The sequence below is a fragment of the Nocardiopsis sp. FIRDI 009 genome (assembly GCF_003386285.1).
GTDB lineage: Bacteria > Actinomycetota > Actinomycetes > Streptosporangiales > Streptosporangiaceae > Nocardiopsis.
In genome coordinates this window covers 170,794-283,148 of sequence record NZ_QPNC01000015.1, presented here as the reverse complement: position 1 = coordinate 283,148, position 112,355 = coordinate 170,794, and the positions used below count along the sequence as shown (strand labels likewise).

The window sequence follows — 112,355 nt, the reverse complement described above, 5'->3', positions numbered from 1 at the left end:
ACTTGACCGCCCCGATGCCGACCTTGTCCGCGATCGCGGCCCGCTCCTCCTCGCTGAGGTCGGGGCGGTTCTGGGCGACCACCGCCGCGGCGCGCTCCACGGCCTCGTCCAGCAGCGCCATGAGCCGGATCGGCGCGCCGCTGCGGGTGCGCAGGATCTTGCCGTCGCTGCCCAGCACGTTGCCGATCTGCACGTGGGTGGTCTCCACGCGCTCGGGCAGCCAGCCCGCCTCGCGCGCGGTGGCCCACACCATCTTGAAGTGCAGCGACTGCGGGGCGCCGACCACGTACAGGATCCGGTCGGCCTTGAGGTCGTCCACGCGGTGGCGGACGGTGGCCAGGTCGGTGGTGGCGTAGCCGTAGCCGCCGTCGCTCTTGCGGACGATCAGCGGCACCGGCTTGTCCTCGCGTCCGGTGAACTCGTCGAGGAAGACGCACAGCGCGCCGTCGCTGATCTCGGCGATGCCCTTGGCCTCCAGCTCGTCGCACACGTCGGCGAGCATGTGGTTGTAGGTGCTCTCCCCGGCCAGGTCGTCGTCGGTGAGCGTGACCCCGAGCTTGGCGTAGACCTTGTTGAAGTAGACGCGGGACAGTCCGACGAGCTTGCGCCACAGCCGCAGCGTCTCCTCGTCGCCGCTCTGGAGGGCGACCACGCGGCGGCGGGCGCGGGCGGCGAAGTCCTCGGCGTCGGGGCCGGAGGAGTCGAACTTGACCCGGGCCGCCTGGTAGAAGGCGTTGGGGTCGGTGGTGAGCAGGTCGGCGTCGGCGGAGTCCTCGCCGACCTCCAACAGGTGCTCGATGAGCATGCCGAAGGGCGTGCCCCAGTCGCCGATGTGGTTCTGGCGGATGACGTTGTGGCCCAGGAACTCCAGGGTGCGGGCCAGGGAGTCGCCGACGACGGTGGTGCGCAGGTGCCCGACGTGCATCTCCTTGGCCACGTTGGGCGCGGAGTAGTCGATCGGGATGTTGAGCGCCTCCTGCTCGGGGACGCCCAGACGGGGGTCGTCGAGCAGGTCGCGGGTCCGAGCCGCGATCCAGTCCTCGCGCAGCGTCAGGTTGATGAAGCCCGGCCCGCTGACCTCGACGTCGCGGCAGACGTCGGCCACGTCCAGGTGTTCCATGATCGCCGCGGAGACCTCGCGCGGCTTTCGGCCCAGTCGCTTGGCGAGGGCGAGGGCGGCGTTCGCCTGGTAGTCGGCGAACTGGGACGGGCGGATGACGGGGTCGGTGTCGGCGAACTCGGGGCCGAAGGCGGCGCCGAGGGCGGACTGGACCCGTCGCGAGAGTACTTCCTGCGGGTCGGCCATGCCACAAGCGTACCGACCGCTCCGGCCCTTCCCGGCCGGTCGTGGCGGAGCGGGGGCACGCCGAAACGGTCATGGGCCGGGGAACCCCCGATTTCCAGTCCATCACGGCGGGGCGCCCCCGGGAAGGGGCGGATCGCCGCCTGTGGACGGGGGATGCGGCCCGGGCCTCCGGACCCCGGTCAGCGCTCCTCGGACTGGGCCAGCCGGTGCAGCCAGTTCGGGGGCCGGTGGTGCACGCGGCGGCGGATCCGCTCGCCGATCCGGCCCGCGGCCAGGTCGTGCGCGAGCTGGCAGGCGCGGGCCACGCCCCGGGCGCGGCTGTCGCCGTGTGCGATCACCACGGTCCCGTTGAGCCCCAGCAGCGCCGCCCCGCCGTAGGTCTCGCTGTCCAGCCGCGCCCGCAGGTCCCGGAGCGCCCGGCGTTGCAGGAACGCGCCCGCCTTCGCGGCCACGGACGACGTGAGCGCCTCGCGGAAGGCCTCCATCGCGAACGCCGCCGTGCCCTCCACCGACTTCAGCGCCACGTTCCCCGTGTGCCCGTCGGTCACGACCACGTCCACCTTCCGGGAGAGCAGGTCGTGGCCCTCGATGTTGCCGCGGAAGTCCATGGTCTGGGAGTCCTCGGCGGTGGCCGCCAACAGCTCCGTGGCCCGGCGCACGAGTTTGTTGCCCTTGCCCGGCTCCGATCCGATGGTCAGCACCCCCACCCTCGGCCGCTCCACGCCGAACGCCGTCTGGGCGTAGGCGCACCCCAGGTGGGCGAACTGCACGAGCATCTCCGGTTTGGCGTCGGCGTTGGCGCCCGCGTCCACGAGCACCGTCGGCGTCTCCCCTGTGGGCAGGGTCACCGCCAGGGCGGGGCGCAGCACGCCCGGCTGTGTGCGCAGGCGGACGGTCGAGGTGGCCACGACCCCGCCCGTCGAACCGGCCGAGACCAGCGCGTCGGCGTCACCGCGCCGGATCAGCCGGCAGGCGACGGCGGCACTGGAGCGGGGGCGGCGCCAGCTGGCCAGCGCGCCCTCGTGCATCGCCAGGCTGTCCTCGGCGTGCACCACGGGGACCTCGCGGAGCGCGTCCTCCTCGGCCAGCAGCGTCGCGATCTCCGTGCGCCGTCCCACCAGCACCACGCGCAGGCCCAGCTCCCGGACGGCCAGCACCGCGCCCCGGACGATCTCCCCAGGGGCCCGGTCGCCGCCCATCGCGTCCACCGCGATGATCGGTGGAGACGTGCGCGGGACGACGGAGGCGTCCACGTCCGCGTCGGATGTGCCACTCACGTCGGTCCGTCCTCCACGGGTGCGGTCGGTGGGCGCGCACGCGGATCACCCCGTGTTCGCGCAGGTCCCCAGCCGTGTGCCGGGGCCCGTGTCGCGGGTGGTCGCGTCGTGCGCGGCGGGTCCGCAGCCACGGTATCGGGTCGCCGGATGAACGTCTGGGTTAGGCAGGTTCGTATCCTCATGCGAGGATACTTCCCATATGTCCAGGTCAGGGCTGGATATTGCGGTTGGTGGGTACAGAACCCCTTGTCGGGGTATACCCGCTTGCCGGTCCGGGCTTCGTCCGAAGCCCGGAGCCGTGTGACCTACACACTGAATTTCCGTACCAGGTGGTCCACCGGTGTCCGCGCACATCGGACCCGCCTGATCAGGGCTGCCTGGCGGTGTTCCGTCGCGGCCCTGCCTACATGCAGGAGAGGAGAGGCGTGAGCGTAACGCCAGACGCGGCACTGTCCCCGTCCGCCGGACGTCGGTTTCGTGCCTACACGACGAAACACCTCGACGAGCTCACGGCGCGAGCTGGTCTCGCCGCAGACGAGCGGCTCGCGGTGCAAGCGGTGGCCACCGTGCTTCCGTTCCGGGTCAACAGCTATGTCGTCGACGAGCTGATCGACTGGGACGCGGCGCCGGACGATCCGATCTACCGGCTCGTCTTCCCGCAGGCCGACATGCTGCCCTCTGGCGATGTCGCCAGGATCGCCGACCTGATCCGTTCCGGCGCCTCGCGCAAGGAGCTGAACGAGGCCGCCAACCAGATCCGGGCCAACCTGAACCCGCACCCGGCGGGGCAGATGGACCTCAACGTGCCCAAGACGGCCAACGACGAGCCCATCCCGGGTGTCCAGCACAAGTACAAGGAGACGGTCCTCTTCTTCCCGAAGCAGGGCCAGACGTGCCACGCGTACTGCACGTACTGCTTCCGCTGGGCCCAGTTCGTCGGCGACGCCGACCTGAAGTTCGCCTCCAGCGAGATCGACCAGCTGGTCGACTACGTGCGCAGCCACCCCGAGGTCACCAGCGTGCTCTTCACCGGTGGCGACCCGATGATCATGGGCGAGGGGGTGATCTCCAAGTACATCGAGCCGCTGCTGGAGATCGAGCACCTGGAGGCCATCCGCATCGGCACCAAGGCGCTGGCCTACTGGCCGCAGCGCTTCGTGACCGACCCGGACGCCGACGACACCCTCCGCCTGTTCGAGAAGGTCGTCGCCTCGGGCAAGAACCTCGCGTTCATGGCGCACTTCTCGCACCCGAACGAGATGAAGCCGGAGCTCGTGCAGGAGGCCGTGCGCCGCATCCGCGGGACCGGCGCCGTCATCCGCACCCAGGCGCCGCTGATCCGCACGATCAACGACGACTCGGCCACGTGGGAGAGCATGTGGCGCACGCACCTGCGCCACGGCATGGTCCCCTACTACATGTTCGTCGAGCGCGACACGGGACCGCAGGACTACTTCGCCGTGCCGCTGGCCGAGGCCTACGACATCTTCCGGGGCGCGTACCAGAACGTGTCCGGACTGGCGCGCACCGTGCGTGGTCCGTCGATGTCGGCGACCCCGGGCAAGGTGTGCGTGGACGGCGTCACCGAGGTCGCGGGCGAGAAGGTGTTCGTCCTGCACTTCATCCAGGCGCGCGACCCCGAGCTGGTCGGCAAGCCCTTCTTCGCCAGGTACGACGAGAAGGCGGCCTGGCTGTTCGACCTCAAGCCCGCGCTGGGCGCCACCCACTTCCCGTGGGAGAAGGCGCCCGTGGAGGCCAACGGGCTGGTGGACCCTACCCGCCTGTAGGCGACCGGGGGTGAAGGACAGGGAGCCCGGCACCGCGAACGGTGCCGGGCTCCACACATGTCCGGGCCGTGGACGGCGACCGCCGGGAATGGGATGGGATGGCGGCCGACGGTCCGGACGTTCTCCGGGCAGGTCTGTGTGTGGGGGAGGGGGCCCGGGAGAGGTGCGGCGGGTCGGGGCGGACGCGGGGTCAGGCGATGAGCGCGTCGAAGTCCCCGGTCTTGGCGCCCTTGACGAAGGCCTCGATCTCGGCGGTGGTGTACACGAGCGCGGGGCCCCGCGGGTCGCGGGAGTTGCGTACGGCGAAGTCCCCGTCCGGGAGGGCGGCGATCTCCACGCAGTTGCCCTCCGGGTTGCTCCAGCTGCTCTTGGTCCAGGTGACGTCCGGTAGGTCGGTGGCGGGAACGCCGTTGTAGATCGAGTGCATGTCAACCTCCTGGAACTTCGGGGACTCGTGGGCGGGTGTCCGTGCGCGGATGTCCGCCGCGTCGGGCCCGCCGCGTGCGAACCACCGGGCGCTCGCCGGGTGGATCGGGCCCCGAGTACAGGGGTGGCCCGTGCACCGCGCGGGTCCGTCTCGTCCTTGGTGCGGCCCAAAGCGTAGCTTATGCACGTGCAGACGTGATTACATCGGTAAGTACATGTGGGAGAACCGGGGGTCACCCGCCGGTGTCGTCGCACGTCAGGGCTTACGTGTCAGGTCGCTGGGCGGTTCACGGGCCGAGGATCGTTCTCGACTCGTGGCCGAAACAGGTCATGTCAGAACATTCACCCCGGAAGCACGCATCCCACGGATGGGCCCCGGGCCCTCGCCTGCTCACCCTCGGTCAGGGTCCGCGGGCAGGCTGAACGCCCGGTCCGGCGGCGCGCCGAAGCCGGTCCGCGGCGGTCCGGTCGTCAGGAGTAGCGCTCCAGGAAGCCCCGGAGGATGCCCTCGGTCTCGTTCGGCGGAGGGGCCTGGGTGGCCAGGTGGTCCATGGTCAGCGCGTAGCGGTGGGTGTCGTCGTACTTGTCGAAGTACAGGGCGCTGCTCAGCTGCTCCAGGTAGACCACGTCGGGCAGCTGCGGGGTGGGGAAGCGCAGGATGCTGAACGGGCCGCCCGCGGCGGCGTGGCCGCCCATGGCGAACGTGGCCACCTGGATGGTGATGTTGGGCCGCCGCGTCATCTCGATGAGGTGCTCGATCTGGCCGCGCATGACGTCGGCGCCGCCGTAGGGGCGGTGCAGGGCCGCCTCGTCGATGACCGCCCACAGGCGGGGCGCGTCGGGTTCGACGAAACGGCGCTGGCGGTGCATGCGCATGCTGACGCGGTTGGTCACGTCGTCGTCGGAGGTGGCCGTGCGCGACAGGCGGATCACCGCGCGGGCGTAGTCCTCGCTCTGGAGCAGCCCCGGCACGAACTGGACCTCGAAGGTACGGATGACCGAGGCCGCCTCCTCCAGTCCGATGTAGACGCCGAACCACTGCGGGAGGACGTCGCCGTACTGGTGCCACCAGCCCTGGGCGTTGGCGCTGGAGATCAGGCCCAGGAGCGCTTCGCGTTCCCCGGCGTCGTCCACTCCGTAGAGTTTGAGCAGGTCGTCCACGTCACGCGGTTTGAAGCTGACCTGTCCGAGCTCCATCCGGCTGATCTTGGCGTGCGAGGCGCGGATGGCGTACCCGGCGTCGTGGCGGGAAATGCCCTTGGCCTGACGCAGGCGCCGGAGCTGGCTGCCGAGCAGAATGCGCAGCACGGTGGGACCGCCACTGGAATTCGCCAGGAAATCCCGAGTGACCTGCATATTCTCAGCCTGGTCGGCGACCACGTCACCCTCCCTGTAGCGGCTTCGGCGCTGGCGACCGCTCAGTATACCCAGAGGTCACTGAAGTGCACAGAGTTGTCGGCATTGGGTCCGTGTGCCGGAACTGCGCCGTCGCGTCCGGTGTAATCGTGTGTACCGGCGCGTGAATTCTTCTCCGGAGACCTACCGTTTGGGGCGCTTCGTCCTATAGTCTTGCCACTCGTTACGCTGCACGTGCATCCGTGGCTTACAGATGTAAGCGACGTTGACCGCGTCAGACAGGGCCGCGTGAACCGACATCACCTCGTGAGGACCGTGATGAACGCAGAGTTGGTGTCCTCGGAAATCGACTCCGAGGCAACCTGGAGCCGTCCTGCGCTCACCGAGGCGAACGGTGGGCGCGCGGGCGGCTGGTGGGACCGGGCGCTGGGCCGTCTCGACGTGGGACAGTGCGCGCGCACGCCGGAGGCCGTGGCGCGGGCCTTCCCGGCCACGCCCGACTCGGTCCGCGCCTCGCGCGAGCTCGCGACGGGAACGGCCCGGGAGTGGGGTCTGGCGGAGGTCGCCGAGGATCTGCGGCTCGTCGTCTCCGAACTCGTCGGCAACGCCTGCCGGCACGCCGTCCCGGAGGGCCGCTCTCCGGAGGGAACGCGGGTTCTCGTGCAGTTCCGGCTGCTCAGGGCACGGCGTCAGGTGGTGTGTATGGTCGCTGACCAGGCCGAACGCGGTCCGGTGCGGGTGGAGGCGCACCATTTCGCCGAATCGGGGCGCGGGCTCGGGCTCGTCGCCGCGTTCAGCCGGACATGGGGATGGGATCCGGTCCGGGGCGAAGGAAAGATCGTTTGGGCTGTTTGTGGCGGTGAAGACTGAAATACGCCCCCTCCGGTCCGGATAACGGTCATCCGATGCCTCCGGGGGACATCGGCGTCGCCGCTCGGGCGGAGTAGGCTGTCAGCGCATGTCGGTATTTGACCGGCGGTGTTCTGCGGAGAGTTCTCTTCCATCCGAGCCCGGGAGCGAGGCGTGGCCGTGCTGGACACGGAGCGGGGCCGGTTCGCGTGCGGTGGGACCGTCGTCGTCGAACTGGACGGTGAGATCGACCTGGCCACGGCGGACCAGGTGTACGCCCGCCTCGCGGGCGCTGTGGTCGACGGGTGCGTGATCGTCGACCTGACCGCGGTGGAGTTCATCGACGCCTCCGGGGTGAACGCCCTCATCGCCGCCCAGCGCGCCGCGACGGGGGTGCGCCGCCACCTGCTCCTGGCCTCCCCGCCCCGGCAGCTGTCGCGGATCCTCGACGTCCTGTCACTGCGCCGCGTCCTGGCCGCCCACGCCGACGTGGCCGCCGCCCGCACCGCCCACGAGTGCGCCGCCGTCCGGAGCCGGTGAGCGGAACACGGACGGGGCGCGCCCGGCGGGGACGGAACTCCCCCGGGCACACCCCGTCCTCGTCCGGTGGAGGGGTTACTCCACGGTGACGCTCTTGGCCAGGTTGCGCGGCTGGTCCACGTCGTTGCCCTTGGCCAGGGCCAGCTCGCACGCGAACACCTGCATCGGGATCGTCGAGACGATCGGCTGGAGCAGGGTCGGCACCGCCGGGACCTCGACCAGCACGTCCGAGTACGGCCGCACCGACTCGTCGCCCTCTTCGGCGATCACGATCGTGCGGGCGCCGCGCGCGCGGACCTCCTGGATGTTGGAGACGATCTTGTCGTGCAGCACGCTGCGGCCCTTCGGCGACGGCACCACCACGACGACCGGCAGCCCGTCCTCGATCAGTGCGATCGGGCCGTGCTTCAGCTCGCCCGCCGCGAACGCCTCCGCGTGCATGTAGGCGAGCTCCTTGAGCTTGAGCGCGCCCTCCATCGCCACCGGGTACCCGACGTGGCGGCCCAGGAACAGCACCGTGTCGGCGTCGGCCAGCGACCGCGCCAGCTCCCGCACCGGACCCACGGTGCCCAGCACCCGCTCGACCTGCTCCGGCATCGTGGCCAGCTGCGCGATGACCGCGTTGATCTCGTCGCCGAACTTCAGCCCGCGCACCTGCGCCAGGTACAGGCCGATCAGGTAGCACGCGGCGAGCTGGGTCAGGAAGGTCTTGGTCGCGGCGACCCCCACCTCGGGGCCCGCGTGCGTGTACAGCACACCGTCCGACTCGCGCGGGATGGTCGACCCGTTGACGTTGCAGATCGCCAGCACCCGGGCGCGCTGCTCGCGGGCGTAGCGCACCGCCATCAGGGTGTCCATGCTCTCGCCGGACTGGGAGATGGCGATGACCAGCGTCTGCTGGTTCAGGATCGGGTCGCGGTAGCGGAACTCGCTGGCCACCTCGACCTCGCACGGGATGCGGCACCAGTGCTCGATGGCGTACTTGGCGATCAGACCCGCGTGGTAGGAGGTGCCGCACGCGATGATGACGATCTTCTCGACCGTGCGCAGCTCCTCGGGCGTCAGCCGCATCTCGTCCAGGGTCAGCTGCCCGTCCATCGTGACGCGGCCCAGGAGGGTGTCGGCCACCGCCTGCGGCTGCTCGACGATCTCCTTGAGCATGAAGTAGTCGTAGCCGCCCTTCTCGGCGGCCGACGCGTCCCAGTCCACGTGGTACTCGCGCACCTCGGCCGGGTTGCCGTCGTAGTCCGTGACGACCACGGAGTCCGCGCGCAGCTCCACGACCTGGTCCTGGCCGAGCTCGACCGCCTCGCGGGTGTGCGCGATGAACGCCGCCACGTCGCTGGCCAGGAAGTTCTCCCCCTCGCCCCGGCCGACGACCAGCGGCGAGTTGCGGCGGGCCGCGACCACCAGGCCCGGGTCGTCGACGGAGGTCGCCACGAGCGTGAACGCGCCCTCCAGACGGCGGCACACCGCGCGCATGGCCGCGGCCAGGTCACCGTCGCCGCGCTGCCTGAGCTCGGCGGCGAGCAGGTGCGCGGTGACCTCGGTGTCGGTCTCGGAGGTGAACTTGCAGCCCAGGTCCTCCAGCTCGACGCGCAGGGCGGCGAAGTTCTCGATGATGCCGTTGTGCACCACCGCGACCCGGTGGTCGTTGTCCACGTGGGGGTGGGCGTTGACGTCGTTGGGCGCGCCGTGGGTCGCCCAGCGCGTGTGCCCGATACCGGCGCCGTCCCCGGGCATCGGGTGGTTCTCCAGGGCCTGGCGCAGGTTGGCGAGCTTGCCCGCCCGCTTCTCGGTGTGCAGCGCGCCCCCACCCTGCACAGCGACACCCGCGGAGTCATATCCGCGGTACTCCAACCTCGCGAGGCCGTTCACGACGACCTCAAGCGCCGGTTGCGGCCCGACGTAGCCAACGATTCCGCACATGAGCGCCAGCGTAGGTGAAAGCGGACGGTAAATCGACCAACCAGTGTCCCATACCACTGGTCGTTTTCGCAGGTAACGGTATAGACCATTTGGTGTATGGGGGGTAGACCGCGCAGGTCGGGGGCAGGGTGCTCACACAGAGTGGAACCCCGGTCGTCGGTTGCGGACCCGGCAGAAATTTTTCCGCGCCGGCCACGTGAACGTGTGGTTTCGGGCACGTCCCCACCCCAGGTCGGGGGCTAGGGGGGACCAGTTGCCCGGTACGCTCCGGGTCCTCGTCTAGGGTGGTCAACCGTGTCTTACGCGACGAAGAACGGCGTCTCCTCGCCGTACGTGGAGCTGGACCGGGACGCCTGGGCGGCCCTGCGGGCCTCCACGCCGCTGTCCCTGACCGAGGCGGACCTGGCCGCCCTGCGCGGCACCACCGACCCCACGTCCCTGGACGACGTGCGGGACGTCTATCTGCCCCTGTCGCGGCTGCTCAACCTCTACGTGGGCGCCACCCAGCAGCGGCACGCGGCCGTCCGGGCCTTCCTGGGGGAGGCCGACCGCCCCTCCCCGTTCATCATCGGAGTCGCGGGCAGCGTCGCGGTCGGCAAGTCCACGACCGCGCGCCTCCTGCGCTCCCTGCTCGCCCAGTGGCCCAACCACCCCAACGTGGAACTGGTCAGCACGGACAACTTCCTCTACCCCAACGACGTGCTCCAGGCGCGCGGGCTGATGCGCCGGAAGGGCTTCCCCGAGAGCTACGACCGGCGCGCGCTGGTGCGGTTCGTCTCGGAGATGAAGGCGGGCGCCGAGCGGATCGACATCCCCGTCTACTCCCACCTGGCCTACGACGTCGTCCCCGGGGAGCGCCAGACCGTCCGCCGCCCGGACATCCTCATCGTCGAGGGCATCAACGTGCTCCAGCCCGCCACCGCCGGACACCTGGCCGTGGCCGACTTCTTCGACTTCTCCCTCTACGTCGACGCCAAGGTCGAGAACATCCGCAACTGGTACCTCGACCGCTTCCGGGAGCTGCGCCGCACCGCCTTCGCCGACCCGCGCTCCTACTTCCACCACATGGCCACGACCATCGGCGAGGAGGAGGCGGTGGAGTTCGCGGCCAACACCTGGCGCACGATCAACGAGGTCAACCTGGTGGAGAACATCCGTCCGACCCGGGGCCGCGCCACCCTGGTCCTCTACAAGGGCGACGACCACCGCGTCCAGCGGGTCCGCCTGCGCAAGACCTGACCGTGCTCTTCGCGCGCTCGTCGCCTCGCGTCGGGGCTCGGGGCGTGGAGAGCGGGGATCCTTCATCCTCGGCGGCGCCTGTCGCTCGTTCCCCGCTGGCGGTTTGCCTCGTCTTGCAGGACCCCGTACGCCCCTCGCTGTGCTCATGCGGGCTCGGGGTGTGGAGAACCGGGATTCTTCGTCGTCGGGGTTTGCCGCCGACCCCCGAGGCGGTTAAGGTAGGGCTCCTTTTCCGGCCGCGCCCCCCGGGGTGTCGTGTGCTCTGACGGATCGGAACGAACCGGGCCTTCGACGGCGACCGGGGCGGGACCCGCGCACGCACGCGGTCGCGCCCTGTCCCGCCGAACCCCTCCGAGGTCCGCCCATGACCACGACCGATCCCTCCGCCGTGCCCGTGAGCCCCGAGCTCCAGGCCGAACGCGACCACCTCGCCGCCGCCCGCGCCGCCCTGGCCCGGATGCGCGAGGAGGTCCGGGGAACCGCCCTCATGCTCGGCGACGTCGTCAACGACAAGGTCACCAACGCCGCCCTCCAGCGCGGTCGCGAGCGCCGACTCGCCGCCCTGGCCGACGTCCCCGGAGCGCCGCTGTTCTTCGGCCGCCTCGACTTCGACCCCGGCACGGTCTTCGTCGACGACGACCCCGCGCCCTCCCCGGACCGGGAGACCGACCAGGAGCCCGACCGGGTGCACATCGGCCGCCGCCACGTCCACGACGCCGACGGCCGCCCCCTGGTCCTGGACTGGCGGGCGCCCCTGTGCGTCGCCTACTACCGCGCCTCCCCCACCGACCGGATGGGCGTGCGCAACCGTCGCCGCTACGGCTTCGGCGCCGCGGCCGACGGGGCCGAGGCCGTCCTCACCGCCTTCGAGGACGAACCGCTCACGACCGCCGACACCGGCGGGGCGCCCGCCGACGGCCTGCTCGCCGCCGAGATCGAACGGCCCCGCACCGGCCCGATGCGCGACATCGTCGCCACCATCCAGCCCGAACAGGACGACCTGGTCCGGGCCCCGCTGGAGACCACCCTGTGCGTCCAGGGCGCCCCCGGCACCGGCAAGACCGCCGTGGGCCTGCACCGCGTCGCCTTCCTCCTCTACACCGAGCGCGAACGCCTCGCCCGCTCCGGCGTGGCGATCATCGGCCCCAACCGCTCCTTCCTCTCCTACATCCGCGACGTCCTGCCCGCCCTCGGCGAGGTCGACGTCGCCCAGACCACCGTCACCGAACTGCTCACCGCCGACCTGCCCGAACGCTTTCGCCCCGCCGCCGGGTGGGTGCGCCGGACCGAGGAACCCGGCGCCGCCCGGATCAAGGGCCAGGCCCGGATGGCCGAGGTCCTGCGCCGCGACCTCTGGTCCCACCTGCGCGAACCGGAGGAGCCCGTGGTGGTCCGCCGGGGCGCGCGCCGCTGGCGCCTGTACCCCGAGGACCTGCGCCCCCTCCTGTCCGAGCTGGCCGAACGCGGGGTCGCCTACGGTTCGGGACGCGAACTGCTCTCGCACCGCATCGCCCACACCGTGCTCTCGCTCATGGAGTCGGCCGGAGAGGTCTGCGACGACCGCACCCACGCCCAGGTGCGGCGCGACCCCGCGGTCAGGTCGGCGGTCAACGCCCTGTGGCCCAAGGTCGAGCCCCTCAGGCTCGTCCTGGGCCTGCTCACCGACCCCGAACGGCTCGCCCGCGCCGCCGACGGCGTGCTCAGCCCCGATGAGCAGCGGGCCGTCCTTGTGCCGGGCAGGCCGCGCGGCCCCAGGTCGGCGCGATGGTCGGAGGAGGACCTGGCCCTGGTGGACGAGGCGGCGGCGCTGATCGAACGGCCCGCCGGCCTGGGGCACATCGTCGTGGACGAGGCCCAGGACCTCAGCCCCATGCAGTGCCGCGCGATCGGTCGGCGCTGCGTGTCGGGGTCGCTGACCGTGCTCGGCGACATCGCCCAGGGCACCAGCCCCTCGGCGGCGGGGAACTGGGCCACGCTCCTGGAACACCTGGGCAAGCCCACCGGCCACCTGCGGGTCCTCGACCGGGGGTACCGCGTCCCCGCGCAGATCATCGACTTCGCCGCCCGCCTGCTGCCCGACATCGCCCCCGGCCTGGGCGCCCCGTCGGCCGTCCGCCGGGCGGAGGGTTCGCTGACCGTCACCAGCGCCGCGGACGGCTCGCTCACCGCCGCGGTCGCCGAAGCCTGCCGTGACGCGCTCAAGGGGGAGGGGTCGGTGGGGCTGATCGCCGCCGACCGCGAACTGCCCGCGCTGCGGGACGCCCTGACCGCGGAGGGGCTGTCCGTCCCGCTGCTGGGCGAGTCCGAGCTGGACGCGGGCCGCCTGGTGGCGGTGCCCGCGAGCCTGGCCAAGGGTCTGGAGTTCGACGCCGTCGTGGTCGCCGAACCCGCCTCCGTGGTGGAGGCCGAGGAGCGCGGCGCCAACCGGCTCTACGTGGTGCTCACCCGCGCGGTGAGCACGCTCCACGTGGTGCACGCCCGCCCGCTGCCCGAGGCGCTCCGCTGAGGCCGCGGTCCGGAGGACCCGCGCCGCCCCGGCGGCAGGGCTCCGGACCGTCAGCGGTCAGACGGCGGGGGCGGTACCGGCGGCGGAGATCTGGGAGATCCGCTGGTGGGAGATGCCGAGGAGCAGTGCGGCGTCGCGTTGGCTCGCCCCCGCCGCCCGAAGCGCCGCCACCGCGTTGGCGAGGGCCTCTTTCTCACGTGCGGTGGCCTGGGCTCGGGCGGAACGCGCTGCCCGGGCCTCGGCGAGTTGGTCCTCGATCCCCTCGACGTGCAGGGTGACGGTGACGGTTTCCACCGGGACGTCCAGCACCCCGGCGATCGCGTCCCGTGCCATGCGCTCAGCATCGACAAGGGTGTGGCCGTGGGTGTGGATGCGGAGTTCGGGAACGTCGACGGACCAGGCACGACCATCCCGCTCGCACCATGCCTCGTAGTGGTGCTCGGCCGTGCTCACAGGTTCTCCACCTCCTTGATCGTCTTGAGGGCCGTCAGTTCCGGGATGCCGGGGTGACGTCCCACCGGAAAACGGTAGTCGCCGACCCGAGAGATTCAGGCTTGCCGCCGTGGCGGACGAAGTCCAGTGCCAACCCTTTCTGTTCCGCTGCGTCCCTGAGTCGTTTGAGCAGGCCCCTGCGTTTCACGGAGAGTAACTCTATTTTACTAGACATGGTTTGGCTAGGGAAGTAGACAGTAGCCTCTCCGTGTGCGTCGCCAGCCTTTGGGCGGGGGCGGAGTCGCCGGATCGTGAGGCACCCGCGTCAGTGGGCGGTCGCGGCCGCCCGGCCGTCGTGCGTCCGCTTCCAGGGGCCGGGGACGATCCCGGCGGTGAGCAGCCACAGCGCGACCGTCACCAGGTGCGCGCGCTGCACCAGCCCCAGCGGGACCCCGGGGTCGCCGTCGCCGGAGGCCCAGTACAGGATCCCGGCCAGGATCAGGACGGCGACGGCCGCCACCGCCTGGAGGGCGGCCATGACCGCCACGAACAGCCACGCCGGATCGTCGGCGCTCCACCGGTTCACCGCCAGCGCGACCACGCTCACCAGTGCCGCCGCGACCGCCGCCACCGACAGCAGGGCTTGGGCGACGGTGGCCCCGTGCACGCCCTCGGCCAGTGACTCCGCGGCGCACGCGACGTCGGTGGAGACCCGGCAGGCGCCCGGCATCAGCGACGTGACCAGGGAGATCACGCCGAACGCGGCCATCGACCACCAGGAGACCAGCAGCCAGCGCCGCGTCCGTCTCGTCCCCAGGGACAGCCCCAGCGCGGCCGCCACGATGACCAGGATCGACGCCATGCGATGGGTGCTGTCCAGGAACTCGCCGAAGGGCGAGTCCGGCTCGGCCAGCGCCCCCTGCGCGGCCCCGCCCCCGGGCAGGACGACCTCCAGAACCCAGAGACTGTAGACCACGGCCGCCGCCACGGCGGCCACCCTTCCGTCGCGGTAGTCCCAGTGCAGACTCGCGGTGCTCGTGTCAGGCATACTGCCCTCCCGTTCCGCCGACGGCGTCCTCTTCCCCATGAGACGTGGCCGAGCCCGCTCACGTTCCGTCCCCCACGGCGGAACACGGGTCGTTCGACGAACCTACGTCACCCAACTCGCGGCGGCACCGTTATCCACGGGTGTGTGTTGGCGCGTCATGATCGAGGTAGGGGGGATTGTCAGACACCGCGCGCGTGACCGTCGGGAGACCGCGCGGACCAGGACACATCCGACAGGAAGGCACACGTGATGGACGGTGCGGCCACGACACGGTGGCTGATCGTGGGGGTGGACGGCAGCGACTCCAGCCGGCACGCGCTGGAGTGGACCGCCCACCAGGCCGTGCTGCGCGGGTTCGGCCTGCGGATCGTCGTGGCGGCCTCCTCCCCCGCCTCCGTGGGCGTCTTCGACGCACCCGTCCCCGACGAGGGACCCCCGCTCGCGGTCGGCGTGGACACCTCCGCCGCCGAGCGCCTGCTGGCCTACGCCGCCGACTGGGTGGCCCGGCTCTTCCCCGAGTTGGAGGTGGACCCCGTGCTGTCGCCGGCCCGGCCGCTGGACGCGCTGCTCGCGGAGGCGGGGAGCCCCGGCGCGGCGGCGGTCGTGGTCGGGTCGCGCGGGCTCAGCGGCTTCCTCGCCGCGTTCGTGGGGTCGGTCGGGATCGAACTGGCCGCCCGCTCTCCCGTCCCCGTCGTGGTCATGCCGCACGAGCACGCCTCCGCGCACGGCGTCCGCGGGCGTGTGATCGTCGGCGTCGACGGCTCCGAACCCAGCCGCCGGGCCGTGGAGTTCGGCTTCGCGCAGGCGGAGTTCGCCGACACCGAACTGGTCGCCGTCAGCGCCTGGCAGCCCCTGGTGGCCTTCGCGGCGGCCACCGGTCCCATCCCGCCCGAGCTGTTCGACGACGCCACGGCCGCCGAGGCCGCGCGCCAGTCCCTGGAGGAGGAGATCGCCGAGGCCCGGCTGCGGCACCCCGGCGTGGCCGTGATCCCCCGGGTCGTGCGCGCCCATCCGGTGGTGGCGCTGCTGGAGGAGGCCACCCCCGCCGACCTGATCGTGGTCGGTTCCCGGGGGCGCGGCGGGGTGCGGGGGCTGCTGCTCGGTTCGGTGAGCCACTCCGTCCTCCACGGCGCGAAGGGGCCGGTCGCGATACTGCGCTGACCTGCCGTCCCCGCGTGCCGCCTCCCCGGTCGGGGGTGCCCGTCTCCCCCGAGGGGACGCCTCGGTCCCCGCCCACCCCTCACGTCCCGGGGCGCAGGCGCAGCGCCAGGGCCGGACACATGCGCACGGCCAGTTCGGCGTCGCCCACCAGGGCGTCCGGCACGGTGACGTCCTGGTCCTCGGGGTACCCGTCGCGGTCCGGTCGGATCAGGCCCGGCAGCAGTTCCGCGCACAGTCCGTGCCCGTCGCAGCGCGACCAGTCCACCGACAGCCGGGTCCGGCGGGCGGTCGGTCCGTCCGCCAGCGGCAGCCGGCCGGCGACGGGGCGCCCGCACCCGCTCCCGCGGGTGTGCTCGGACACGTCCTCGCCGAACACCGCCAGCGCACTGCGCGCGAAGACGGCGCTTCCGTCCGGGTGCGCGCAGGCGCCCCTGCCCTCACCCACCGCCGCCGCGCCCAGGACCGCCTCCGGCCCGCCCGCACCGGCGGCCAGCGCGGAGAACGACTCGGCCAGCGCGGGCAGCCCGCGCAGGCACGGACCGCACTGGCCCGCGGCCTCCCCGGCCAGGTACCGCAGGACCCGCGCGACCTCCCCCAGCGGGCAGGTCGTCGCCGGCAGGGGCAGGACGACCCCGGCGCCCAGGGTGCCGCCCGCCTCCGCCACCTCCGTGTGCGACAGGCGGACCCGGTCCACGACCTCGGGGGAGAGCCAGGCCCCGTGGTAGCCGCCGACGAGCACGGCCTGGCCCGGGGACACGTCGCACATGTGCAGCACCTGGACCAGCGGGGTGCCGGCGGGGGCCTCCACGACGACGGACCCGCCGACCGTGAGCAGGATCGTGCCCGGCTGGTCAGCCGTCCCCACCGACGCGTACTGGTAGGCCCCGCCGAGGGCGAGCAGCGCCGCGTGCGCGTAGGTCTCGGCGTTGGACAGCAGGGTGGGCAGGCCCGCGACCCCGCTCTCGCTGGCGCGCCGGGGGCGGCCGGGCGGGATCGGGGGGCCGCCGTTGATGCCCTGGACGAGGGCGCCGGCCTGTCCGGAGACGAACCGGTGCGGCATCCGGACCAGCCGCAGGCCCACCGAGGACCGGCGTTCGGCCACCGCCGCGCGCAGGGACTCCCGGACCGGATCGCCGTCGGTCCCGGGCTCCGCGCGGTCGGCGATCCCCACGACCACCTCGGGCGCCCCGAGGGCCCGGGCGGCCATCTCCGCGCCGTCGAGGACGAGATGGGGCAGGCGTTCGAGCAGCATCCGGTCCTTGGCGCTGCCGGGCTCGCCCTCGGTCGCGTTGACCACCACGCGCGCGGGCACGCCCCGGCGGCGCGCGGAGCGCAGCACGGCGCGGAGCTTGCGCGCGAAGGGGAACCCGGCGCCGCCGCGGCCGCGGAGCGAGCCGAGTTCGGCGAGGGCGAGCAGGTCGTCGGCGGTCATCCCGGGGAGTGCGCCGTGCAGGCGCAGGTGGGTGTCGTGGTCGACGCGCTCATGCTCGTCCAGTCCCGCGGTCAGCCGCGGTCGGCCGATGGTGAGGGTGATCACGGGCGCCTCCCCCGGCGGGACGACGGCCCGGGGCCCGGTTCCGGAACGGGGACGGAACCGGGGGGTGAGAGCCGTTCGGAGGCGGCGCGCTCCTCGGCGGGGCCGCCGGGGCCTCCCCGGACGGTCGCCACCAGCCGCAGCACGAGGGCGCCGCAGACGGCCAGCAGGCACAGCAGGTAGGCGAGCACGACCCAGGCCGGGGCGGCGCGGCCCACGGTCAGCCCGTGTACCAGGGCCGGTGGCCAGGACAGGTAGGCGGCCAGGTGCGTCACGCGCCAGACCCACGGGTGACGGTCTCCGGTGAACCAGCCGCGCAGGACGCCGGTGACGGTGACGACGACCAACAGATCGGTGGCGATGATTCCGTACGCGACCGCCGGATCGGTGCCGAACGGGAGCAATGCGTTGAGGGCGTTCAGCCGGGTGTACGAGATCTGGAGGACGACATGGGGAAGGAGGAACCCCATGGAAATCAACGCCATTGACTTGTGGGATGATTGGTGGATTACACGTAGTCGCGGGGTGCTGATAACGCGGTCGGTGGCGATAATGCCAAGGCTCATTGTCACAGTGAGTCCGACGAGGGATATCGCGCCCGAATAGGTCCACAGGAGATCCTGGACGACGCGCGTCGCCGCGATGTTCGCCGGCACGACCAGTGCCAGGAAAGTATTCGCTGCGACGGCTCCGACCAGCAGGGACACCCATCTCCACGGTCGTGGGCGCCGTGGCGGGCGGTGGCGGATCAGATATCTGACATTCAGGGGGAGTCCGCTGGATTCGCGGTTCCCTGTGAACATGTGTCCACCCCTTTCGGCGCCGGGTGGTGTGCGTCCACGCGGCGCGGCCGAATTGGTGGGAGATGTACGAGTCACGCTCGTGGCGGCCGAAGGTAGCACCGGCCGGAGGTCTCCGCCAGGTGTTTCCACGGATTGCCCGGAGCGCGCCCGGCTGTCAAGTGGCCGGGCGGATTTTTTTCGGTATACGAAGGCCCAGTTCAGTCGTGGATCCAGAGGTGTGGGAGCGCTTCCCAATTTTTTGTGAATCGATGTCCGGGGCCATACTGTCCGGAATCCGGGCGATCACGGTCAGATAAACGGTCCCGGTGAACCAACCTGATGGGAGAGGCATGTGAACACTGAGGCGAAGGGTGCCAAGGCCCTCGGCCTGGCCCTGTTCCTACTGGTCACGGCATGTTCCACCGACGGTTCCGCCCCGGAGTCCTCCGGCGCGGCCCCCGGGGGCGAGAGCCCCGCGGACCCCGCCGGACCCGAGGGGGCCGACGCCGGGGCGGCCGACGGAGGCGAGGACGTCGCCGCCCTCGGAACCGTCCGGGACGAACGGTTCGGCGACGTCCTCACCGATGGGGACGGCAACGTCCTCTACCGGTTCGCCGACGACGATCCCAACCGCTCCACCTGCGTCGACGGGTGTGCCGAGAACTGGCCCCCGGTGCGCGTCACCGACGAGGGCGCGCCCGTGAGCGCCGACGGCGCGGCCACGGCCGACCTCGTCGACACGATCGAGCGCGACGACGGTTCGTTACAGCTGACCTACGCCGAATGGCCGCTGTACACCTACGCCGGCGACGCCGCCCCGGGGGACGTCAACGGCCAGGGTGTGGGCGGCGCGTGGTACGTCGTCGACCCCTCCGGCCGGATGGTCACCGCCGCCCAGGACGGCACCGGCGGCTCCACCGGCACCGACGGCTCCGCCGGTTCCGGAGGCGGGACGGACGGCTACGGCTACGACGGCGACTACCGTCCCGCGCCCGCCCACCGAGTGACGGTCCCGGGCGTCCCCGCCCGGCCCGGGGCCTGATCTCGATGGAGGCGCACGACATCCCGCTCCGCCCGGGGGGAACCCACCGCGCCGAGGCCGGCCCCCTCCCCGAACGGAGGCGGCCCGCCTGGCGCTCCCCGCGCCGGATCGAGCTCCTCGGCGTGGTCGGCTTCCTCGTCCTGGCCTCGATGACGGTGTTCATGATCGCTCCGAACGGCACCACGGGCGTCTCGGGCGTGTTCTGGAACGACTGGGTCGGCACCGAGCACGGGCCGCTCGGCCCGGCCGACGTCGACGCGCTCGTCAAGGTCCGCCAGGCCGGTCTGTGGGAGATCCCCGTGGGCCAGCAGGCCCGGGACCGGGCCCAACTCGACCGCGTCCGCGAGGTGGGCGGCATCCTCGCCGAGGACCACATCCTCATGGACGAGCAGGTGCGCCGGGTCGCGGCCCGGCTCGACGTGCGGCTGCCCAGCGAACCCAACCCGAACCAGCGGCGCTGGATGGACGAGCTGTCCGGACTGTCCGGGGCCGAGTTCGACCGGGTGTTCGCCAACCGGCTGCGCGCCGCGCACGGCGAGGTCCTGGCGGTCCTGGCCGAGGTCCGGGCCGGAACCCGCAACGAGCTCGTCCGGTCCTTCTGCCAGCACGGGATGCTCATGGTGCTGCGGCACATCACGCTGTTGGAGAGCACCGGTCTCGTCGAGTACGAGGAGCTGCCCGCGCCCAGGCCCCCGGAGCGGCGCCCCCTGCCCTGAACCCGCCCCCATCGGGGCCCGAAGGGGAACCGGCGCGGCCCACCCCCTTCCCGTGTCCATCCCGCTGTCACGCGGTGGAAGCCGCGTGTCCGACCACACAGGAGTACACCGATGACGGACGAACGACCACGACCACGATCACCGAGGCGGCTCCGCCGGCGCGGACGCCACCGCGTCCTCGGCGGGGCCGGGGCCCTGCTCCTGGTCGCGGGGGGAGTGACGGCGGTCCTCGTCGACGCCGATCCCCCGGCGGAGGGGCGGCTGGCGTCGGCCGAGGCCGACCGGCCCCACCGCGATCCCGAGGAGTACCGCCCCGGCGGACCCTTCGCGGAGGACTTCGCCCCCATCGCCCAGGCGCCGCCGCGCGAGGGCGATCCCCGGCCCGGTCCGGACGCCTCCACCGGCAGGTTCACCGTCGACTGCGGCGTCAACGGCGGCGGCCTGCGCAACTCCGAGAACGTCATCGTGTCCCCGGGGGTGCCCAACGGGGCCCGGCACACGCACGACTACGTCGGGAACCAGGACGTCGACCGGTTCACCGACGACGTCGACGTGAACAACGCGATCCTCGCCCGGGGGGACACGACCTGCGCGGGCGGCGACCGGTCCATGCACTACTGGCCGGTGCTGCGCGACACCACCGTGGCGGGCGACGACGCCGGGCTGCCCGGCGGCGGCCTGGACGGGAACGTGGGCCGGATCCTCACGCCCTCGTCGGTGACCATCGAGTTCCTCGGCAACGCCCGGGGGCCGGTGACCGCGATGCCGGAGTTCCTCCAGATCATCACCGGCAACGCCCGAGCCGCCACGCAGGAGGGGGCGAACGCCAACGCCCGGTGGACCTGCACGGGGTTCGAGGACCGCGCGTTCGCCGACCGCTACCCGCTCTGCCCCCGGGGCAGCGACGTCGTGCGCGTCTTCGACTTCCCGAGCTGCTGGGACGGGGAGAACACCGAGAGCGCGGACAACCGTTCGCACATCGTCTTCCCGGAGCGGGGCGGCGACTGCCCGGACGGGTTCGTCGCCGTGCCGCGGCTGCGCCAGACGCTGGTGTACGAGGTGCCCGACGGCGCCGACTTCGCCGTGGACGGTTTCCCCGAGGAGCGGCACGACCCGCTCACCGACCACTCCGACCACATCAACGTGATGCCGCGCGAACTGATGGCGGACGTGGTCGACTGCGTGAACGGCGGCTGGGACTGTTCCGCGTCTCCCTCCTCACCGGGCGCCGGTCCCCGTCCGTCTGCCCCCGCCTGGGAGAACGAGCGGTGGTGAGACGGCTCCCGAGGGGAGAGGTCTAGTGGCTCCCGGCGGCGGCCGGTGCCCGTCATGTGACGAAGAGCACCGGCCGCCGCCGTGGGTTGTGGCTGGTGGGGCAACCGCCCTCTGTTCTGGGAAAAGCCGCTCCCACCTGTGTCGGAGCGTGACCTTGGAGGGTGGTGTCCGGCACGCTGGTACACGACGTGAATCCCTTGCTGTGCAGCGGAATCCGGAGTCGTCCGTTCACATATTTAGACCATTGGCCTATACCAATTGGTCACTACCCCGCGTCGTCGTTCATGATGCGAGAGATCTCGACCTTCGAAGAGGAGCGGCTGTGACTGACGTGGGTATCGATGTGGGTGTTGCCCCGACCGACCATGAGGAGCTGGTCTCCTGGGTGCGCGAGGTGGCCGAGCTCACGCAGCCGGACGCGGTCGTGTGGTGCGACGGATCCGACGAGGAGTGGACCCGTCTCACCGACCTGCTCGTCGAGCAGGGCACGTTCACCCGACTCAACCCGGAGAAACGGCCCAACAGCTTCTACTGCACGTCCGACCCCACCGACGTCGCCCGGGTGGAGGACCGCACCTTCATCTGCTCCGAGCGCGAGGAGGACGCGGGCCCCACGAACAACTGGATCGCCCCCGACGAGATGCGCGCCACCTTCGGCGAGGTCTTCAAGGGCGCCATGCGCGGCCGCACCATGTACGTCGTGCCCTTCTGCATGGGTCCGCTCGGCGGCGACATCTCCCAGCTCGGTGTCGAGATCACCGACTCCCCCTACGTCGTGGTGTCCATGCGGATCATGGCCCGCATGGGGTCGGCGGCCCTGCGCCTCATCGAGGAGCGCGGGGACTTCGTCAAGGCCGTCCACTCCGTCGGCGCGCCCCTGGAGCCCGGCCAGCAGGACGTTCCCTGGCCGTGCAACAGCACCAAGTACATCTCCCACTTCCCCGAGACGCGCGAGATCTGGTCCTACGGGTCCGGCTACGGCGGCAACGCCCTCCTCGGCAAGAAGTGCTACGCGCTGCGCATCGCCTCGGTCATGGCCCGCGACGAGGGCTGGCTGGCCGAGCACATGCTGATCCTCAAGGTCACCTCCCCCGAGGGGAAGTCGCACTACATCGCCGCCGCCTTCCCGAGCGCCTGTGGCAAGACCAACCTCGCCATGCTCCAGCCGACCATCCCCGGCTGGAAGGTCGAGACCGTCGGTGACGACATCGCCTGGATGCGCTTCGACTCCCAGGGTCAGCTCCGCGCTATCAACCCCGAGGCGGGCTTCTTCGGCGTCGCCCCCGGAACCGGCGCCGACACCAACGCCAACGCCGTCGAGACGCTGTGGGGCAACAGCATCTTCACCAACGTCGCCCTCACCGACGACGGCGACGTGTGGTGGGAGGGCCTCACCGAGGAGCCGCCCGCGCACCTGACCGACTGGAAGGGCCGCGACTGGACGCCGGACTCCCCCGAGCCCGCCGCCCACCCGAACTCCCGCTTCACCACCCCGGCCGGGCAGGCGCCGACCATCGCCCCCGAGTGGGAGGACCCGGCGGGTGTGCCGATCTCGGCCATCCTGTTCGGCGGTCGCCGCGCCACCGCGGTCCCGCTGGTCACCGAGTCCCTGAGCTGGCAGCACGGCGTCTACCTTGGCGCCAACGTCTCCTCCGAGAAGACCGCGGCCGCCGAGGGCACCGTCGGCGAGCTGCGCCGCGACCCCTTCGCCATGCTGCCGTTCTGCGGCTACAACATGGGCGACTACTTCGCCCACTGGCTGCGGGTGGGCGCGGGGGCCGACCAGGCCAAGCTGCCCAGGATCTTCTACGTGAACTGGTTCCGCAAGGACGCCGACGGCCGCTTCGTCTGGCCCGGCTTCGGTGAGAACAGCCGCGTGATCAAGTGGATTGTGGAGCGCCTGGAGGGCCGCGCCGAGGCGGTCAGCACCCCGATCGGCAACGTGCCGACCCCCGACGCCATCGACACCGAGGGCCTGGACCTGTCCCGCGAGGACCTGGAGTTCCTGCTGTCCGTGGACCGCGACATCTGGAAGCAGGAGGCCGCCCTGGTCCCCGAGTTCTTCAAGATCTTCGGCGACCACCTGCCCAGCGAGCTCTGGGACGAGTACCACGCACTGCTGGACCGGCTCGGTCAGTAGGCGTCCCCGCCGACCCCGCCTTCCGCGCACGGGGTCGGCCCCAGGGGGCGCGGGAACCGTGGCACCCGCGCCCCCTCGCACGTGTCCCCGGCCCCGGGTCGGGACGGGGCAGGCGGCCCCACCGTCCCCGCGCCCGCCCGGAACCCGCCGCGCGGTCACTCCTCGATGCGCTTGATCGTGCGCACCCGGTCGGCCGCGATGCGGAAGACCACGCCGATGCCCTCCCTGGTGAAGTCGACGAAAGCTCCGACGGTCATGAAGTGGTCGGCCTCGACGTCGACGGTGTCGCTGTACCCCTCGTTGATCCTGAACGTCGCCATGTCGTCTTCCCCCACGGCGCTGCGGTCCGGTGCCGGTACCACCAGCGTAGACCCGCGGCGGGTCGGCGGTCAGGGGGAGGAGGACCGCCGTTGGTTCGCCGGTGCCCCGAGGGGGCGGGCGAAGGCACATTTCGGGGCGTTCCTCCCTTCGCCCCAGGCGGCGGCCCCGCCCGTGCTACGCATGGACGGGTAACCCACCGCCTTCCCCCGGGATAACTCATGATGTCGCTCCTGCTGGTCCTCGCCGTCCTGGTCACGATGGTCATCGGCGCGCTGCTCGCCGCCCGGAGACTCGGCGTCAGCGACGAGTACTCCGGTGGAGCCGTCGGCGTCGTCGTCGCCCCCTGCGCGCTCGCCCTGTACCTCGTGGCCGCGGCGATGGGGGTCGTGATCGGCTGGGAGGACTTCAAGGGGGCCGAGGACGGCACGGTCTCCGAGGCGGGCGCGGCCCAGTCGCTGTACTGGAGCACCGCCGCCTTCCCCGAGGCGGAGGGCGAGCTGGTCCGCTCCCAGCTGCGCGCCTACCTCACCACGGTCGTGGAGGACGACTGGCCCCGGATGGAGCGCGACGGCGTACTGAGCCCCGAGGGGGACAGGGCGCTCGCCGACCTGGCCGCGTCGGTCCGGGTGCTGTCGGTCTCCGACACCGGCGACGGCCTGGACCGGCTGACCGCCCGCCAGGAGCTCACCAACCTGAGCGACGCCCGCATCGAACGCGCGGACGCGGCGGGGGACTCGGTCCCGCCCGTCCTGCTGGTGATCGCGGTCGTCTCCGGCGTGGCCGTCGCCGTGCTGCCGTTCGCCATGATCAGGCGGGGCTCGCGGGTGGCCTACTTCTGGGCGTCGGTCAACCTGGCGTTCGTCTTCGGCACCATCGTGCTGCTCTTCTACCTGGGCACGCCGTACAACGGCATCCTCGCCACCGACGCCGGGGGGATGGAGGACACCCTGGCCGCCTTCGAGCGCACCGACCGCGCCCTGGCCTCCCCCTGATCAGCGGATCGTCAGCCGATTCTCCGCGCCGCCGCCCGACCCGAACCCGCGGCGGCCAGGGCGGCGACGATCACGACGACGACCATCGTGCGCATGGGGGTGAACGCCCCGGCGGCCGCCTGACCGCCGGGGGCGGAGACGTCCGCCAACACCTCCTCGCGCACCGCCTCGGGCACCTCGGGCGGCGGCTCGGGGGCCGCCGAGGGCGCCTCGTCGGCGGGCTCCTCCGTCGGCGCCGCCTCGCCGGACTCGGTGGGGTCGGACGCCGGGGCGGCGGGGTCGGGCTCGGTCGCCTCCCGCCCGGCCTCGGACGGCGGCTCGGAGGCGCCGGGATCGGCCGGGCGCCCGGGGTCGACCGGCGCCCCGGGATCGGAGGGAACGGGCGGCTCCGGCTCCGGCGGCCCCGGTTCGGCGGGCTCGCACGGCGGGGCCTCGCCCGTCCGCACCACCACGCGTACCCCGCTGGCGCACACCAGGACGTAGGACCCGGCGCGCACCCGGATCCGCGTGTCCGGCGCGGTGACGTCCACCCCGTCGGGACCCACGTCCACACCCGCCCCGCCGCCGTGCGCCCGCACCCCCGACGGGTCGACCGTCACGGGCCCGGCGGGGCCGTCGGCGTCCTGGGCGGCGGCCGCCGCGGAACAGGCGAGCACGAGCCCGCTGGCCGCCATCAGGGCGGACAGGGTACGTCGAGAGGGGGGCATGTCACTCCTCGTGGCACGGCGGGGTCGTGGTGTGATCGTACGGCCTCGGGGTCGGACGCACCCCCGAAACCGCCGCTTCAGGGGGAGTGGAGGCGCAGGACCGCGTGCTCGGCCCAGTCCGGCGGGCGGGTGAACCGGGAGGCGACCGCCATCGTCGTGAAGGCCAGCGGGATCGTCCACGCCGCGGGCTGCGCCAACAGGACCGCCGGCCATCCGGGCGGTGTGGGCGCGAGGATCGACCACCCGACCGCGCCCGTCGCCGTCACCGCGCCGACGACCAGACCGGCCGCAGCCCCCGGCAGCGTCAGCCGCCGCCACCAGATGCCCAGGACCAGGAGCGGGCAGAAGGTCGACGCCGCCACCGTGAACGCCCACACCACGAGCACGTTGATGTCGATTCCCTCGACCGGCAACGCCATCAGCACGGCCACGCACGCCCCCACCGCGACCGCCAGCCGCAGCCGGGGCACGCTCCCCTGGAACAGATCGTGCGACAGCCCGCCCGCCAGCGCCAACAGCAGCCCGGACGAGGTCGACAGGAACGCGCCGAACGCCCCCGCCGCCACCAGCGCGGTCAGCAGGGTGCCCGCCGTGCCCGGAGCCGCCTCGGCGGGCAGCACCACCGCGACCGTGTCGGTGCCCCGCAGCAGGACGAGCTGCGGGGTCAGCACCCGCCCCAGCAGCCCGTACACCGTCGGGAACAGGTAGAACAGCCCGAGCAGCGCGATCACGCCGACCCCCACCCGGCGGGCGACGTGCGCGGTCGCACTGGTGTGGAAACGCATGATGACGTGCGGCAGGCCCATGCACCCGAGCGTGATCGCCAGCAGCGTCGACCACGTCTCGAACAGGGCGAACCCGCCCGTACCCAGCAGCGGTGTGCGCCACTGGCCGCCGCCGAGCTCCGGCAGGCCCGCCGGGTGCGGGACGCCCGCCCCGGCCGGGAACACGTACTCGGTCCCCGCCGCCACCGTGTGCTCGCCCGCCGCCAGCTCCACCGGGGCGCCGGAGGCGTCGGTCACCGTGACCGGCGCCTCCAGGTGGAAACGCGTGCCCACGGTGAACTCCACCGGCGTCGTCTCGGGGAAACGCGTCCCCCACTCCGGGTGCAGGGCCTCGGCCCGGGTGTCCGCCCCCGCCACCGCCACGAGGTACACGGCGGGCACGGCGATGAAGGCCAGTTTGACCACGTAGTGGAAGGCCTGCACGTAGGTCGCCGACCGCATGCCCCCCGCGGCGATCGACCCGCTCACCACGACCCCCGCGAGCACCACGCCCACCCAGTACGGTGTCCCGCTGACCAGGGACAGCACCACTCCGGCCCCCTTGAACTGGGGCACCAGGTACAGCAGCATGATCACCAGCACCACGAGGCCGCAGAGCTTGCGCAGCCGCGGCGCACCCAGCCGGTACTCCGCGAAGTCGGGGACGGTGTAGGCCCCGGACCGACGCATCGGCCCCGCCACCAGCGCCACCACCGCCACGTAGCCCGCGGTGAACCCGACCGCGTACCACATCGCGCCGACCCCGTTCTTGAGCACCAGGCCCGCCAGCCCCAGCATCGAGGCGGCCGACAGGTACTCTCCGGCGATCGCCATCGCGTTCCAGTGGGGTGTGACGCGGCGTGAGGCCACCAGGAAGTCCGAGGCCGACCGCGCCGCCCGCACCCCGTAGACACCGATCACCAGACTGGTGACCAGGACCAGACCGATGGCCAGGACGGAGATCACCGCCCGCTCCCGTCCGGTCCCGCGCTCCGGGGCGCGGACGCACCCGCCTCCGGGCCGTGTTCGGGATCCCCCTCCTCGACGCGCTCGGCCGAGCGCACGTGCCACAGCGCCAGCCCGAACAGCGAGGGGTACACCACCACCGTCAACAGCAGCCACGACATCGGGATCTCCGCCCACCGGACCCGCCCCAGCACCGGGAACAGGGCGAACGCCCCGCTCATCCCGAAGAGCAGCGCCGACAGCAGCGCGACCGTGCGCACCGCGACCCGCCGCTGGGCGCGGAACAGGCGCCGCGCCCGCTCCGTGTCCACCGGTTCGGGGATCGGCAGCAGGTGCTGCACCGGCCGGTTGCCCCTCGCCAACGCCACCCGCGTCTGGGGGCTCGTCAGCTTCTCCCGGCGCGCGCTCATGGCGTCGGCCGGTCCGGGTGGCCGTCACCGTCCCGGGCTCCGCCCCGCCCGGAGCGCGCGTTCGCCGCCCGACCCAGCTGGTCCCGCCGGGCCGCCTCCAGCAGCTGTTCGCGCAGGTGGCGGCCGTGCCTGCGGCTGACCGGAACGTCACCGGCCGGGGTTCCCGCCACCAGGCCCGAGGAGGAGGTCACCCGCAGGTCCCGCACCCACGGGATGGCGACGAGGTAGCCGCGGTGCACCCGCACGAACCCCGCCGCCGCCCACACCTCCTCCAGGTAGGACAGCGACAGCCGGATCAGGTGTGTGCCGTCGGCGGTGTGCAGGCGCACGTAGTCCCCCCGGGCCTCGACGAACTGCACGTCGTCGCGTTTGACGAACACCGTCCGCCGCCCGGAGTCGATCTGGACCACGTGCAGGTCCTCGGCGGGCGGGGCCGCTCCGGAGGGCCGCCGCAGCTGCGCGATCCGGCCGACCGCCTCCGCCAGCCGCTCGGGCCGGATCGGTTTGAGCAGGTAGTCGACGGCGCCGATCCCGAACGCCGCCACGGCGTGCGCCTCCGAGGCCGTCACGAACACGATCGACGGCGGCTCCGACAGCACGCTCAGCACCCGCGCCACGTCCATGCCGTCCAGGCCGGGCATGAGGATGTCGAGGAACGCCGCGTCGATCGTCGTCGTGCCCAGGAGCCGTACCGCCGTCGCGCCGTTCTCGGCGACCAGGACCTCCGCGACCTCGGGCATGTCCCCGAGCAGTGCGGCCATCTCCTGCCGGGTCGACGCCTCGTCCTCGACGACCAGAACCCTGAGCCGCGCCCTCACGGTGCCACCACCCCCCGGGTGAACCTCGGTACGCGCACGGTCACCTTCGTCCCCTCTCCGAGTGCGGTCTCGATCACCAGACCGTACTCGGGACCGTAGACGGCGCGCAGCCGCTGGTCCACGTTGGCCAGCCCCACCCCCCGCGACTCGGGTCCGGTGCCCGCCAGCAGTGACCGGGCCAGGTCCGGGTGCATGCCGACCCCGTCGTCCTCGATCTCGATCACGCACAGCGGCCCCTCGCCGTACCCGGACACGCTGATGTGCCCGCGCCCCTCCTTCCGTTCCAGCCCGTGCCGGATGGCGTTCTCCACGATCGGCTGCACCACCAGGAACGGGACCGCCACCGGCAGCACCTCCGGAGCCATCCGCACGGTGATGTCGAGGCGGTCGTGGAACCGGGCCCGCTGGAGTTCGAGGTAGGTCTGGGTGGCCTCCAGCTCGTCGGCGACCGTCGCGTAGTCGCCCTTGTCGGAGAAGCCGTAGCGCAGGTAGTCGGCGAAGTCCGACAGCAGGTGGCGGGCGCGGTCGGGGTCGGTGCGCACCAGCGCCGCGATCACGGCGAGCGCGTTGTGCACGAAGTGGGGGGAGATCTGCGCCCGCAGTGAGCGCAGGTCGGCGGCGGCGATGCGGGCTCGGGCCCGGCGCAGCGCCGCGTGGTCGAGGTGCTCGGCCACCAGGGCGGCGGCGGCCTCGACGTCGGCCTCCACGGGGTCGCCCACGGCCACCAGCGCCCCGGACAGCTCCTCGGCCACCATGAGCGGGACCGCGTACACGGCGGTGCCGTCGGGCAGTCGGCCGCGCGTGCCGCCGCCGTACTCGAAGACCTGGGCGAGCAGGCCGTCCACGTAGGACGATCCGACGCGCCGGCCGTGGCCGGCGACGGGGCCGTCGAGATCGGCGAGGATCACGCCGTCCACCGCGAGCAGCCGACGCAGCCGCCGGGCGGCGGCGGGCGCGCCCCGGCCGTGCAGCCCGTCCTGGAGGTCGAGTCCCAGGGCGTGGACCTGACGCATCAACTCGGCACTCGACGGACGGTCCGAGGACGCCGGGCGCCGCCGGGAGGGGGACAACCACGACAGCCACCTGTTTGACACAGAACGACCCTATCCCAGCGGAATGTGTCGGTGGTCACGTTCCGGCCTCTCCTGACGTCCTGGCACGGGCCGAGCCCGCCCCTGGAAGGGTGGGGCGGGCTCGGTGTCGTTGCGGTGTTCGTCTCGGTCCTCCGCTTCGCCGCGGACCGGGTTCGGGCGCCCCGCGGGACGCGGGAGCCCCGGGGGCTAGTGGTCCGCGGCCTTCTCCGCGCCCGCACCGGTCAGCGCGCGGACCTGGAGGCGCGCGAACTGGTCGAAGTCGCGCTCCTTCGACGTGAGGGTGCCGACCACCGCGCACAGCAGGCCCAGCGGCACCGACACCAGCGCCGGGTTCGCGATGGGGAACCAGGCGAAGTCGGCGCCCGGGATGAGCGCGTTCTCCGAGCCCGACACCACGGGGGAGAAGAACACCAGGCCGACCGCGCCGATCAGACCGCCGTAGATCCCGGCCAGGGCGCCCGCCGTGTTGAACCGCTTCCAGAACAGGCTGAGCAGCAGCGTCGGCAGGTTGGCGGAGGCGGCGACGGCGAAGGCCAGCGCGACCAGGAAGGCCACGTTCAACCCCTGCGCGAACACGGCCAGGACGACCGCGACCGTGCCGATGGCCATCGCGGTGATCCGGGCGACCCGGACCTCCTCCAGACCGCTCGCCTTCCCACCGCGCAGCACGGAGTTGTAGAAGTCGTGCGCCAGGGAGGACGAGGAGGCGATGACCAGCCCGGCCACCGTGGACAGGATCGCCGCGAAGGCCGCCGACGCGATGAGCGCCAGCAGGACCGAGCCCGCGATCGGGCCGCCGACCGTCTCTCCCACGGTCTGGGCGAGCTGCGGCGCCGCCGTGTTCCCCGCCGGGTTCTGGTCGCGGATGGCCTGGTGCCCGACCAGCGCCGCCGCGCCGAAGCCCAGCACCAGTGTCATGAGGTAGAAGGCGCCGATGATCCCGATACCCCAGTTGACCGACTTACGTGCGCTCTGGGAATCCGGAACCGTGTAGAAGCGGATGAGGATGTGCGGCAGACCGGCCGTGCCCAGCACCAGGGCCAGGCCCAGGCTGATCAGGTCCAGCTTGTTCCACATCGTCTGGACCGGGTCACCGGCCACCTCGACGCCGAAGCGCAGACCGGGCTCCAGGAAGGCGGCGCCCGCCTCACTGGCGCCGGCGGCGTCGTTCATCAGGGCGCCCAGGTTGAACCCGTACACCGACAGGGTGAGCAGGGTCAGCAGCGCGGCGCCCGACATGAGGATGACCGCCTTGACGATCTGGACCCACGTGGTGCCCTTCATCCCGCCGAGGGTGACGTAGGTGGTCATCAGCAGGCCGACGACCACGATGCCGACGATCTTGGCGACCTCGGCGCTCATGCCCAGGAAGGTCTCGCCGGGCTGGATGCCCAGCAGCAGGGCGATGAGCGCGCCCGCGCCGACCATCTGGGCGAGGAGGTAGAAGATCGACACCACGACGGTGGAGACCGCTGCGGCCGTCCGGACCGGGCGCTGGCGCATGCGGTAGGAGAGCACGTCGCCCATGGTGTAGCGGCCGGAGTTGCGCAGCAGCTCGGCGACGAGCAGGAGCGCGACCAGCCACGCCACGAGGAAGCCGATCGAGTAGAGGAAACCGTCGTAGCCGAACAGGGCGATGATCCCGGCGATGCCGAGGAAGGAGGCGGCGGACATGTAGTCGCTGCCGATCGCCAGGCCGTTCTGGAGGGGGGAGAACCCGCGTCCGCCGGAGTGGAAGTCGGTGGCCGTGCGGGTGTTGCGGCTCGCCCACACCGTGATGCCGAGCGTGGCCGCGACCATGAGGCCGAAGAGGATCAGGGTGACGAGGCGGCCGCCCTCGCCCGCCGCCTCCTGCGCGAGCATCATCGGTGGTCCTCCTCGAGCGTCGTCGGCAGTTCCGCACGCAGCTCCGTCGCCAGGCCGTCGAGCCGCCGGCGGGCGTAGAACGTGTACAGCACGGCGATGCCGAAGGTGGTGACGAACTGGAGCACGCCGAACACGAGGGCGACGTTGACGGTGCCGAAGAGCACGGTGCCCATCAGGTCGCGGGCGAAGGCGGACATGAGCACGTAGAGCAGGTACCAGGCCAGGAACGCGAGGCTCATGGGGAAGACGAAGACGTAGAGCCGACGCTTGAGCTCGACGAAGCGCGGGTCACGGTGCATCTCGACGAAGGCGGCGTCCCGGGTGGTCTCCCCTCCGCCCGACGGGGGCGGACTCCCGGTCTGCTTGTCTGTTGCCATGGTGGACTCCTCTGGGGGATGTGCGGGGTTCGGGGCGTGGTCGGCGAACACGGCCTGCCGGTTACACCCGCGTTGCGCCGGTGTGACCTGTGTTACTCGGAACTGTAAGGAGCGACACTCCGACGGGGGAGGAGGTGCGCGTTCGTGAGCGCCGAACGCTGGGGCCGCGCGTCGAGCGGTCGTCCGGTGTGCGGCGAACGGTCGTGTGGTGCGGTGAACGGCGGGCGGGCGGTCCCGGGGGGGGTGACCCGTGCCTCCGGCGGGGCGGAAGTCCCGTGCGGCGGGCGGCGTTGTACCGTACGGCTGGGCTGTGGCCCTCCGCCGACGGGTGTGCCGTGCTCCCGCCGCCGCGGACCGGCCCCCAGTACCCCGGACGAGGTGCGCCGTACCCGGCAACGACAAGACGGCGCGGACATGGTCGCCGCGTCGTGGAGGTGTCCCGGGTCATGGCCTGGATCGTTCTGGTGGTTTCCGGCCTGTTGGAGGCGGTGTGGGCCACCGCGCTCACCGCGTCCCAGGGGTTCACGCGTCTGTGGCCCTCGGTCGTCTTCGGGGTGGCGCTCGTCCTGAGCATGGGCGGATTGGCGTTCGCGCTCCGCACCATCCCGCTGGGCACCGGCTACGCGGTCTGGGTCGCCGTCGGGGTCGTCGGGACCGCCCTGGTCGGCGCGGCCCTGTCCGGTGAGGGCATGGGCCCGGCCAGGGTGCTGTGCCTGGTGCTCATCGTGGCCGGGGTCGTCGGGCTGAAGCTCCTGCACTGACGTGTCCCCGCGGGGCGGAGCGCGTTCCCCTCAGTCGACCCAGGTGCGGACGGTGTCCGCGCCCCCGCCCTCGGGGCCGGCGTGGTACTCGCTCTGGGTGTGGACCACGGAACCGTCCTCGTTCACCGTGGTCCGGACCACGGTCAGGCGGGCCCCGAACCGGTCGAGTCGGATCGTGCGGTGTTCGTAGCCGATCTCGGTGCCGGTGGTCTCGGTGTCGGCGGCCGCCCCGGCGGACCCCGCCGCGACCGCGCCCGCGGCGACGGCCAGGGTGAGCAGGACCCGGCGCGGTGTCCGCAGGAGGGCGGGGAGGCGTCCGCCCCCGTGGGCTGGTCGCGGGGGTCGGTGGCTGCGGTGATCGGTCAACGGTCGTCCTTCCGTCGCTGGTGGCACGTGAAGGGGAGGCCCCGCCTGGCGGGGCCTCCCCGGCCACGCGTGTGCCCACGCGTCGGCACACGGTCGGTCTCATGGGCGCGGTCCGTGGCCCGATGGGCCGGGACCGCTTCCCTGAGCCTGTCTCATCCACGCTGGAACCAGCGTGGAGGACACGCCCTTCGATCGCAATAAGTGATCAATGAGGTGCGCTGGGTCGTGAACGTGCCGTCCGTCGACGGGGTCACGGCCTAGGTTCGTCCACCGCAGGACCGCGACGTACCGTTGTACTCGTCGCACCGCCTGGGGTCGGTCGGAGCCGCGGAGTCCGTGCTCCCCGCCGACGCGGCCTCCTGCTGGGCGACGACCGGTCCTGCGGACTGGACGTCGGTCGCGACCGACGGTGCGCCGAACGCCAGAACCGGGGCCGCGAACCCCACGATCAGGGCACCGGCGATCGTCCTCGTGCTCATGGGCGGCTCCTCCTCCCCAGGCCGTCAACGACGCCTGACCGCTCCCGGTCCTCCGCCGAGGCGGAGGGCGTGGAGTGCGAATAGTCATGTCTATGGAGTTGCGCCGGGAGGACGCCCCGCCCGGTTCCGAGCCGCTGTCGAGCGGTGCCGCCGCCTGGCGTGTCCCCAGCGGTGGTGTCCACCGTGGTGGAAGCTCGTGTGGTGGAGTCCGCGATGCCCGTGGCCGTGGTGGCGCCGCTGGTGGCTGGGCGACGTGGCCCCGGCCGACGCGGCCTCCTGCCGGGCGGCGACCGAGGGCCGGACTGTCCGGCCGCCACCGCGACCGACGGCGCACCCGACGCCAGTGCCGGAGGTCGCGAGTCCCGTGACCGGGGCGCGTGCGGCCTTTCCCCTATTCAGGAAAACCCCCTCCAGGCTGTAGGCATTTCTCCTTTTTGAGTTGTATGTATTGTTTGCCAGAAGGTGGAGTGGCGTGTTGTGTGCCTGACGCTCCTCGCGCCGGGAAGGGGCCGAGAGCGCGGGCGCGGGTGGTCGGCGGGGCGGTGGTCGGACATGGGAGGAGGCCCCGTCGGACGGGGCCTCCTCGGTCGCGTGTGCGCCGGCGTGGGCGCACGACGCGTCTTCAGCGGTGATGGCCGTAGCCGTGGCAGTGGTCGTGGTAGCCGTACCAGTGCCAGTGATCGTGGCAGTGGTAGTGGTAGCCGTAGTGGACGTGTCCGTGGTGGTGGAACTTGACGCTCCCGTGCCTGAACTTGCCGTGGTCGTGCCGGTCGCCATGCCGGTCACCGCCACGGAAGTCGCCGCCGCTCTCGGGGCTGTCGCTCCCCTGGCGGAGCGACATACCGCTCTGCTGGCTGGCGGGCTGGCCGCCGTAGTCGTTGCTCTGGGCCATCGCGACCGACGGCACGCCGAACACCAGGGCCGGGACCGCGAACCCCGCGACCAGGGCACTCGCGACCTTCCCCTTGCCCATGGGAACCCCCCTTTCGGTACGCCTTGGCGGCGCGCGGCGTTGACGTCCCCGGCAGCGTGACCATCCGGTCGACGGGCGCCCCTTGCACCCATGACCCCCGCCGAGGTTCTGGGACGCCGCCCGGACGCTGCCGTCGGTCGACACCCCCACAGAAGCACAATCCGTGGTGGGATGTGCGCGAAGTGTGGTGGACGTGACTCTTTTGTTGGGATTTCAACACCTTGTTTACTCCATGCCCAGAATGACGTCCGTTTGACAAGCACTGTCATGCAGGTGACATTCGGCTCGGCGTTTCATCTGGAGCGGCACCGGGTCGGTCTAGGTTGCGAAGTGGCCGGCTTCCCGGCGCCGGTTGAACGGAGCCGGAGCGGGTCCCGGCCGTGAGTAATTCTCAGCACTTGGAGAGTCGGTATGACGTTCAAGCAGGGTGACCGCGTGCAGTTCCGCAGCAGCCGCCACGACGACCAGATCCGCACCGGCAGGGTGCACTCGGTCCAGGGCAAGGGCAAGGGCGCGCAGTTCACGATCACCGATGACGAGGACCAGCAGTCGGTCCACGTCCACGCGCACCAGATCGAGGGCAAGCTGTAGCGGCACCCGCGTTCGCGTGAGGGGCATCCGGCCGGTCCGGATGCCCCTTCGCCGTTTCTCGGTAAAGGAAGATTTTCGCTGTTTCGGTGACGGGGATCGAGGAGTCCTCCCCGACCTGGGGAAGACCCCGTGCTCTAATCGCGAAAGGGGGAGTGGTGGGTGCTCCGACGACGGGCCCACGGCCCGAGGGCCGTCCGTGCGACCCCAGGGGTTCCCGACGCCAGCGAGGGCCCGACGGCCGTCGTGACCGTCCCCCGCGAGATCGGTGACAGTGCTCTGCGCGGATTCCGGCGATCGCGACCGGGGGAGACCTCTCCCGGCCCGCGCCGTTCCCGCGGCGAACGTCCGTCCATCTTCTGCGCGTGGCCGTCCGGTCACACGAATCCACCGTCCGCCTCGTCCGTTCCCGGTGGACACGGGCGAGCACGAGTTCGGGTGAGGAACCGTTGAGGAACATGCAGGCGACAGGTGTGGGACGTACCGACGAGATCCGGGTCGTGGCTCCCAGGGTGAGCGACGAGACGGTGGACCCCGAGCGGCTCCACCTCGCCGAATGGGTCGTGTCGTGTCTGGAGAGCCGGGGCGCGACCCGTCCGGGGCGGGCGGCCGTGGCCGCGCTGGCGGGCAGGCTCAGGCCGCGCCTGCTCCGCCGGGGCGAACTGGCCTTCCGTGAGGGGGAGCGTGACGCGGGGGTGTGGATCGTCCGGTCCGGCCGTCTCGAACTCGCGGTCAAGGGACGGTCCCGTCCGCTGATCGTGCAGATCCTGCGCTCCGGAGGGGTCGACGGCGACATCCAGAAACTGCTGGGCATGCCGTTCCCGTACCGGGCGCGCGCGCTGGAGGAGTCGGAGTGCCTGACCATGGCGCCGCACGACTTCGAGGAACTGCTGGGCGAGCACCCGGAGATGTCCCGCCTGTGGATGGCGACCATGGCCGAACGGCTGTCGGAGTCACACGACCGGATCGTCGGGATGCTCGGCCGCACCCTCACCCAGCAGAGCGCCCGGCTGCTCCTGGACGAGGCCAGCGGCGGGGTGGTCGACGTGCCCCAGCAGAAGCTGTCGGAGATGCTGGGCGTCTGCCGCCCCTCCCTGAACAAGGTGCTCAAGGAGCTGGAGGGACAGGGGCTCATCAGGCTGCGCTACGGGGCGGTGGACATCCTCGACCCCTACGGTCTCGCCCAGCGGGCGGACTGAGCGGGACGGCCCCGCCACCCGCGAGGGGTCGCTGACGGAACCTGTCAGCGCAGACGGGCCGGGGTGGGCAGGAGGACGGGGTGGGAACCGGTGCGGTTCCCACCCCGTGACTCCGGCGTCCCGGAGGTGTTACGCGGTGGCCTCCGAGGCGGCCTCCTCGGCCTCCTCCGAGCGGCGCCGGGTGATGTACATGACCACACCACCGGTCAGGGCGATCGCACCGCCGACGAGGGCGAGGTCCTCGGACGGGCCGGTGACGGCGAGCTCCTCGGGGGCCTCGCCGACCACGCCACCGCCACCGCCGCCTTCCGCGGGGCGGGGGCAGGGGCCGATGAAGGCCCCGCCGGGGCCGGCGGTGTCGCAGACCTCGTGGAACTCACTGTCCTCGGTCTCGGAGTGCACCCCGCTGCCGTGGTCGTCGTGGTGCGGGTGGCCGCTGAACGGGCCGCCACCACGACCCTCCTCGTCAGCGGCCTCGCCCCCGGCCGCCTCAGCGGGCTGCTCCGCGGCCTCGGCCGCCTCCTCCTGGGCCGCCGGCTCGGCTTCGTCGACGGTGTCGGCCGTGGCGACGCCGGCGACGGACAGCGAACCGCCGATGAGCGCGGCCATCGCGACCCCGGGCCAGAATCTCTTGTCCAGAACGGCGCGTCGAACGAGTTCAGACATTTGCACTCCTATGGATCGGATGCAGGTAGTCGCAGCTTTTCGTAGATTCATGGGTCATTAGGGGACCGGCACGCCGAGTCGCGGACGTAACTGTGTCGCATTTCTGACACTTCTCTGGGTCCCGGTCCTCTCAGAAACCACGGAAATCGTATTCGCTGCGGTGTTTCTGGGGATCCGTTGACGCGCGCATGGGTTCGTGTGGTGATCGTCGGCAGTTCTCCACTTCCGGGCAAAATGACAGAAATACTGTCGCTTCGGTAACAGATGAACCTGATTATGGGGAATTCATGTGGTTGTGTGGTGCGCGTTGCCGTCGGGCGCCTCTCGGGGCGTTTCCGGCGGGGACTCGCCGGTGGCTCGGACGGGCTCGGTGCCCGTCCGTCGCACAGGAGGGAACTTCCATGAAGGCGAAGACGATCACACGCGTTATGGTGGCCGGTGTCGCGGCCCCGATGCTGGCGTTCGGTCTGCCGTCGGCCGCCCTGGCCGGCAGCTTCTGGCACGGGGACGCCCAGTTCGCTGGCCCCCACGGCGCCACCTCGCAGAGCATTACCGCCATCGCCGGTCACGGGCACCACGGCCACGGCTTCGGCCACGGCGGCCACGGTGGGGGCTTCGCGCTCTACAAGGCGAGCTCGACCGTCGCCGGTCCGCACGGTGCCGCCTCTCAGAACCTCTTCAGTTTCGCCGATTAGCAGGAAGCAAGGCGGGCGCCCCCACGGGATCGCCCACCTGACCGCAAGGAGGTCTCGTCCCCGTGGCGGGACCTCCGCCCCTGCGTGTGCGCCCGGGGAGCCCTCGGACGCCACGCGCACGCGGTGCGGTTCGGGGCCAGGGCCCGCGGACACGCCACGCGGTGGACGGAGGACGGAAATGAACCCGAGGGTCACGTCGGCGGGGTCCGAGCGCCGACTGAACGGGACCGAGACCGCGGATCCACGGATCCAGCAGGCGGCGTGGGTGGCACGCTGCGTCGGCCGCGGCTCGGCCGCGCCGCTCACCCCCCGGGACCTGAACGCACTCGCCACGTTCCTGCACCGGCAGTCGCTGTCCCGGGGCGCGGTCGCCTTCCGCGAGGGCGACCCCCCCTCCCGGGTGTGGATCGTCCGGTCCGGGCACGTGGAGCTGTCGGTCGGCGCGGGCGAGGAACGCACGGTGATCGAGATCAGGCACGCGGGCGACGTGGACGGCGACATCCAGTTCCTCCTGGGCAAGCCCCTGCCGTACACGGCGCGCGCCACCGACGACGTCGAGCTCCTGTACCTGCGCACCGAGGACTTCGAGCACCTCATGTCCGAGCACCGCGCGCTCGCCCGGCGCTGGCTGGCCAGCATCGCCGGTCGCCTGGACGCCAGCCAGGGGCGGATCATGGAGCTGCTGGGCAAGTCCCTGACCGAGCAGACCGCCCGGCTCCTGCTCGACGAGGCGTCCAGCGCGGTGGTCCCCCTGCCCCAGCGCACGCTGGCCGCGATGCTCGGCGTGCGCCGACCGTCCCTGAACCGGGTGCTGAAACGGTTGGAACGGGAGCGGCTGATCGAGATGCGGTACGCGGCGATCGAGATCCTCGACCCCGACGGGCTGTCCAGGAAGGCCGGTGGGGAACGCGGGGGCTGACTGGGTCATCGAGGCGACAGTTCGGCTGCGAAGCCGTCGCACGGGTGGTTGATTGAAGGTGCGACGTCATGTCGCGCACCTGTGCGCGGGGACGGACACACCGGGGCGCGCCGTCAGATTCCGGCTCACCGGTCGTGCGCCTCGGTCGCTCCCCGGCTCCATAGGAGCAGATGAGGCAGGCCACGACGCCGTGGCCGCGCGTCACGGCGGATGTGGCGGGGTTCTGAACCCCGGACGCGAAGGAGCAGACCATGCCCAGGCGCACTGTTCGCCGTGTGGCGGCAGCGGTTCTCGCGGCGCCCATGCTCGCGCTGGCGGCCCCGGCCGTCGCGTCGGCTGAGCACATGGTGCCCGGTGGCGTGAGCGTCGTGAGCCACGGTGGCTTCGGTCACGGCTTCCACGGCGGTCACGGCTTCCACGGTGGCTTCGGCCACGGCTTCCACGGCGGGTTCGGCCACGGTTTCGGCGGTGCGTTCTTCTCGCAGAGCGGCAGCTTCGCCGGTCCCGGTGGCGCGGCGTCGTTCAACGTGTTCAGCTTCGCCCGCTGATCGGGCACCACTCGTAGGAGGAACGAGGCGGATCCGCTTCCGGACGGGGGCGGATCCGTTCGTGTGTCGGGCGGACGGGGAGAGAATCCGGGCCGATTGGGTCACCGAGGCGACAGTTCGCATGCGCGGCGGCGGTGTGAGTGGTTGATTGGTTGACGGTTGCGATCGCGACTTCATGCGGTACACGAACGCGCGGGGACAGGCGCGTACGAGAGCGTCATCCGCTCCCGCAGACAACCACCGGTCGTGCGCCTCGGCCGGGGCCCCGCGGTTCACACCAGAGCAACGGCAGGCCACCGCGTCGCGACTCTTCACGGCGGGTGGTGGGGCGTTCTCGCCCCGGTTGCAGAGGAGAGATCATGGCTAGGCGCACTGTTCGGCGCTTGGCGGCCGCGGTCCTCGCGGCGCCCATGCTCGCGCTGGCCGTTCCGGCGGCCGCCTCCGCCCACAGCTACGACTACTACTGGTACGACGGCCCGTACTACGGCTGGTACTGGGGTGACGGCTACTGGTACGGCGGCTCGTTCTACGCGACCAGTGGCAGCTTCGCCGGACCCGGCGGGGCGGCCTCGTACCACGTGTTCAGCTTCGCCCACTAGACGCGTACCACCTGAAGGAGGGACGAGGCGGACCCGCTCCCGTGGGGCGGGTCCGTCCGCGTGTCCGGCCGTCCCGGAACCGACGGGGCCGATTGGGTCACCGAGGCGACAGTTCGCATGCGTGGTGGCGGTGTGAGTGGTTGATTGGTTAACAGTTGCGATCGCGACTTCATGCGGTACACGAACGCGCGGGGACAGGCGCGTACGAGAGCGTCATCCGCTCCCGCAGACCACCGGCCGTGCGCCTCGGCCGGAGCCCGCGCGCCGATTCAGAGCACAGGCAGGCCACCGCGTCACGGTCACCGTGACGGGGCGGTGGGGCGGTTTCGCCCCGGATGCAAAGGAGCAGACCATGCCCAGGCGCACAATTCGCCGTGTGGCGGCAGCGGTTCTCGCGGCGCCCATGCTCGCGCTGGCGGCCCCGGCCGTAGCGTCCGCCAGTCACACCGACGGCTTCGGCAGCGGAGCCTTCTGGTCCTACAACGAGTCCTTCGCGGGCTTTGGGGGCGCGAGCAACCTGAGCATCGTGAGCAAGGCCGGTTTCGGCGGCCACGGCGGTCACTTCGGCGGTGGCGGCGCGCTCTTCTCGCAGAGCGGCAGCTTCGCCGGACCCGGCGGCTCGGCGTCGTTCGACGTGTTCAGCTTCGCCCGCTGACCGGTCACCACTGAGAAGGGACGACGCGGCACCGGTTCGCCGGTCGCCGCCCCGGACGCCCGGGAGGCCCCACGGCCTCCCGGGCGTTCCCGTGTACCGCGTTCCCCCCGGAACCACATGTCACCAGGTGCGGAGTGGCTTCCCCGTCATCAGTCGTCACGGAAAGTGACACGCGCGTGGCCGGATCCGGCCACGCGTGCCCCTCTCGCGCATTCCTCCGGTGCGTGGTAGCGGACCGCCCGGCGGCCGTGTCGCGCGCGGATTCCCGGTTTCGGCGTCTTCATGCACCCCACTCCTGTTGGTTTCTCCATTTCTGTGGTGTTTCGTTAGGAAACTTTCCGAATTCATGGAGTATTCGGGTGGTTGTCCTTCTTCTGTGCGTGGCTTACGTTTTCCCCTGTTCACCACCGGGTGAACACTTTGACGGCCGCCGGGTGACAAACCTGGCGAACCGTCCACCCCCGTGGGCGCACGGCGCCCGCACTGCCTAGTACCCCCGCGAAAGGGCAGAACCTTGCACGGATCCCCCCTCCCCCGCGCCGTCGGCATGACGGCGCTCTCCCTCGGACTCGTCCTCGCCGCCACCGGACCGGTCGCGGCCGACTCCCCGGCGGGCGACCTCTCGCCGGACCAGATGGCCGCCATGCGAAGCGCCTTCGGGCTCACCGAGTCCGGCGTCACCGAGCTCATCGCGGCACAGGAGGCGGCCGCCGAGACCGAGAGCGAACTCCGCGAGGAGCTCGGCCCGGACTTCGGCGGAGCGGTCTTCGACGTCGACACCCTCGACCTCACCGTCCAGGTCACCGACCGCTCCGACTTCGGTGCGGTGCGCGCCGCCGGGGCCGTTCCCGAGCTGGTCGACCACGGCGAGAGCACACTCGACTCCGTCATGGAGGCGCTCGACGCGGCCGCCGACGGAGCCCCCGCCACCGTCCACGGCTGGTACGCCGACCCGGCCAGGGACACCGTGGTCATCGAGGCCGCCCCGGGCCACGAGTCCGCTGCCGAGGAGTTGGCCGCCAGCGCCGGTGTCGACGCCGACGCCGTCGTCGTCGAGGAGAGCCCCGGAACACCGCGGACCTACGCCGACATCGTCGGCGGCAACCCGTACTACTTCCAGGACGGCGGTGACTGGTACGTCTGCTCGATCGGGTTCGGCGTCGTCGGCGGCTACGTGACCGCGGGCCACTGCGGCGACGAGGGCAGCGACACCTGGCACGACGTGCCCGGAACCCAGCAGATCGGCACGGTCGCCGGGTCGGTCTTCCCCCGCAGCGACATGGCCTGGGTCGACGTCACCAACCCTGACTTCACGCCGACCGCCCAGGTCAACGACTACGACGGCGGCACCGTGACCGTCACCGGCTCCACCGAGGCCCCCGTCGGCGCGTCGGTGTGCCGTTCCGGCCGGACCACCGGCTGGCAGTGCGGCGTCATCGAGGCCAAGGACCAGACCGTCCGCTACCCGCGCGGCCAGCACGTCCACGGGCTGACCCGCACGACCGCGTGCGCCGAGGGCGGCGACTCCGGCGGCTCCTGGCTCGCGGGCACCGAGGCCCAGGGCGTGACCTCCGGCGGCTCCGGTGACTGCACCTCCGGCGGCACCACCTACTTCCAGCCGCTCAACCCGATCCTGGAGCGGTGGAACCTGACCCTGCTCACCGGCTGACCCCCGACCGGCCCCGAACCCCCGGGGGCCGGACCGCGGGCACCGGCTCCGAGCGGCCGGTGCCCGCGCGCGTGCGTGCGGCGCGTCACCCGGCGGTCCCGGTGAGCTCGGCCCGCAGCGCGGAGCACCCCGCGACGTAGGAGGACAGGTGCTCGGCGGCGAAGGCGTCCGCGTCCCAGTCCTCCGGCGACGCCTCGGTGGCCGCGTCGGCGACGTAGGCCCACCCCGTACGGCCGTCGGCCAGCTCCAGGCGGCGGACGTCGTACCACTCGTCCTCGTAGACGTCGATGATCCGCCGCTCCGTCTCCGACAGCCCGGACAGCAACCGACCCGGGGCGGTCCCCGGGCCGGGGACCAACACCGGATAGGGACGGCCGGGCAGCGCGGCCACCCGCCAGCCGGGCGCGGCGGCGGGCACGGAGTCGGGAACGCGGCCGAGCAGCGCGTTCAGGATCTCCGGGAAGAGGAGGGTGCCGTAGACGAACAGCGGCTGCCGCCGCTCAGACAGTCGGTGCATACCACCGGATGCTAGACATCCACGAGTACCCGGTGGCGCCCCGCGTAGACGTTCATCGAGGATCCCCGCAGGAACCCCACCAGCGTCATCCCCGCCTCGGCGGCCAGGTCGACGGCCAGGGACGAGGGCGCCGACACCGCCGCCAACGCCGGTATCCCCGCCATCCACGCCTTCTGCGTCAGCTCGAAGGAGGCCCGCCCCGAGACCATGAGCACGGTCTCCCGCAACGGCAGGCGGTCGTCCTGGAGCGCCCAGCCGACCAGTTTGTCCACCGCGTTGTGGCGGCCCACGTCCTCGCGCACCGCGAGCGGCTCACCGTCGGCGGTGAACAGCCCGGCGGCGTGCAGTCCGCCCGTACGGTCGAACACCCGCTGGGCGGAGCGCAGACGGTCGGGCAGCAGTGCCAGGGTCCGGGCGGACACGCGGAGGCCGTCCCCCTCGACCGGCCACCGCGCCCGCGTGCGCACGGCGTCCAGGCTCGCCTTCCCGCACAGCCCGCACGACGAGGTGGTGTAGAAGTTCCGCTCCAGGGAGGCGTCGGGGCGCGGGACACCGGGGGCCAGCGACACGTCGAGCACGTTGTAGGTGTTCACGCCGTCCTCGGTGGCTCCCGCGCAGTAGCGGATCGCGGCCACCTCCTCGGCGGAGGCGACGACGCCCTCGCCGACCAGGAACCCCGTCGCCAGGTCGAAGTCGGCGCCCGGGGTGCGCATGGTGACGGTCAGCGCGGCGCCGTCCACCCTGATCTCCAGGGGCTCCTCCACGACGAGGGTGTCCACCCGCTCACCGGCCACCCCGTCCCTGACACGCAGGACCTTGTCCCGGACCGTGACCCGTCCCATCCGCAGCACCGCCTCCGTCGGCCGAACCCTTCCCCCAGCTTCGCACGGAGGGTCGGGGCGTCGTGTACGGGACCGGCCCGGTTCAGGTCCGGGCGACGCGGTACCGGCTGCCGTCGTTCTCCCGTTCCAGGTACCCCTCCTCGACCAGGTACCGGCGCATCGCCGACGGATCGTCGAAGCAGGTGAGGATGGCGGTGTTCACCTGCTTCTCCGTGTACTCCGAATCGGGGGCGAAGAGGCGGTCGGTCACGTGGCGCAGCGCCGCCTGACGCAGGTCCGACCGGGCCGGGAGCCGGGTCAGGCGGCCGTCCCGGAACAGGGCGTCGACCGGATCGGCCACCGCGGGCCGTTGCCCCTCCACGGCCTCCCGGAACACGTCCGGGACGGCGGTGACCCGCCGGTCCGCCTCGCGCACGAGTCCGTCGCGCAGCAGACGCGTCAGGTGTTTGACCGCCCTCGTCCCGCCGGACCGGATCTCGTCCGAGGGGAGGCCGTCGGGCCCCGCGCACACCACCCGGGCGTACAGGGCGAGCCGGTCGGCGTCGGCGAGGGACGAGGCGAGCTGGGCGGGGTGCGACACGGGGCCCTCCTGGGGTCGGTGGGTGTTCCGCCAGGCAAGCCTAGGAGGTGCCCCGGCCGCCGGGCCAGGGCTTGACCCGATCACAGCTCGGTGAGGATGCGCTCCACGACCCGGGCCACCCCGTCCTCCTGGTGGGAGGGGGCCACGCCCAGCCCCAGCACGGGATCGAACAGGTCGGGGTGGCCGTTGGCCATCGCGTAGCCGTGTCCCGCCCAGGTGAGCGCGGACAGGTCGTTGGGCATGTCGCCGAAGTAGACGACCTCCTCCGCGGTCACCCCCCACGACCCGCACACGTCGGCGAGGGCGTTGCCCTTGGTCACGCCCGGCGCGCTCAGCTCCAGCAACCGGCTGCCGCCCGAGTGGGTGACCTCCGCGAGCCCCCCGACCGCGGCCTGGGCCTCGGCGCGCATGTCGTGGAGGGGCGTCTCGGCCGCCCGCGCCAGCAGCTTGGCGACCGGCGTCGCCCGCTCCAACAACTCCTCGACGCCGGTGACCTCGGTGCTCCACGGGGCCTCGGCCGCCCACTCGGACACCTCGAAGGCGGGTTCGTAGACGAGCCCGTCGCCGGTCTCCACGGCGAAGCCGAGATCCGGGACGGCGGCCAGCAGCTTGGCGACCACCGTCCCGGAGGTGTCCCGGTCCAGGGCGCGCACCACCGGATCGGCCCGGTCGGGCAGGTGGGTGAAGGCGCCGTTGGCGCACACCACGGCGGAACACGGCAGCCGGTCGGAGATCATCCAGGTGGCCGCGGGCGGACGGGCGGTCACGACGACCACCCGCAGCCCCGCGGCCTCGGCGGCGGACAGGGCGTCGATGGTGCGGGGGGAGAGGGAGCCGTCGAATCGGAGGAGGGTGCCGTCGAGATCGGTCGCGATGACCCGGGGAGAGACCATGCGGTGGATTATCCCTGTCTCCTGTGACCGTTTCGAGTGGTTTCGGCGGGGGCGAGGGGGAGCGGCGCGCGTACGGTCGCGGGAACGCGTTCGATCACCCCGCCCCGGAACACGTCGTACAGGTCGAGGCTCTCCAGGTGCACATAGCCGATGTGGCAGTCGCAGGTCGCCCGCGGACAGGGCGCGGGGCCGAGCCGGGCCGCGAACGACCCGTCGTAGAGGTTGCCCATCGGGGCGTCCACGAAGTGGCAGCGGCGCACGTTCCCGTCCCCGTCCACGGACAGCACGCTGTCGCCGGTACGGCAGGGGAGCCCGAGACTGGTGTGGGGTGTGCGGCTGTAGTGGAAGTGCGGATCGATCTCCTGCCACGCGGCGGCCTCGGCGTCGGTGTAGTGGCGCCCCTCGGCCGCGTTCACCCACAGGTACACGTGGTCGGGGAGCGCGGCGCGCATCCGCCGGGCCGCCGACAGGTGCCCGGGCTCGCCCACCACGCCCACGCTGAACCGCACGCCGAGTTCGACCAGGCGGTGCGCCTTGGCCGCGAACCGCTCGTGCGTCACCTGGCCCGGGTGGTAGGTGGTCCACAGGGCTGCGGTGTCCAGGTCGCAGTCGGCCAGCCACTCGACCCGGCCGCTCGCGTTGGTCTGGATCGCCACCCGCTCCACGTGCGGCAGGTGGCTCAGCCGACGGATGGTCGCGCGGTACCAGGACCGCACCAGCCCCTCACCCCACGGGGTGAACAGGACGGAGATCCGGGTCCCCGGGTGCGCCGCGTCGTCCGTCACCCAGTCGGTGAACCGTTCGAGGGCGGCCCGGTCCGCGCGCAGCGTCCGCGGGGTGTCGCGCCGCTTGGCGAAGGGGCAGTAGGGGCAGTCGTAGTCGCAGCTGGCCAGCGGGCCGCGGTAGAGGAGGGTCAGGTGCGGGGGCAGGGCGTTCGTGCTCATCGTGCCTCGTAGTCGGCCATCAGGGCCGCGACGGCGGCGGAGAAGAACAGGGGGCCGACCGCGTCGGAGTGGGCGAGCCCCTCCTCGGACAGCAGGACGCGGTCCGAGGAGGGTGCGGAGGCCAGCCAGCCCCGGGCGGCGAGCGCGGCGAACTCGGCGGGGAAGTCCGCCTCGGGGTGGGCGCCGAACCGCGCGGCGTAGGCGGCGGCGTCCATCCCCTCCACCCGCAGGAGGGACTGGAGCAGGCGGCGGCGGCGCCGTTCGTCCCCGTCCAGGCAAAACCCCACCTCGGCGTGGGCGAACCCGGCCGTGTCGCGCCGCGTGTAGTCGGCGATGATCGACCGCACCTGTCCGATCCCCACCGCGTAGTCGAACGAGTAGTGGGTCGAGGAGGTGTAGGAGCGGGCGCCGCAGCCCAGCCCCACCATGCCGTCGGTCTGGCAGCAGTAGTCCGGCCCCGCGGCCTCGGGGGCGTCCGCGCGGCGGAACATCCGCATCGACACCTGCTCGTAGCCCCGCTCGCGCAGGTGGTCGCGGCCCTGTCGGTACAGCGCCAGACGGTGGTCGTCCCACGCGCGGGCCCTGCGGCCCAACCCGGTGAGGGGCCGCACGTACAGGGGGTAGAGGTAGACCTCCTCCGGCTCCCACTCCAGGGCGGTGTCCAGTGAGTACTCCCACGTCCGGGCGGTCTGGCGGTCGATGCCGTAGATGAGGTCCACGTTCAGGTCGGCCGTGGTGGCCGCCCGGATCGCCGCGAGCGCCCGGTCCACCTCGGCGCGCCGCTGCGGACGGCCCGCCGCGTGCGCCTCGGAGTCGACGAAACTCTGCACGCCCATGCTGATCCGGGTGGCGCCGCGTTCGGCGAGGACCGCCAACCGGTCGGGGGTGGCGGTGGCGGGGGAGGTCTCCACGGACACCGGAAGGGCCGACAGGTCCACCCCGAACGCGCGCTCGGTCAGGTCGTAGACGCGGGTCAGCTCCTCCGCGGTCAGGTAGGTGGGGGTGCCCCCGCCCAGCGCCGCCCGGGCGAAGGCCGCGCCCTCGGGCAGCGCGGCGGCGACCGCGTCGGCCTGCCGCTCCAGGGCCTCCAGGTAGGCGGTGACCTGCTCGGCCGGGGGAGTCGAGCGGGTGAACAGGTTGCAGAACCCGCATCGCATCTCGCAGAAGGGGATGTGCGCGTACAGGGACAGGGCGCGCACGTCCTCGCCGCGCCACAGGTCGGTCAGGAGCGGTCGCTCCCCGAAGGGGCGGTACGCGCTCTTGTGCGGGTAGGCGTACACGTACGACCGGTAGGGGGAGTCCGCGCGCACCGGTTCCGGGCGCGGGGTGAGGGGGACGGTCACGGGCGCGGCTCCTCGACGTCGACGGTGGTGCCCCGGGGCAGGACGGCGTGGGCGTAGGGGACGGTCCACACGGTCTCGTGGCCGAGCCGGTGGCCGGTGTAGCCGTCCTCGCCGTAGGCCGTGCCGTGGTCGGAGCACACGATGGCGAAGCAGGGGCGGCGGTGCGTCATCGCGGCCACGAGCGGCGGCAGGTGCCGGTCGACGTACTCCAGGGCGGCGGCGTGGCTCTCGCGCGTGTCGCCGTCCTCCCGGGCGGCCCCGGGCAGGTGGAACCAGTTGGGCTGGTGCAGCGCGGCCACGTTGAGCAGGAGGAACAGCGGTTGGTCGGCGGGACGTCCGGCGGCGATCCGGACCGCCCGCTCCACCTGGTTCTCGAAGGAGCGGGGGTCGGCGACGCCGAACGACTCCTCCCAGTGGCTCTCCGTGAACAGGTCGGGCAGGACCGACCCCAGAGCGGAGCGGCGGTTGAAGAACCCCGTGCCCCCGACACAGGCGGTGTGGTAGCCCGCCGCGGCCAGACCGCTGGCCAGGTCGGGGGTGTCGAAGGTCCAGGTGCGCGGCGCGGTGGTGGCGCTGCCCGGGAAGGCGGCGGCGAACAGGCGCGGGTGCGGTCCCGGCGCGGCCGGGGTGGGCAGGAACCCGGCGAGCATCGCCAGGTGCGAGGCGTAGGTGAAGCTCGCGGGGGCGTGGCGGCGCTCCCACCGCCCGTCCGGCAGCAGCCGTGACAGGTGGGGGGTGCGGCCCGCCTCGGCCAGTTCGGCGGCCACGTCGTAGCGCAGGGTGTCGAGGGTGAGCAGGAGGATGTCGTGCGTGCCCACGACGGCGTTCATGTCCGGGGTCTCGGACGGGGTGCTGGTGTTCATGCGGCTTTCGGGGATGTCTCGTCTCAGCGGGCGGCGGACACGGGGGCGGGGACCGGGAACCGGCCGGTGTCCAGGGCGTGCAGTTGTTCGCCGTAGGTGTCGCGGCCCTCGTGCAGGACCCCGGGGATGAGGTCGCCGAAGGCGTTGACCTCGCAGACCGTGAACGCGCGCCACCCCGGGGAGACGAGCAGGTCCACCCCGGTGTGCAGGGTACGCGGGAAGGCCGCAGCGGCCCGCTCGGCGGTGGCCGTGGCCGCGCCCCACGCCTCCGGACCGACCTGTGTCCGGAGCGCGTCCAGGTCGCCCCGGGCGTTGCCGAGGTGGAGGTTGGTCATCGGCGAGGCGGACGAGCGCACCACGACGTGGGTGGCCCGGCCCGCGACCACCACCACGCGCAGGTCGATGGTCCGCCCCGCGAACCCGGCCTTGGGCACCCAGCGCTCCACGTGCAGGCCGTCGGGCGCGAGGGCGTCCACGACCGCGGCCACGTCCGCCTCGGTGGTGTAGGTGCGCAGCCGGAGGCTGTTGAACAGTGCGACCGACCCGCCCCCGCCCCGTTCCAGGTGGGTCGAGGTCACCGCGCGGATCCGCCCGCCCGGCGCGGTGGCCAGGGCGATCACACCGGAGGCGGACGAGCCGTGCCGGGGCTTGACGAACACGCGGCGCCACCCCGCCTCGGTCATGGCCGCGCGCAGCGACGCGTAGTCGGTGACCGGTCCCGGGAGCGCGGGCGCCACCGGGACGCCGTTCCGGGAGAGGCGGGCGTGGCAGCGCCGCTTGTCGGACATGACCACCAGGTCCTCGGGCTCCTGCACCAGGTGGGCGCCCGGGGTGTCGGCCACGGCCCGCGCCAGGCGGTCGAGCGCGGCGCGGAATCCGGCGTGGTGGTCGGCGGTGCCCTCGGCGCGGTAGGGGTCGGGGTCGTGCGTCCAGCCGCGCAGGAGCCGCTCGGTCTCCACGTCACCGCCGGGGGAGTCCACCCGGACCAGGGCGTCCTCGGGCAGGGCGACCGGGCCCGAGGCGAGGTCGCGCCAGGGGACGACCACGGGTTCGGGCAGGTCGGCGGCGCGGGCGGCGGCGAGGAACAGGTCGAGACGGCGGTTGCCGGGGACCCCGACCACGGCCAGCGGACGGTCGTGGAGGCTCACTCGGCGACCACCGCGGCGTCCGCGTCCCCGGTGAACCGCGTGGGGTACGGGCGCGGCTGTCCCGGGCCGTCGTCCCGGAGCCGGTACCCCGCGCCCTCCGGGGAGGGACGGTCGACGGGATGACGACTGGTGCCGTTGGTCAGGCGCTGGTCGAGGGTCACGGTGCCTCCTGGACACGGGGGTGGAGGGAACGGGGATCGGCGGGCGTGCCTACTCGGTGACGGCGGGGTAGAGGTAGTCGCTCGGGTCGAAGTCCTCGTCGTCCGGATCGTAGAACTCGTCCGTATCCACCTCCCGCCGGTCGCTCACGTCGATCTCGACCCCGGAGGCGGTGAACTCCGCGCGCAGGCGTTCCTGGACCTCCTCCGACAGGTAGTGGTGGTGCAGGTCGAGGCGCTTGAGGCCGCGGAAGACGGGGGCGTCCAACAGGACCGACGCGCCCTCGTCGCGCAGGGTGCCCTTGGACAGGTCCAGGGTGTCCAGTGTGCGGGTGACGGGCGCGTCGGCCAGGGCGCGGATCCAGGTGTCGGTGTCCTCGGCGTTGCGCAGTCCCAGGGAGCGCAGCCGGGGGAGGACCTCGCCGGACAGGAGCGGGGCCAGGTCCCCGACGCCGAGATCGTAGCCGTAGTTGTGTGAGCCCAGCCAGAGTTCGAGGTGTTCCAGGTTGGGGAGGCCGGAGGCCGTAACGTCTTGGGCGACTCGCTTCGACATGCCACCGGTCTGGATGGTCAGGGAACGCAGGGACGTGTGCTCGGGCACGCGGATGCGCAGGCCGTTTCCTCCGCGCACGGTGAACGAGGTCAGTTTCGGGAAGGCCGCCAGGCGCGGGGCGACGTCTACCTGATCGATCCAGGAGATCTCGCTGTCCATCACGACCAGCTCGGCGAAGAACAGCGACCGGAGATTCGGCAGGCGGTCGGCGTACCGGAGGAGCGCGTCGCGGTGTTTCTCCAGTTCCTGGTCGGCCTCGTCGGAGAGGGCGCTGAGGATGAGGGCGGTCACCCCTTCGGTGTCGACCTCCCGGAAGAAGCGGTCGAGGTAGGCCCAGCCTGTCTCGTCCGCCGCCTTCTCCTCCTCCGAACAGGCGCACCGGTTTGCCAGGTGGTAGCAGGTGCATGTGGAGTCACCGTAGGAGCGCAGCCGCCAGGCGACCGACGAGGGATCGGCGAGCGCCGCGGTCAGGGCGGGGTCGGGCGCCACCGACTCCGGGAGCGGCCGCTCGTCCTTCATGGCCTCACGCCGGGCGTGGGCGAGTCTGTGGTAATCCCGGTACTTTCCCGGGAACTCGAGCACGGGAAGGCCCGCGAACTCAGCGACGTAGTCGTAGAAGGCCATGGGTGTCCGTTCTTCGGCGAGGAGTTCGTGGCGTACGTGTCTGGCGGGTCCCGTGGACACGCCGTCCGCCGTTACTCGGCGACCGCCGTGTAGTAGTAGATCTCGTCGCCATAGGTGTCCGGCTCCTGCGGGTCGGACAGGTCGACCTCGACGCCCGCCTCGGTGAACGCGGCGCGCACGCGCTCGGCGTTCTCCTCCGACAGGAAGTGGTGGTGCAGGTCGAGGCGCTTGAGGCCCCGGAAGGCGGGGGCGTCCAGGAGGGCGTCGACGTCCTCGTCGCGCAGGGCGCCCAGGGACAGGTCGAGGGTGTCGAGCGTGCGGGTGACGGGCGCGTCGGCCAGGGCGCGCACCCACCGTCCGGCCGCGTCGGAGTTGCGCAGCCCCAGATGGCGCAGCTCGGGGAACGCCTCACCGGACAGGACCGGAGCCAGATCGTCCGCCGTCGCGGCCGCACCGCCCGCGTACTCCTCGTCTCCCAGCCACAGTTCGAGGTGTTCCAGCACGGGCAGCGAGGAGGCGCACACGTCCCGGACGACCTCGGGGCGCAGTCCGCCGCTCTGCACGGTGAGCTCGCGCAGGGACGGGTGCCCGTCGACACGCAGTCCGAGCGGGCCGCTGCCCCCGCGCACGGTGAACCCGGTGAGGTGGGGGAGGGCCGCCAGGAGCGGGGCCAGGTCGCCGTGCTCGATCCAGGAGATCTCCTGCTCCTCCCGGAGGACCTCCCCGAAGAACAGGGAGTGCAGGTGGGTCAGCTTCGGAGCGAGCGTGATGAGTCGGTCACGGAGCTCCGTGGAGCGGAACTGGAAGTCCTGGTCGGCGAGGTTGCCGACGATGAGCGCGCGGACGGACTCGGGCGGCACCAGTTCGGTGAACCGGTCCAGGTAGGGGTCCAGGTCCTCCCAGGTCTTCTCCCCGATGCAGAGGTCGACCGGCATGCACAGACGCCAGGCCACCGAGTCGGGGGCGGCGAGCGCCTCGAAGAGCGGCCGGTAGGACCTCGGCAGGGTCTCGTGCGGCTCGTTCCTGTTGCGGGCCCACCGCATGGCGGTCGTGAACTCGTCGCGGATGGTGTCCCAACTGGGGAACTCGACGGCGGGCAGCCCCGCGAAGCTGGTGACGTGGTGACTGTTGGGCACGGGTGTCCGCCTTTCGTGGAGGTCGCCGCCCATGAATAGCAGGCGGCGGTGACACACCGGGCACCGTCGGGGCGGTTCGGCGCTGGTCGGCGCTGCGTCGGGACAGGACACGCCACTCGGTGTGACAGTGTGTGCATGGCTAGGCACAGCGAACTCCGAGACTTCTGGGAACGCCGGCTCGAAGGCGACTGGACCGAGAGCGGGGTCGGGTACCGGGCGCTCGGGCGCCCCTTCAACCGGTGGATGTACCGGGTGCGGGAGGAGGTCTTCCTCCGCGAGGTCGGCCGCCTCGCGCCGCGCGGCCGCAGCGTCCTCGACGCGGGCAGCGGCACCGGTTTCTACGTGCGCCTCTGGGAGCGCCTCGGGGCGGGGGACGTCACCGGGTGCGACATGACCGACGCCGCCGTGGCGCGGTTGCGCGGCCGCTTCCCCGACCACCGGTTCGTCCGTCAGGACGTGTCCGACCTGGACGCCTTCGACGCGGACTCCTTCGACGCGGTCTCGTGCATGGATGTCCTCTTCCACATCACCGACGACGACCGCTACGTGAGCGCGATGGCGGAGTTCGCCCGAGTCCTGCGCCCCGGCGGGTACCTGGTCGTCTCCGAGAACTGCCTGCAACGCCCTGAGCAGCGCGGGGAGCACCAGGTCAACCGGACACTGGAGTGGATCGCCGGAACCGCCGACAAGGCGGGGTTCGACGTGGTCCGCCGTGTGCCCATGCTCGTGCTGATGAACGCCCAGGTGGACGCCGTGCTGCCGTGGCGCAAGCTGTGGGGCGGAGCCCTGCGCGCCGCGACCGTCACCGCCCCCACCGGCTGGCTGGCGGGCGCGGCCCTGTACCCGGTGGAACGCCGCATGGTCCGTCGTCGGCGGGAGAGTCCGACGACGGAGTTGATGGTGTGCCGCCTGCGCGGACAGGGCTGACGCAGGACACGGGTCGGGATACGAACCGTCGTGACGTGGTCGGGATACGGTTGACGTCCACCTTGTCTCGGAGGCGACGCTCCCGGGGGGCGACGCCTCCGGGGCGGCGCGTGACCCGTTGGGGAGGCGACAGTGCGACGCTCGACGCTCGTTTCCGCGCTCAAATGGGGGTTCGGCGGGATACTGGCGACCCAGGTGGCGGTGGCCGCGACGATCATCGGGGTTAACCAGTGGCGCCGGCGCGTGCGCCAGCACCGGGCGCGCTTCCCGAGGACCGCGCCCGTGGAACTGCCGGTCGGGGAGACCACCGCGACCGTGTACACCTACGGCGAGGACGTCTACGAGGACATGCTCGCCGCCATCCGGGGCGCGCGGCGGCGGATCCTGTTCGAGTCGTTCATCTTCAAGGACGACCAGGTGGGGCGGGAGTTCAAGCGGGCGCTCATCGATGCGGCCGACCGGGGCGTCGAGGTGTTCGTCATCTACGACGGGTTCGCCAACCTCGTCGTGCCGCGCTCCTTCTTCGACTTCCCTCCGTCGGTGCGGGTACTGCGCTACCCGGCGTTCCGCCCGGAGGTCCTGCTGCTGAACGTGCGCAAGTCCGGCCGTGACCACCGCAAGATCCTCACCGTCGACGGGGAGGTCGGCTTCGTCGGCGGGTACAACGTGGGCTCGCTGTACGCCACGGAGTGGCGGGACACGCACCTGAGGGTGTCCGGACCCGCGACGTGGGAGTTGGAGAACGCCTTCGTCGACTTCTGGAACATGAACCGGGGTGAGCGGCACCCCCGGTTGGACCACATCGGCGACACCGGTTGGGAGGCGCGGCTGCGGGTCCACCGCAACGTGCCCGAGCAGCTCATCTACCCGATCCGGGGGATGCTCCTGGAGGCCATCGACCGGGCCAAGGACCGGGTGCTGTTCACCCAGGCCTACTTCATCCCCGACCGTGAGCTGCTGCGGGCGCTGGTGGACGCCGCGGGGAGGGGGGTGGACGTCAACGTGCTCGTGCCGGAGGACTCCAACCACGTGATGGCCGACTGGATGGCCCGCGGCCAGTACACGGCGCTGCTGCGCGGCGGGGTGCGGCTGTGGCTGTACCAGAACGCCATGGTGCACGCCAAGACGGCGACCGTGGACGGCCGGTGGAGCACGATCGGCACCGCCAACGTGGACCGGCTGAGCATGACCGGCAACTACGAGATCAACGTCGAGATCTTCGACGAGGGCGTGGCCAAGCACCTGGAGGAGGTCTTCGCCAACGACCTGACCAACGCGCGGGAGCTGACGGAGGAGGAGTGGCGCGGCCGTCCGTTCGCCGCGAAGTTCGGCGAGCTGATCCTGGCCCCGTGGCGTCCGTTCCTGTGAACCCCGCCGACCGGCGCCCCCCCGGCCCGGGTCGGGCGGGGGTGTTCAGGAGGTCGGTCGGGGCGTGCGGTGCCGGGGCAGGTTGAAGAAGGGGTCGCGCTCGACGCGGCGGGGCCGGGGGCCGCCCCAGTGCTGCGGGCCGGGGTGCGGGTCGCGGTGGAGGGCTCGGGCGATCGCGGACTCGGATCCGCCGCGCTGTCGGGTCCGGGTCCGTCCGTCCTCGTGTGAGCGGTCCGCGTTCGGCATGGTTCGAGTGCCCCCCACAAGCTCGTCGTCCGGTCGGCGGACCGGCCCCGTGATCGTCCTGGTGGCCATGATCGGTGAGGAGGGGCCCGGTGTCATGGCGACACGGTGGGGACGGGTGAAGTCCTTGCGCGGGGCGGGTGGAGCGCCGTGGACCGCCGTCGGAACCGCGGCCACGACACCCCCACCCATCCTGGCCTGGAGGAGTCTCCCCAGGTCAGAGTGGCGGCCCCAGCAGGATTCGAACCTGCGACACCCGCTTTAGGAGAGCGGTGCTCTATCCCCTGAGCTATGGAGCCATGGGCGCGTGCGGAGGTATCGCTTCCCCCGCCGCTGGGCCAAGCCTAACCCAGGATGGGAGTGCGTGGGGTGTCGGTCGGCCTTCCGGGGCCGTCACTCGGGGACTCTGGGCGCAGGTCGCAGTACGCTGCTCTACGATTGGTTGTCCTGGTGATGGTGTGATGTTTTTCACGGTGTGTGTCACGTTTTGAGTTCGTGCGCCCTTCCGCCGCTTCGGTGGGTGCGGGGGTCGTCGCCACACGCCGTTCTGACCAGGGATGACGCCGAACGTCGGAGTGGTCGGCCAGGTGGGGTCGCACAGACCGGGCCCGGTGGACACCGCTCGGCGTTTCGGCCTCGTGTGTCCGCATGTGGACATGTAGTACGTTGCGATGCGGCCACGTTAGGTGTTCGACGACATGCAGGCGGAGGATCATTCGTGCCGTTCATTTCTGATTCGGCGCGGCGGGGCTCCCGCGCACCGGGGAACGGGATGCCGACCGGCCTCGCGGAGTCGCACCGTGGTCTGAGGTGGCCCCTGAGGTCTCTCACGCTGCTGGTGGTGCTGGCGTTCCTGGCGGTGTCCGGGGTCGTCGGCGGGCTGGCTCCCGCGACCGCGCAGGAGAACGACCTGGCGCAGCTGCGCGAGCAGAACGAGGCGGCGGCCGAGGCCCTGGAGGCGGCCACCGACGAGTACGTCGAACGCCAGGAGGCCGTGGAGGAGGCCCAGGAGGAGCTGGTCGAGGTCCTCCACGATCTCCAGCAGACCGAGATCGAACTCCGGGAGATGCGCGAGCCGCTCGCCCAGCTGGCCAGCACCCTGTACAAGCAGCCCGGCGGCGGGGTGCTCGCGACCCTGGCCTCGGGGTCGCTGGAGGAGGACCTCCAGACGCAGTCCTACGCGGCCAAGATCGCCGAGGACAACCAGGCGCTCATCCAGGACGCCACCGACCTGCGCGAGGAACAGGTCCAGCTGGCCAGCCAGGCGCAGGAACTCCAGACCACCACGCAGCTGGAACAGGTGGAGCTGGCCGCCGAGGTCGAGGACCTGCGCGACCAGGCCGAGGAGGCCACCAACGACCTCATGGAGGAGCTGGAGAGGCTCGGTCTCGACCCCGGCACCTACATGAACCAGGCCGAGTGCGACCCGTCCGCGGCCTCCAAGGCCCAGGGATACCCCAACGGGCAGTTGCCCCAGTCGTCCCTGTGCGAGCTCTACGACGGAAAGTTCCTGCGCGCCGACGCCGCCGCGGACTTCTTCGAGCTCAACATGCGGTACGTGGAGGAGTACGGCGAGAACATGTGTCTCACCAGTGCCTACCGCGACCTGCCGAACCAGTACCGCGTGTACCGCGAGGTGCCGCCGGGCTACGCCGCCGTCCCGGGCACCAGTAACCACGGGTTGGGTCAGGCGCTCGACCTCGGCTGCGGCATCCAGAACTACCGGTCGGAACGGTGGAACTGGATGAACGCCAACGGCCCCGACTTCGGTTGGACGCACCCCGCGTGGGCCAAGTCGAGCCCCTTCGAGCCCTGGCACTGGGAGTACGGGGGCTGATCGGTCTGACCGGTCCACCCCCGGTCCGGTCCCCGTTCCTCCGACCGTCCCGCACCCTGTGGGGGCGGCACGCCGCCGCCCCCACGAGGACGTGGTCAGACGGTCTCCGGCGTGAGCTCGCTGGTGCACTGACCGCAGCGGCTGGCCTTCTTGGGGACGTCGCTGAGGCAGTGGGGGCACGGCCGGGTGGTGGCCTCCTTCGCCTTCTCGAACCGGTCCAGGAGCTTGCCGACCGGCATCACCACGAAGAAGTACAGGATGGCGGCCGTGATGAGGAACGCGATCAGGGCGTCGACGAACGCGCCGTACATGAACCGGCTGCCGTTGATCTCGAAGTAGAGGTCGCCGAAGGTGGGGATCCCGCCGAAGATCCCGATCAGCGGGGTGATGAACCCTTCGGTGAACGCGGTGATGAGGTTGGCGAAGACCGCGCCGATCACGACCGCGACCGCCAGCTGCACCAGGTTCCCCTGAAGCAGGAACTTCTTGAAGCCTTCCATGGAACTGCCCTACGTAACTCGTGTTGTCAGTGAAGCGCGCGATATGGCGCTTGGTCAGCATTCACCACTACCCGTGATCGGTCAACCGCGAATGGTGATCGACAGTCGTGAGGTGGCCGCGTGCCCGGCCAGCGCTCTGGCCTCGCCCGGGGTGGCGGCGATGACCAGCAGCGCCCCGCTCTCCCCGCCGGGGCGGTCCCCGTCCGGCACGGCGAGGACGGGGCGGTCCCCGGCCACCTCCTCCGCCGGTCTCGTGCGCGGTCGGTGCGGATCGCCGTGCCCGGTGGCGGCGAGGACGTCCACCCGGTTGCCCGGGGACAGCAGGTCCACCGCCCCGGCGTCGGCGACCCGGACCGGGACCGCGACCAGGTCGGGGCCGTAGGCGCGTGCGGGGGGATCGGAGAGCCGGGCGTCGGTGATCACCTCGCCCCGGCGTACGGGGGCGTTGAGGAGGCGCCCGGTGGTGTCGGTCCCGGGGGTGAGGGCGCCGCTCGGGACCGTGGGAGAGGGCAGGGCGCGACGGGTGAGGTCGTGCCCGGCGAGAGGCTGGGAGGGGTCGAGATCGCGGGCGGCGACGAGCACCTCGGTGGTGGCTCCCGGCGGGGGCCGGAGCAGGAGGGCCGCGCTGAGCAGCGCGACGGCGGCGAGCAGGGTCGCGATGACGCGTCGGCGCCGGTCGATCAGGCGGATGAGGGCGTGGCGGTGGCGGTGGGGGCGGGAGGGAGCGGTGGCCATGACTCCACGCTAGGGCGCGCGAGGGCGTCGTGGCGGTTGTCCACAGGCCGGATTCCCACCGGGACGGACGGTGCGCCGCCGCGGGTCGGCGGCGCGTTGACCGTCAACGGCCGCGGCGGCTCAGCCGGCCGCGGCGGGGGCGCTGGACGCGCTGTCCGAGCTGCTCTTGGCGGACGAACCGGAGTCGCCGGAGGAGCTCGTCGAGCTCTCGGCCGAGGAGGACGAGGAGGCGTCCGAGCCGCTGTCCTTGCTCTCCCCGGACGCCGAGCCGGTGATGGCGGAGCTGTTGGAGGACGTGCCGCTGTCGGTGCGGTAGAAGCCCGAGCCCTTGAACACGATCCCCACGGCGGAGTAGACCTTGCGCAGGCGTCCCTCGCACTCGGGGCAGACTGTCAGGGAGTCGTCGCTGAAGCTCTGCACGACCTCCATCTGGGCGTCGCACTCGGTGCATGCGTACTGGTACGTAGGCACTGTTCGTGTCCTCCTAAACTGGCACTCTCGCCCGTTGACTGCTAAATAGTAATCGGTCGCCGACCTGGGCCGCGACAGCACCTCTGTCGAACACGTGTCGGGGAGGGCGGAGCCGGGACGGCGGCGTCACCGGGCTCGACCGTCAGCCACAACGTTCCGGCGGTGTGGGTTAATCCCCGTTCGTCCGCTTCGCCCGTCCCCGGGCGTCGGGCCAGACCGGAGCGCCGGGGTCGAAGACACGCAGCCCTCCGCCCGGCGTGACCACGGCGTCCACCGGCCGGTCGTGCGGTTCGCTGGGGACCGACGCCACGAACTCCTCGTCGTGCACCACCGCGATCGAGGGCGTGTGCGGCCCCTTGAGCGCGAGCGCCCGGTCGTAGCAGCCCGCCCCGCGCCCCAGCCGCATCCCCCCGCGGTCCACGGCCAGCGCCGGGCAGATCACCGCGTCCGCCCCGGCCAGCGCTCCGGTCCCGTACCGGTGCCCGGTGGGTTCGACCAACCCGTGCCCGGCCGGGGCCAGGCTCTCGGGCCCGTCGAAGGCCGCCCAGTCCAGTTCTCCCCCGGGCAGGAAGACCGGCAGCAGCACGTACGCGCCGCGCTTCCACAGCGTCGTCACGAGCTTGCGGGTGTCCGGCTCGCCGCCGATCGAGTAGTAGCAGGCGACGGTCCCGCCCATGCCCAGCCACGGGAGGCCCATGAGGGTGTCGCGGACCGCCGACCCCACCCGGTCGCGCTCCCCCCTCCCGCGCTCCCGGCGCGCGGCCAGGATCCGCCGCCGCAGCGCCCGCTTGTCCGACCGGTCCCTCTGTTCGTCCTCGCCGCTCATGGCTCCAGTCTGACACCGGCCACCACCCGCCCCCGGGCCCTCGGCGGGCTACCGGCCACGATGAACACGGGGTGGCGGTTTCTGGTCATTGGTCCGAAACCATCAGGACTTCTCGGCCGGTGATCGCGCGGAGAGACCCCAGGTGGCCGCGGGTCTGTCCTAGAGTGCCGACATGAGTGCCGACACCGACCAGACGCGGACCCGATCCGCCGCCACCTCCGTCACGAAGGCGGTCGTGCCCGCGGCGGGCCTGGGCACCCGTTTCCTGCCCGCGACCAAGGCCACCCCCAAGGAGATGCTGCCGATCGTGGACAAGCCCGCGATCCAGTACGTCCTGGAGGAGGCCGTCGCCGCCCGGCTCCGCGACGTCCTGATGATCACCGGGCGCAGCAAGCGCTCGATCGAGGACCACTTCGACCGGGCCTACGAGCTGGAGGAGGCGCTGGAGGCCAAGGGCGACCGGGAGCGTCTCCGGTCGGTGCGTGAGTCCAGCGACCTGGCCCAGGTGCACTACGTCCGCCAGGGGGAGCCCCGCGGCCTGGGCCACGCGGTGCTGTGCGCGGAGGCGCACGTGGGCGACAACCCCTTCGCCGTGCTGCTCGGTGACGACCTGATCGACAACTCGGGTCTGCTCAGCCGCATGATCGAGGTGCGCGAGCGGCACGGCGGCAGCGTCGTCGCGCTCATGGAGGTCGAGCCCGAACAGGTCTCCCTCTACGGCTGCGCGGGCATCGAGCCCACCGACGAGGAGGACGTCGTCACCGTCACCGACCTCGTCGAGAAACCCGCCCCGGAGCAGGCGCCGAGCCGGTGGGCGATCATCGGCCGCTACGTCTGCGACCCGGCGGTCTTCCCGATCCTGCACGAGACCCCGCCGGGGCGCGGCGGCGAGATCCAGCTGACCGACGCGCTGCGTGAACTCGCCCGGCGCAAGCCCGAGGACGGCGGGACCGTGCGCGGCGTGCTGTTCCGGGGCCGCCGCTACGACACCGGCAACAAGGCCGACTACATCCGCACGGTGGTCGACTTCGCCTGCCGCCGCCCGGACCTGGCCGCCGAGCTGCTGCCCTGGCTGCGGGAGTTCGTCGAGCGGCAGGAGGCCCGCCCGTCGCCCAGCACCGCCCGGGGGGCCGCTTCGCGGTAGGGTCGGGCGCCCTCGGCGAACGGCCTCGTGGCTGGCGCCCGGGTCCATCGTGGTGACAATGGGACGTGGGCTCCCCGCCGGGACGGCTGGGCCGCCCACGTGGACCACGAGCCGGAGGGACCCCTTGAAGACCGTCGAACAGCACGTCAACGACGTCCTCGGACTGATCGCGCCGCCCGAGCCCACCGAGCTCGACCTGCTCCGGGCGCACGGGACCGTGCTGGCCGAGGCCGTCACGTCGCCGGTGTCGCTGCCGGGGTTCGACAACTCGTCGATGGACGGGTACGCGGTGTGCGCCGCCGACCTGGCCTCCGCCACCGCGGACGACCCGGTGAGCCTTCCGGTGATCGCCGACATCGCCGCCGGTGACGGCGGTCCGGTCGCGGTACGTCCGGGGATGTGCGCCCGCATCATGACCGGGGCGCCCCTGCCCGCGGGCGCGGACGCGGTCGTGCCGGTCGAGTGGACCGACGGCGGTACGACCACCGTGCGCGTCGACCGTCCGGTCCGGGCGGGCAACGCCGTCCGGCGGGCGGGGGACGACGTCCGGGAGGGCGCGGAGGTGGTGCGCGCGGGCGTCCGGATCGGTGCCGGGGAGACGGGTGTCCTGGCGGCGGTCGGCCGCCGCACCGTCCGGGTCTTCCCCCGGCCCCGCGTGGTCGTGCTGTCCACCGGCGAGGAGCTGGTCGAGCCCGGCCGCCCGCTGGGCCCCGGCCAGATCTGGGAGTCGAACAGCTACATGCTCGCGGCGGCCGCCCGCGACGCCGGATGCGACGTGCACCGGCACGGCTTCGTCGGCGACGACGCGGCGACGGTGCTCGACACCCTGGAGGGCCTGCTGACGCGCGCCGACGTGCTCGTCACCAGCGGCGGCGTGAGCATGGGCGCCTACGACGTCGTCAAGGAGGCGCTCACCCGCCAGGGCACCGTCGAGTTCACCCAGGTCGCGATGCAGCCGGGCAAACCCCAGGGGTTCGGGACGGTGGGCCCGGACAAGACGCCGATCCTCGCCCTGCCCGGCAACCCCGTGAGCGCCTTCGTCTCCTTCCAGGTCTTCGTCCGGCCGGTCCTGCGCAAGCTGCGCGGGCTGGCGCCGGACCCGCTGCCGACCACGCGCGCGACCCTGACCCATCCGGTGACCTCTCCGCCCGGACGCCGCTCCTTCCTGCGCGGCGTACTGACCGAGTCCGCGCACGGGGCGGACGCCCGGCCGACGGTGGCGCCCGCCGTGCGACAGGGCTCCCACCAGCTGTCGGCGCTGGCGGACGCCGACGCGCTCGTGGTGGTGCCCGAGGACGTCACCGAGCTGCCCGCCGGGGCGGTCGTGGAGGTCATGCGCCTGCCGGAGGGGTGACGCGCCCCGGTCCGGAGCCCCGCACCGTGCCGCCCGGTCCGGAGCGGGCGGCGTCGCCGGAGGCCGCCGACGTGCCGTACGGTCATGGTGGACGCGCCGACGCGCGTCCCCGCGGCCCGGCACGGCCGCGCCCGACGTTCGAATGCTGACGAGGCGACCGATGAGCGACACCCCACGGACGGAGCGGGCCGACCACCCCTCCGGCTTCACCCACCTGGACGCGTCCGGAGCGGCGCGCATGGTCGACGTCTCCGAGAAGCGGGTGAGCACGCGTACCGCCACCGCGACCGGGCGGGTCCTGCTCAACCCGGAGACCGTCGCCGCCCTGCGCGGGGGAGAGGTGCCCAAGGGCGACGCGCTGGCCGTCGCCCGGATCGCCGGGATCCAGGGCGCCAAGCGCACGCCGGACCTGGTCCCGCTGTGCCACCCCATCGCCGTGCACGGCGCCGACGTCGACCTGACCGTGGCCGACGACGGGGTGGACATCACCGCCACGGTGCGCACCGCCGACCGCACGGGCGTGGAGATGGAGGCGCTCACCTGCGTCATGACCGCGGCGCTCGGGCTGGTCGACATGGTCAAGGCGCTCGACCCCGAGGCCGAGGTGACCCGTGTGCGGGTCGAGGAGAAGACCGGCGGGAAGAAGGGGCACTGGAGGCGCGGTGAGTGAGCGCGCCGACGGCGGCCCGAGGATCGTCGTCGTCACGGCCTCCAACCGGGCGGCGGCCGGGGTGTACCCGGACCGGTCGGGCCCGGTGATCGTCGAGCGGCTGCGCGCCCTGGGGTACGCGGTGGTCGGGCCCTGGGTGGTTCCGGACGGCGCTCCCGTGGCCGAGGCCATCGACCGGGCGCTGGACGAGCGGGCGGACGCCGTGCTCACCACCGGCGGCACCGGACTCACCCCCCAGGACCGCACCCCCGAGGCGACACGCCCGATGCTCGCCTTCGAGATCCCCGGGATCGCGGAGGCCCTGCGCGCCGAGGGACGGGCCAAGGGCGTACCCACCGCGATCCTGTCGCGCGGGCTGGCGGGGGTGGCCGAACGCGGCGGCCACCGCATGCTCGTGGTCAACCTGCCCGGTTCGCGGGGCGGGGTGAAGGACGGCATGGACGTGCTGGAGCCGGTGCTCTCACATGCGCTGGACCAGCTACGGGGCGGTGATCACGCACGCCCCGAATGAGACGGAAGAATGACCGGAATCACATCACGGGCATTCCGTCCACAGAGAATTCCTTGACCTCAGTCCGGTTTTCGGTGCGTGACTATCGGAGTTAGGTGGAAACCGGAACTCGGATCGTACGGGTGACGCCCGCCATGACGGACCTCCGGAGTGGAATACTGGGAGAGGTCACCGGTGGTGGGCGCGCCGCGCGTCCCGGAGGGGTCGTGCCCGTGGCCGGTGGCGCCGAGAGGCTCGGAGGGACGGTCGTGTATCGCAGACAAGGGTGGCCCGTCACCCTGACCGAGGGGGCGGTGGCGCTCCGCCCGCTGCGACTGCGGGACGCCGCCGTGTTGCGCGACACCCGGTCGCGCAACGCCGAGTGGCTGCGCCCCTGGGAGCCGACCTACCCCGAGATGCCGTTGCGCACCACCGGGCTGACCCCCTACGTCGCGATGCTCCAGGCCATCCGCAGGGAGGCCCGCCAGGGGCTGTCCATGCCGTGGGCCATCACCTACGGGGGCGAGTTCGTCGGGCAACTGACCGTCGGCGCCATCGTCTGGGGTTCGGCCAGGTCAGCGCAGGTGGGGTACTGGATCGACAGCACCTACGCCGGTCGCGGGATCACGCCGACGGCGGTCGCGCTCGCGGTCGACCACTCCTTCTTCCGCGTCGGGCTCCACCGGATCGAGGCCAACATCAGGCCGGAGAACAGGGCGAGCAGACGGGTCGTCGCCAAACTCGGCTTCCGCGACGAGGGCGTGCGCAGACGCCAGCTGCACATCGACGGCGCCTGGCGTGACCACATCTGCTACGCGCTCACGGCCGAGGAGGTCCCGCACGGTCTGCTGCGGCGCTGGCGCGACCGCGGTCCGTCCGGCCCCTTCCCGGAGCCCGGTTCCGACCCCGGTTCCGCTTTGGGGCCGGAAGACCCGAACGGAGCCCGGGATCCGCGCGATCCGGCCAGCCAGCGCCCGGGACCGAACTGAACGGGGCGGGCCGCGGATGCGTTCGGAGTTCAAACCCTCCTTTACCCAGATCGATTCATTACTTTGCGTTGAATTGGTGCTGCTCTCCGCAGCCGCCTGCTGACCTGCACTTCCTCATCCCGAGGCACGTCGACCGAAACTGAAGGTCCACAATCTTGCGACACTCCGGTCAGAATGTGGCGCATTTATGGACACGGGGTCGTACCGTGCGGAACGTAGACGCATTGACGATGCGGCCGACGCGTGGATATGGCTCACGGGAATCGGCTCCGGGGGGACCGGGGCCGTCGGGGGCGGGCCCCGGAGGGGGAGCGCCCCGGGTTCCGGGGGCGCGGCGCGGCGCGGTGTCGACGAGGTGTCGATCAACGTCCAGTGGCCGTCATCGTGAGGAGGGGTGATGAGCAGCTCTCCTCTGTACCTGGCCATCGTGGTGGTCTGGCTCATCGTCCTCGTGCCGATGCTGTTGCGCAAGGACTCAGTGGACACCGTCCACGAGGACCAGCGTCGGGAGGACGAGTGGGAGGCGGCCGAGGCTCCGGAGGCGTTCGCGCCGGACGGGGACGACGAGCCCCGCGCCGACGGGTACGCGGCTCCGGGGGGCGGTGGGGATCCCGACGCGGAGGAGACCCGGGTCCTCCGGCGCCCCGCGGGCGGTGCGGCCGGAGGCCGACGGGTCCCCGGTGCGGCCCGACCCCACGGGGGCGCCCGCTCCGGTCCCCGCGGCCACGAGGGGCGGCACCGTGGGGCCAGCGAGTCGCGGGCACGGGTCATCGCCCGCAGGCGCCGCCGCACCACCGGTCTGGTGCTGCTGAACGCGGCCACGATCGCGGCGGTGCTGCTCGGTCTCGGGCCGTGGTGGGTCGTACTTCCGCCGATCCTGCTCCTGTCCGGCCACCTGGTCCTGCTCAGGGAGGCCGCCAAGGCCGACGCCGAGCGGATGGAGGCCAGGCTGAGGGCCCGCCGCCGTGCGGCGCTCAGGGCGCGTCAGGCGGCCGAGGGCGAGCAGCGGCGCGAGGCGGAGCGGGAGGCCAAGGTGATCGCCCTGCGCGAGCGTCGTAACCAGGTCTACGACCAGTACGCGGACGCGCATCTCCGGGCGGCCGGGGACTGAGCCGGGGGCGGTGGTCCGCCCGTGTTCGGACCACCGCCGAACTCCTGCTAGTCTTTATCTCGTCTTCGGGGCTGTGGCGCAGTCCGGTAGCGCACCTCGTTCGCATCGAGGGGGTCAGGGGTTCAAATCCCCTCAGCTCCACCGAAGGTCAAGGGCCCCGCTTCCCAACGGAAGCGGGGCCCTTGTCGTGCCGTACGGCGGCGAAACACGGCAACGGGGCCGGCCAGCCCTCCCCGGTGATCACCCCTCCGAGACGGTGTACCGCCTCGCGGCCACCTCGGAGCCGTGGGTCACCCGGATCTTGGACTGGCCGTGCGGGAGTTCCTCCCAGTCGTCCATGAACCGGGCGCGCAGCCCGTACTTCTCGGCGAGCGCGACCAGGGTCGCGGTGCGGTAGTAGAAGTCCTCCCGCAGCACGTGGTGCGCCTCCCCCTCCGTGCGGCCGAAGGTGAAGTCGAACCAGCCGCTCGGATGCAGGATGCGGCCGACGTGGGCGAAGCACTCCTCGATCACCTCGATCGGGGAGTGCGAGAAGACGCTGTGGGCGTGCACCACCGTGAAGTGGGCGTCGGGCAGGAAGGCGAAGGTCAGGTCGCGGACCGGGGTCAGTGTGGGCCGCTTGTCGCGCAGGTCGAACTCGGCCACGGTGTCCTGTGCGGCGAAGAGGATGTCGGGCGAGATGTCGATGCCGTAGTAGTGGCCGGCGTCGAGGTAGCGGATGAACCGCCACCCCGCCCGCAGGTTGCCGCAGCCGATCTCCAGCATCCGGTCCCGCGGTGTCAGACCGTGGGAGACCAGGTAGTCGAACTGCATGGCGCCCAGCGCGAGCCACCTGGCCCGGCACGGGCTGCCGACGGCGGCCTCGGGGCTCCTCGCGGTGTCCGACCGCATCACCGCCCGGTAGTAGGAGACGTGGTCGGGTGAGCGGTACCGCAGCCAGGCGTCGCGTCCGGCCCTGCGGAGGTAGGCCGGGACCCGGCCCGGATGGCGCAGCGCGTAGGCGATCCTGTGGCCCAGCCGTGCGCGGTTCACGGTGAGGTTCTTCCGGGGCATCGTCGTCGGTCCCTTCTGCGGAGTCGTCTCCGGGGCGGTGGACGTTCCGGGCCGCACGCGCCAACCGCCGACCCCGCAGTGGTCATCGGCCTGGAATCACCCACATAAACACAAAGAGTATCTATTCGTGTGCTATGCGTAGGGAAAGGAGTCGCCTTCGCGCGTCCCGGCCCGTCCCCGTTCCAGGACGGGCGGGGTCTCGGGCGTGGCGTGCGCACGGGGCCGGGCCGACATGGCGCGGGGCCCGTCCCCTCGGTGGGGCGGGCCCCGCGTGTCTCCTGGTCCGGGTGCTGTTCCCTCGATACGGGCGGTCTCCGGACCGGAGCCCCGAGTGTCACCGGCGAAGTTGCTATCCCCTGTGGCGGGGCGACCGGGCACGGTTCCAGACTACTGCGCGCTCGATCGCGCTCCCGGTCCCGCGCCCGGCGGGCGTTCCGGCGGTCGCGCGGAGGAGTCTTCGCGGTGGTGACCCGCCACCGTAGAGTTCACCGTATGGCAGACGGATACCACCACGGGAACCTGCGTGCCGCCGTCCTGGAGCGGGCCGCGGAGGTCATCGAGCGGGAGGGGCCCTACTCCTTCAGCCTGCGCTCGCTCGCCGCCGATCTCGGGGTCAGCCACACCGCTCCGCGCCACCACTTCGGCTCGCGCGAGGGCGTCCTCAACGCGATCGCGGTCGAGGGGTTCCAGGTGCTGGCGGAGCGCCTGCGCGCCAACCGCCGGGCGGGGGGCGACTTCCTGGAGGCGGGGGTGGAGTACGTGCGCTTCGCCGTCGAGCACCCCGCGCACTTCCAGGTGATGTTCGCGCCCGCCCTGCTGACCGAGGACGACGCGGAACTGGAGGCGGCCCGGTCGGCCGCGTTCGCCGAACTCACGACCGGGGTGGACTCCGTGGCCGACGACGTCCTGGCGGCCGAGGACCGACCCTCCGCCGTGGTCGCCGGGTGGTCGATCGTGCACGGCATCGCGACCCTGGCGCTGACGGGGAACCTCGACGCCTCCGGCGTGCGGGACCTGTTCGACGACACCGACCTGCTCGCCGTCACCCGTCGGAGCGCGGGGCTGCTCCTCGGCCGACGCGCCCCCCGGGAGTGAGCGGGGGCGGCCGGCGTCCCCGCCCGCCCCGGCGCGGCCCCGATCAGTTCACGTACTCGGCGCGCACGGCGTAGATGGCCGCCTCGGTGCGCGAGTGCACCTGGAGCTTCTCCAGGATGTTGCGCACGTGGTTCTTCACGGTGTTCTCCGTGATGAACAGCCGCTCGCCGATCTCCCGGTTGTTGAGCGAGTGCGCCAGCAGCTTGAGTACCTCGGTCTCCCTCGGGGTCAGCTGCGGCAGCGTCGGAGCGCCGCGCGGGGAACTCTCCTGCTTGGCCAGTTCGGCGAACTCCCCGATGAGCTTGGTGGCCATCGCCGGGTTGATGAAGGAGTGCCCCTTGGCGATGGAACGGACGACGCCCGCGATGTCGGTGACCCCGATCTCCTTGAGCAGGTAGCCCGTCGCGCCCGCCTTGAGCGCGTCGAAGAGGTCGGACTCCTCGTCGCTCATCGTGAGCATGACGAACTTGGCGTGCGGTACCGACTCCCGGATGCGCGGGCAGGCGTCGATGCCGCTCGAATGGGGCATCCGCACGTCCATCAGCACCACGTCGGGCCGGTGTTCGATGGCCAGGCGCACCGCCTCCTCGCCGTCGCCCGCCTCGCTGACCACGTGGATGTCCTCCTCCTCCAGGACCGAGACCAGACCCCGACGGAACAGCGCGTGGTCGTCCACGACGAGGACGCGGATGGGGCTGGTGGGCGCGGGGGACTCCGCCACGGTGGGGACCAGGGCTGGGGGGCTGGAGGGGTGCGGACTCACGACGACGGCCTTCCTTGCGCGTGACAGACGAGAGGTTCCACGTCCCCGCCTCCGTCCATGTGGCACGACGGTGGGGAACGCACCGCCTCAGGAGGGGAGTTTCCACTCTAGGCAGGCTTCCTGCGCTCTACGGCGGAATCACGTGAACCTATCTCGCGGTACCCCGGTCATGTCACCAGAAAACGGGTCCAAAAGCTCTGTTGCGGTCCTGGTCTGCGGTCACGTCGTGGTGTTCTGGTCCTGGAAAAACCTCTCCTTTTATGCGATTTTGTGTATGTCCGAAAATGGGGAGACGGTGTCGGTCCGCGTGGTCGTCCGGTGGTCCTGGGGGTGGGGCGGCAGTGACCGAACGTGGTTCCTGGGGTTGGCGGTGCGGAACGGGATGTGCGGGGGAGGGCGCCCGTGTGAGCGCTCCCATCTCGTGGGCGGACGCGCCGCCGCAGGTATTCGCGACATCCTTCTCCGGGGCTGCGCCAAGGGGCGGCGAATCCGTTTGGGTGCGGACGGTCCGGATCTCGTAGGATCTCGTTTCAATTTTGCTGAATCGGGATCCCGTCTTGCCTGGTCAATGGGTATGAGCTGCCTCCGCCTCCAGAATGGAAACCGCGCTGATCTGCGATGACACGGAGAGTGTCGGCTATTTCTCCAGGAGTGCTGAAACCTTTGGTGGTCTCTCTTCCATGAGAATCCTAATGATCCTTCACGGGACTTGTGTCCGGATGGTTTGATACGCCATCTTGGTCGGTGGGATGGGCTGAAGAACCATACGAAAGGTTGTTGCCATGACCACGCACGCACAGGCCACCCGGGACGTCGGGTGGAGCTGGCAGTGATCAGCCCGGTGCACGGGTTCCGATGAACCCCGGTGGAGGGACTCGGACGGGTCCCTCCACCCCGGTGGCGGAGTCCCGGGCGTGCGTGACCGGCGTGGCCGCTTTGACTTTCGGCGCCGTCGGGTAGGGACATGGTGACGACCCCGGCCCCGGGCGGGGCCGGACCGAGCCGACGCCGAAAGGCCGCGACCCCCGTGTCCGACTCCCCACACCACAGTGGCGGCTACCCGCAGGACCAACCCGAGCACATCGGAGGGTACGAACCCTCGCCCCCGGAACCGGTCGACGACCCTCCCCGCACGACGGTGGAGCCGTTGGAGGGGGCCGAGGAGCCCGCCGACGGTCCGGTCGCCGCCGAACGTTTCCGCCGGACCACCCCGGCACGGCGCAAGGCGATCCCCGCGCGCAGGGCCGGCGGGTACTGGCGGTTGGCCTCGGGGACGGTCACGTACGTGATGGTGGTCGGCGGCATGGCCGACTACGTCGACCCAAGGACGCGGGCCCTGGGGCACCTGGTCTTCTGGACGCTCATCGGACTGGCCGCGCTCGTCAGCGTCGGCCGTGAACACCGGCACGGATGGGATCCCGCGCCGCGCTGGCCCTGGCTGGCCGGTGCGCTGGGCGGAGCGGCCGCTGTCGAGATCCTGGTCGTCGCGGTCGGTTCGCCCACCATCATCGTGGGGTCGCTGATCCTGCTGGGACTGGCCCTGTTCGTCCTCCTGCTCTTCGGCTGACCGCTCGGGCGCCGACAGCGGGGCGCCGCCAGACGGGGCGAGCCGCTGGCGGGGAACGAGCCGGGCGTCAGGCCGCGTCGCGGGCGTCCGCCGAGGGCGGTGGCGGGCGACGGGCGGGCGTGGCCGAGGCATCCCCGGCTTCGGGGCGACCGAACACGGGGCGAAGCGGAGCGGAGGCCCGAAACCGACGCGGTCAGGTGGCCTCGTCGTCGAAGGGCGGGCGCTTGCCGTTGAGCCGCGCGGCGGGACGGCGCTCGACCTCGTCCTCGCCGTCCTCCCAGAAGTGCTTCTGCACGAAGCGCTTCGGGTTCAGGTCCTGGACGTCGAAGTCCTTGAACTCGGGGCCGAGCCCCTCCTTGATGTCGGCGGAGGCGGAGTTGGCCATCATCCGGAGCTGGCGGAGCAGCCGTCCCGCCTGCTGGGCCATCTTGGGCAGCTGGTCGGGACCGAAGATCAGCACCGCGAGCAGGAGGAGGACGATGAACTCTCCTCCGCTGATGTTGAACATGCGCGATCCTCGCCCTTCGTGATGCGACCGGCTTCAAGCAGGTTAACCGGTATCCATGCTCATGGGTAACCATGCCCCGATGACGACGAGGTGTCCGAAGACCGACCGGCCCCCCACTCGCGGGCGAGCGGGGGGCCGGGGAAGACGGGTGGCGGTCAGACCGCGTGGACGTCAGCCGCCTGCGGGCCCTTGGGGCCCTGGATGATGTCGAACTCGACCTTCTGGTCCTCCTCCAGGTTCCGGAAGCCGGTACCCGCGATCGCCGAGTAGTGGACGAACACGTCGGGCTGCCCGCCGCCGACGGCGATGAACCCGAAACCCTTCTCAGAGTTGAACCACTTCACGGTGCCCTGAGCCATGTGCTCTCCCTTGGGGACTACTGCGGGGCCGCACCCTGCTGGCCCCGGGTCGCCGGGCGCCGCATCGGCGAGACCATCCCCGACGAGTGCCCACGTGCAGTTCCGCGAGGCGCCTCGGGCATCCATGGAAACAACAACAGCAACCAGTCGTTGACATTACCAGGGCGAGTCCCCGATGCCGAGCCCTTTCTCGAAGGAATCCACGTTCCGGGGTGTCCTCTTTCGGCTACTCAGAACTGTTGATTTCCCACGCCGATGGTACTAAAGGAGGCGAACTCCGCAGGCGGAAACACCGCTGCCGCCCGTCACGGCCGCTCCTGCCCCGGGCGGCGCTCCCCCACAGGTCAGGAGCCCCCGTTGCCGTAGATCCACACGTCGAACCACAGCCGTTCCCGCCAGCTGGCCTCGTCGATCGGATAGGCCGCCAGGACGGGGTAGAGATACGCGAAGTGCGCGATGATCAGCAGCATCACGACACCGAAGACGATTCCGCCCAGGGCTCGCGCATAGGGCGCGAAACGCGGGCTCTCCTCCCCGGCGCCCATGACCAGCCCGAGCATGAGCGTGACGGCCAGGACCAGGAACGGCAGGATCGGCAACGCGTAGAACAGGAACATCGGTCGGTCCGGGTAGGCGAACCAGGGCAGCCAGCCCGCGGCCACCGCCAACACCACCGCTCCGGCGCGCCAGTCGCGGAAGGTCACCCACCAGCCGACCATCACCAGGAGCGCGATGACGGCGGTCCACCAGATGACGGGCGTGCCGATGGACACGATCGAGGTCACGCAGTCGCCGGTGCCGCAGCCCACGGCCTCGCCGTTGTAGTGGAACATCACCGGGGTGCGCATGACGAGCCACTCCCACGGCGCGGAGATGTAGGAGTGGTCGCTGGTGAGGGTGCTGTGGAAGTGCATCATCCGGCCGTGGTAGTCCCACAGGCTCACCAGCGCCTCCACGGGCTCCCTCAGCGGCGCGGGCACCCCCGCGGGCAGCAGGCCGTCGGCGTGGTCGCGGTTGTATCCGCCACCGGTGAACAGCCATCCCGACCAGGAGACGAGGTACACCACCGCGGCCACGACGACCGTCTGGACGAACGCCGGGACGGCGTCGACCCCCAGCCACCGCCAGAACGGGCGCTGCTGACCCACGTTGCGTCGCGCCCCGTAGTCCCACGCCACCGTGAGCAGACCGAACGCCGCCATGAAGAACAGGGCCGACCACTTCGTTCCGACCGCCAGACCGAAGCACAGTCCGGCAGCCAGCCGCCACCAACGCGCACCCAGCCACCACACCCGGGTCACGTCCGCTCCGGACTCCGCGACCCGCGCCAGCCGCTCCCGGGTCGCGTCACGGTCGATCACCAGGCACGCGAACCCCGCCAGCAGCCACAGCGTCAGGAACATGTCCACCATGGCGATACGGCTCAGCGTGAAGTGCAGACCGTCCAGGGCCAGGATCATCCCCGCCGTACAGCCCAACAGCAGCGAACGGGTCATCCGCGTCGCCAGGCGCACCAGGATGAGCACCGTGACCATCCCGGCCAGCGCGGAGGCGAACCGCCACCCCTCGGGCGTCATGGACGAGCCGAAGGGCAGGAGCGACCACAGCCAGTCGCCGAGCGCGATCATCCACTTGCCGACCGGCGGGTGCACGATGAAGTCGCCCGCCCCGGTGAAGATGTCCTGCTGCCCCTGGGCCAGCAGGTCGTCGGCGCGTTCGACCGTCTCGTGCTCGTAGCCGAACTCCCACAGGCCGTAGGCGTCCTTGGCGTAGTACGTCTCGTCGAAGTAGATCCTCGGGGGCTCGCCGAGGTTGAAGAGCCTCAGGGCTCCGGCGAACAGGGCGACGAGGAGGGCGCTCGCCCAGCCCAGCCAGCGCTGCCCCGCGCCGGTGGAGGAGGGGTGCGGCAGGCCCAGGCGTTGCCGGGTCGGATGGGGTGGGAGGGGCGCCGTGGGAGGCGGAGCCTCGGAGGAAGGTGCGGTGGTGGTCATCTCGGCTCGTAGGTTGGGGTTCGGGCGGTCCGTGTTCGGGCGGGCCGCGAAACCGGGTTTTCGGTCGGCATGACAGGCCAACCGTAGCGTGACAGGACGGGGATCACAGTGGATGAGGGTGTGGCTGGTGCACGGCGCGTCGGGACGTTGACGCTCGCCGGGTTGCCCATCGGGAACCTGGAGGACGCGCCGCCCCGGCTCATCGGAGCGTTGGAGGGCGCACGGGTCATCGCGGCCGAGGACACCCGCAGGCTGCGCCAGTTCGCCGCACGGGCGGGGGTGCGCCTGGGCGGCGCCGAGGGCGCCCGGGTCGTGTCCTACTACGACGCCAACGAGAGCCGTCGGACCGACGAACTCCTCGCCGACCTCAGGGACGGGGTCGACGTGCTGGTGGTCACCGACGCGGGGATGCCCGGGGTGTCGGATCCCGGCTACCGCCTGACCGCGGCCTGCGCGGAGGAGGACATTCCGGTCACCTCCATTCCGGGTCCGTCGGCCGTGACGACCGCGCTCGTGGTCTCGGGCCTGCCCACCGACCGATTCTGCTTCGAGGGCTTTCCGCCGCGCAAGGGGCTGACCGGATACCTGGCCGACCTGGCGGACGAGCGCCGCACCATGGTCTTCTTCGAGAGCCCCCACCGGATCGCCGCGACCCTGACGGCGATGGCCGACGCGTTCGGCGCCGACCGCCGCGCCGCCGTCTGCCGTGAGCTGACCAAGACCTACGAGGAGGTGCGCCGGGGCGGGCTCGGCGAGCTCGCCGCCTGGGCGTCCGAGGGCGTGCGCGGGGAGATCTCCGTGGTCGTGGAGGGGGCGCGCCCGGGCGGCGGGACGGCCAGCCCCGCCGACCTCGTCGCGGCCGTGTCCGCACTGGAGGAGGAGGGCGTACGCCGCAAGGAGGCGATCGCCCGCGTGGCCAAGGAGGCGGGCGTGCCCAAACGTCGGGTGTATGACCTCGTCCACGGGGTGGGGCAGGATCAGGGGCATGCGTAGCGAACTCTTCCGGCACGCCCAGGAGAACAACCTCCCCGGCATGTCCCTCCAGAACCACAAGATGCTGCGGATCGGCCTCAACGGCTCGGTGCTCGCCCGGCAGGGCTCGATGGTCGCCTACCAGGGCAACGTCGACTTCTCCTACGAGGGCTCCGGCAGCGTCGGCAGATTCTTCAAGAAGGCCCTCACCGGCGAGGGCATGCCCCTGATGCGGATCACCGGCCAGGGTGACGTCTTCCTGGCCCGCGACGCCTGGGACGTGCACCTCGTCGACCTCGAAGGCGACGCGATCACCGTCAACGGTGAGAACGTCCTCGCCTTCGACCCCACTCTGAGCTGGGACATCCGCCGGGTCGAGGGGGCGGGGATCATCTCCGGCGGTCTGTTCAACACGGTGTTCCACGGGCACGGACGCGTGGCCATCGCCTGCCACGGCGCGCCCGTGCTGCTCAACATCGACCAACCGACCTTCGTCGACACCGACGCGGCGGTCGCCTGGTCCAGCTCGCTGCGGACCGGGGTGCGCCGGACCATGAAGGCGGGCGCGCTGATCGGCCGGGGCAGCGGCGAGGCCGTCCAGATGTCCCTCGAAGGGCAGGGCTTCGTGCTCGTCCAGGCATCCGAGGGCGCTCCGGCCCCCGCCCCGACGGGCTGACACCGGGGACCGTCCCGGACCGGACGCGCGCCCCCGCGCACGCGGGAGGGGCGACGCAAGTTAGCTGCTCAACGGCGGAAACGCCCGCGCGCCCCCGCGCACGCGGGAGGGGCCCGGGCGCCGTGCCGTGGCACGGTACCCGGGCCCCTGGTGTCCGGGAGGCGTCGAGCCCGCCGACGGGTCTAGACGACGGCGCCGTCGTCCATCTCGCGGACCGCCTTGGCGGCGTTGCGCTCCTTGGTCTTGCGCTCCTTGAGCACGTGCGGCGCGGGGGTCCGGTCCCACTTCTGGAAGAAGATGGCCAGCGGGATCGCCACGAACACCGTGGAGACCACACCGGTGCTCAGACCAACCAGCATCGCGATCGAGAAGTCCTGGAGCGAGGACCCGCCGAAGAAGGTCAGGAAGCTCAGGATGATGAGCGCGCCGACGGTGGTGTTGACCGTACGCGGCAGCGTGTTGAGCACCGCCCGGTTGGCGATCTCCCGGAACGGCGACCTGTCGTCCCGTGCCCACTCGTCGCGTACGCGGTCGAACACCACGACCGTGTCGTTGACGCTGAAGCCGATCACACTGAGGATCGCGGCGAGGAACACGCCGTCGATCGGCTTGCCCAGCCAGATGAACAGGCCGATCACCAGGGTGATGTTGAACGCCAGCGACAGCATCGTGGACAGGCCGAAGGACCAGCGGAACCGCCAGGCGAGGTAGAGCAGCTGGAGGGCGAGCGCCGCGCCCAGGGCGATCAGCGCCCGGTTGCGCAGCTCGTCGCCCATGCTCGGCCCGATCAGCTCGTCGCTGAGCAGCTCCACGCCGCCGGTCGCCTCGTCCAGGGCCTCCTCGACGGCCGCCGCGTCGGCGTCGGAGATGTCCCCGGTGCGCACGGCGAGGTCGCCGTCACCGGCCTCCTGCACGACCGCGGTGTCCGAGCCGGGGAAGCCGAGCCCGGCGACGACCTCGCGGGCGTCGTTCACGCTCAGGTCCTGGTCGCCGGTGATCTCGTACTCCAGGACCCGGCCGCCGGTGAACTCCACGCCCAGGTTGGTCTCCCGCACCAGCGGCGCGGCGACGGCGGTCACGACGATGAGCCCGGCCACGACCAGGGCGATCCGGCGGAACCTCATCAGGTCGGGGTTCTTGGTGGTCAGCCAGGTGCGCACCGGTCCGATCCGGCTGAGGCCGGTGATCGCCGGGTGCTTGCGGACGACCGCGCGACGGACCGCCCACTCGACCAGGACGCGCGCGATGACCAGGGCGGAGACCATCGAGGCGATGGTGCCGATGCTCAGGGTCACACCGAAGCCCTGGACGGTGCCGGAGGCGAAGAAGAACAGCAGCGCCGCGGCGATGAGCGTGGTGATGTTGGTGTCGAGCACCGCGCTCCACGCCTTCCGGCCGCCCTCGACGAAGGCCTTCTCCAGGCTCGGCGGGATGGCCCGGCGGCGACGGCGCCGGGCGGCCGCGCCCGTGGCCTCCTCGTCGTCGGAGTCCCGCATGCCGGACGCCCGGTTGGCGTCGTAGACCTGCTGCTGGCGCTGGTACTCCTCACGCGCGCGCTCGAAGATGAGCACGTTGGCGTCGATGGCCATACCGATGGCGAGGACGAAACCGGCCAGGCCCGGCAGTGTCAGCGTCGCCCCGATCGCGACCAGCGCGCCGTAGGCGATGAGCGTGTAGAACGCCAGCGCCACCGACGCCAGCAGACCGACGAGCCGGTAGACCAGCGTGATGTACAGGGCGGTGAACGCGATACCCAGGACGGCGGCGATCGCGCTCGCCTGGATGGCGGCGGCGCCGAGGGTCGGGCCGACGGTCTGGCGCTGGATCTCGACGACCGGCAGCGGCAGCGAACCGCCCTCGATCAGGACCGCCAGCTCGTTTGCGCTCTCGCTGTTGAAGTCGGGGTTGGTGATGGTCGTGCTGCCCTCACGGCTGCCCGCGTCACACACGTAGTCCTGGTTGAGCTCCGGGGCGGAGATGATCTCGTTGTCCAGGACGATCGCGACACGGCGGCGCGGGTCGCCCATGTTGTAGCAGGCGGCGTCGCCGGTGAGCTCGGCCCACTCGTCGCGGCCCTCGCCCCGGAAGTTGACGTTCACGACCCAGGAGGCGCCGGTGACGGTGTCGAGCCGGGCCTCGGCGCCGGCGATGTGGTCGCCCTGGATGGCGGCCTCGCCGAGCTGGAGGTAGGTGCCGGTGGAGTCCGGGAGCGTCAGGGCGACGTCCTCGGGGTTCTCCGCGGGCTGGCCCTGGCCGGCGGTGGAGTCGCCGCCCATGCCGCCGAAGAGTTCGGCGAGCTCCTCCTCGGAGAGCCCGGAGCCGTCCTCGCCCTCGGTGGCCTCCCCGTCGCCGGAGGACCCCTCGTCCGAGGACCCGTCCCCGGTCTCCTCGGAGTCGGCCGGGGCACGGGCCTCGTCGGCCGTGTCCTGGGGGGCGTTGGCGAAGTCGCCGGGGGCGACCCCCTGGCCGCCCTGGCCGGTGCCCAGGACGGGGTGGATGGTCAGCTGCGCGGTCTGGCCGATGATCTGGGCGGCCTCCGCCGGGTCCTGGACGCCGGGCAGCTCGACGATGATCCGGTTCGCTCCGGAGCGCGACATGTTCGCCTCGGCGACGCCCAGGCTGTCGATGCGCTGGCGCAGCACCTCGATGACCATGTCGGTGTTCTCGGCGTTGGCCGGGGTGCCGTCCGGGCCGTCCTGGGTCTCCAGGACGATCTGCGTGCCGCCGCTGAGGTCGAGACCCAGGCGGGGCGGGATGAACCACGCCGCGCCGAACGCGACGAGGATGACGAGGAGGGAGATGAGCGCGCGAATCCAGCGCCCTCCGGCTCCCGTTTGACTGGACAAGGGGTGGAACCTCTCACTGCGGGTGGGTGGATCGCCGGGCGCGTCCGGTGGGGCCGGGCGCGGTCCGACAGGGGTCAGACGGTGGTGGGCGCGGTGAGAGGGGGCGCACGCGTGGGCGGCAGTTCCCCGGAGGTGACCTGTTCGGGCAGGGGGTCGGGGTGCGGGCGGGGGAGCGGCCACCACGGTTGCTCCCAGGCCGCCAGCCGGAGCGCGCAGCCGGGCACCGCGTCGGGAAGGTCGCGCGCAGTGGCGCGCTGTTCGCAGGTGGCCGGGGCCGCCGCGGCCGTGAGGACCGGACGCTCGCCCGGGGCGGCGTGCTCGCGGGGGCCCTCACCGGTGTCCTCCCCCGCCGACGCGCCGGGGTCGGCCGCCCGTTCGACACCGGGGACGCCGTGCGGCGCGTGCCCGGGCGTCCCGGCCGCCGAGGCGGTGGACGCGGAGGGCAGGGCGAGCACGACGGTCAGCACCACACCGGTGATGAGCACGGCGGCGCGGGCAGGGCGGGGTAGCGCACGGGTAACCGTGGTGACCACCGCCTCGAACGAAGGACCGGGTTGACTGTGGGACCGCCGGGCGCCCCGGTCGCGATCGGCGGCGTTCAGCAGAGCATACGGGCACGATCAGACCCGGGGGAATCGTCCCCCGGCTCCCTGTGGACGACCGCGGCCCCACTACTGTTCCTACCACCGCGAGGCCCGTCCGGTAAGGGTGCTTCCGGCCGCCGCGACGGCCGCCGGACGTGGCCGCTTCCGGCCGCGACCGAGGCCGGGGCGGGCGGCGACCGTGCCGGAGGGCGCGGCCGGGTCCCGACGGCTTTAGTCTTGAGGCATGTCGTCGAATCGCCACATCCTGACCGCGGTCGCCTGGCCCTACGCCAACGGACCGCGCCACATCGGTCACGTGTCCGGCTTCGGAGTCCCCTCCGACGTCTTCTCCCGCTTCCAGCGAATGTCGGGCAACAACGTGCTGATGGTCAGCGGCACCGACGAGCACGGCACCCCGATCCAGGTGCTGGCCGACCAGGAGGGTGTGAGCGCCCGGGAGCTGGCGGACCGCTACAACCGGATCATCGCCGAGGACCTGGTCGCCCTCGGCCTCTCCTACGACCTGTTCACCCGTACCTCCACCGGCAACCACTACTCCGTCGCCCAACAGCTGTTCACCACGCTGTACGAGAACGGCTACGTCTTCACGCACACCACCAAGGGCGCGATCTCGCCGTCCACCGGCCGCACGCTGCCCGACCGCTACATCGAGGGCACCTGTCCGATCTGCGGGTACGACGGCGCGCGCGGGGACCAGTGCGACAACTGCGGCAACCAGCTCGACCCGATCGACCTCATCGGCCCCCGGTCGAGGGTCAACGGGGAGGTCCCGGAGTTCGTGGACACCGAGCACTTCATGCTCGACCTGCCCGCGTTCGCGGACATCCTCACCACGTGGCTCAAGGGCAAGGAGGGCGACTGGCGCCCCAACGTCCTCAAGTTCTCCCTGAACCTCGTGGAGGACCTCCAGCCCCGCGCGGTCACCCGTGACCTCAACTGGGGCGTGCCCATCCCGCTGGAGGGCTGGTCCGACAACGCCAACAAGCGCCTGTACGTGTGGTTCGACGCGGTGATCGGCTACCTGTCCGCGTCCATCGAGTGGGCCCGGCGGATCGGGGAGCCGGACGCGTGGCGCCGCTGGTGGCAGAACGAGGACGCCCGGTCCTACTACTTCATGGGCAAGGACAACATCGTCTTCCACTCGGTGATCTGGCCCGCCATCCTGCTCGGCGCCAGCGGCGAGGGGGACCGCGGCGGCGACGCGGGCGAGCTGGGCTCCTTCAACCTGCCCACCGAGGTGGTCTCCAGCGAGTTCCTCACCATGGAGGGGCGCAAGTTCTCCTCCTCGCGCCGCGTGGTGATCTACGTGCGCGACTTCCTGGAGCGCTACTCCGCCGACGCCCTGCGCTACTACATCATGGCCGCCGGGCCCGAGACCCAGGACACCGACTTCACCTGGGCCGAGTTCGTCCGCCGCAACAACGACGAACTGGTCGCCGCCTGGGGCAACCTGGTCAACCGCTCGATCTCCATGGCCGCCAAGAACCTCGGCGAGATCCCCGAGGCGGGCGAGCTCACCGACGAGGACCGGCGGGTGCTGGCCGCATCGCGGGAGGCGTTCGCGCAGGTCGGGCGGAAGTTGGAGCGGTCGCAGTTCAAGGCCGCGCTCCAGGAGGCGATGCGCACGGTCGCCGAGGCGAACAAGTACATCTCCGACCAGGCCCCGTGGGCGCTGAAGAAGACCGACCCGGACCGGATGGCCACCGTCCTGCACGTGGCGCTCCAGCTGGTCAGCGACGCCAACGCGCTGCTCACGCCGTTCCTGCCCGAGTCGGCCAACAAGGTGTACGCGATGCTGGGCGGCACCGGCACCTGGACGGGCATGCCCCGCCTGGAGACCGGACACGACACCATCGGCGGCTCCGAGGAGGCGGTGGACTACCCGGTGATCACCGGAAACTACGCCGACGACGAGGCGCGCTGGGAGTCCCGGCCGATCGTGCCCGGCACCCCGCTGAGCCGTCCGCAGCCGCTGTTCGCCAAGCTCGACCCGTCCGTGGTGGACGAGGAGCTCGCCCGCCTGGGGCTGGAGGGCGCCGATGGCCAGGCGTAGCGGCAAAGCGGTCAGGGAGCGCAACAGCCAGACCCCGCCGCCCGTGCCCGAGCCCCTGCGCGTCCCCGTGGCCGACAGCCACACGCACATGGACATGCAGACGCCCGGGGTCGAGGAGATCATCCGGACGGCCGAGAGCGTCGGCGTGACCCCGCTCATCCAGGTGGGCGTGGACCTGCCGTCGTCGCGGTGGGCCGCCGAGACCGCCGAGGCGCACCCGGGCAGGGTGTGGGCGGCCGTCGCGCTGCACCCCAACGAGGCGCCGCGCGTCGTGCACGGTGACGGCGCCACCGGGGTGGAGGTCGACGACACCGACTGGGCGGGCAAGGCCCGCCCGGGCGGCGGCTACGAGGGGCTGGCGGAGGAGCTGGCGGGGATCGACGCGCTGGCCGCCCTGCCGCACGTGGTGGCGGTGGGGGAGACCGGGATGGACACCTTCCGCACCGGCCCGGAGGGGGCGCGTGCGCAGGAGGAGTCCTTCCGCCGCCACATCGACATCGCCAAGCGTCACGGCAAGGCGGTGATGATCCACGACCGCGAGGCGCACGAGGACGTCCTGCGGATCCTGGCTCAGGAGGGCGCGCCCGAACGCGTCGTCTTCCACTGCTTCTCCGGCGACGCCGACATGGCGAAGGTCTGCGCGGAGCAGGGCTACTTCATGAGCTTCGCGGGCAACGTGACCTTCGCCAGCGCCGAACCGCTGCGGGAGGCGGCCCGGGTGGCGCCGCCGGAGCTGATGCTCGTGGAGACCGACGCGCCCTTCCTGACCCCCAAGCCCTACCGGGGTCGGCCCAACGCCCCCTACCTCATCCCGCACACGCTGCGCTCCCTGGCGCAGACCAAGGGGATGGACGAGGACGACCTGGCCGCGGCCGTCGCCGACAACGCGCGGCGCGCCTTCGGCATCTGAGCCGCTCACCTCGGCGGCCGAACCGCCGGACGCCCGGCCTCCCCGTCAGGGGGAGCCGGGCGTCCGTGCGTGAGCGGGGGAACGGGCGGCCGGTCGCCGCGGTCCGGTCCCCTCCGAACGGGCGGCTGCCCGGAACGGGCGGTCGCTCAGAACGAGTGGCCGCGCTTACGCCGCCGAGCGTCCCTGGCGATCCTGTCGTGGGACTTCCAGCGCCGCTTCTCCTCCTCGCGCAGCCGCCGGTCGGTCCGCGACCGGTTCCGTTCGGCCTCGCGCCGGAGCTTGTTCCACCGCTCCAGCCGACGGGCGTCCAGCTCGCCCTCGTCGACGGCGGCGACGACAGCGCACCCGGGCTCGGGTCCGTGCGAGCAGTCCGCGAACCGGCACCGCTGGGCGAACTCCCGGATGTCGTCGAAGGTGCGGTCGACCCCGGTCGCGTCGCCCGGGACGTCGATCCGGCGCACACCGGGGATGTCCAGGATCAGGGCTCCACCGGGCAGGGTGAGGAGCTGGCGGTGGGTGGTCGTGTGCCGCCCGCGCCTGTCGTGGCGGATCTCGCCAGTGTCCATCAGGGTGTGTCCGGCGATGGCGTTGACCAGGCTGGACTTCCCGGCGCCGGAGGTGCCCAGAAGGACCCAGGTGCTGCCGGGCAGCAGGCGGGCGGCCAGCTCCCCCAGACCGACCCCGGTGCGGGCGCTGACGGTGTGCACGTCGGCGCCGCCGGCGACGGACTCGACGAGTTCGACCACCTCCGGGAGTCGGTCACCGGCGAGTTCGGCCTTGGTAACGGCGACGACGGGGGCGGCTCCGCTGGCCCAGGCCAGGCTCAGGAAACGTTCCAGGCGGCCCACATTGGGGCCCTGGTCGGCGGCCTCACAGATCAGGACGGTGTCGACGTTGGCGGCCAGGACCTGGTCGTGGGAGTCGGTGGCCACGCCCTGGCGGACGAGGGCCGAGGCGCGCTCCAGGACGGCCTCGATCAGCCAGGTGCCGCCGGACCGGCGTACCGCCACCCAGTCGCCGCTGGTCGGGGCGCTGGCGGGGTCGGTGCGGGCGGCGCGGCGCACGGCGGGGGAGTGTTCGGCGGTCTCGGGCGTCGGGAGGAGGACCTGGGCGCCGCCCCGGCGCGCCGCGCTGACCCGGGCGGGCAGGAGGACGTGCTGGCTGGTCAGGGCGACGGAGTCGAAGGCGGCCTCGACACGGGAGGTCCAGCCGAGGGGGGTCAGCGGGTGCGACGCGGAGGCGTCGTCGGAGTGGTCGTGGGTGCTCACGTCGGGCTCTCTGTGACGGCGAGCCCCGGGAGGGCGTCCTCAGGGCTCGCGGACGATCGTGGAGGTGGGCTGGGGGTGGAACGTGAACTCAGCCATGGCGTCGTCCTCTCCGTCGTCGGTCGGCCCCGTGGCACGCGGCGCGTGCGGGCCCGCCGATTCTAGGTCGGCCGGGCCCGGGGGAGCCAGCGGTTTTTCGGGTGCGGGGCGGCCCGGTGGGGTCAGCGCCTGTTGCGGGGCGTCCACACGTCGTCGGCGGGCGCGGGGGCGGTTCCGCGTGCGGAGTGGCGGGGCGTGTAGGGGGCGGGGGCTCCGTCGGTGCGGACGTCCCCGCGCGGTCCGCCTCCGGGTGTGCTCGGCGCCCTCCGGGCGGCCCTCCCGCGGCCGTCGCGGTCGTCCGCCGCGAGCATGAGGACGAGGCTGCAGATGAGCAGGAAGACGAACAGGCCCACGATCAGCGGCAGGAGCAGGTCGGGGGCGCTGGACCCGGGCGGGGTGGACCGCCGCTCCCCGCTGTCGGCGGGTGTGATGCTGACCCCGGCCATCGCCGTGTAGTGCATGGCGGTCACGGCGGCGGCCATGACCAGGGAGGCGACGACGATCACGGGGGCGCCCCGCAGCCGGGAGGCGAACCACAGGGCGGCGGTGGCCGCCACCAGGGCGATGGCGGAGGCCGCGACCACGTGGCCGTGCTCATGGTGCATGGTCCCGGCGACGTTCATCGAGGCCATGCCCATGTAGTGCATGGAGACGATCCCGACCCCGGAGATGAGGCCGCCCGTGATCAGTCGGGAGTTGGTCGGCCGGGTGATGGTCAGTGCCAGGGCGACGGCCATGACCGCCACGGCGAGCACGCCGCTGCCCACGGTGAGCAGGGGGTCGTAGCGGATGATGACGTCGGGCACGGAGTAGCCCATCATCGCGATGAAGTGCATGGACCACACGGCGGTTCCGCCGAGGGAGAGGGCGGCCAGGGCCAGCCACACCCAGCGGGCCGCGCTGGTGGTGAGACGGGCGCGGGTGGCGAAGGCGAGTCCGAGCAGGGAACCGATGACGGAGACGGTGTAGGCGATCGTGGGGGTGAGGGCGGTCTGCGCGAGGTACTGGACCACTGGTGCGGCGCTCCGGACTGGGGTGGGGGGTCACTGCATGTTACAAATCCAGTGATTTGTGGCACGAGTGGTTGAGGCCACGTATGGTGTCCGGTTTCGGCCATGCGGCCCCCGTGTGAAGAGGGACGCGGGTGGAAAGGGATGGTTGTCGGTTGCCCGGAGGCCGCCCGTCGGCCGCCCGCGGTCAGTCCGGTGACCGTCCTGGCCCGGAGCCGCTTCGCGGGCGGGCGCCGTCGGAGCGGCCCTCACCGCCGCCCTGGGTGCGCAGACCCCTGAAGGCGATGCGGGCCAGGGAGTCGGCGAGCTCGTCGGCGTCCAGTCCGCGATCGGGCTTGTACCACTCCACGATCGAGTTGACCATGCCGAACAGCAGCCGGGAGGCGACCGCCGGGTCCACGTCGTCGCGGATCTCACCGGCGGCGATGCCCTCGCGCACGAGATCGGCGACCAGGTGGTCGAACTCGCGGCGCCGGGCCAGGGCGTGCTTCTCCACCTCGGTGTTGCCCCGGACCCGCAGCAGGAGGGTCACGTGCGGCAGCTGCTCCACCAGGACGCGGACGCTGCCGTGCAGGACGTTCTCCAGGCGGTCGATCGCCGGACCGGTGGTCGAGGACTCCTCCCGGGTGACCGCGAAGAGCGCGTCGAGGGCCAGGTCGAGGGAGCGGCGCAGCAGTTCGGTCTTGCCGCTGACGTGGTGGTAGATGGCCGACTTGGTGACGCCCAGCGCGCGGGCCAGGTCCTCCATGCTCGTGCCGTCGTACCCGCGCTCGTTGAACACGCGCGCGGCGACGCGCAGGACGGAGTCGGCGTCGTGGCCGGGGCGGCCGGAGCGGCGCCGGGCGACCTCGCCGCGTGCGGGCACCGGTTCGACTGGGGAAGTTCGGGACACGGCTGTCGAATCTACCTCCTGTTGAGCGTCCACGTGCGGGGCGGGCGCGAGCCGGTGGTCCGTGTCGGCGTCCGCACACGGAACCGGCGAACTGAACGAACGGTCGGTTTTCCCTTCATGGTAGGCGACCACCCCTGATCCCCGTCGGCCGGTGCTCGGCGGGGCGGGGGCGGGGCGTGGGCGCGCACCCGAACGGCGTTAGGGATTCGTCAAACCGGTGGTGTCCGAATAGTCGCGAAGAGTAGGTTCTGGGGCGCACGTGAGACACACGGTAGTTTGCTGATTACGTGAGGATTCGTACCCCCATGACCCTCTCACGCCGTGGCGCCCTGCGCGCCTCCCTCCTCGGCGGCGCCGGTGCCGCCGCCGCGACCGCGGCGCCCGGGGCGGCCCTCGCCGACCCCGTCCCCACCGTCCCGCCCGGTTCCGTGGACGCCCGTCGCGCCCTCCGCCTGCTCCGGTGGGGCAACCGTCGCTGGCGCCACCACGCCTCCCTGCATCCGCACGAGGGCAGAGCCCGCAGAGCCGCGCTCGTCGACGGGCAGTACCCCTTCGCCACCGTCCTGGGCTGCGCTGACTCGCGCGTCCCCCCGGAACTGGTCTTCGACCAGGGCCTCGGCGACCTGTTCACGATCCGCTCCGCCGGCGAGGTGCTCGACCAGTCCGTCCTCGGCAGCGTGAGCTACGCCGCCGAGCACCTGGAGGTGCCGCTCATCGTCGTCCTGGGGCACTCCTCCTGCGGTGCGGTCACGGCCGCGGTCGAGGCGTACCGGAGCGGCGAGGTCCCGCCCGGCCACATCGGTTACCTGGTCGAGCGGATCCTTCCCGTCGTCGAGTCCACACCCGAGGACGGCGACGACTTCGTCGACGACTGCGTCCGCGCCAACGCGCGGCACGTCGCCGAGAAGCTGCGGGAGGACCCCGATCTGCGGGACCGGGTCGACTCCGGACTCCTGGACGTCGTGGCCGCCCGCTACGACCTGGAGGACTCGCGGGTCACCTGGCTGTGACGCGCGGGGTGCGCGGTGCGCGGGACACCCGGTGCGCGGAGTGTCCGGGGCGGGCGGAACGGACATCGGGCGCACACCGATCGAACGTGCGTCATCCGTACAACGGGCACTTCACAGCGTCGGAGGTGATGGGGGAGAATGCGCTCAGAGCCCCCCGAGACCGCAGGGAGACCGGTATGTTCCGGATCGCCATCAGCCGCCTCGCCGATGACGGGTGGCGCATCGTCCCGGAGCGGCGGGAGACCGCCATGACCGTCGACGAGGCGCTGCGCGCGGTGGAGAAACACCTCCCCACGGTCGATACCAGCGAGATCGACGGCGGTGTGGTGCAGCGGTCCGTCAACCGGGTCAACGACTTCCGCCGCGACGTGTCCACCGAGGACGGCGCCCGCTACCGGGTCGTCATCGCCCCGATGATGTGAGCCGGTCGGGGAGCCCGTCCCCCGGACCTCGCGCACAGCCCGGTTCGCCCACGGCCCTCCAGGGAGGAAACCCGTGCACCCCCACCCCCCGACGTCCCGGCACCGCGGTCGCGGATGGCTGATCGCGGTCTTCGTGGCCGCCGCCCTCGCCGTGATCGTCCTGGCCGGCGCGACGGCCTGGGTGTGGTGGTCCGCGCGGCCCGGAGGCGGTGAGACGTTCGTCGTCCGGGTGGGAGCCCCCGACGCCACCGTCTCCCCCGAGGACGTGGACCGCGTCGCCGAGATCCTGCGACGGCGGGTCCGGGGCATGGGGGCGGGAGAGCCGGTGGTCACCGCCGGGGAGAGGACCGTCACCGTCGAGCTGCCGCGCGACGCGGACGTCGAGGAGGCGGTCGCCCTCCTGGAGCGGCGGGGGCGCCTGACGGTCCATCCGGTCGTGGGGCTGGTGGGGCCGGTCGGCGAGCCAGGGGCCGAACCCGAGGACCTCTCCGACGTCGAGCTGGTCCTGCCGTCCCCGGACGGGAGCGGCGACCTGCTGCTCGGCCCGGCCGCGCTGGACAACGACGGGGTCGCGTCCGGTGAGGCCGAGAACAGCCCGGAGGTCTCCGCGTGGCTGGTGCACGTCACGTTCACCGGACGGGGGGCCGACACGTGGGCCCGCATGACCGGAGAGGCGGCGTGCCGACCGGCGGCGAGTCCACGGCGACGCATCGCGTTCGTGGTGGACGAGGAGGTGGTCACCGCGCCGGAGGTCGGGGTCGACGTCGCCTGCGAGGTCGGACTGGTGGGCGGGGCCACGACGATCACCGGCGGTTTCACCGAGGAGGAGGCGAGCACCCTGGCGGCCCTCGTCAGCGCCGACCCCCTGCCGCTGGAGACCACCGTGGAGTAGGGCGCGCGGGTCGGCGTGGGGTGCGGGTGGTGGTGCGCCCGGGGCGGAGCGGGGCGCGGGTCGTCGCTCTTGGGGCGTGCCGGAGGCCGCCGTGGCCGGGGGTCTGTGCGTGGCGTGGGATCTGTGTGAAGCGCCGCGCACGACGAAGGGGCGGGACCCCGCGGCCCCGCCCCTCATGGCTGTCCCTGTGCGCCTGTCGTGCCCCTCCTCGTCGGCCGGTCCGCCGCCGTCCCGGTTCCGGCTCGGCACCCCCGCTCTCCGGGGTCGCCGCCGGTCCCCGGGGCCGGTCACAACCTCCGCGTGTCCCCGCGGTAGTCGGACCGGTCCACGTCCGGCAGCAGGCCCTCGTGCCGTAACACCGGGCGCGACCTTCGCCCCGACCGGACGACGGCGGTCCCCGCGACGCCGCTCAGCAACGTCGCGATCGCCACTCCGGCGACGAGGTTGACGACCGCCGTGGCGATCTGGCTGGCCAGCTCGGCGCCCTGGAGGAACGGCGTGACCGCGGCGACCGCCGTGATCAGACCGATCATCCAGCCGAAGAACGCGCGCGGTCGCGGCGCCGCCAGCAGCAGCACGTGCAGCAGGCCCGTGGCCAGCAGTGCCGCCGCGGCCGCCATCAGCGCGTAGGCGACGGTCCCCGAGTCACCCAGGTCACCGGCCTCCTCCGGGGCGAGCACGGGAATCCCCAGAACCCCCCGGATGACCAGAGTGCCGACCAGGACGACCAGCGCCGCCACCACGGCCGTGGCCAGTCCCCCGGACCACAGCCGTACCGCGTCGACCGGACGCTCACTTCCGAACTCGCCCATGCCGATCCCCCCAGAAACGGCCTCGAACTCGGTCGTAGCCCACATACCCGCAGCTCCCGAGCGGTAACCCACACGTGGAAGACTGGGAGCATGGCTCACTTCGCGCACGCCCGCGTCGACCTGGACGCGATCGCCGACAACGTCCGGCTGCTCCGTGAGCACGCCGGCGGCACCCCCTTCATGGGTGTGGTGAAGGCCGACGGTTACGGCCACGGCATGCTTCCGGCGGCTCGCGCGGTCCTCGCGGGCGGCGCCACGTGGCTCGGCACCGCCTTCATCCACGAGGCCCTCGCCCTGCGCGCGGCCGGGATCACCGCTCCCGTGCTCGCCTGGATCATCCCGCCGGGTGAACCGGTCGCGGAGGCGGTCGCGGCCGGGATCGACCTCGGGGTCAGCGACCGCGCCGTCCTCGACGCCGTCGTCGCGGCGGCGCGCGAACTCGGCCGGGTCGCGCGCGTCCAGTTGAAGATCGACACCGGGCTCAACCGCGGCGGGGTCAGCGCCGCCGAGTGGCCCGCCCTGGTGGAGGCCGCCGCCCGCGCCGAGGACGCCGGTGACCTGCGCGTCAGCGGCGTGTGGTCGCACTTCGCGTGCGCGGACGAGCCCGGCCACCCCTCGATCGCGCGCCAGCTCTCCAGCTTCCACGAGGCGCTGGAGACGGCCGACAAGATCGGCCTCACCCCCGAGGTCCGGCACATCGCCAACTCGGCGGCCCTGCTCACCCTCCCCGAGGCCCGCTTCGACCTCGTGCGCGGCGGTATCGCCAGTTACGGACTTGTCCCTATTCCCGGTTTCGACGTGCCCGGATTGCGGCCCGCGATGACCCTCCGGTCCCGCGTCGCCCTCACCAAGCGCGTCGGCCCCGGCAACGGCGTCTCCTACGGTCACCGATACGTCACCAAGCGCGACACCACCCTGGCCCTGGTGCCCCTCGGCTACGCGGACGGCGTCCCACGGCACGCCACCAACAAGGGGCCCGTGCTGCTCGGAGGGCGTACCCACACCATCTCGGGAACAGTCTGCATGGACCAGTTCGTTGTGGATGTAGGCGATGAGCCGGTGGAGGCGGGGGAGCACGCGGTACTGTTCGGCGATCCGACCGACCACCCCGCGACCCCGACCGCCGGGGACTGGGCCGAGGCCCTGGACACCATCCCGTACGAGATCGTCACGCGGGTGGGCGCGCGGGTTCCTCGGGAGTACACCGGCGGCGCCTGAGCCGGACGCCGCCGAGCGTCCCAGCCGCCTCCGCACCCCGTCTAGCCTGGGTGGGGAGGTCTCCTCCGGCGCGCCAGGAGCGGCGCGGCCGGTCGCCACCCGACCCACTACCGACACAAGCTGCGAGTCAGATGACAGACGTAACAGCCACCGCCACGGGCGCGCCCGTCGTCCACGAGGTCACGGCCGCCACCGACGGAGCCATGCGCGCCCTGGGCCGGGATCTGGCCGCCCTCACCCGCGCCGGTGACGTCCTGATCCTGTCCGGTCCCCTCGGCGCGGGCAAGACCACGTTCACCCAGGGCCTGGGCGAGGGCCTGCGGGTACGCGGCTCGGTCACCTCGCCGACCTTCATCATCTCCCGCATCCACCCGTCCCTGGTCGGCGGTCCAGCCCTCGTGCACGTGGACGCTTACCGGCTCGGCGGGCCGGACGAGATCGACGACATCGACCTCGACATGACCATCCCCGACTCCGTCACCGTGGTCGAGTGGGGCGAGGGCGTCGCCGAGGGGCTGAGCGACGACCGGCTGGAGGTCCGGATCGAACGCCACCCCGACGACACCAGAACCGTCCACCTGATCCCCGTCGGGGACCGGTGGTCCGACGTCGACCTGCCCGGCATCGCCGCCGGGCGCGGATGAGGCGGTCGCCCGTGCTGCTCCTGGCCTTCGACACCGCCACCCCGGCGGTCACCGCCGCCATCGGTGAGAGCTCCGCCGACGGCGCCTTCACCCTGCGCGCCAGCGCCTCCTCCGTGGACGCCCGCCGCCACGGCGAACTGCTCGGCCCGACCATCCGCCGCCTCACCGAGGAGGCGGGGGTCGGACTCGGCGACCTCGACGGCGTCGCCGTCGGGATCGGCCCCGGCCCCTACACCGGGCTGCGGGTCGGCCTGGCCACCGCCCACGCCCTGTCCGACGCCCTCGGCGTGCCCTGCCACGGCGTCACCACCCTGGACGCGCTCGCGTTCGCCACGGGGCGCACGGAACCCTTCGTCGCAATGACGGACGCCCGCCGCAAGGAGGTGTTCTGGGCCCGCTACGACGACCACCTCACGCGGGTGGGCGAGGTGCGCGTCGACCGGCCCGCCGAGGTCGACACCGCCAGTCTGCCCCTGGTCGGGCACGGCGCCGACATGTACGCCGACGTCCTCGGCGACGCCGCCGCGGCCCCGGAGCCGCTCCACCCCGACGCCGCAGCGATGGTCGAACTGGCGCTGCTGCGCCTGCACCGGGGCGAGGAACTGCCCGAGCCCAACCCGCTCTACCTGCGCCGTCCCGACGCCGTTGCGCCCGGCGCGCCGAAGAAGGTCCGGCAGTGGGTGAAGTGAGCGACACGACCGGCGTGACCGACGCGGGCGGCGGTGTGCGTCTGCGTCCGATGACCGTGGAGGACCTCCCGGCGGCCCTGGACCTGGAACAGGCGCTGTTCCCCGAGGACGCGTGGACCGAGGGCATGTTCCGTGACGAGCTCTCCCACCCCTCGCGCCACTACGTCGTGGCCGAGTCCGGCGACCGGGTCGTGGGCTACGCGGGCCTGCGCTCGGTGCCGCCGGAGGGCGACGTCCAGACGATGGCCGTGGCCCGGCCACTGTGGGGGCGCGGGATCGGTCGGGCACTGCTCACCGTGCTGCTCGACCGGGCCGAACGCGAGGGCGTCACCCACGTCTTCCTGGAGGTGCGCGACGACAACCCGCGCGCCCAGAAGCTGTACGCCGACTTCGGCTTCATCCGGATCGGTGTCCGGCGCGGCTACTACAACGGGGCCGACGCGATCGTCATGCGCCGCACGGCCCGGCCCGGACAGGGGTCCGGTGAGGAGGGGAACCCGTGAGCGACCATCCGTTGATCCTGGGGATCGAGACGTCGTGCGACGAGACCGGCGTCGGTCTCGTGCGCGGCTGTGAACTGCTCGGCGACGAGGTGGCCTCCAGCGTCGACCAGCACGCGCGGTTCGGCGGTGTGGTCCCCGAGGTGGCCAGCCGCGCGCACCTGGAGGCGATGACCCCGACCGTCCAGCGCGCCCTGGACTCCGCGGGCGTGAAGCTGTCGGACGTGGACGCGATCGCGGTCACCGCCGGTCCGGGCTTGGCCGGTGCGCTGCTGGTGGGGGTGTCCGCGGCCAAGGCCTACGCGATGGCCCTGGACAAGCCGCTGTACGGGGTCAACCACCTGGTCGGCCACGTGGCGGTGGACCAGCTGGAGCACGGGCCGCTGCCCAAGCCCGCCGTGGCGCTGCTGGTGTCGGGCGGCCATACGTCGCTGCTGCTGGTCAACGACCTGGCCACCGACGTGGTGTCGTTGGGCGACACCGTGGACGACGCCGCCGGCGAGGCCTACGACAAGGTGGCGCGGCTGCTGGACCTGCCCTACCCGGGCGGGCCGCCGATCGACAGGGCCGCCCGGACCGGCAATGCGCGGGGTATCCGCTTCCCGCGCGGCAAGTGGGGCGACGGGACCTACGACTTCTCCTTCTCCGGCCTGAAGACGGCCGTGGCCCGGCACGTGGAGGACGCCGAGCGCGCCGGTCAGCCGCTGGTGGTCGCGGACATCGCCGCCGCCTTCCAGGAGTCGGTGGTGGACGTGCTCACCCGCAAGGCCGTGGACGCGTGCGTGGAGCACGGCGTGAGCACCCTCGTGATCAGCGGGGGCGTGGCGGCCAACTCGGCGCTGCGCGCCCTGGCCGAGGAGCGCTGCCGGGAGGCCGGGATCGAGCTGCGCGTGCCGCGCCCGCGCCTGTGCACCGACAACGGCGCGATGATCGCCGCCCTGGGCGCCGAGGTGGTGGCGGCCGGGCTGCCCGCCTCGACGCTTGAGCTGGGCACGGACACGTCGCTGCCGGTGGAGTCCCCGCTGGCCGTGTGAGCGGACGCCGGATGCGGCCTCCCGCCACCCGGCGACCCCGCGCCCCTGACGCGTTCCGCCGACGCCCCCGCCGGACGACTGTTCCGGCGGGGGCGTCGGCGTGCGCGGGGCGCTCCTCCGAGAGAGCGCGCACCGGACCGGTGGTCCAGGCCGAGGTGTGATGGTGTGGATCCTGTCCTTCACACCTTTTGTTTCCTATAGGAGGTATTCCAGGAAAAGGAATATATGGGTGGCGCGGGACGCTCCCCGCGGGTCCCGATCCATGCGCGACCAGGGCGCTTCGGCAGAACCCGGTCCTTCGTCCCTCCGGGCGCGTCGCGGACGCTTTCAGCAGGTAAGGAGTTAATCTGCCGTTGACCGCCTCGAAGGTCCCAGGAACCCGCGCATGTTCTCTTTTCGGATGATCGTTTTCCATCATTTTCCGGACATAGCGCCCTGTGGAGTGGAGGCGTTATCGGGTCGATGATGCGGAGGAGTCCATGAGACGGGAACAACGCAAGCGGGGAGTGTTCCTCACCAGAGCGGTGGCGGTCACCGTATCCGCGGTCGTGGTCCTGGGTGGGCAGGCCGTCACGGCCCCGACCGCGTACGCGCAGGACCCCATGGACGGCGTGCCGGGGATGCCCGACATGCCCGGGAGGCCGCAGATGCCCTCGGGGGAGGAGATGCCAGCTCTCGCGGGCTTCCCCGACCACCCGGTGATGGTGGACATCGCGGACGAGGAACCGAAGGCTGACGGGCCGCCGATCCCGGGGGCGATCGACCTCAAGGACCAGGAGTCGTTCGAGGTCGACAACCTGCTGGGCGACCTCTGCGCGAAGGGGCCGAACAAGCGTGTTCAAGGCGCGTTCAACAACGAGACCGGCGAGTTCCTGCCGAAGCGGAAGTACATGCGTCAGGTCGGGGACTTCAAGCCGCACGGTCCCTGGGAGACCGTCCGGGGACAGTGCCACTTCCCCGTGCTCGGCGGCTGGGACCACCACGGGCACTCGCGGCGGATCACCGCCACGCACCGCAACCTGGGCACGGGTCCTGACTACTTCGAGCTGACCATCGCCTTCGGGACGTCCTTCAGCGCGAGTACCAGCACCGGGCACAGCATCTCCAAGACGGTGGCCGACGACATCTTCAGCACCACGAAGAGCCACAGCCACGACCACTCGTGGTCCTGGGGCGTGGCCAGGGACGTCAGCCGTCTGCGGGGCCTGGACATCCCCGCGTGCAGCGAGGTGTGGCTGGTGGCCACGCCGTACAAGCGGACCGTGCGCGTCCAACCGGTGTTCGAGCTCTTCGACCACCGGTTCGAGCCGACCGGGCAGCGGATGAGCCCGGACAACTGGCGGATGGCGGACGAGGGGGAGCGGCGGATGTTCTTCTCCCCCGGCTTCCACATCGACGGCACGGCCGACCGCCTGCTGCACGACGGGACGCCGGACCTGGTCGTCGAGAAGCGGGAGAGGGAGCTCGACAGCAAGCTCTGCGCCTAGCGCGCCGGACCGGGGCGCGGCGGGGGAACCCTCGGGTCGTCCCGGGGCGACCCGAGGCGCCCTGACAGCCGCCCCTGACAGCCGCCCCGCTTTTCGGACCTGCTCCCGAGAAGCGGGGCGGCTTCGTGCTGCCAGTCGTCGGTGTCAGTCGGCGGTGAAGACGAAGGGGCGCAGGCCGGGCGGCACGGTGGCCGGGTCGACGGCGAACTCCGCCCACACGTTGGTGCCCAGGTCGCCCCAGGGCCCGAGCGGGAGGTGCCCCCAGGCCGTGGACAGGTTCTCGACCAGGAGGAGGCCGCGCTGGCCCTCCGACCAGTCCCACTCCTCGCGGGTGCGTTCGGCGGGGACGCGCGGGACGCACCCGCCGCCTCCGGAGTCACTGACCGACAACCGGAGGGTGGCGCGGTCCGGCATGGACAGGGTGCGGATGACCTCGCCGTACACGGTGCCGGAGTCGGTGTATTTGAGGGTGTTGGTGAACAGCTCGGACAGGCAGAGCCGGAGGGCGTCGACCAGGTCGGGGTCGAAGCCGTCCAGGTCGCGGGCGAGGTCGGCGCGGACGCGGGCGAGTTCGTCGAACCGGCCGGTGTAGACGCGGTGCTCCCAGAAGACGTGCGGTGTGGTCATGCCACCGTCACCCCCTCGCGGTGTCCGTGCCGTTCCCGCTGTTCCTGCCTCTGTTGCCAGGTTCGGACGAGGGCGGCGAGTTCGTCGAACTCGCCAAGGGAGGGCGACGGCGGGGCCAGGAGGTCGCCCTCCGGAACGCGCGGCCGGGGGAGGCGGGGCGCGGGGTTCTCGACCGTGTGGGCGCGGCCCCGTTCGTGGGCGACGTAGTAGGGGCGCACGAGCGCGACGCCGTCGGCGGGGACGTGTTCCGACGGGGGAGCGAGGCGGGGCGCGGGGGCGGTGGTGGCGCGTTGCCGGGGCTGTTCGACGAACGCCGTGGCCGGAACGGCTTCCGGGGGCGGTGCGGGTACAGGTGCCGGAGAGGGTGCCGGGGGCGGGGCGTAGCGGCGGACCCGGGTGGAGCGGCGGCGGCGCGCCGCGTGGCGGCCGCGCGGGGAGGCGAGGAGGCCCTTCACTGAGCCCAGGACAGGGGTCAGGAGGGCAGCGATAAGATGGGACACGCTGGCAATCCTTGGTCTAAAGGGTTTGAGTTGCTGGCCACGACCCCGGGCGTTGAGTAAACGTCGCGGGGTCTTCGTATGCGGTTGTTGGAAAGAAGATTAGGGGGTGGTCGGGGGTGATGGGTACCGCTACGGAGAAGTCATCGAGAAAAAATGCGAGAAGGCGACGTCATTCCAGTTCAGGTGTGGTGTGGAGAACAATGGGCGCATGAGGGAATTGTGGGTCAAATCAGTCATGAGGCGCAGAAAACCCCCGTTCCCGGCATGTGGAACGGGGGTCGCGGTGCGGGGTCAGCGGCCGGTCTTGATGGAGGAGAGGAAGCCGGTCCAGGCGGGGTTGCTGAAGCTGAGGTGCCCGTGCTCGCGGTGTCGGGTGTCCCGAACCAGGGTTTCGGCCGCGCCCTCGGCGACCTCCACGCAGTTCTGGTGCGAGCCCCCGCTGTAGGTGCTCTTGTGCCACTGAGCGTCACTCATGACGGAATCCCTCAATCGTCTTCTCGATCAGCCGCAGCGACTGGCTCGGTGGCATCGCTGCCGCTTGCAGCCGGTGGAACCGCATCTTGAACTCTCCCACGGCGGTGGGGTCGTCGATGAACTGGCCCTTGTAGGCCGACTCCACGTAGACGATCTCCCGCTCCGGCGCGGGATCAAGCACTGAGAAGGGTCCCACAAGCCCCGGATGCAGGGGCTCGTTCGTGATCTGCAAGGTTATCCGCTCACTCGACGCGAGAGAGTGGATGTGCTCCAGTTGCTCGCACATGATCGGTCCGTCGTCGATGGGATCCAGCAGAACCGCGCGGCCGATCACCACCATCATCACCGGGGTCTCCGCCTTCTGGAAGCGTTTGCCGCGAGCGATCCGGTCGTGTACGCGGGAGTCGGTCGTCGCTCGGGGCTCCCAGGGGGTGACCGCGCGCATGACCGCGGTCGCGTAGGCGGTGGTCTGCAACAGGGAGGGCACCAGGAAGGGGTGGCAGTCCAGGATGGAGGCGGCCTTCTTCTCCAACTCCTCCATCTGACCCAGCCAGGGGATCTTGCCCTCCTTGACGAGGTCGTCCCACAGCGTGGCCAGTTCGTCGTCGGTCCCGAGCACCTTGTCGAGCGTCGTCAGGACCTCCGCCGACGGCGAGGTTCGGCCGCGTTCGAGGTTGGACACGGCGGTGCCCTTGACGCCGAGCGCCCTGCCCAGCTTCTCCTGCGTCATCCCCAGGGCCTCGCGCCGCTGCTGGAGGACGCCGCCCCACCGTTCCCGGATGTCCGTGCTCACCTTGGCCATGCTCGATGCTTGCATATCGGAAAAGGACAAACGGGGCCTACCATTCTCATTCCTCACCCGATGGAGTTTCGCAAAAAGTCCATCGGGGCGGATGGACTTTCGCGAAAACTCCATGCGAGGAGGCCAAGTCCACGGCCCGTTGGGAGTCTGATCCCGGACGGCGAGGAACGGGTCGAAGGGGAGTAGGCGATGGGGGAGCCGGGCGAGGTGCGGGGGATCGACGGGCTGCCGAGGCGGATTCCGTCGGGGCGGCCGGGGGTGCGGATGGCGAGCTTCGGACCGCTGCCGGGGCAGGTGGCGACCGCGCGGCAGTGGTGCTGGCACGGGTCGGGGCTGAGCTACGACCGGGCGTACCCGCTGCTGCTGGTGCTGTCGGAGCTGCATGCGAACGCGCTGCGGCACACGGCGTCGGGGCGGCCGTTCGGGCGGGTGCGGGTGGAGATGGAACGGCACGGGGGCCTGTTCCAGATCACGGTGACCGACGACGGGGTGGTGGGCGGCGGGGTCGGGGAGCCGTCGGTGCCGTGCGTGGGCGGGGCGGGTGGTGGGTTCGGGCTGCGCCTGGTGGAGGAGCTGTCGCGGGCCTGGGGGTGGTTCGGGCGGCCGGGGAGCCCGCTCACGGTGTGGGCGGTGGTGGACCCGCGCGCGGAGGAGACGCGCGGGCGGGTGCCACGGCCCAGGGCGGCTGTCTGATCCGCTCAATCAAGCAGGCGTCAGTTCCTGGCAGACGACCTCAGCTCCTGGCCAACATTGGCCAGGAGCCAGCCGCAGGAGCTGAAGGGCCAGGTCAGAGCGCAGTGGCTCATAGCACCATCAGAACCTCTTCGCATCCGGACAGGTTAACGGTCAGTCGCAACTGCTAACTTTATGGTCGGCTCTGGGCATGTCAGACATCCCATCGTGGCCATGAGGGGACCCTATGACTGCGAAGACTGTTCCGGTGCAACGAAGCCCACTGGGCCATGAGTCTTCCAATTCCATAAGAGTCTCAAATACATCGAAATCCATGAATACTCTTATTGCGCCACCAGTCAGATTGGTGAACTGAAAGGAAATCCCATGTCGGGTGGAGAAGCTGGAGGAAATCCGTACGACTCTATGAGTGCGGCCAGCAAGGCAGAAGCCATGGTGGAAGAACTGGTCTACCTGGGTCTGGATTTTCAGAATGCGATAGAAGAGATGAGCGGAGCGGCTTCTACTTATGTCTCTTCGGGATTGGACGACTACAGTCTCCAAACAGTTGAGAATATCAGTGCTGTAGTTGAAAATGGAATCGCCCTGGCGAGTAATGTTGAGGGAGCGAATATTTCAATCCTTGACACGGACCATGAGAGTGCCGAGGAAGTGCGAGAGGGGTTGGATGCCCTCGACATTGAACTCCCAAGAGATGTTAATAATTAATCTTCACATAATTGCCAAAATAAAAATTAGTCAGATTGGATGAATAATGGGAGTTGCCGATCTTTCCCTAGGTCTTCCTGAAGACATTGACGCGGATCCTGGAGTGATCCGAGACAAGAGTGATTCTCTCACTTCTATCTGTTCAAGGATGACTGGCAGAGTACAAGATGCGGATGGCCATTTTAATGACGCTGCGGGAGAGTTTGCTGGACTTGTGGCTTGGGATCTCAGTGCAGCTTCCGCCGCAGAAGTGGCAAAGTGGGAAGAGACAGCCAAGGCTCTGACCGATGGCGCTGCCGTGATGAAACTTTGGGCTGATGACATCGAAACGTACCGAACGAAGCGAAGCGAACTGGAAGAAAGATGGAATTCAGCGAAATCCTCGGCTCAATGGAGGCTCGATAATCCATTTGTGAGTGGCGCAGCAGAATCTCCCTTGTTTCCGCTGGCGGGAGGAATCGAGGAGTCGCTGACCGCTCAGTCTGATCGTGAGGCCGAGGAAGTAGATGCCCTGATTGAATTGAGGTCTCAACTTCTCGCCGAGCACTCAATTGCCTGGGACACTTTGATGGATCAGGCAGACCAGACTGAGAAAGATCTGCGTGATGGTCCGAGCGCGGAAACGCTTGAACGCTTGATTGAATCTGGGCATTTGAGTTGGCGTCATCTGGGTATCTTTCCTCCTGAGGATCCGCCTCCCCTCTCTGAAGAGCAGGGTGACTGGGCAGCTGAGGAAATGGAGATCTACCTCGATGATCCAGAAAACTATGAGGGCGACATCGCCGAGGTGTTGGCGATGCTTTCTCTCGTTACCACCGCTGGTGCTCAGAACCAACGTAATGGTGGACAACCTCCCGGTGAGTATATGGATTTCCTGGAAGCCTTCTATGAAGGTTTTGAGGATTCTCAGGTGAACATTGAAGGGCCACGTGGAGTACTCGGCGTGGTGGATCTGCTGGAGAACAGCGACGCCTACGATCCCGATATCGCACAGGGATTTCTTAGTTCCATGAGCGAAGGACTCATGGTGCTCTCCGATGAGGATCTCTTCGGTGGCTATGATCGTCTTCCTGAGAGTGTCCGCAGGGCTGCCGAGGGTCCGTCGTTGATGGATCCAGACGAGTTTGAGCACTACGATTTGAACACATGGTCCAGCGAGGTATCAGCCCTAGAGATCTTGCTTGGGAACGCCCCCGATGATTTGAGAGCCGGGGTAGATCTTTCCGCGACCCTGGCGCTTTCTATGGGACACTTTGCTGGTGGCTCCGAAAACAACGTCGATGTGTGGTTGGGAGAAGACACAACACTCTCGCTTGTTGATATCGCAAGCCGTAACCACGACGCTATGACAGAGCTATTCACAGGTGAATACGAGCATCCTAACTTTGTTGATGAGAATGGAGATTTCAAGGAAACCGTTGTTGACGAGAGTCATCAGGATCTGATTGACCGAGCGATTGTAGGACTCTACACACACGATTGGAGCGACGAAGACAACGGCGAGATCGTCGGGCAGATGACGGACTGGATCGCCGAAGAAGCGAACAGCAGTGATCCCAAGGAGGCCACACGCTCAGAGAGGGCGATGGTCGGTCTGGTAACGACACTCACGAATCTTCAGGATGAGCTCAGTGAGACTGGGCACAGCGTTGAGGAAACCGTGGGTGGTGAAACAGTCACATGGAGGAATGCTTCCTTTGGCCACGTGAATCCGGGAATCGCTGACAGTCTTGCCGATATTTTTGAGGCGCATGTTGAGGCATTTGCTGACAACGAGATTCTTGATCCGAATGGAAATCTCGATCCTGATAAGGATACCAGTTATTCCTACGAAAATGGTGCCATCATTGATCTGCGCGATCGAACCGATTTCGTTCAGTTGATCTCTGGCAGTCCTGAAGCGGCAATGCGCGTCGTCGAGATAGCAGATGAATATTCAATGAATTCTCTTTCGGAGTACGTCGGTTCTGTCGGAGAGGGGAATCCCGATCAGACGGCGGGAACGAGATCAGGGTTGCTCTTGAACGCTGTGGCAACAGGTGTGGCGGAAGAGGTTACCTCTCGTATCGAGGCTCATAATGTCGCTGTGGTGGAAGAAGGCAGTGACACAAAGATTGGTACTGATTTCGTGAGAGATTTTACTGCCACCTATATTCCCAATGCCAAAGTCGCTGAAACATACAAGTTTGTTTGGAATGGAGTTGAGGAGGCTATTAAGGATGCCTCCGGAGATGGGACTATCGAGTTCCCAAGAAACAGCACGCCCCCGCTTGAGTTGAATGAGAATGTTATTCGAATCTACACGATGGGAGCTATTCATGATCACGGTGGACTAGACATCCCTCCTCCCCCCGAGGGGACGCTGAACGAAGATGGGACATTCAATACGGATGCAAGTGAATGGGATATTGACTCGAATGGAGATGGGCAGGATTTGCGGGATGATGAATGGGATGCCGTAAGTAATCATGTTTGGCCCGGGAGTGAGACAGATAAGGAGGTTTGGCAGGTTGCGGATGGTTTTTATGAAGCATTTAGTGCTGCTTTTGATGAGAATGGAGATGAAATTGATCGTCCGAATCGGGAGGGGGCGGGGAGTGGTGAATAGTAGGCCGTTTTTGGCCAAGAGCCTCTCTGTATCCTTCTGTAGTTCTCTTTTCTTGTCTAGTTGCTCTTTCCTGGGCAATGAGGGAAGTGTTGAGAATGATACGGATCATCGTGTCTATGAAGGCGAAGCCCCTTCGTATTCGCAGGTGAACTCGGTGTCAGGCGTGGCCTGGGAGTGGGAAGTCCCGGATGAGGACGCCAGTCTTAGTGAGGTTCTTTCCGGCCAGTCGGGGCCCGTAATGGTTTTGGGAGACGGTGTGGTTGGACTGGACGGGGCCACGGGTGAGGAGCTGTGGCACTACAGGGTGGCAAGCGGTGGTGTCCATGACGTGTGGAGCACTCCGGGAGGGCAGGAGATTCTGCTGACTACTCCGGGTAGTAAGCCGGACACCATGGTGCTGCTTGACGCGGGGACGGGTCAGCTGATCGCCGAACATGGAATTGACCTCGAAGAGGCACTCGAACGTACTGTCGCGGTCACTTCGGATATGGCCGTCGTAGCTCCAACTCAGGGTGAGGGCCCGTTGGAGGCGTTCTCTCTGCGCGAAGGTGAACGGGTCTGGACCTATGAGCTTGCAGAGCGCGGGGACAGCGCCGGTGCCGTTATTGAGGATGTGCTGAGTGTGGGGGAAACGGTCGTGGTCACGGCTTCCTACAAGGGCAGCATCTCCGAGAACGACTCCGTTGACATCTACGAACAGGGGATGCTCGCAGTCGGACTGGACGGGCAGACTGGAGAACTTCTTTGGGAAGTGGAGCAGGAATTTACTGCCGACATGTGGCACGAACCGGAGCATGAAGTCTCCCCAGGTGGAGAAGTGTTCTTCCTCAGTGTGAGGGGTGAGGACCGGTACGAGTTTCTCCTTGACCCGGACACGGGTGAGGAGGTCCAAGGAGAAGTGTATCGGGACAGGACCGAACGGCACTCTGTGGCGTTGCTCGACGGAGGCTATGTCGATTCGGTTTCGGAGGATGAAGACGACTTCGTGGAGTACCGACGCATGTCCTTCGGAGGTGATCTGTTGGGTCGTGCATCGGTCCAGAGACTGCCTGGTGAGGGGAATTCTGGTCCAGAACTGGTATTGGAGGACGGGGTCCTGCGGTTGGGCTATCTCGAGGACGAGGACCTGGTGCGGGGGCCGGTGGTGGCCGAGTTTGTGGAGTGGGGTTCGGAGAGCGAACCTGAGAAGATGAACCTGGACATGACCGTCAACGAGGAGTGGTGGTCAGAGCCAGATCCGTCGTTCAGCCTTGGCGCTCCCGTGGTGCTCTCGGTTCCCGGTGCTGTCGTGGTCACCGAGGATGAACCGGGACCATGGACAGTAGTTGGTCTTACTTGAGTTCATATGTGTCAAGTCGAAACCACTAGATGAGTAATTCCAAGGGGTGTGTGGTCTGAGCATGAGGCGAGGGAGCCCATGGTCATGTTGTGACGCAAGACCTGAACTCCCTCGCCCGTGCACTCTACGACACCACCGACAGGCTCCTGAAGCACCGCCCGGACCTGGCCCCCTGGCGCCCCGAGATCGGCTTCCAACCCCGCCTGCCGGACGCCGACCTGGCCACCCTGGCCCTGATGCAGGCCCTGCTCGGCCACACCAGCGAGGCCCGATGGCTGCGCCACGCCCGCACCCACCTGTCCGAACGCTTCCCCTACCTGCCCCAGCAGAGCGGCTACAACAAGCGCCTGCGCAAGGCCGCTGGCCTGATCCAGACCCTGATCCGCCACCTGGCCACCGACACCAGCGCCTGGACCGACGACGTGTGGGTGGTCGACTCCACCCCCGTGGAATGCGCCCGTTCCCGCGAGACCGTCAAACGCTCCGACCTGGCCGGATGGGCCGCCTACGGGTACTGCGCCTCCCACTCCCGGTTCTTTTGGGGGCTGCGCCTGCACCTGGTGTGCACCCCGGGCGGCCTCCCCATCACCTACGCCCTGACCAGCGCCAAAGCCGACGAGCGCACCACCCTGGCGGGGATGTTCGGGGCCGATCCCGGCCTGGTCGCCCAACGCCCGGGGCAGACGCTGATCGCGGACAAGAACTACTACGGGCGCGACTTCGAACGTGCTCTGGCCGAGGCGGGCCTGCACCTGTTGCGCCCGGCCCGCAAGGGCGAGCCCCCACGGGCCGGAGCACACCTGCTGCGGCCGTTGCGCCAAGTCATCGAGTCCATCAACCAGACCTTCAAGGGCCAGTTGGACCTGGAGCGCCACGGCGGGCGCACCCCGGGCGGGGTGATCGCCCGGGTGCTCCAGCGCATCCTGGCGCTGACCGCCGCGATCTGGCACAACGACCGCACCGGTCAGCCGGTCCTACGCTCGCTGACGGCCTACGATCACTGACCCCTTGGAATTACTCATCTAGGCTGAGGTGGGCCTACCTTGCTACGCCAGAGGGCGCCGGACAGCGTGCGGTCCGGCGCCCTCCCGTGGGTCGCAGGTCGGGGATGTTACTCTTCGGCTTCCTGCTCGTCGTCGTGGCAGCGCTTCTTCTCGTCCCTGCCGGTATCGACGGGACTCGCCTCGCTGGTAAGCCCAGCTTCCTCCGCCACTGGTCGTGCTGCGAAAACTCCTCAGGCCAGGAGGGTCACCAGCCGAGGTGGTAGACGACCAGGAAGCCCACCACGCAGAGGGTGAGCAGACATCCAGCCCCGCCGCCTCCAGCCGGGAAGCTCGACGCGGGTCGCGGGTTGGGGTAGGGCATCCCGGGCCGTCTCCACGGCACCACCGCCACGGCCGAACGCCGATTTCCTCCGAGGCCGGGCATTCTTCGGGGCGGCGGCGCGGGGCCGCCGCCCCGGCCTCCTACCTCCCCGGGTTGGACAGACCCAGGAACACGCAGGCGAAGGCCGCCGCGTGGGCGGCCGCGATGGGCTGCCACAGGTCGTCGGGTCCGGGGGCTTGTCGCTGAGCATCTCCGGGATCCCGCTGATCACCAGGGCGTGGGTGCCGAAGGTCAGGTACGCCCCGTGCGGGAACCCGTGCCCCTCCATCTCCGCCGCCAGGGCGTCGCCGTCATGGCGCCGCAGCCGTTCGGCGGTGCGTGAGCGCTCGTGCGCGACCACCGTGCAGCCCGCCGCGACGGGCTTGGCGAACGCCCGGGGCGGGTCCGGAAGGGGGTGCCGACGGAGGAGGCGCTGGCACCGGGGTTCGTCCTGTCCTTCGACCACGGCCGGATCCTGGCCGACGCCGTCGAGGAGGCGCGCTCGCGGCTGGAGTACGCCACCGTGGCCGCGGGCTTCTGCCGCGAACCCTTCACCATCAGCGATCTGCGCCGGGTGTACGAGGTGATCTGGGGCACCGCGCTGGACCCCAGCAACTTCCGGCGCAAGGTCCGGCGGACGGCGGGGTTCGTCGAGCCGACGGGGGAGCGCCGCACGGCCGGGGCGGGGCGTCCCGCCTCGCTCCACCGCTTCGGCGGCGCCACGGAACCGTACCCGCCGCTGCTGCGCTCCGGTGACGTCCTGGGGTAACCGACCGCCCCCCGGACGACCGAGGGCGCCGGACCGCGCTCGGTCCGGCGCCCCGAGGTGGGTCGGCGCCCGGGGGCGTGTGCCCCGTGACTCCTACTCGTCGTCCTCGTCGTCGTCGCGGCGGCGCTTCTTCTTGCCGTCGCGGCCCGGGCGCAGCAGCGCCTCGGCCAGGGCGAGCATCGTCTCCTCCAGGGAGGCGAGGCGCTTGGTCATGTCGTCGTGGGAGTTCTCCACCGCCTCGGTGACGGTCTCCTCGAACTCGTGCCGGTCCGGGCGCTGCTTGAGCTCCTGGAGCACCGGCTTGACGGCGGAGGTGACGTGCGAGTCGATCTCCTCCAGCTTGTCCGTGTGGTCCACCACCGGCCGGTCGACCAGCTCGGTCAGGCGGCGGTGCAGCTCGCTGACCTCCATCGACTGCGGCAGCTGGTTGAGCCGCTGGTTGAGCGCCTCCAGGCGGTCGTCGATGGCCTCCATCCGGCCGTCGACCCCCTCGAAGTGCCCGCTGACCCCCTCGAACTGGCCCTCGACGCCGTTCACCCGGCCGTCCAGGCCGTCCAGGCGCCCGTTCAGGCCGTCGATGCGCCCGTCGATGCCGTCGATCTTGCCCTCGATGCCCTCGAAGCTCCCCTCGAAGTGGCCCTCGAAGGTGTCGAAGCGGTCGGTGAGGCGGCCGAGCTCGTGGTCGACCTTGCCGGTGATCTGCGACAGGTGGTTGTCCACCTTGCCGGTGAGGGCCTCGCGCTGGCGCTCCAGCCGCTCGTCGAGCGCCGTGCGGTGCGCCTCGGTCTGCTCGGTGAGCGTGTCGGCGAGGGTCTGGTGCCGCTCGGCGCTCTCCGTGGCGGCCCTGGCCGTCGTCTCCTCGACGAACGCGCGCAGCTCGGCCAGGTCGGCGGCGACCCGCTCGGCGTCCTCCGCGACCCTGGCCCTCAGGGCGTCGGTGCGCTCGTTGACGGACTCGCGCAGTGCCTCGGCCGCGGCCTCGTCCCGCTCGCGGTCCTCGGTGCGGCCCAGCTCCAGCTGCTCGTTGAGCTCGGTGAGGCGCTGGCGCAGGTGGGAGCGGAGGTCGGCGAGGGAGGACTCGTGGTTCTCCCGCATCGTGGCCACGGCGCCCGTGACGTCCGCGATGGCGGCGTTGGCCTCGGCGTGGTTCTCCTCGGCCTGCGTGCTCAGGTAGCCGACGCTCTCGGTGACCTTGGCGGTGAGGGCCTCGTGCCGCTCCTTGGCGGAGGACGCCAGGGCGGTCAGCTCCTCGGCCAGGGAGCTGGTGCGCTCGCCGAGCTCGCCGGTGTTCTCCTGGAGCTTGGCCAGGAGCTGCTCGTGTTTGTCGGAGAACGTCGAGCGCAGCTCCTCGGCGGACTCCGCCACCTTGGCGGTGAGCTTCTCGCTGAGTTCGGCCTCGGCCTTGGCCTGGGCCTCGCGGGCCTCGGTGACGGCGGCGGAGACCGCCTCGCGGCCGGCGGTGATCGCCTCGGACAGCTCGGTGCGGCCGTTGGCGACGGCCTCGGTGATCTCGGCGCGCCCGGAGGTGAGGGCCTCGGCGATCTCCGTGCGGCCCTCGCCCAGGGCCGCGGTCAGGGCCTCGTGCCGCTCGGTGAGGGTGGACTCGAAGGTCTCCTGGCGCTCGGCCAGGGTCGAGTCCAGCGCGGTGAGCGAGGCCGCCACGGCCTCGGTCCGCTCCGTGAGCGCGGCCAGCGCGGTGTCCAGGGCGTCCAGGCGGGCCTCGACCTTCTCGGTGAGGCCGGTGAGCTTCTCGCCGAGGTCGTCGACCTTCTCCGCGGTGCGGTTGCCGGTCTCGGCCATCCGCTGGAGGCGGGTGAGCGCGGTGTCCATGTGCCCGGCGAGGCGGTGCGTGTCGGCGCGCAGCGACGGCATGTCGGCCAGGGGCTTGACCTGCTGCCCGACCAGCTCGATGTGCTCGGCGAGGGTCTCGGCCCACTCCGGAGGGCGCTCCAGGAAGCCGTCGATCCGACCGTTGACCGCGGTGACCGCCTCGGAGAGGCTGGTGAGCTCCTGCTCGCGCAGTTCGCGCAGGAGCCACTCCATGCCCTCCAGTCGCTGGCGCATCTCCTCGCTCACCGCGCCCTGGCTCTTCTGCTCGGAGACGTGCTCCTGGGCGGCCTGGGAGAGCAGGTCGCGCATCCGGTCGGAGATCCCGGCCTGGCTCCCCCCAGTGAGGAAGTTGTGATTGGTCTGTTCCACCGAGGTGCTCCTTTTGGTTCTGGCGCTCCCGTCCGGGCCCGGAGGAAGGGACGGTGGTTCCGGGCGGTCGGGTTCTCGATGGTCCCCGGGCGCGCGTCGCCCCGCGGCGATGACGCCTTAACGTGACGCAAGTGTGACTGAGCGTATACGCGTGAGGCGTGGGGTTCCGGTTGCTCGAACCGCGTGCGGGTCAATCAACCGGGGGCCTTCCGGGGGAGTCCATGAGAAGGGAAAGCAATCAGCGACCGACAGTCTAACGACCGGCGCCCCCCGCACCCCAGGGGTACGCCGAAGATCTGGGCGCGGAAGGTAACGATATGGTCGGCGCGCCGTGACCGGACCGCCCTTCCGGGCCGGACCGCTCAGGCGCGCGCGGGCTCGGCGACCTCCCTGCACAGCAGGCTGTACGGACGCTCCCCGATCCTGGTCAGCACCACCGTGACCGCCTCGGAGCCGGAGGCGCGCAGGTCCCGGCGCAGCCTCTCGGCGTCGACCGCCGACCCCCGCTTCTTGATCGTGACCGCCCCCGCGTCGCGGGCGCGGAGCGCGGAGCGCAGCCTCTTCAGCGAGAACGGCAGGACGTCGGTGACCTCCAGGACCCGCCAGAGCGGCGAGGCCACGGACCGGTCGGAGGTGAAGTAGGCGATCCGCTCGTCGAGCAGCGCGCCGTCCACCAGGGCGGCCGCCTCGGCCACCAGGTGCGAGCGCACGACGGCGGGGTCGGGGTCGTACAGGTAGCGCCGCGCGGGCGCCACGGGCGCCGGGCCGAGTCCGGGGGCCTCGTCCAGGTGCGCCACCGCCCCCTCCGAGGCGAGGAGCCCGGGGCGCTCGTGCAGAACCGTCGCCCGGCGCCGGGGGCCGTCGGCGAGCTCCCCGAACCACAGCGCCGCCTCCTTCAGCTCGCCGTCCACGGAGATCCACTCGGCGGCGGCGTCGGACGGGAGCGCCTCGTGCGGGATGCCGGGCGCCGCCTTCAGGCACGCGGCGGAGGAGCCCCGGGCCAGGCCGGTCGCCACGTCCCACGGCGGCGAGTAGGCCGCCGGGTCGAACACCCGGCCCCGGCCGCCGCGCCGCGCGGGGTCGCAGAAGAGCAGCGGGTGGGCGCCGGGGGCGACCTCGGTCACGTCGCCCTCGCGCACCCGGGCCCGGTCCGCCAGGCCGAGGGCCGCGATGTTGGCGTGGGCCACCGCGACGGTCAGCGGGTCGGCGTCCACCCCCTCGACCGACACGCCGCGCTCGGCGAGGGCGAGCAGGTCGGCGCCGATCCCGCAGCACAGGTCGCCCGCGGGGCGCCCGTCGGCGACGGCGGCGGTGCGCCCGGCGCGGTGGTCGGCCACCGTCCGGCGGGTGGACTGCTCCAGTCCGTCGGGCGTGAAGTACATCTCTTCGGCCCGGTCGCCGAACTTGGCCCTGGCGCGCTCGCGCAGCCCCACCTGGGTGAGGACCGCGTTGACCAGGTCGGACACCGGAAGGTCGGGGTCGAGCGCGGCGACTCGGGGGTCGGCGCGCAGGCGGGAGGCGGCGGAGAGCCGGTCGGCGGAGGCCGCCTTCGGATCCACGCCCGCGAGCACCTCCTGGCCCGCGTCGGTGAGCAGGGCCGCGAAGGCGGGCACGTGCATGGGTCCTCCCTCGTTCGACGGTGTGGGCGGCGCGGATACGGGTACGCTCCGGGCGCCCCGACACACGCGCTCCGGGCAGGTGGCGGCGCTCACCAGCGGTCCCCGCCACATTTCCATTCTGGCACTCGCGGGGGTAGAGTGCTAACCGCGACGAGGCCGGTCTGGCACCCGCGACGACAGGCCGCCGCGGTCGCCCCTTTTTCGTAACCGGTCCGTGCTCGCGCGCGGGCCGATGTACAGGACACCGAAACCTTGAAAGGGGAGGTCACACAGTGTCGACCGCCACCAAGACCGTGCTGAAGCCGCTTGAGGACCGCGTCGTGGTCAAGACCCTGGAGGCCGAGCAGACCACCGCCTCCGGTCTGGTCATCCCGGACACCGCCAAGGAGAAGCCGCAGGAGGGCGAGATCCTGGCCGTGGGCCCCGGCCGCCTCGACGACAAGGGCAACCGCGTCCCCATGGACGTCAACGTCGGCGACGTCGTTCTCTACAGCAAGTACGGCGGCACCGAGGTCAAGTACGACGGTGACGAGTACCTGGTCCTGTCCGCCCGCGACATCCTCGCGGTCGTCGAGAAGTAGGTCTCGACCGGGGGGCTCGCTCCGAGCCCCCCGGCCAGCCAGTTCTCCGCATCCCGCACCGGTCGGCGCCACGCCGGGCGGGCGGGATGTTCGTTTGTGACCACAAGAGGAAGCACTCACATGCCGAAGATCCTGGAGTTCGAGGACGACGCCCGCCGCGCCCTCGAGCGGGGCGTCGACAGCCTCGCCAACGCAGTCAAGGTGACGCTCGGCCCGCGCGGCCGCAACGTCGTCATCGACAAGAAGTTCGGTGCCCCGACCATCACCAACGACGGTGTCACCGTCGCCCGTGAGGTCGAGCTGGAGGACCCCTACGAGAACCTGGGCGCCCAGCTCGTCAAGGAGGTCGCGACCAAGACCAACGACGCCGCCGGTGACGGCACCACCACCGCCACCGTGCTCGCCCAGGCGCTCGTCCGCGAGGGCCTGCGCAGCGTCGCCGCGGGCGCGTCCCCGATGTCCCTGAAGAAGGGCATCGACGCCGCCGCGGAGAAGGTGTCGCAGATCCTCGTCGAGCGGGCCCGCCCGGTCGAGGAGCGCGCCGACATCGCCTACGTCGCCACCAACTCCGCCCAGGACGCGCAGATCGGCGACCTCATCGCCGAGGCGTTCGACAAGGTCGGCAAGGACGGCGTCATCACGGTGGAGGAGGCCCCGACCTTCGGCCTGGACCTCGACTTCACCGAGGGCCTCCAGTTCGACAAGGGCTACGTCTCCCCCTACTTCGTCACCGACGGCGACCGCCAGGAGGCGGTGCTGGAGGACGTCCGGATCCTCATCCACCAGGGCAAGATCAGCAACCTCAACGAGCTGCTGCCGCTCCTGGAGAAGGTCGTCCAGGACAAGAAGCCGCTGCTCATCATCGCCGAGGACATCGAGGGCGACGCCCTGGGCGCCCTGGTGCTGAACAAGATGCGCGGCATGCTCAACGTCGCCGCGGTCAAGGCGCCCGGCTTCGGCGAGCGCCGCAAGGCCATGCTCCAGGACATCGCCGTCCTGACCGGCGGCCAGGTCATCGCCGAGGAGGTCGGCCTGACTCTGGAGAAGGCCGACCTGGACGTGCTGGGCACCGCCCGCCGCGTCACCGTCACCAAGGACGCCACCACGATCGTGGACGGCGCCGGTGCGCAGAGCGAGGTCGAGGACCGCGTCCGCCAGATCCGCAAGGAGATCGAGGCCAGCGACTCCGACTGGGACCGCGAGAAGCTCCAGGAGCGCCTGGCCAAGCTCGCGGGCGGCGTCTCGGTCCTGCGCGTCGGCGCGGCCACCGAGGTCGAGCTCAAGGAGAAGAAGCACCGCCTGGAGGACGCCATCTCGGCGACCCGCGCGGCCATCGAGGAGGGCATCGTCGCCGGTGGCGGCGCCTCCCTGGTGCACGCCTCCACGGCCCTGGACGACCTGGGTCTGACCGGCGACGAGGCCACCGGTGTGGCGATCGTCCGCCGCGCCCTGGTCGAGCCCGCCCGCTGGATCGCGGAGAACGCGGGCGCCGAGGGCTACGTGGTCACGCACCGCGTCTCCGAGCTGGAGGTCGGCCACGGCTACAACGCCGCCACCGACACCTACGGCGACCTGACCGCCGAGGGCATCATCGACCCGGTCAAGGTCACCCGCTCCGCCGTCCAGAACGCCGCGTCCATCGCGGGCATGCTCCTGACCACCGAGGCGCTGGTCGTGGACAAGCCCGAGGAGGAGGACGAGGACGGCCACGGCCACGGGCACAGCCACTAGGAGTCGGCCGCCGGAGCGTCGGCTCCGGGGCATCTCGTTCGGGGGTGGGGCGCGTCGTCGCCCCACCCCCGTCCACTACCACGGTATTCCCGGTTCGCCCCACGAGAAGTGTGGTGTTTTCGGGCGTTTTTCCCAAAACGTGACCATTCCGTAGTTGTCGATTGGAGCGGTTGGGTCCCGCGTTGGGGGCATCATTCGTTACGTGACGGATGCAGGCGCCCGGGGGGGCGTTACCGCGCGGCCGGGAACGCACCGGGAGGGAACGCACCGGGATGCGGACCCAGCGCGCGACACGGGTTTGAATCATCTGGGATCACTCGCGGTCCAGGGGGACGACGGGGCCATGGACTCGCTGCTGCGCGAGGTCCGACCCATGGTGGTCCGGTACTGTCGTGCCCGCCTGGCGCGGGTCTCCGGGCTGGCCCACTACTCCGACGACGTGGCCCAGGAGGTGTGCATCGCCCTGCTCACGGCCATCCCCCGCTACCAGGACCGGGGGCGGCCCTTCGCGGCCCTCGTGTTCGGTATCGCGGCGCACAAGGTGGCCGACACCCTGCGGGGCGCCGGACGCGTGGAGCTGGTGCCCACGGACGCCGTTCCGGAGCAGCCCGACGACGGACCGGGCCCAGAGGAGGCGGCGGTCCGGGTCATCGAGGCCCAACGGGCGCGGGAGCTGTTGGACGAGCTCCCGGAGAGACAACGGAAATTGCTGGTCATGCGAGTGATCGCCGGCCTGACGGCGGATGAGACGGGACATGTACTTGGAATGTCGGCTGGAGCGGTACGGGTTGCCCAGCACCGAGCTATCGCTCGGCTTCGGCAGGTGGCCCTGGCGAACAGACTCCTCCCGTGAGCACGGTCGCAAAAGACGCTCCCGTCCCGTCTGCCCCCGCCGCCCCACCGCACCGCACGGCTACTGCGCCCACCCGGCGACCCGGCGCGGACGTCTGCGCTGACGCGGTTCGGGGCGCCCGCGCGGCGGTGACCGAGGGTCACGCCCGCCCCGGTCTCAAACAGTGAGACTGGTCACTTTCCGGCCGTGGTGACCGGGCAAACGCTTCCTTCCTCGTGAGGCGCCCGCGACCACGGCCTAGGATGAGGTGACACGCGGGGGCGAATCCGCGCAGGTGTGCCGGGATTGCGGAGGTTGTGTCATGAGCGACGAGTACAGCGACTACGGGGACAAACTGCTGCCTCCGGGGCTGACCTACGACGACGTGCTCCTCGTCCCGGCCTACTCCGACCTCCAGCCCGGGGAGGTGGACACCACCACCCGGCTCTCCCGCAACATCGAGCTGAGCATCCCGCTGCTGTCGGCCGCGATGGACACCGTCACCGAGGCGCGCATGGCCGTGGCGATGGCCCGCCAGGGCGGCGCGGGCGTCCTGCACCGCAACCTGTCGGCGGAGGACCAGGCCAGCCAGGTCGACCTGGTCAAGCGCTCCGAGGCGGGCATGGTCACCGATCCGGTCACGTGCCGCCCCGACGACACCCTCGCCGAGGTCGAGCGCCTGTGCGCCCACTACCGCATCTCCGGCGTGCCCGTCACGGACCCCGACGGCTCCCTGGTCGGCATCGTCACCAACCGGGACATGCGCTTCGAGACCGACCGCTCCCGCCTGGTCCGCGACGTGATGACCACGGGTGAGCTGGTCACCGCCCCCGTCGGCGTCCCCCGCGAGCAGGCATTCGACCTCCTGCGCAGGCACAAGGTGGAGAAGCTGCCGCTCGTGGACGGCCGGAACCGCCTGCGCGGCCTGATCACCGTCAAGGACTTCATCAAGAGCGAGCAGTTCCCCAACGCCACCAAGGACGCCGACGGCCGTCTCGTCGTCGGCGGCGCCGTCGGCGTCGGCACCGAGGCCGAGGAGCGGGCGAAGCTGCTGATCGAGGCCGGGGTCGACTTCATCGTCGTGGACACCGCCCACGGCCACTCGGCGGGCCTGGCCGAGATGGTCGCCAAGCTCAAGGCCAACTCCCGCGCCGACGTGGTGGCGGGCAACGTCGCCACCCGCGCCGGGGCCCAGCTGCTCGTGGACGCCGGCGCCGACGCCGTCAAGGTCGGGGTCGGCCCCGGCTCCATCTGCACCACGCGCGTGGTCGCCGGTGTGGGCGCGCCGCAGCTCACCGCGATCCTGGAGGCCGCCAAGGCGTGCGGCCCGGCGAACGTGCCGCTCATCGCCGACGGCGGACTCCAGTACTCCGGCGAGATCGCCAAGGCGATCGTGGCCGGGGCCAGCACGGTCATGCTGGGCAGCCTCCTGGCCGGGGTCGAGGAGAGCCCGGGCGAGCTGATCTTCATCAACGGCAAGCAGTTCAAGGCCTACCGCGGCATGGGTTCCCTGGGCGCCATGCGCGGCCGCTCCTTCTCCAAGGACCGCTACGCCCAGGCCGAGGTCGCCGCCGAGGACAAGCTCATCCCCGAGGGCATCGAGGGCCAGGTGCCCTTCCGCGGCCCGCTCCAGGCGGTCGCGCACCAGCTCGTCGGCGGTCTGCACCAGTCGATGTGGTACGCGGGCAGCCGCACGATCGACGAACTGCGCGAGCGCGGTCAGCTCATGCGCATCACCAGCGCGGGCCTGCGGGAGAGTCACCCGCACGACATCAAGATGACCGTCGAGGCGCCCAACTACAACGCGCGCTGACCGGGGCCGCGGCCCCGGTCCGGCTCCGACCCGACTCCCGCCCGGCGGCACCCTCGGTGCCGCCGGGCGGGGATCAGCGCCGAGGGCGTCCGTCGAGGGCGACGGCGGGCCGCGTCAGTGCGCGTGTCCCGCGTGCACCTCGCGCACGTCCCACGCGGGGAAGGGGTCGGGCAGATCCTCCCAGGAGACGGAGAGTTCGGCGTCGGTGAGCAGGCACGCGCGCAACGCCGCGTCCAGCTCGGCGTGGCGCAGACCGGTGCCGATGAACACCAGCTCCTGGCGGGGAGAGACGGCTTCGCCGACCGTGTGCCCCCCGTCGGTGTGACCGAGCAGGAGGGCGTCGGCGGGGCTCCACGTGCCGGAGGGTTCGAAGCGGGCGACCGGGCCGGCCTGCGACCACAGTCCCGTGATCCGCGCGCGGGTGGCGAGCCAGAAGAAGCCCTTGGAGCGCAGCACGCGGCCGAACTCGCCCGAGTCCAGGCGCTCGGCGACCAGGTCCCACAGCCGGCCGGGGTGGAAGGGCCGGTCCGCGCGGAACACGACGCTGGAGATGCCGTACTCCTCGGTCTCGGGCACGTGGTCGCCGTTGAGCTCGGCCACCCAGCCGGGGGCGCGTGCGGCGCGTTCCAGGTCGAACAGTCCGGCGCCGACCACACGCGCGGGGTCGATCTCACCGCGGACGGCGCGGATGATCTGGGCCGGGGGGTTGAGCCGTCGGACGGCTGCCTCGACCCGGTCGGCCTGTTCGGGGGTGACCAGGTCGAGCTTGTTGACCACGATGACGTCGGCGAACTCGACCTGGTCGATGAGCAGGTCACTGACGGTGCGTTCGTCGTCCTCGTAGGCGTCCAGGCCGCGTGTGACCAGGTCGTCGCCGCGGCCGAGTTCGTCGAGGAAGCTCACCGCGTCGACGAGGGAGACCAGGGTGTCGAGTTCGGCGCGTTCGAGCAGTGTGGTGCCGTCCTCGCCGGTCACGGCGAAGGTGGCGGCCACGGGCATGGGCTCGGAGATACCGCTGGACTCGATGAGCAGGTGGTCGAAGCGGCCCTCGGCGGCCAACCGGTCGACCTCCTCCAGCAGGTCGTCGCGGAGGGTGCAGCAGATACAGCCGTTGGTCATCTCCACGAGCCGTTCCTCGGTGCGCGACAGGGCGCCCCCGTCGCGTACGAGGCCCGCGTCGATGTTGATCTCGCTCATGTCGTTGACGATGACCGCCACGCGCAGTCCCCGCCGGTTGTTCAGCACGTGGTTGAGCAGGGTCGTCTTGCCCGCCCCGAGGAACCCCGAGAACACCGTCACCGGTAGCCGGCCGGTCTTCGCCGTCTTCACACCCGCCCGTCCCTTCCCCGCCGCGCCCGCGCGCCCCGCCCGGTGGGGGCCGGTCGCGGACGGCATTCGATTGATAATGATAATCATACCCGTTTCATGCGGGGGGTCGTGCCCCGGCGCCGGGGAGGGCAGCCGCGACCACGGTGAGGTCACGCGGGTGGACGCCGCCGACGCGTCCCCCGTTAGACTCCGCCCCCGGTGGGCGCGGCCTGGCGCCCGACGGACGTGGAAGGTGTGTTCGGATGCGACGCGGGCTCGGGGCGGTCGTCCCGGCGTTGGCCCTCCTGCCGGTGGTGGCCTCCTGCGCCATCGCCGGGGCGGAGCCGTGGGAGGTGGGGGTGACCGTGGACGAGCTGCCGCCGGCGCCCTTCGCCCCCCGTGAGGACCACGGCCTGGTCTGGTCGGGGGAGGAGCTGCTGGTCTGGGGCGGTCACGCGGCGGGCCAGCACGACTCCTTCGCCGACGGCGCCGCCTACTCCCCGCGGACCGGCGCCTGGCGCACCCTGGCCGACGTCGACCTGGAGCCGAGGACCCGGCACACCACCGTCATGGTGGGGGAGCGGATGCTGGTCTGGGGCGGGTTCACGCCCACCTACGCCGATGACGAGGACGCGCACCTGGCCCGGGACGGGGCGCTCTACGACCCGGAGGCCGACTCCTGGGAGCCGGTCGCGGACGCGCCGCAGGCCCGTTCCCAGGCGCGCGGCGTGGTCGTCGGGGAGCACGTCGTCGTCGGCGGCGGTGACCGCGGCCGGGGGACGGACCGGCACGACTTCCTGGTCTACGCGCCGGAGGAGGACGCCTGGGACACCGTCGCCCTGCCCCTCGACGGCGAACCGGGCGCGGCGGTCTACGACCTGACGGCGGTCGGCGACACCGTGGTGGCGGTCGGGAGCACGGGACGGGAGATCTTCACGGCGACCTTCCGCGTGGGCGACGAGGCCGCGGCGG

The 112,355-nt window shown here is 71.2% G+C and carries 110 protein-coding genes, 2 tRNA genes and 1 riboswitch (2 of these 113 only partly in view); of the genes, 56 read left to right on the top strand and 56 right to left on the bottom strand.

Annotated features, from left to right (window positions below; genetic code table 11):
• Together argS and plsX are read right to left on the bottom strand one after the other, a co-directional pair.
• A protein-coding gene (gene argS, locus DVR05_RS13210; RefSeq protein ID WP_116246156.1) for an arginine--tRNA ligase crosses the window boundary here: on the bottom strand, positions 1-1,306 show its 5' portion. It extends 440 nt beyond the left edge of the window; the window shows 1,306 of its 1,746 coding nt (coding positions 1-1,306); the start codon lies at positions 1,304-1,306; its stop codon lies off the left edge, out of view.
• A gap of 179 nt (positions 1,307-1,485) precedes the next feature.
• Positions 1,486-2,583, bottom strand: a complete 1,098-nt coding sequence (gene plsX, locus DVR05_RS13205) for a phosphate acyltransferase PlsX (protein WP_116246155.1) — start codon at positions 2,581-2,583, stop codon at positions 1,486-1,488.
• Positions 2,584-2,990: 407 nt separating this feature from the next.
• Here plsX and DVR05_RS13200 point away from each other — a divergent pair, with 407 nt between their 5' ends.
• Positions 2,991-4,370: a KamA family radical SAM protein gene (locus tag DVR05_RS13200; RefSeq protein WP_116246154.1), complete on the top strand. Its 1,380-nt coding sequence runs from the start codon at positions 2,991-2,993 to the stop codon at positions 4,368-4,370.
• A gap of 190 nt (positions 4,371-4,560) precedes the next feature.
• On the opposite strand, the gene DVR05_RS13195 is transcribed toward DVR05_RS13200, so the two are convergent.
• Together DVR05_RS13195 and DVR05_RS13190 are read right to left on the bottom strand one after the other, a co-directional pair.
• On the bottom strand, positions 4,561-4,797 hold the full coding sequence (locus tag DVR05_RS13195) for a DUF397 domain-containing protein (RefSeq protein WP_116246153.1): 237 nt from the start codon (positions 4,795-4,797) through the stop codon (positions 4,561-4,563).
• A 470-nt stretch (positions 4,798-5,267) separates the two neighbouring features.
• Complete coding sequence (locus tag DVR05_RS13190; protein WP_116246269.1) at positions 5,268-6,152, bottom strand: helix-turn-helix transcriptional regulator; 885 nt, start codon at positions 6,150-6,152, stop codon at positions 5,268-5,270.
• Positions 6,153-6,470: 318 nt separating this feature from the next.
• On the opposite strand from DVR05_RS13190, the gene DVR05_RS13185 reads away from it, so the two are divergent.
• Complete coding sequence (locus tag DVR05_RS13185) at positions 6,471-7,022, top strand: ATP-binding protein (RefSeq protein ID WP_116246152.1); 552 nt, start codon at positions 6,471-6,473, stop codon at positions 7,020-7,022.
• A gap of 153 nt (positions 7,023-7,175) precedes the next feature.
• The gene (locus tag DVR05_RS13180; RefSeq protein ID WP_116246151.1) at positions 7,176-7,541 is read left to right on the top strand and encodes an STAS domain-containing protein; all 366 of its coding nucleotides are present in this window, start codon (positions 7,176-7,178) and stop codon (positions 7,539-7,541) included.
• Positions 7,542-7,616: 75 nt separating this feature from the next.
• Here the strand turns inward: DVR05_RS13180 and glmS are convergent, their stop codons facing one another.
• Positions 7,617-9,470, bottom strand: a complete 1,854-nt coding sequence (gene glmS, locus DVR05_RS13175; RefSeq protein WP_116246150.1) for a glutamine--fructose-6-phosphate transaminase (isomerizing) — start codon at positions 9,468-9,470, stop codon at positions 7,617-7,619.
• A 333-nt stretch (positions 9,471-9,803) separates the two neighbouring features.
• On the opposite strand from glmS, the gene coaA reads away from it, so the two are divergent.
• Together coaA and DVR05_RS13165 are read left to right on the top strand one after the other, a co-directional pair.
• Complete coding sequence (gene coaA / locus DVR05_RS13170) at positions 9,804-10,709, top strand: type I pantothenate kinase (RefSeq protein ID WP_232832132.1); 906 nt, start codon at positions 9,804-9,806, stop codon at positions 10,707-10,709.
• A 364-nt stretch (positions 10,710-11,073) separates the two neighbouring features.
• Positions 11,074-13,215, top strand: coding sequence for an AAA family ATPase (locus tag DVR05_RS13165; protein ID WP_116246148.1), 2,142 nt, complete (start codon positions 11,074-11,076; stop codon positions 13,213-13,215).
• 57 nt (positions 13,216-13,272) lie between these two features.
• On the opposite strand, the gene DVR05_RS13160 is transcribed toward DVR05_RS13165, so the two are convergent.
• Positions 13,273-13,668 carry a type II toxin-antitoxin system HicB family antitoxin gene (locus DVR05_RS13160; protein WP_116246147.1) on the bottom strand — a complete coding sequence of 132 codons (396 nt, stop codon included), beginning with the start codon at positions 13,666-13,668 and terminating at the stop codon, positions 13,273-13,275.
• Between the two features lie 304 nt (positions 13,669-13,972).
• The gene (locus DVR05_RS13155; RefSeq protein WP_198659157.1) at positions 13,973-14,695 is read right to left on the bottom strand and encodes a DUF998 domain-containing protein; all 723 of its coding nucleotides are present in this window, start codon (positions 14,693-14,695) and stop codon (positions 13,973-13,975) included.
• 249 nt (positions 14,696-14,944) lie between these two features.
• On the opposite strand from DVR05_RS13155, the gene DVR05_RS13150 reads away from it, so the two are divergent.
• Positions 14,945-15,856, top strand: coding sequence for a universal stress protein (locus DVR05_RS13150; protein WP_116246145.1), 912 nt, complete (start codon positions 14,945-14,947; stop codon positions 15,854-15,856).
• A 79-nt stretch (positions 15,857-15,935) separates the two neighbouring features.
• Here the strand turns inward: DVR05_RS13150 and DVR05_RS13145 are convergent, their stop codons facing one another.
• Positions 15,936-17,393: an NADH-quinone oxidoreductase subunit NuoF family protein gene (locus DVR05_RS13145; protein ID WP_116246144.1), complete on the bottom strand. Its 1,458-nt coding sequence runs from the start codon at positions 17,391-17,393 to the stop codon at positions 15,936-15,938.
• The gene (locus DVR05_RS13140; protein WP_157982438.1) at positions 17,390-17,875 is read right to left on the bottom strand and encodes a hypothetical protein; all 486 of its coding nucleotides are present in this window, start codon (positions 17,873-17,875) and stop codon (positions 17,390-17,392) included. The genes DVR05_RS13145 and DVR05_RS13140 overlap by 4 nt, the downstream gene beginning before the upstream one ends.
• A gap of 649 nt (positions 17,876-18,524) precedes the next feature.
• Here DVR05_RS13140 and DVR05_RS13135 point away from each other — a divergent pair.
• From DVR05_RS13135 to DVR05_RS13120, 4 genes are all read left to right on the top strand, one after another.
• Positions 18,525-19,214 carry a hypothetical protein gene (locus DVR05_RS13135; RefSeq protein WP_116246142.1) on the top strand — a complete coding sequence of 230 codons (690 nt, stop codon included), beginning with the start codon at positions 18,525-18,527 and terminating at the stop codon, positions 19,212-19,214.
• A gap of 5 nt (positions 19,215-19,219) precedes the next feature.
• On the top strand, positions 19,220-19,930 hold the full coding sequence (locus DVR05_RS13130; protein WP_116246141.1) for a DUF4142 domain-containing protein: 711 nt from the start codon (positions 19,220-19,222) through the stop codon (positions 19,928-19,930).
• Positions 19,931-20,041: 111 nt separating this feature from the next.
• Entirely contained in the window at positions 20,042-21,205 is a 1,164-nt protein-coding gene (locus DVR05_RS13125; protein ID WP_116246140.1) for a DUF1996 domain-containing protein, read from the top strand.
• Between the two features lie 331 nt (positions 21,206-21,536).
• Positions 21,537-23,345 (top strand): phosphoenolpyruvate carboxykinase (GTP), encoded by a 1,809-nt coding sequence (locus tag DVR05_RS13120; RefSeq protein WP_116246268.1) that lies wholly within the window; start codon positions 21,537-21,539, stop codon positions 23,343-23,345.
• Positions 23,346-23,500: 155 nt separating this feature from the next.
• On the opposite strand, the gene DVR05_RS26610 is transcribed toward DVR05_RS13120, so the two are convergent.
• Positions 23,501-23,665, bottom strand: a complete 165-nt coding sequence (locus tag DVR05_RS26610; RefSeq protein WP_157982437.1) for a hypothetical protein — start codon at positions 23,663-23,665, stop codon at positions 23,501-23,503.
• A 219-nt stretch (positions 23,666-23,884) separates the two neighbouring features.
• On the opposite strand from DVR05_RS26610, the gene DVR05_RS13115 reads away from it, so the two are divergent.
• Positions 23,885-24,658 (top strand): DUF4239 domain-containing protein, encoded by a 774-nt coding sequence (locus tag DVR05_RS13115; protein ID WP_116246139.1) that lies wholly within the window; start codon positions 23,885-23,887, stop codon positions 24,656-24,658.
• An 11-nt stretch (positions 24,659-24,669) separates the two neighbouring features.
• On the opposite strand, the gene DVR05_RS13110 is transcribed toward DVR05_RS13115, so the two are convergent.
• From DVR05_RS13110 to DVR05_RS13080, 7 genes are all read right to left on the bottom strand, one after another.
• Positions 24,670-25,365 carry a hypothetical protein gene (locus DVR05_RS13110; protein ID WP_116246138.1) on the bottom strand — a complete coding sequence of 232 codons (696 nt, stop codon included), beginning with the start codon at positions 25,363-25,365 and terminating at the stop codon, positions 24,670-24,672.
• A gap of 77 nt (positions 25,366-25,442) precedes the next feature.
• Positions 25,443-27,095 carry a cation acetate symporter gene (locus tag DVR05_RS13105; protein ID WP_116246137.1) on the bottom strand — a complete coding sequence of 551 codons (1,653 nt, stop codon included), beginning with the start codon at positions 27,093-27,095 and terminating at the stop codon, positions 25,443-25,445.
• Positions 27,092-27,505: a hypothetical protein gene (locus tag DVR05_RS13100; RefSeq protein WP_116246136.1), complete on the bottom strand. Its 414-nt coding sequence runs from the start codon at positions 27,503-27,505 to the stop codon at positions 27,092-27,094. The genes DVR05_RS13105 and DVR05_RS13100 overlap by 4 nt, the downstream gene beginning before the upstream one ends.
• Positions 27,502-28,323 carry a LytTR family DNA-binding domain-containing protein gene (locus DVR05_RS13095; protein WP_116246135.1) on the bottom strand — a complete coding sequence of 274 codons (822 nt, stop codon included), beginning with the start codon at positions 28,321-28,323 and terminating at the stop codon, positions 27,502-27,504. Before DVR05_RS13095 ends, DVR05_RS13100 begins: the two co-directional genes overlap by 4 nt.
• The gene (locus tag DVR05_RS13090) at positions 28,320-29,336 is read right to left on the bottom strand and encodes a sensor histidine kinase (protein WP_116246134.1); all 1,017 of its coding nucleotides are present in this window, start codon (positions 29,334-29,336) and stop codon (positions 28,320-28,322) included. The genes DVR05_RS13095 and DVR05_RS13090 overlap by 4 nt, the downstream gene beginning before the upstream one ends.
• A 267-nt stretch (positions 29,337-29,603) precedes the next feature.
• On the bottom strand, positions 29,604-31,283 hold the full coding sequence (locus tag DVR05_RS13085; protein ID WP_116246133.1) for a cation acetate symporter: 1,680 nt from the start codon (positions 31,281-31,283) through the stop codon (positions 29,604-29,606).
• Positions 31,280-31,660 carry a DUF485 domain-containing protein gene (locus DVR05_RS13080; protein ID WP_116246132.1) on the bottom strand — a complete coding sequence of 127 codons (381 nt, stop codon included), beginning with the start codon at positions 31,658-31,660 and terminating at the stop codon, positions 31,280-31,282. Before DVR05_RS13080 ends, DVR05_RS13085 begins: the two co-directional genes overlap by 4 nt.
• A 349-nt stretch (positions 31,661-32,009) precedes the next feature.
• A riboswitch (guanidine-III (ykkC-III) riboswitch) is annotated at positions 32,010-32,073 on the top strand.
• A gap of 33 nt (positions 32,074-32,106) precedes the next feature.
• Here DVR05_RS13080 and DVR05_RS13075 point away from each other — a divergent pair.
• Positions 32,107-32,421 (top strand): multidrug efflux SMR transporter, encoded by a 315-nt coding sequence (locus tag DVR05_RS13075; protein ID WP_116246267.1) that lies wholly within the window; start codon positions 32,107-32,109, stop codon positions 32,419-32,421.
• A 30-nt stretch (positions 32,422-32,451) separates the two neighbouring features.
• On the opposite strand, the gene DVR05_RS13070 is transcribed toward DVR05_RS13075, so the two are convergent.
• The 3 genes from DVR05_RS13070 to DVR05_RS26605 all read right to left on the bottom strand — a co-directional run bounded on the left by DVR05_RS13070 (position 32,452) and on the right by DVR05_RS26605 (position 34,239).
• Positions 32,452-32,787, bottom strand: a complete 336-nt coding sequence (locus DVR05_RS13070) for a hypothetical protein (protein ID WP_116246131.1) — start codon at positions 32,785-32,787, stop codon at positions 32,452-32,454.
• A 257-nt stretch (positions 32,788-33,044) separates the two neighbouring features.
• On the bottom strand, positions 33,045-33,266 hold the full coding sequence (locus DVR05_RS13065; RefSeq protein ID WP_116246130.1) for a hypothetical protein: 222 nt from the start codon (positions 33,264-33,266) through the stop codon (positions 33,045-33,047).
• A 622-nt stretch (positions 33,267-33,888) separates the two neighbouring features.
• Complete coding sequence (locus DVR05_RS26605) at positions 33,889-34,239, bottom strand: hypothetical protein (protein WP_157982436.1); 351 nt, start codon at positions 34,237-34,239, stop codon at positions 33,889-33,891.
• A 411-nt stretch (positions 34,240-34,650) separates the two neighbouring features.
• On the opposite strand from DVR05_RS26605, the gene DVR05_RS13055 reads away from it, so the two are divergent.
• A complete protein-coding gene (locus DVR05_RS13055; protein WP_116246129.1) occupies positions 34,651-34,830 on the top strand; it encodes a hypothetical protein in 180 nt (59 codons plus the stop codon).
• 455 nt (positions 34,831-35,285) lie between these two features.
• Positions 35,286-36,026, top strand: a complete 741-nt coding sequence (locus DVR05_RS13050; RefSeq protein ID WP_232832109.1) for a Crp/Fnr family transcriptional regulator — start codon at positions 35,286-35,288, stop codon at positions 36,024-36,026.
• A gap of 129 nt (positions 36,027-36,155) precedes the next feature.
• Here DVR05_RS13050 and DVR05_RS13045 read toward each other — a convergent pair whose 3' ends face one another.
• Complete coding sequence (locus DVR05_RS13045) at positions 36,156-36,692, bottom strand: hypothetical protein (RefSeq protein WP_116246127.1); 537 nt, start codon at positions 36,690-36,692, stop codon at positions 36,156-36,158.
• Positions 36,693-37,093: 401 nt separating this feature from the next.
• Between DVR05_RS13045 and DVR05_RS13040 the strand changes: the two genes are divergently transcribed.
• The 6 genes from DVR05_RS13040 to DVR05_RS13015 all read left to right on the top strand — a co-directional run bounded on the left by DVR05_RS13040 (position 37,094) and on the right by DVR05_RS13015 (position 41,777).
• The gene (locus DVR05_RS13040) at positions 37,094-37,387 is read left to right on the top strand and encodes a hypothetical protein (RefSeq protein ID WP_116246126.1); all 294 of its coding nucleotides are present in this window, start codon (positions 37,094-37,096) and stop codon (positions 37,385-37,387) included.
• A 178-nt stretch (positions 37,388-37,565) separates the two neighbouring features.
• Positions 37,566-38,306: a Crp/Fnr family transcriptional regulator gene (locus DVR05_RS13035; protein WP_116246125.1), complete on the top strand. Its 741-nt coding sequence runs from the start codon at positions 37,566-37,568 to the stop codon at positions 38,304-38,306.
• Positions 38,307-38,557: 251 nt separating this feature from the next.
• A complete protein-coding gene (locus DVR05_RS13030) occupies positions 38,558-38,854 on the top strand; it encodes a hypothetical protein (RefSeq protein ID WP_116246124.1) in 297 nt (98 codons plus the stop codon).
• Between the two features lie 359 nt (positions 38,855-39,213).
• A complete protein-coding gene (locus DVR05_RS13025) occupies positions 39,214-39,453 on the top strand; it encodes a hypothetical protein (protein ID WP_116246123.1) in 240 nt (79 codons plus the stop codon).
• Positions 39,454-39,829: 376 nt separating this feature from the next.
• The gene (locus DVR05_RS13020) at positions 39,830-40,108 is read left to right on the top strand and encodes a hypothetical protein (RefSeq protein WP_232832108.1); all 279 of its coding nucleotides are present in this window, start codon (positions 39,830-39,832) and stop codon (positions 40,106-40,108) included.
• Positions 40,109-40,622: 514 nt separating this feature from the next.
• The gene (locus DVR05_RS13015) at positions 40,623-41,777 is read left to right on the top strand and encodes a S1 family peptidase (RefSeq protein WP_369974529.1); all 1,155 of its coding nucleotides are present in this window, start codon (positions 40,623-40,625) and stop codon (positions 41,775-41,777) included.
• A gap of 85 nt (positions 41,778-41,862) precedes the next feature.
• On the opposite strand, the gene DVR05_RS13010 is transcribed toward DVR05_RS13015, so the two are convergent.
• The 11 genes from DVR05_RS13010 to DVR05_RS12965 all read right to left on the bottom strand — a co-directional run bounded on the left by DVR05_RS13010 (position 41,863) and on the right by DVR05_RS12965 (position 51,378).
• Positions 41,863-42,294, bottom strand: coding sequence for a gamma-glutamylcyclotransferase family protein (locus DVR05_RS13010; protein WP_116246120.1), 432 nt, complete (start codon positions 42,292-42,294; stop codon positions 41,863-41,865).
• 11 nt (positions 42,295-42,305) lie between these two features.
• Positions 42,306-43,136 carry a formate dehydrogenase accessory sulfurtransferase FdhD gene (gene fdhD / locus DVR05_RS13005; protein WP_116246266.1) on the bottom strand — a complete coding sequence of 277 codons (831 nt, stop codon included), beginning with the start codon at positions 43,134-43,136 and terminating at the stop codon, positions 42,306-42,308.
• Positions 43,137-43,218: 82 nt separating this feature from the next.
• On the bottom strand, positions 43,219-43,716 hold the full coding sequence (locus DVR05_RS13000; RefSeq protein ID WP_116246119.1) for a DUF2087 domain-containing protein: 498 nt from the start codon (positions 43,714-43,716) through the stop codon (positions 43,219-43,221).
• Between the two features lie 80 nt (positions 43,717-43,796).
• Entirely contained in the window at positions 43,797-44,609 is an 813-nt protein-coding gene (locus DVR05_RS12995; protein WP_198659156.1) for an HAD family hydrolase, read from the bottom strand.
• 8 nt (positions 44,610-44,617) lie between these two features.
• The gene (locus DVR05_RS12990; protein ID WP_116246118.1) at positions 44,618-45,553 is read right to left on the bottom strand and encodes an STM4011 family radical SAM protein; all 936 of its coding nucleotides are present in this window, start codon (positions 45,551-45,553) and stop codon (positions 44,618-44,620) included.
• On the bottom strand, positions 45,550-46,896 hold the full coding sequence (locus DVR05_RS12985) for an STM4012 family radical SAM protein (protein ID WP_116246117.1): 1,347 nt from the start codon (positions 46,894-46,896) through the stop codon (positions 45,550-45,552). The genes DVR05_RS12990 and DVR05_RS12985 overlap by 4 nt, the downstream gene beginning before the upstream one ends.
• A complete protein-coding gene (locus DVR05_RS12980; protein ID WP_116246264.1) occupies positions 46,893-47,726 on the bottom strand; it encodes an STM4013/SEN3800 family hydrolase in 834 nt (277 codons plus the stop codon). Before DVR05_RS12980 ends, DVR05_RS12985 begins: the two co-directional genes overlap by 4 nt.
• A 56-nt stretch (positions 47,727-47,782) precedes the next feature.
• Positions 47,783-48,907, bottom strand: coding sequence for an STM4014 family protein (locus tag DVR05_RS12975; RefSeq protein ID WP_116246116.1), 1,125 nt, complete (start codon positions 48,905-48,907; stop codon positions 47,783-47,785).
• Positions 48,904-49,068, bottom strand: a complete 165-nt coding sequence (locus DVR05_RS26600; RefSeq protein ID WP_157982435.1) for a hypothetical protein — start codon at positions 49,066-49,068, stop codon at positions 48,904-48,906. Before DVR05_RS26600 ends, DVR05_RS12975 begins: the two co-directional genes overlap by 4 nt.
• Before the next feature lie 49 nt (positions 49,069-49,117).
• Positions 49,118-50,302, bottom strand: coding sequence for an STM4015 family protein (locus tag DVR05_RS12970; RefSeq protein WP_369974528.1), 1,185 nt, complete (start codon positions 50,300-50,302; stop codon positions 49,118-49,120).
• A gap of 11 nt (positions 50,303-50,313) precedes the next feature.
• Positions 50,314-51,378, bottom strand: coding sequence for an STM4015 family protein (locus DVR05_RS12965; RefSeq protein ID WP_116246114.1), 1,065 nt, complete (start codon positions 51,376-51,378; stop codon positions 50,314-50,316).
• 135 nt (positions 51,379-51,513) lie between these two features.
• On the opposite strand from DVR05_RS12965, the gene DVR05_RS12960 reads away from it, so the two are divergent.
• Both DVR05_RS12960 and DVR05_RS12955 read left to right on the top strand, forming a co-directional pair.
• Positions 51,514-52,305, top strand: coding sequence for a bifunctional 2-polyprenyl-6-hydroxyphenol methylase/3-demethylubiquinol 3-O-methyltransferase UbiG (locus DVR05_RS12960; RefSeq protein WP_116246113.1), 792 nt, complete (start codon positions 51,514-51,516; stop codon positions 52,303-52,305).
• 132 nt (positions 52,306-52,437) lie between these two features.
• On the top strand, positions 52,438-53,673 hold the full coding sequence (locus DVR05_RS12955) for a phosphatidylserine/phosphatidylglycerophosphate/cardiolipin synthase family protein (RefSeq protein WP_116246112.1): 1,236 nt from the start codon (positions 52,438-52,440) through the stop codon (positions 53,671-53,673).
• Positions 53,674-53,718: 45 nt separating this feature from the next.
• Here DVR05_RS12955 and DVR05_RS12950 read toward each other — a convergent pair whose 3' ends face one another.
• A complete protein-coding gene (locus DVR05_RS12950; protein ID WP_116246263.1) occupies positions 53,719-53,919 on the bottom strand; it encodes a calcium-binding protein in 201 nt (66 codons plus the stop codon).
• Between the two features lie 220 nt (positions 53,920-54,139).
• Positions 54,140-54,215, bottom strand: a tRNA-Arg gene (locus DVR05_RS12945).
• 473 nt (positions 54,216-54,688) lie between these two features.
• On the opposite strand from DVR05_RS12945, the gene DVR05_RS12940 reads away from it, so the two are divergent.
• Entirely contained in the window at positions 54,689-55,753 is a 1,065-nt protein-coding gene (locus tag DVR05_RS12940; protein ID WP_198659155.1) for a D-alanyl-D-alanine carboxypeptidase family protein, read from the top strand.
• Positions 55,754-55,848: 95 nt separating this feature from the next.
• Here the strand turns inward: DVR05_RS12940 and DVR05_RS12935 are convergent, their stop codons facing one another.
• From DVR05_RS12935 to DVR05_RS12920, 4 genes are all read right to left on the bottom strand, one after another.
• Positions 55,849-56,253, bottom strand: coding sequence for an MscL family protein (locus tag DVR05_RS12935; RefSeq protein ID WP_116246110.1), 405 nt, complete (start codon positions 56,251-56,253; stop codon positions 55,849-55,851).
• A gap of 81 nt (positions 56,254-56,334) precedes the next feature.
• Positions 56,335-56,988, bottom strand: coding sequence for a Flp pilus assembly protein CpaB (gene cpaB / locus DVR05_RS12930; protein ID WP_116246109.1), 654 nt, complete (start codon positions 56,986-56,988; stop codon positions 56,335-56,337).
• Between the two features lie 120 nt (positions 56,989-57,108).
• Positions 57,109-57,459 (bottom strand): FmdB family zinc ribbon protein, encoded by a 351-nt coding sequence (locus tag DVR05_RS12925; protein WP_116246108.1) that lies wholly within the window; start codon positions 57,457-57,459, stop codon positions 57,109-57,111.
• 169 nt (positions 57,460-57,628) lie between these two features.
• On the bottom strand, positions 57,629-58,285 hold the full coding sequence (locus tag DVR05_RS12920; protein WP_116246107.1) for a 5-formyltetrahydrofolate cyclo-ligase: 657 nt from the start codon (positions 58,283-58,285) through the stop codon (positions 57,629-57,631).
• Positions 58,286-58,457: 172 nt separating this feature from the next.
• Here DVR05_RS12920 and galU point away from each other — a divergent pair, with 172 nt between their 5' ends.
• The 7 genes from galU (at position 58,458) to DVR05_RS12885 (ending at position 64,184) form a co-directional block, all read left to right on the top strand.
• Positions 58,458-59,429, top strand: a complete 972-nt coding sequence (gene galU / locus DVR05_RS12915) for a UTP--glucose-1-phosphate uridylyltransferase GalU (RefSeq protein ID WP_116246106.1) — start codon at positions 58,458-58,460, stop codon at positions 59,427-59,429.
• A gap of 124 nt (positions 59,430-59,553) precedes the next feature.
• The gene (gene glp / locus DVR05_RS12910; protein ID WP_116246105.1) at positions 59,554-60,783 is read left to right on the top strand and encodes a gephyrin-like molybdotransferase Glp; all 1,230 of its coding nucleotides are present in this window, start codon (positions 59,554-59,556) and stop codon (positions 60,781-60,783) included.
• 160 nt (positions 60,784-60,943) lie between these two features.
• Positions 60,944-61,453: a cyclic pyranopterin monophosphate synthase MoaC gene (moaC, locus tag DVR05_RS12905; RefSeq protein WP_116246104.1), complete on the top strand. Its 510-nt coding sequence runs from the start codon at positions 60,944-60,946 to the stop codon at positions 61,451-61,453.
• Positions 61,446-61,964, top strand: a complete 519-nt coding sequence (locus tag DVR05_RS12900) for a molybdenum cofactor biosynthesis protein B (protein ID WP_116246103.1) — start codon at positions 61,446-61,448, stop codon at positions 61,962-61,964. The genes moaC and DVR05_RS12900 overlap by 8 nt, the downstream gene beginning before the upstream one ends.
• 248 nt (positions 61,965-62,212) lie before the next feature.
• A complete protein-coding gene (locus DVR05_RS12895) occupies positions 62,213-62,932 on the top strand; it encodes a GNAT family N-acetyltransferase (protein WP_116246262.1) in 720 nt (239 codons plus the stop codon).
• A 397-nt stretch (positions 62,933-63,329) separates the two neighbouring features.
• A complete protein-coding gene (locus tag DVR05_RS12890) occupies positions 63,330-64,043 on the top strand; it encodes a hypothetical protein (RefSeq protein ID WP_116246102.1) in 714 nt (237 codons plus the stop codon).
• A 67-nt stretch (positions 64,044-64,110) separates the two neighbouring features.
• Positions 64,111-64,184 (top strand) — tRNA-Ala (locus DVR05_RS12885).
• A 99-nt stretch (positions 64,185-64,283) separates the two neighbouring features.
• Here DVR05_RS12885 and DVR05_RS12880 read toward each other — a convergent pair.
• Positions 64,284-65,096, bottom strand: a complete 813-nt coding sequence (locus DVR05_RS12880; protein WP_116246101.1) for a class I SAM-dependent methyltransferase — start codon at positions 65,094-65,096, stop codon at positions 64,284-64,286.
• Between the two features lie 492 nt (positions 65,097-65,588).
• Here DVR05_RS12880 and DVR05_RS12875 point away from each other — a divergent pair, with 492 nt between their 5' ends.
• Entirely contained in the window at positions 65,589-66,191 is a 603-nt protein-coding gene (locus DVR05_RS12875) for a TetR/AcrR family transcriptional regulator (protein WP_116246100.1), read from the top strand.
• Positions 66,192-66,234: 43 nt separating this feature from the next.
• Here the strand turns inward: DVR05_RS12875 and DVR05_RS12870 are convergent, their stop codons facing one another.
• The gene (locus DVR05_RS12870; protein ID WP_116246099.1) at positions 66,235-66,954 is read right to left on the bottom strand and encodes a response regulator transcription factor; all 720 of its coding nucleotides are present in this window, start codon (positions 66,952-66,954) and stop codon (positions 66,235-66,237) included.
• Between the two features lie 1,027 nt (positions 66,955-67,981).
• On the opposite strand from DVR05_RS12870, the gene DVR05_RS12865 reads away from it, so the two are divergent.
• Complete coding sequence (locus DVR05_RS12865) at positions 67,982-68,521, top strand: hypothetical protein (RefSeq protein WP_116246098.1); 540 nt, start codon at positions 67,982-67,984, stop codon at positions 68,519-68,521.
• Between the two features lie 193 nt (positions 68,522-68,714).
• Here DVR05_RS12865 and DVR05_RS12860 read toward each other — a convergent pair whose 3' ends face one another.
• The 3 genes from DVR05_RS12860 to DVR05_RS12850 all read right to left on the bottom strand — a co-directional run bounded on the left by DVR05_RS12860 (position 68,715) and on the right by DVR05_RS12850 (position 71,379).
• Complete coding sequence (locus tag DVR05_RS12860) at positions 68,715-69,029, bottom strand: sec-independent translocase (protein ID WP_116246097.1); 315 nt, start codon at positions 69,027-69,029, stop codon at positions 68,715-68,717.
• Positions 69,030-69,184: 155 nt separating this feature from the next.
• Complete coding sequence (locus tag DVR05_RS12855) at positions 69,185-69,388, bottom strand: cold-shock protein (protein WP_116246096.1); 204 nt, start codon at positions 69,386-69,388, stop codon at positions 69,185-69,187.
• Positions 69,389-69,732: 344 nt separating this feature from the next.
• Positions 69,733-71,379, bottom strand: coding sequence for a dolichyl-phosphate-mannose--protein mannosyltransferase (locus tag DVR05_RS12850; RefSeq protein ID WP_116246095.1), 1,647 nt, complete (start codon positions 71,377-71,379; stop codon positions 69,733-69,735).
• Between the two features lie 108 nt (positions 71,380-71,487).
• Between DVR05_RS12850 and rsmI the strand changes: the two genes are divergently transcribed.
• Entirely contained in the window at positions 71,488-72,372 is an 885-nt protein-coding gene (rsmI, locus tag DVR05_RS12845; RefSeq protein WP_116246094.1) for a 16S rRNA (cytidine(1402)-2'-O)-methyltransferase, read from the top strand.
• Positions 72,365-73,027 carry an AIM24 family protein gene (locus tag DVR05_RS12840; protein ID WP_116246093.1) on the top strand — a complete coding sequence of 221 codons (663 nt, stop codon included), beginning with the start codon at positions 72,365-72,367 and terminating at the stop codon, positions 73,025-73,027. The genes rsmI and DVR05_RS12840 overlap by 8 nt, the downstream gene beginning before the upstream one ends.
• A 182-nt stretch (positions 73,028-73,209) precedes the next feature.
• Here the strand turns inward: DVR05_RS12840 and secD are convergent, their stop codons facing one another.
• Positions 73,210-75,873 (bottom strand): protein translocase subunit SecD, encoded by a 2,664-nt coding sequence (gene secD, locus DVR05_RS12835; RefSeq protein WP_116246092.1) that lies wholly within the window; start codon positions 75,871-75,873, stop codon positions 73,210-73,212.
• A 74-nt stretch (positions 75,874-75,947) separates the two neighbouring features.
• Complete coding sequence (locus tag DVR05_RS12830; RefSeq protein ID WP_232832106.1) at positions 75,948-76,406, bottom strand: hypothetical protein; 459 nt, start codon at positions 76,404-76,406, stop codon at positions 75,948-75,950.
• Between the two features lie 295 nt (positions 76,407-76,701).
• Here DVR05_RS12830 and metG point away from each other — a divergent pair, with 295 nt between their 5' ends.
• Both metG and DVR05_RS12820 read left to right on the top strand, forming a co-directional pair.
• Positions 76,702-78,531 (top strand): methionine--tRNA ligase, encoded by a 1,830-nt coding sequence (metG, locus tag DVR05_RS12825; protein ID WP_116246090.1) that lies wholly within the window; start codon positions 76,702-76,704, stop codon positions 78,529-78,531.
• Entirely contained in the window at positions 78,518-79,441 is a 924-nt protein-coding gene (locus DVR05_RS12820) for a TatD family hydrolase (RefSeq protein ID WP_116246089.1), read from the top strand. Before metG ends, DVR05_RS12820 begins: the two co-directional genes overlap by 14 nt.
• A gap of 146 nt (positions 79,442-79,587) precedes the next feature.
• Here the strand turns inward: DVR05_RS12820 and rsgA are convergent, their stop codons facing one another.
• The 3 genes from rsgA to DVR05_RS12805 all read right to left on the bottom strand — a co-directional run bounded on the left by rsgA (position 79,588) and on the right by DVR05_RS12805 (position 82,614).
• Positions 79,588-80,709, bottom strand: a complete 1,122-nt coding sequence (gene rsgA, locus DVR05_RS12815; protein ID WP_116246088.1) for a ribosome small subunit-dependent GTPase A — start codon at positions 80,707-80,709, stop codon at positions 79,588-79,590.
• A 218-nt stretch (positions 80,710-80,927) separates the two neighbouring features.
• A complete protein-coding gene (locus DVR05_RS12810; RefSeq protein WP_116246087.1) occupies positions 80,928-81,818 on the bottom strand; it encodes an MHYT domain-containing protein in 891 nt (296 codons plus the stop codon).
• Between the two features lie 184 nt (positions 81,819-82,002).
• Positions 82,003-82,614: a TetR/AcrR family transcriptional regulator gene (locus DVR05_RS12805; RefSeq protein WP_255423087.1), complete on the bottom strand. Its 612-nt coding sequence runs from the start codon at positions 82,612-82,614 to the stop codon at positions 82,003-82,005.
• A 398-nt stretch (positions 82,615-83,012) separates the two neighbouring features.
• Here DVR05_RS12805 and DVR05_RS12800 point away from each other — a divergent pair, with 398 nt between their 5' ends.
• From DVR05_RS12800 to DVR05_RS12790, 3 genes are all read left to right on the top strand, one after another.
• The gene (locus DVR05_RS12800; protein WP_116246086.1) at positions 83,013-83,717 is read left to right on the top strand and encodes a carbonic anhydrase; all 705 of its coding nucleotides are present in this window, start codon (positions 83,013-83,015) and stop codon (positions 83,715-83,717) included.
• A 176-nt stretch (positions 83,718-83,893) separates the two neighbouring features.
• Positions 83,894-84,139, top strand: coding sequence for a hypothetical protein (locus DVR05_RS12795; RefSeq protein WP_116246085.1), 246 nt, complete (start codon positions 83,894-83,896; stop codon positions 84,137-84,139).
• Between the two features lie 73 nt (positions 84,140-84,212).
• Positions 84,213-85,031 carry a hypothetical protein gene (locus DVR05_RS12790; RefSeq protein WP_116246084.1) on the top strand — a complete coding sequence of 273 codons (819 nt, stop codon included), beginning with the start codon at positions 84,213-84,215 and terminating at the stop codon, positions 85,029-85,031.
• Positions 85,032-85,318: 287 nt separating this feature from the next.
• On the opposite strand, the gene DVR05_RS12785 is transcribed toward DVR05_RS12790, so the two are convergent.
• The gene (locus tag DVR05_RS12785) at positions 85,319-85,843 is read right to left on the bottom strand and encodes a DUF6069 family protein (protein ID WP_116246083.1); all 525 of its coding nucleotides are present in this window, start codon (positions 85,841-85,843) and stop codon (positions 85,319-85,321) included.
• Positions 85,844-85,933: 90 nt separating this feature from the next.
• On the opposite strand from DVR05_RS12785, the gene alr reads away from it, so the two are divergent.
• The 6 genes from alr (at position 85,934) to DVR05_RS12755 (ending at position 91,415) form a co-directional block, all read left to right on the top strand.
• On the top strand, positions 85,934-87,061 hold the full coding sequence (alr, locus tag DVR05_RS12780) for an alanine racemase (protein WP_116246082.1): 1,128 nt from the start codon (positions 85,934-85,936) through the stop codon (positions 87,059-87,061).
• A 131-nt stretch (positions 87,062-87,192) separates the two neighbouring features.
• A complete protein-coding gene (gene tsaE / locus DVR05_RS12775) occupies positions 87,193-87,705 on the top strand; it encodes a tRNA (adenosine(37)-N6)-threonylcarbamoyltransferase complex ATPase subunit type 1 TsaE (protein WP_116246081.1) in 513 nt (170 codons plus the stop codon).
• Between the two features lie 11 nt (positions 87,706-87,716).
• Positions 87,717-88,394, top strand: a complete 678-nt coding sequence (tsaB, locus tag DVR05_RS12770) for a tRNA (adenosine(37)-N6)-threonylcarbamoyltransferase complex dimerization subunit type 1 TsaB (protein WP_116246080.1) — start codon at positions 87,717-87,719, stop codon at positions 88,392-88,394.
• 50 nt (positions 88,395-88,444) lie between these two features.
• Entirely contained in the window at positions 88,445-88,897 is a 453-nt protein-coding gene (rimI, locus tag DVR05_RS12765; RefSeq protein ID WP_198659169.1) for a ribosomal protein S18-alanine N-acetyltransferase, read from the top strand.
• The gene (tsaD, locus tag DVR05_RS12760) at positions 88,894-89,928 is read left to right on the top strand and encodes a tRNA (adenosine(37)-N6)-threonylcarbamoyltransferase complex transferase subunit TsaD (RefSeq protein WP_116246078.1); all 1,035 of its coding nucleotides are present in this window, start codon (positions 88,894-88,896) and stop codon (positions 89,926-89,928) included. Before rimI ends, tsaD begins: the two co-directional genes overlap by 4 nt.
• 479 nt (positions 89,929-90,407) lie before the next feature.
• Complete coding sequence (locus tag DVR05_RS12755) at positions 90,408-91,415, top strand: hypothetical protein (protein ID WP_157982434.1); 1,008 nt, start codon at positions 90,408-90,410, stop codon at positions 91,413-91,415.
• Positions 91,416-91,559: 144 nt separating this feature from the next.
• Here the strand turns inward: DVR05_RS12755 and DVR05_RS12750 are convergent, their stop codons facing one another.
• The 4 genes from DVR05_RS12750 to DVR05_RS12735 form a co-directional block, all read right to left on the bottom strand.
• On the bottom strand, positions 91,560-92,042 hold the full coding sequence (locus DVR05_RS12750) for an ATP-binding protein (RefSeq protein WP_116246076.1): 483 nt from the start codon (positions 92,040-92,042) through the stop codon (positions 91,560-91,562).
• Positions 92,039-92,542 (bottom strand): hypothetical protein, encoded by a 504-nt coding sequence (locus DVR05_RS12745; protein ID WP_116246075.1) that lies wholly within the window; start codon positions 92,540-92,542, stop codon positions 92,039-92,041. Before DVR05_RS12745 ends, DVR05_RS12750 begins: the two co-directional genes overlap by 4 nt.
• 291 nt (positions 92,543-92,833) lie before the next feature.
• Entirely contained in the window at positions 92,834-93,016 is a 183-nt protein-coding gene (locus DVR05_RS12740; RefSeq protein WP_116246074.1) for a DUF397 domain-containing protein, read from the bottom strand.
• A complete protein-coding gene (locus DVR05_RS12735) occupies positions 93,009-93,818 on the bottom strand; it encodes a helix-turn-helix transcriptional regulator (RefSeq protein WP_116246073.1) in 810 nt (269 codons plus the stop codon). Before DVR05_RS12735 ends, DVR05_RS12740 begins: the two co-directional genes overlap by 8 nt.
• Positions 93,819-94,007: 189 nt before the next feature.
• On the opposite strand from DVR05_RS12735, the gene DVR05_RS12730 reads away from it, so the two are divergent.
• From DVR05_RS12730 to DVR05_RS12705, 6 genes are all read left to right on the top strand, one after another.
• On the top strand, positions 94,008-94,511 hold the full coding sequence (locus tag DVR05_RS12730; RefSeq protein ID WP_232832105.1) for an ATP-binding protein: 504 nt from the start codon (positions 94,008-94,010) through the stop codon (positions 94,509-94,511).
• A gap of 366 nt (positions 94,512-94,877) precedes the next feature.
• Positions 94,878-95,219, top strand: coding sequence for a hypothetical protein (locus tag DVR05_RS12725; protein ID WP_116246072.1), 342 nt, complete (start codon positions 94,878-94,880; stop codon positions 95,217-95,219).
• Positions 95,220-95,265: 46 nt separating this feature from the next.
• Complete coding sequence (locus tag DVR05_RS26595; protein WP_157982433.1) at positions 95,266-97,827, top strand: hypothetical protein; 2,562 nt, start codon at positions 95,266-95,268, stop codon at positions 97,825-97,827.
• Positions 97,757-99,166, top strand: coding sequence for a PQQ-binding-like beta-propeller repeat protein (locus DVR05_RS12715; RefSeq protein WP_232832104.1), 1,410 nt, complete (start codon positions 97,757-97,759; stop codon positions 99,164-99,166). The genes DVR05_RS26595 and DVR05_RS12715 overlap by 71 nt, the downstream gene beginning before the upstream one ends.
• Before the next feature lie 89 nt (positions 99,167-99,255).
• Positions 99,256-100,170, top strand: a complete 915-nt coding sequence (locus tag DVR05_RS12710; protein ID WP_116246070.1) for an IS982 family transposase — start codon at positions 99,256-99,258, stop codon at positions 100,168-100,170.
• A gap of 776 nt (positions 100,171-100,946) precedes the next feature.
• Positions 100,947-101,300, top strand: a complete 354-nt coding sequence (locus tag DVR05_RS12705) for a hypothetical protein (RefSeq protein ID WP_369974527.1) — start codon at positions 100,947-100,949, stop codon at positions 101,298-101,300.
• A 93-nt stretch (positions 101,301-101,393) separates the two neighbouring features.
• Here DVR05_RS12705 and DVR05_RS12700 read toward each other — a convergent pair whose 3' ends face one another.
• Positions 101,394-103,499 carry a hypothetical protein gene (locus tag DVR05_RS12700; protein WP_116246069.1) on the bottom strand — a complete coding sequence of 702 codons (2,106 nt, stop codon included), beginning with the start codon at positions 103,497-103,499 and terminating at the stop codon, positions 101,394-101,396.
• 362 nt (positions 103,500-103,861) lie between these two features.
• Positions 103,862-105,118 carry a class I SAM-dependent methyltransferase gene (locus DVR05_RS12695; RefSeq protein WP_116246068.1) on the bottom strand — a complete coding sequence of 419 codons (1,257 nt, stop codon included), beginning with the start codon at positions 105,116-105,118 and terminating at the stop codon, positions 103,862-103,864.
• A 272-nt stretch (positions 105,119-105,390) separates the two neighbouring features.
• On the opposite strand from DVR05_RS12695, the gene groES reads away from it, so the two are divergent.
• The 4 genes from groES (at position 105,391) to guaB (ending at position 110,075) form a co-directional block, all read left to right on the top strand.
• Entirely contained in the window at positions 105,391-105,699 is a 309-nt protein-coding gene (gene groES, locus DVR05_RS12690) for a co-chaperone GroES (protein WP_116246067.1), read from the top strand.
• A 120-nt stretch (positions 105,700-105,819) separates the two neighbouring features.
• A complete protein-coding gene (gene groL, locus DVR05_RS12685; protein ID WP_116246066.1) occupies positions 105,820-107,430 on the top strand; it encodes a chaperonin GroEL in 1,611 nt (536 codons plus the stop codon).
• A 202-nt stretch (positions 107,431-107,632) separates the two neighbouring features.
• On the top strand, positions 107,633-108,283 hold the full coding sequence (locus tag DVR05_RS12680) for a sigma-70 family RNA polymerase sigma factor (protein WP_369974526.1): 651 nt from the start codon (positions 107,633-107,635) through the stop codon (positions 108,281-108,283).
• A 301-nt stretch (positions 108,284-108,584) separates the two neighbouring features.
• Positions 108,585-110,075, top strand: coding sequence for an IMP dehydrogenase (guaB, locus tag DVR05_RS12675; protein WP_116246064.1), 1,491 nt, complete (start codon positions 108,585-108,587; stop codon positions 110,073-110,075).
• 114 nt (positions 110,076-110,189) lie between these two features.
• On the opposite strand, the gene DVR05_RS12670 is transcribed toward guaB, so the two are convergent.
• Positions 110,190-111,404: a GTP-binding protein gene (locus DVR05_RS12670; protein ID WP_116246259.1), complete on the bottom strand. Its 1,215-nt coding sequence runs from the start codon at positions 111,402-111,404 to the stop codon at positions 110,190-110,192.
• A gap of 242 nt (positions 111,405-111,646) precedes the next feature.
• On the opposite strand from DVR05_RS12670, the gene DVR05_RS12665 reads away from it, so the two are divergent.
• A protein-coding gene (locus DVR05_RS12665) for a kelch repeat-containing protein (protein ID WP_116246063.1) crosses the window boundary here: on the top strand, positions 111,647-112,355 show its 5' portion. Its footprint extends 422 nt past the window's final position; only the first 709 of its 1,131 coding nucleotides appear in the window; the start codon lies at positions 111,647-111,649; its stop codon lies off the right edge, out of view.

Coding starts and splice junctions, on each gene's coding strand:
- DVR05_RS13130 (WP_116246141.1), top strand. CDS start 19,220: ATGGAGGCGCACGACATCCCGCTCCGCCCGGGGGGAACCCACCGCGCC.
- DVR05_RS13035 (WP_116246125.1), top strand. CDS start 37,566: ATGAACCCGAGGGTCACGTCGGCGGGGTCCGAGCGCCGACTGAACGGG.
- DVR05_RS13140 (WP_157982438.1), bottom strand. CDS start 17,875: ATGGCGTTGATTTCCATGGGGTTCCTCCTTCCCCATGTCGTCCTCCAG.
- DVR05_RS13010 (WP_116246120.1), bottom strand. CDS start 42,294: ATGCACCGACTGTCTGAGCGGCGGCAGCCGCTGTTCGTCTACGGCACC.
- DVR05_RS13125 (WP_116246140.1), top strand. CDS start 20,042: ATGACGGACGAACGACCACGACCACGATCACCGAGGCGGCTCCGCCGG.
- DVR05_RS12980 (WP_116246264.1), bottom strand. CDS start 47,726: ATGAACGCCGTCGTGGGCACGCACGACATCCTCCTGCTCACCCTCGAC.
- DVR05_RS12740 (WP_116246074.1), bottom strand. CDS start 93,016: ATGAGTGACGCTCAGTGGCACAAGAGCACCTACAGCGGGGGCTCGCAC.
- DVR05_RS13190 (WP_116246269.1), bottom strand. CDS start 6,152: ATGCAGGTCACTCGGGATTTCCTGGCGAATTCCAGTGGCGGTCCCACC.
- DVR05_RS13090 (WP_116246134.1), bottom strand. CDS start 29,336: ATGCGTCAGGTCCACGCCCTGGGACTCGACCTCCAGGACGGGCTGCAC.
- DVR05_RS13040 (WP_116246126.1), top strand. CDS start 37,094: ATGAAGGCGAAGACGATCACACGCGTTATGGTGGCCGGTGTCGCGGCC.
- DVR05_RS12730 (WP_232832105.1), top strand. CDS start 94,008: ATGGGGGAGCCGGGCGAGGTGCGGGGGATCGACGGGCTGCCGAGGCGG.
- DVR05_RS13200 (WP_116246154.1), top strand. CDS start 2,991: ATGCAGGAGAGGAGAGGCGTGAGCGTAACGCCAGACGCGGCACTGTCC.
- DVR05_RS13065 (WP_116246130.1), bottom strand. CDS start 33,266: ATGAGCACGAGGACGATCGCCGGTGCCCTGATCGTGGGGTTCGCGGCC.
- DVR05_RS13195 (WP_116246153.1), bottom strand. CDS start 4,797: ATGCACTCGATCTACAACGGCGTTCCCGCCACCGACCTACCGGACGTC.
- DVR05_RS13025 (WP_116246123.1), top strand. CDS start 39,214: ATGGCTAGGCGCACTGTTCGGCGCTTGGCGGCCGCGGTCCTCGCGGCG.
- DVR05_RS12725 (WP_116246072.1), top strand. CDS start 94,878: ATGTCGGGTGGAGAAGCTGGAGGAAATCCGTACGACTCTATGAGTGCG.
- galU (WP_116246106.1), top strand. CDS start 58,458: ATGAGTGCCGACACCGACCAGACGCGGACCCGATCCGCCGCCACCTCC.
- DVR05_RS12860 (WP_116246097.1), bottom strand. CDS start 69,029: ATGTTCAACATCAGCGGAGGAGAGTTCATCGTCCTCCTCCTGCTCGCG.
- DVR05_RS12820 (WP_116246089.1), top strand. CDS start 78,518: ATGGCCAGGCGTAGCGGCAAAGCGGTCAGGGAGCGCAACAGCCAGACC.
- DVR05_RS12785 (WP_116246083.1), bottom strand. CDS start 85,843: ATGGGCGAGTTCGGAAGTGAGCGTCCGGTCGACGCGGTACGGCTGTGG.
- DVR05_RS12755 (WP_157982434.1), top strand. CDS start 90,408: ATGAGACGGGAACAACGCAAGCGGGGAGTGTTCCTCACCAGAGCGGTG.
- DVR05_RS26595 (WP_157982433.1), top strand. CDS start 95,266: ATGGGAGTTGCCGATCTTTCCCTAGGTCTTCCTGAAGACATTGACGCG.
- guaB (WP_116246064.1), top strand. CDS start 108,585: ATGAGCGACGAGTACAGCGACTACGGGGACAAACTGCTGCCTCCGGGG.
- DVR05_RS13115 (WP_116246139.1), top strand. CDS start 23,885: ATGATGTCGCTCCTGCTGGTCCTCGCCGTCCTGGTCACGATGGTCATC.
- DVR05_RS13100 (WP_116246136.1), bottom strand. CDS start 27,505: ATGAGCGCGCGCCGGGAGAAGCTGACGAGCCCCCAGACGCGGGTGGCG.
- fdhD (WP_116246266.1), bottom strand. CDS start 43,136: ATGGGACGGGTCACGGTCCGGGACAAGGTCCTGCGTGTCAGGGACGGG.
- DVR05_RS12990 (WP_116246118.1), bottom strand. CDS start 45,553: ATGAGCACGAACGCCCTGCCCCCGCACCTGACCCTCCTCTACCGCGGC.
- DVR05_RS26605 (WP_157982436.1), bottom strand. CDS start 34,239: ATGGGCAAGGGGAAGGTCGCGAGTGCCCTGGTCGCGGGGTTCGCGGTC.
- DVR05_RS13165 (WP_116246148.1), top strand. CDS start 11,074: ATGACCACGACCGATCCCTCCGCCGTGCCCGTGAGCCCCGAGCTCCAG.
- DVR05_RS13050 (WP_232832109.1), top strand. CDS start 35,286: ATGCAGGCGACAGGTGTGGGACGTACCGACGAGATCCGGGTCGTGGCT.
- glmS (WP_116246150.1), bottom strand. CDS start 9,470: ATGTGCGGAATCGTTGGCTACGTCGGGCCGCAACCGGCGCTTGAGGTC.
- DVR05_RS13055 (WP_116246129.1), top strand. CDS start 34,651: ATGACGTTCAAGCAGGGTGACCGCGTGCAGTTCCGCAGCAGCCGCCAC.
- metG (WP_116246090.1), top strand. CDS start 76,702: ATGTCGTCGAATCGCCACATCCTGACCGCGGTCGCCTGGCCCTACGCC.
- DVR05_RS13155 (WP_198659157.1), bottom strand. CDS start 14,695: ATGCCTGACACGAGCACCGCGAGTCTGCACTGGGACTACCGCGACGGA.
- DVR05_RS12935 (WP_116246110.1), bottom strand. CDS start 56,253: ATGGAAGGCTTCAAGAAGTTCCTGCTTCAGGGGAACCTGGTGCAGCTG.
- groL (WP_116246066.1), top strand. CDS start 105,820: ATGCCGAAGATCCTGGAGTTCGAGGACGACGCCCGCCGCGCCCTCGAG.
- DVR05_RS12750 (WP_116246076.1), bottom strand. CDS start 92,042: ATGACCACACCGCACGTCTTCTGGGAGCACCGCGTCTACACCGGCCGG.
- DVR05_RS12920 (WP_116246107.1), bottom strand. CDS start 58,285: ATGAGCGGCGAGGACGAACAGAGGGACCGGTCGGACAAGCGGGCGCTG.
- DVR05_RS12735 (WP_116246073.1), bottom strand. CDS start 93,818: ATGGCCAAGGTGAGCACGGACATCCGGGAACGGTGGGGCGGCGTCCTC.
- cpaB (WP_116246109.1), bottom strand. CDS start 56,988: ATGGCCACCGCTCCCTCCCGCCCCCACCGCCACCGCCACGCCCTCATC.
- DVR05_RS13030 (WP_116246124.1), top strand. CDS start 38,558: ATGCCCAGGCGCACTGTTCGCCGTGTGGCGGCAGCGGTTCTCGCGGCG.
- rimI (WP_198659169.1), top strand. CDS start 88,445: ATGACCGTGGAGGACCTCCCGGCGGCCCTGGACCTGGAACAGGCGCTG.
- DVR05_RS12695 (WP_116246068.1), bottom strand. CDS start 105,118: ATGCACGTGCCCGCCTTCGCGGCCCTGCTCACCGACGCGGGCCAGGAG.
- alr (WP_116246082.1), top strand. CDS start 85,934: ATGGCTCACTTCGCGCACGCCCGCGTCGACCTGGACGCGATCGCCGAC.
- DVR05_RS12840 (WP_116246093.1), top strand. CDS start 72,365: ATGCGTAGCGAACTCTTCCGGCACGCCCAGGAGAACAACCTCCCCGGC.
- moaC (WP_116246104.1), top strand. CDS start 60,944: ATGAGCGACACCCCACGGACGGAGCGGGCCGACCACCCCTCCGGCTTC.
- DVR05_RS13080 (WP_116246132.1), bottom strand. CDS start 31,660: ATGGCAACAGACAAGCAGACCGGGAGTCCGCCCCCGTCGGGCGGAGGG.
- DVR05_RS12960 (WP_116246113.1), top strand. CDS start 51,514: ATGGCTAGGCACAGCGAACTCCGAGACTTCTGGGAACGCCGGCTCGAA.
- DVR05_RS12940 (WP_198659155.1), top strand. CDS start 54,689: ATGCCGACCGGCCTCGCGGAGTCGCACCGTGGTCTGAGGTGGCCCCTG.
- DVR05_RS13085 (WP_116246133.1), bottom strand. CDS start 31,283: ATGATGCTCGCGCAGGAGGCGGCGGGCGAGGGCGGCCGCCTCGTCACC.
- DVR05_RS12795 (WP_116246085.1), top strand. CDS start 83,894: ATGTTCCGGATCGCCATCAGCCGCCTCGCCGATGACGGGTGGCGCATC.
- DVR05_RS12855 (WP_116246096.1), bottom strand. CDS start 69,388: ATGGCTCAGGGCACCGTGAAGTGGTTCAACTCTGAGAAGGGTTTCGGG.
- DVR05_RS12800 (WP_116246086.1), top strand. CDS start 83,013: ATGACCCTCTCACGCCGTGGCGCCCTGCGCGCCTCCCTCCTCGGCGGC.
- DVR05_RS12995 (WP_198659156.1), bottom strand. CDS start 44,609: ATGGTCTCTCCCCGGGTCATCGCGACCGATCTCGACGGCACCCTCCTC.
- tsaE (WP_116246081.1), top strand. CDS start 87,193: ATGACAGACGTAACAGCCACCGCCACGGGCGCGCCCGTCGTCCACGAG.
- DVR05_RS26610 (WP_157982437.1), bottom strand. CDS start 23,665: ATGGCGACGTTCAGGATCAACGAGGGGTACAGCGACACCGTCGACGTC.
- DVR05_RS13045 (WP_116246127.1), bottom strand. CDS start 36,692: ATGTCTGAACTCGTTCGACGCGCCGTTCTGGACAAGAGATTCTGGCCC.
- DVR05_RS12890 (WP_116246102.1), top strand. CDS start 63,330: ATGAGCAGCTCTCCTCTGTACCTGGCCATCGTGGTGGTCTGGCTCATC.
- DVR05_RS12850 (WP_116246095.1), bottom strand. CDS start 71,379: ATGACCACCACCGCACCTTCCTCCGAGGCTCCGCCTCCCACGGCGCCC.
- DVR05_RS13185 (WP_116246152.1), top strand. CDS start 6,471: ATGAACGCAGAGTTGGTGTCCTCGGAAATCGACTCCGAGGCAACCTGG.
- DVR05_RS12875 (WP_116246100.1), top strand. CDS start 65,589: ATGGCAGACGGATACCACCACGGGAACCTGCGTGCCGCCGTCCTGGAG.
- DVR05_RS13110 (WP_116246138.1), bottom strand. CDS start 25,365: ATGCCCCCCTCTCGACGTACCCTGTCCGCCCTGATGGCGGCCAGCGGG.
- DVR05_RS12880 (WP_116246101.1), bottom strand. CDS start 65,096: ATGCCCCGGAAGAACCTCACCGTGAACCGCGCACGGCTGGGCCACAGG.
- DVR05_RS13150 (WP_116246145.1), top strand. CDS start 14,945: ATGGACGGTGCGGCCACGACACGGTGGCTGATCGTGGGGGTGGACGGC.
- DVR05_RS12950 (WP_116246263.1), bottom strand. CDS start 53,919: ATGCCGAACGCGGACCGCTCACACGAGGACGGACGGACCCGGACCCGA.
- DVR05_RS13075 (WP_116246267.1), top strand. CDS start 32,107: ATGGCCTGGATCGTTCTGGTGGTTTCCGGCCTGTTGGAGGCGGTGTGG.